Below are 115343 nucleotides of genomic sequence, written 5' to 3' on the forward strand. Positions count from 1 at the left end.
CGTCCCATACGTCAACCCCGTAACGGTGAGGGGACTGCCTGTACCGCTAGACGTCAATCCTCCCGGACTCGAGGTCACGGTGTAGCCGATTATGGGGCTGTTTCCATTACTTACCGGTGACGTAAAGCTCACTGTCGCTTGCGATTGACCATTCGTTACCTCTGCGGTTACAGCAGTCGGTGCACCCGGAGGGGACTCTGACAATATTTGGATGCGATTGTTACTAAAATCGGCCACATATACATTACCTCTGCTGTCTATTGCCACACCGCTTGGATACTCAAACTCTCCCAAACTGCTTCCGTAGCCTCCACCACTCTTCTTCCATTCACTCCATATTCCTGTAGCTACCATCAGCTTCTGGATACGATTATTTTCGGAATCAGCCACGTATAAATCCCCGTTACTGTCTACCGCCACACTGAATGGCTCATTAAACTCTCCGAGGCTGCTTCCTTTCCCGCCGCCGCTCTTTTTCCACTCACTCCATACTCCTGTAGCTACTGTCAGCTTCTGAATGCGATTGTTTGATGTATCCGCCACATATACATTACCGCTGCTGTCTACCTCCAAGCCGCTTGGATAATTAAACTCCCCCAAGCTGCTTCCTTTCCCGCCGCCGCTCTTCTTCCACTCGCTCCATATTCCTGTTGCTACCGTCAGCTTCTGGATGCGATGGTTATTGGTATCCGCCACATACACATTACCGCTGCGATCTACCGCCACCCCGCCTGGATATTCAAACTCTCCGGGGCCGCTTCCTTTCCCGCCGCCACTCTTCTTCCACTCGCTCCACACACCTGTAGCTACCGTCAGCTTCTGGATGCGGTGATTATAACGATCTGCCACGTATACATTACCACTGCTGTCTACAGCGACATCGGTTGGACTCTCAAACTCTCCCAGGCCGCTTCCTAACCCCCCACCGCTCTTCTTCCACTCGCTCCACACGCCTGTGGAACCATTCAGCTTCTGGATTCGATTGTTATCGTAATCGGCCACATACACATTTCTCTCGCTGTCTACCGCCACACCGCTTGGATACCGAAACTCTCCCGGGTCCGTGCCAGCAATTACTCCCTGATATACCCACTCGCTCCATAGTCCTGCTGCTACCGTCAGCTTCTGGATGCGCTCATTACCGGAATCCGCAACATACACATTACCGCTATTGTCTACAGCGATGCCTTTCGGATTATTAAACTCTCCCGGTCCACTTCCGGAACCACCGCCGCTCTTTTTCCACTCACTCCACACCCCTGTGGAACCATTCAGCTTCTGGATGCGATGGTTACTAGTATCCGCCACGTATACATTATCACTGCTGTCTACAGCAAGGTGGAGTGGATTATTAAACTCTCCTAGGCCACTTCCGGAACCACCGCTGCTCTTCTTCCACTCGCTCCATACACTTGTGGAAACATTCAGCTTTTGGATGCGATGGTTATTGGTATCCCCCACGTATATATTACCGCTGCTGTCTATCGCAACGCTGGATGGTCTATTAAACTCTCCCAAGCCGCTTCCTGCACCACCGCCGCTTTTCTTCCACTCGCTCCATACACCTGTGGATATATCCAATTTCTGAATGCGATTGTTCCAACTATCCGCCACATACACGTTCCCACTGCTGTCTACAGCCACACCTTTTGGATTATTAAATTCTCCCAGGCCGCCTCCCGAACCACCACCACTCTTCTTCCACTCACTCCATACCCCTGTGGAACTGTTCAGCTTCTGAATGCGATGATTACTGGTATCCGCAACATATACATTACCACCGCTGTCTACCGCTACGCCGACTGGACTGTAAAACTCCCCCAGGCCATTTCCTGACTCGCCGCTGCTACTCTTCCACTCGCTCCACACCCCTGTAGCTGCCGTCAGCTTCTGGATACGATGGTTATTGTAATCCGCCACGTATACATTACCACTGCTGTCTACCGCTACTCCGCTCGGATTAGAGAACGCTCCGAGCGAATTACCGCTGGTTGGTCCTATCTTGGCGTATTGACTCCATTGATCTGCTGCTTGCACTGGAAATACGAATAATGCTATGGTGGCCATAAAGATCGCAATGATCCATACCTCCAACCTTCCTCTAAACTGATTTGCATGTCCCCGATTCATAACTTTATTTTCCTCCCTATAAAAAGCTTAACTTACATGTGAACGTAACATTCTCTACATTCTACCAAGCACTTCTCTCAAAATTCTCACAAAACAATCCCCACTTTAATCCATTTTCTTGTTTATTAGGACCTCAGGGAAATTGAACATTTTCGCTATTCCCTTGGCACATGTCATAGCATCTTTTAGAGTATCCCAAGCATATACACCAGTTGTTAGAGTGCCATCCCTATCTATTCCGTTGATTAGAACGCAATATTGATTGGCACCATTTTTGTGAATTTCTATAAAATTTAGAGTATCTAAATTTGTTAGCGATCCATTGCGATTATTCAACCCTCTCATCTTGTCCTTTCTTAAAATTAATACGGAGCAGTGAATCGTTTTTCTGCTTCTGCAAAAAGTCCCCGCCATAAAATGGCTGGGACTTTTTACAGATTCAGGAGCAAACATCCTTCTTTTAGCTTTCTTGTTACTCTTTAATTGTGACTGAAACCAGATTCACAGGTTCAACCGGCCTTCTCTAACGTTCCGAACGTGCTGTCGCCGGCTCATGAGTATGATCAACGGACGCCTCTTGAATGTTCTTAAACGCCCAGTGGTTCGCAGGTACATCACTCCACTTAGCATCGGATACAGACAACGAGTCGTGACCTGCCAACTTGTTAAACATCGTCACCGCTTCAGCGCGGGTAAGGGTCTGCTCAGGACGGAACGTACCGTCCTCGTATCCATTAACTACTCCCGCCACTTTCGCTTTTACGATCGCTGCCGCTGCCCAGTGACCTGAAGTGTCGGAGAAGCTGTCTCCGCCTGCACCTTCCGTGGCCGTGCTCAAACGCGCTGCAATGGTTGCCGTTTCCGCGCGTGTAATGGTCTGTTCCGGTTTGAAGCTGCCGTCCGGATAGCCGTCCATCAGTCCGCTGTCCGCTGCCAGGTCAATGGCTAATTTAGCCCAATGCGTCTGCGTAGCATCCGTAAAGACTTTGGCTGCCGGCTTAACGCTTTTATCCTTACCGAACAATCGGACTAACACTGTTGCCATTTCCGCACGTGTAATTGGCTTTTCCGGTCCGAATGTGCCGTCCGGATAGCCCGTCATATACGCTTGATGCACTTTGCTTGTTTGCGATCCTAACTGAACGACCGTAAACGTACTGAACTTGCTCACGGTAAACCGTATGCCCAGCTTACCTGTTGTATCGAATGGGACGATTTCTCCTCGAACCAGCTCCTTAGTGCCATCGCTATGCTCAATGAAGATGCCCAACTCTTTGAGCTGTTTCTCACTCAGGCCCGTTTCGGGCAGGGGGAGTACCAGTGTAACCGGGCGATTCTGCATGTTCGTCTCGATCATCATCGGACGACCCAACACGTTAACTATTGCGCTGCCTGCGGCTTCGCGCACAATCTGCTCCGTTCTTGCGCGTTGTTCGATTTCACTGCGTTCGTTCTCTGTTTTTACCGGCACGATATTGAAGAATAAATCTTCCTTCCAGCCATTCATCGCCTCGTCCGGAATAATAACACGCACGTTATTCGTGCTGATCTCCAAATTTACTTTATTATCCGCCAATTTGGCTGTCGATTCTTTCGGTAATGTCACTTTAATTTCTGAAACCTCATCCTTAGAATCAGGAATGACGAGCTTGGCAGAGCTGGAACCTGCTGCTTTCAGTTGATCAACCAGCTTGTCCGCCTGACCCGGCGTCAGTGAAACTTCATCCTTTTTCCGTCCGTCTGCTCCTGTTGTACGGTGTACTATCGCAGTGGACATAACTCCGCCGTTGCCGCTATTTTCCACGTTAACAGTAATAGTTTCACCCTGTGAAGAACCGGACGAAGAGCTGTTACCACTGCCGGACGAATTGCGCAGGATAATCGCGGCGCTAATCGCGGGTGTTGTTACATTGCCCGCTGCATCCGTCAACTCCATCGAAACTGTCTTTGCACCGCTGCCCGGGAGCAACGTCCACGCTTTCGTACCAGTTGCTGCTTCCCACTCGCTCCAGATCGCTTTATCGTTGGAGAAGCGCATTTGGACGCCTCCCGAACCCGTGCCGTCGCTGCTTGTAATCGTCAAGCTGACAGAGGCCGAGCTTGTCCCCTCCGCACCGTTGTTAATGCTCAGCGTTCCAACTGGTGCGGTTTTATCGAACAACACGCTGCTGCCATCCTTCGTGGCACTTACGCGTGTTCCCGCATTTCCATTCAAATCGGCAAAATCAATGGAGAATGTAATAATGCCTTCGCTTTCACTGCCATTGAACGTAAGTGCAGCCTTGTAGACGCTGCTGCCGACACTCGTTACACTCGCTGTACGTCCTGCGATTGTTACCTCAGGCAGAGCTCTCAACGGCTTGCTCGCTGTAAACGTCAAGGTCGCTGTATCTCCGGTTTTGGCTAGTGCCGCAGCCGGGTTGCTGCTTTTTATGCTGACCGCTGTCAAGGTTGGATAGACAGGCGATACAGCACCGGCCTGCGGAGTTGCCGAAGCTTCATTGGAGTATTCGCTTATCCGTCTGGAATCAACGGCTTTCACCGCGAAGTAATAGGCTGTGCCGTTCACCAAATCGGCTACATGGTAGGTTGAGCCCGTTACCGTAGCGACAGGTGCTCCGTTATAGACACCTCTTGCTGTACCTGAATAGATGTTGTAATACGTGGCTCCCGTTACGCTGCTCCAATTCAGTGCAACCATACCGTCTCCGGCTGATGCACTTAGCCCTGCAGGTGCCGGAAGCGGTTCCTCTGTTACCGCAGCGGTTTTTGCGCTTTCCACGGACGTCCCGGTCGTTACGCCTGTCTGCGCTATCGGCGTCACTTCAAAGCTGATAAATTTACCGAAATCCGACTCTTGCAAGACATATGTTTTTGCCGTTACTCCCGTTATGGCTGATTTATTCGTTCCAGCCGCATCATCTGAGCGGTACCATTTGAAGAGACTTACTCCCTCCAGATCCCCGTCGGCATCACTGTACGTATAGCTGCCTGTCAAGGTTTGCCCGAGCTTGGCCGCTCCGCTGATTGCGGCAGCTGCAGCGGTCGGAGCACTATTGAACTTCTGCCACTCCAAATAGGGATATCCGTCATTTTTGTAAGGGTCTATCCTCCACACGCCAGGATCAGCGAAGCTCCAGTTGACATAGGTTCCCTGCTGCTTCATGGCATCTGTGGCTTTAGGCTCGCCCTTCCCGGTATCGCTTAAGCCGGAAACGTCCTTGTCATAATAAGACTCTGTTATCGTACCGGTTCCATTTGCATAGGAGCCGAATAAGCCTCCTGTTGTAGCCGGAACGTTCGATGTGACCACAGCAGCTGCATACGAGTGGAGCATATCGAGCTTTGTTCCGTCGGCCTTTGCAACTAGTCCGCCTGCATATACAGAATTACTCTCAACCTTGCCTTTGAAGTACGAATCCGTTATCGTTATCGGGCTGCTGTCTACTAAACCTATTAGTCCCCCTGCATAACCCGACCCCGCTTTAACAGAGCCTGTAGCATACACCTGGCTAATTGTTGTCGAACTCATAGCATGACCAACCAGACCGCCGACAAAATTAGAGCTCGATTGGATATCCACGTTCTTCAAGCCGAGACGCTGGATCTCCGCCTCTTGGATAACCCCGAAAAAGCCTGGCCGCTGCGCCGACGAAGCAATTTTCAAATTCGAAATCGTATGCCCGTCTCCGTCAAATTTTCCTGTGAAAGGAATCGCCATGGTGGTTCCTAACGGCACCCAGCCTGTTCCCTCATTGTAAGGAGCTATTCCCAGATCGATGTCAGCCGTCAGTTTATAATATCCTTTCTTATACTGTGGATGTCCGATTGGGTACAGATAGTATCTGATGCTGTTGAGCTGTTCTGCGGTTTCGATCAGCCAAGGGTCCGCTTCCAAACCTGCTCCCCCCGCAAAAGGATGCACAATCGGACCATACCAGGCGCTCTTCACCGCTATTCCTGTTGCTTTGCCTGTTGCTGCTACAGGCGTAACCTCGAAGCGGATATATTTGCCTAAGTATTCCTTCCCCCCAGTGAAATAGGTTCGGCTAGTTGCGCCGTTTATTACACTCTCGGATGAGCCTGAGGCATTATCTGCACTGTACCACTTAAAGGTGGATGTGCCTTCAGCATCATTCTCTGTATCCTGATATGAATAGCTACCGGTCAAGGTCTGACCTACCTTGGCATTCCCGCTTATCGTGACGGATGAAGCAGTAGGGGCACGGTCAAACACCTTTAAATAGGGGTAACCGTCGTTTTTATTTCCTTCCATGCCCCATACGCCTGTAGTAAAGTCCCAACCCGTGCCCGGGAACATGGGATACGTCACGGTCTGCTTCATCTCTGAGGATGTTTTAGCAGTGCCTTGCCCCTTGTTATTAAAGCCGGCAATATCGCTATCATAAAAGGAATAATTGGAATTGCCGCCTGATACAAGCAATCCGCCTGATGTATTATTATTCACCGGGGTGGAGACTCTCGCAGCAGCATAGCTATTATAAATGCTTACATGCGGAGCCACTCCATCCCAAACTCCGGTGCCATCTCCGCTATCCATTCCGACGCCTATCAAACCTCCGGCTTTATCCACACTCTCGACAACGCCGTTAAAATAGGAATTAGATAGCTGTGCGGGTTGAGTGTATGGAAAAATCGGCGGGAACATCTGTAGATTACCCGCCCAAGTTTTGCTCTCAGCCGAACCAATCAATCCACCGGTATTTGCTCCCCCGATAACGGAGCCTGTAGCAAATACATTGAAGATGTCCCCGACTTTCGCTAAACCGACCAGACTGCCGACCTTATTGGCGGCGTTAGAATTTATATTCACATTTAATAACCCGATATTCTTGATCATGGCGCTATCGGTGACACCGAATAATCCGAGATTATCCGCAGTTGATACGATTCTGAGATTTTTAATCGTATGACCGTCCCCATCGAATGTTCCTTTATATGGAGAACTTGCGCTGCCGATAGGCACCCAGCTTTGCCCTTGATTGAAGGGGGACGATGCATCCAAATCGATGTCGTTTATTAACTTATAGTGGGCGGACAGATCATTTCTGACCTCGTTTAGCATGGAAGCCGTATCAATCAGGTACGGATCGCCGGATACTCCTGTCCCCCCTGCAAAACTCCCATTAAAAGCTCTCGAAATACCCGCCAATCCGAATAATCCAAACAACTGCAGCAATACCAATACGGCCGCCAGCCATTTACGGCTCCCGACGGCTTTGCTTCTTTGTTTCTGCAATGCCTTCATCTTTTTCATTCCTTTCAAATCTGCTTATTGTTTGCATGCACTTTTATACTAGCAAACGGTTCTCCCAAGATTCTCACAAAACCCGGTTTGCTTCCGTGGCGCTTTGAGCATATCGGTTACAAGACCACAAAAAAACAGAGAGAACATGCTTTCGCTGTCCTCTCCTGCCTTTGAACCTATTTGCAAATTTACAATTATATGATATAGGCAGTCATTCGGTCCCTCATCTCCTGCGATGGCTCCAATCCGATTTCCCGTCGATATGAGGCAGCAAACCTCTCGTAATGCTTGGCTATCTTCTCCGTGTTTCCACTATGGGTAAAGATGTCCATCAAGAGCTGATTCATCTCCTCATGTAGTGGATATAGCGACAAGTAAGCATCCAGCCTCAACTCCGCTTTCGTCCATTCCTGTGCGAGCATATCGCTCTCGATCAGAGTACGAACCAGAAAGGTATATTGTTTAACGTATCCTTCTTCAAGTGAAGTCTTCCACACATAATCTTTCCTATCGAGCAGAGGACCTTTATAGAGGGAACACAGCCATTCCACATGCGCATGATCCTGCAAGACTCCATTTAGAGCTGATCGTTGCCGCTCGAACGCCAGAACATCGTACGTGAAATCAGACACTTCCATCCTGTACCCTTCATTAGTATTCTGGATATCGATTCCAATCTGGTGCTCTTTGAGTATTTTTTTCAAACGATAAATCGTATTGTGTAAATTATGTGAAGAACGGTCCTCCTGCATCTGAGGCCAAAGCAAATCCACCAGGTGCCACTTACTTAGCTCCTTCCCCGGATGGCAAAGAAAGAAGGCGAACAGCTCCTCCGACTTGCGCGTCGGAAAACGAATCGTTACACCTTCCCGATTACGAACCTCAAATCCTCCAAAGCAGTGGATAGAGGCTGTCTGATCTCCTCGCTCAGCAGGAAGGGCAGGTTTCTGCTTCTTGATCAGGCGGTTGGCGACCCGTTCAATTGCCGCTGGCGTCACCGGCTTTAGAATATAGTCAAAGGCAAATACCTCAAAGGCATCCAGTGCGTACTGCCTGTAGGCTGTCGTGAAAATAATTCGGATCTCGTCCGACAGCTCAACTATTTTTTGTGCAAGTTCCAGACCGTTCATCCTCGGCATCTCCACATCCAGGAAAACGACATCCGGTTTAAGCAGAGGTAGACAAGCGAGCGCCTCCAGCGGATTCGTGAAGGCCCCTATAATGATGTAGTTTGGATTGTGACCGATCACGTATTTCATTAAATCCAGAATCGGCTTTTCGTCTTCGACAATGATGACTTTGAACAAAGGTACCCCTCCCAGGAATGGCATTAAATCATTAAGCTTGGCAAGAATCTGCCTAATCGGCACTACGGAATCAGCCCGTTCAAGCTTGCCGGCAAATACATAGTGACTCTGGTTCCTGTCCCCATTTCAGAGCTAAAGGTCAAGGTAGCACCTGGGATCGTATCCAGACGTTTACGGATATTCGGGATACCAATTCCGACATTTGGAGATTCACCTTTGGACATTTGATACAGAAGATCATTCGGAATCCCGATGCCATCATCTTCAATGATCACCTTTATGTACCCTTCACCTTCGTCAATCTTAAGTGTAACTTTTCCGTATCCCTCCTTCTCGAACAGTCCGTGTCGAATCGCATTTTCCACAAACGGCTGGATGCATAAGGAAGGAATGTGATAGTATCGAACACTTTTATCAACGTCACATACAAATTCAAACCGTTCACCAAAACGAGCCCTTTCGATCTCGACATACGCATGAATCAGCTCCAATTCACGGGACAAAGGAACAATTAAGGTCGAGCGATCCATATCAAGGATGTAACGTAAATATTGACTGAGCATCGTTAATAAATAAGCAGCTTTCTCTCCGTCCGTATAACAAAAAGAAATCACGCTGCTTAGTGCATTGTACAGAAAATGTGGTTTGATCTGAGCTTGATGAAATGCTTGTTCATTACGAATTGCTTCCTGAATCGCGGTTTTCATGGCAATTAGGGTCTGGATTCTGGCGATTAACGTCTCTGCGTCAAAAGGCTTCGTAACATAATCATTAGCCCCTGCCCTGAAGCCGATTGCAATATCCTGGGAGGTGTCCTTGACAGTCGTAAACAAGATGGGCAGATCAAGAATTGAATAGCCTCCTCGAAGTATGCGGCACAATTCAATTCCGGAGGTTTCAGGCATCATGACATCCAGAACAACCAGGTCGACTTGAGGGTGCTGCTTGATCTTGACCATCGCCTCTTTAGCCGATAATGCCGTAAGCACGTTATACTTATGTCGCTTCAGAATGTTAAGCAAAATATGGATGTTCGAAGCCTCATCATCGACAATCATAATCGTGTGACCCTGCTGATCCAGAATATCCAGAGGCAGGTGATCACGCGTAACACGCTGAGGCTCTGATGTCGTATAGGCTGTTTCACGGTAGAATGGAATCGGGGCCACACTTGGCAATGTGAACATCATTCGTGTTCCTTGTCCGACCTCTGACCAATCAACCCGGATGTCCCCTTCCATTTGTTCGACAAGCTTACGGCTAATGTACAACCCAACACCCATACCCGTGTATCCATCCTGGGGAATCGGCTGATTGAACTGCTCAAAATAACCAAATATGGCGGCTTGTTTAGCCTTGGATATCCCAGTTCCCGTATCCTCAACGAAAATCGATACCGTGTCATCGAGCACACTTGACATCACTGTGATCGTTCCTTTAACTGTATGCTTGATGGCATTGTGCACAAGATTGTACATGATTTGACGCAGCCGATTCTCGTCCGCGCGAACCCAGACATCGGAACCTACTTGATTATCAAGCCGCACCTCCTTACCCAACAGTTCAAATTCCAGTACATCAAACACAATTTGCACCACAACCCTCACATCAACAACGGTCAGATGCAATCGCAGCTCTCCGTGCTTTAAACGAGTGACATCAATCAAATCATGAATCAACATCGATAGCTTGACGGATGTATCCTTGATCAGCCATAAATTTTGTTTTTGCTTCAATGTTAAATTTCGTTCCTCATCTACCAACAAATGAGATGTCATATTCATAATGCCGTGCAGCGGCGTCTTGATCTCGTGGGACGTATGGGTCAAAAATTCATCCTTCCGCTGATTGGAAACCATTAGCTGTTGCGTAAGCTTCTCTGTTTTCTCGTAGGCGTTCGCGAACCGTATAGCGAGCAGCATATTTATAAAAGCAATAAAGCAAAGAATGCTTACTTTCCCTGCCAGATCAGTAGGAACGATATTCACGGTATATAAAATTCCGTCTATTAAAAAAGCGGTCAGTGAAACGATACCAAAAATAAATAACATCAGTTCCTTGCGGTTTGACGAATCTCGTTCATTTAAGCTGTACAAATAAATCATTCGTCCCAATAGGTACATCGCTGCGATTCCTATATAAAATAAGAAAACAGGTTTAATTTGACTGTGTACTTGATAAGGCAGAGTTAGTGTCGCTGCCATATACAAAACAATCGGAGCCAGCATTAGATTCATTTTACGGGACGTCAGAAGCCGCATATCAATGGAGCAAAAAAATAATATAATCACAGCCGCGCTGAGAAATTCACTTAAATCGAGCAGCTTGTAGCTGATAGCAAAAGGAAGCTCAGGCAGCAGCCTTTGCAGAAGCTTCTCACCAAAAAGCATTTGGTTAAACAGCAGGGTTACCAAATACAGCCCACTAAATAAATAAGTCTTCTCTCTCCTGCCCAGAAAATAAAAGCTGAGATGATATACCCCAAACATACCCAAAATAAAAACAGCCGCAATATCAGTTCCAATCTGAATACTATTCATCTTCGTAATGTCCTGATGCAACCCGAGTTGGATCGAATTAACGATACCGCCATTGACATACACATAGTTGGCCACTTGGATCACAATTTCAACTTCACTTTCCTTCGGAAGAAAAAACGCGGTGTATGGCGTATTGCCAGGCTTATGTAGAAGTGAATCCGCTGCTGGTTGTCCGCTGCTCCCCTCGACCTTTCCATTAATATATAGACGATGGGACATCCGGATGCTTCTCACTTTTAAACCTAATACTTCGTCCGTAACCGGAACGATCACCTTCAGCCTGTATGTTCCATATCCCGTTTTACTTACCCCGCCAACCGTTTGATCTCCTTTCCATGTGCCGGGTACAGAGATATACGGAACTACTGCCCCTAAACCTTGCTTAAAATCAGCAGGCTCCAGCATTTGACCTTCATAAAACTCCCACTCGCCATCCAGAACAACTAATCCCTGTCGGTTGAAATCCCAATTAGACAAATCTTGTACTCCATGCTTTGCAGGCGGAGTATCCCGATTTGGTATCGTTTGAGCATATATTGCGATAAATAACGTCATGAAAAGTGAAAAGATCAAGCCCATCACGATGAGCTTGCGATAATAAACGCTTATCAACTACTTATCCCTCCCATGGTATTCAACAATAAGTTCATACTACCATGTATTCCTCATGATCGCTGTGATCTTGTTGAGAAAACTTTTGTGTTCATTCTAATCATTCTATCAAACCGTTCTCACAAAATTCTCACAAAATCTTAATACAACAACTCCAATAAGCGGATAACCTTTATTTCGACATTTCCTGGGAAATACGAACAGCTTGGAATGGATGGCGAAAGTGGATATACTACTTGAGAAAGCCAAATCATCTAGTGAACTTGTGAGGTGCTGATATGTGTATTACGATCATTGTAGAAGGCAAGAACGACAAAAGCAGACTGCGGAGGCTGCTGACGGAGGACATTACTATACTTTGTACCCTTGGATCCTTGAACACGGAACGGCTTGAATCCTTAAAGAAGCAGGCCGATAGCAGCGAGATTTTTTTATTTACAGATAACGATTCCTCCGGCAAAAAAATCCGCGCCATTTTACGAGATACATTCCCGGACGCAGAACAAATATATACCCGAAAAGGCTATGCAGGAGTAGAGGGTACACCCGATGAATATCTGATTCTTCAATTAGAAAAAGCCGGTTTGGAGGCGTATATCAACTACCCGCTTCCAGATCCGGCTCTAAGCAATAAATTGGATTAAATAAATGACCAGTGTTACTGTACAAATACTAAAGATGGTCGATGAAAATACAACCTGTGAAGCAAATTCCGGTTCATTATCGTATTCTACTGCGATCAACGCACTGCTTAGTGACGTCGGTACAGATGTCGCAAGCACAAGCGCTTGGGCCATCGTTCCATGAATACCCAGCAACCATACGATACCAAATCCCACAGCAGGTCCAATCAATAAACGAAGCACATTGGAGAGCATGACATCAGAGAACATCAGCTTCCACTTCATGCTTCCCAGCTGCACACCCAAGGTTAAGAGTGCCGTACAGACAAAAGCATTGGAAATATACGTGATCGGCATATAGATCGGATCAGGAATAGGTATATGCAGCCAGCGCATCAGAAAGGCAAGTGGAATCACATAGATCACTGGCAGCGATAATATCGTACGCAGCGTTTGCCGCGGATCATTTTTATGGGCATTCACGCTGTATACCCCGTACGTATTAGGCAGCAGTGACTGCATCATCATAATAATAATCTGAATAGAGAGCGTGAACGCATCCCCGACAAACACAAGCTGATTGAGCGGAAGCGCATAATTGGCACTGTTATAAAAGATGACACTGTTCCGCATCGCCGTGATCATACTATTCTGGTACCCTCTCACACGCATGATGAATTCTACCAGCAAAAACATCGCTACCAGGTGAAGCGCAAAAAACAGCAAGGTTTGCATCATCAATTGCATTGACAATGTAGATTCATACAGCATTTTGAACACAAGTGCGGGTGAAAACAGATAAAAGTTCAGCTTCGAAAGCGTCCGAATATCAAGCTTGAACGCTCTATATAAAATAACACCCAATGCAATCATGATGGAGAGCGGAATCACATTATTAAGTAAAATATAAATGAAGTACGTCATGCTTGCGCTCCCTTAACTAGTATACACCTATCCTTCCTTGCTTAATTCGATCAGGTCCTGAGCGATTTTATCAACATCCAGATCAGCGTCGTTACCCGCATAGTACCTTCTCATATCTCCCTTTTTATCAACAAGCAAAATCAGATTGCTGTGCGTAAATTGACCTTGTTGATCCTTGACCACCATAACCCCGTATTTTTGCGCAAGATCGATTATAGCTGCCTCATCACCACGTAGGAAATACCAGCCCTTAGGGTCAGCGTGAAAGCTTTTGGAAAATTGCTGAAGCTGTGCTGTCGTATCCTTGGTTGGATCAAATGAAATCGATACAATAGCCGTTTTATCACCGAAAACACCTTTTTTCACCAAAGCATCCTGTACCTTGGATAGGTTATACGTAGTTGGCTGACATACATCAGGACAAGTGGAATAAAAAAAGTACACAAGCTTGGAGCGTCCGGCAAGCTCTGCCAGGCTAATGGATTTGCCATCAATATTATCGAGCTTAAAATCAGGGGCTTTTTTCATGACTTCCATTTTGCTGCTTGCGCTGTTGCCTTTGAGAACCATATACCCCAATGTACCGATCATTGCAAGCAGAAGCACAATAACGATCAGCTTAAAGCCGTTTTTTTGTAAAAATGCGTTGTTCATCCGTGTTCCCATCCTTTTCGATAAAAAAAATATCCCATGCTGCCATGGGACTTGAAGCTACATTACAATCGTTATTGCGGGCTATTTTTATTTCGCCACTGTAGTCAGGACCATAATAATGAATAACAGTGTCAAGTAATTAATCGAATAAATAAAAGTTTTCTTGGCCCATAGCACTTCTTCTTCGCCTTCGGTTTTCTTGAAGCCCTTCATACAGAGATAAGCCCAATATAGTCCCATTACGATAGCCGCGTAGAAGTAGATGACATTAACATAACCATACACATACAACAGCATGGAAACAGGTACGAGCAGTACAACATAACGGATCATACTGATTTTCGTGACATAGGTACCTTTAACAACAGGCAATAACGGAAACCCTGCTGCGCGATACTCCTCCATACGACGAATACCGAGCGCCCAAAAGTGTGGAGGCTGCCATAGGAACAAAATCGCGAATAAAATAATCGCTCCCGCATCAATATCATGACGTACGGCGCAGTAGCCGATAACCGGAGGAATCGCACCGGAAAAGCTGCCGACTACTGTACTCCATACCGAAGTACGTTTAAACCATGCCGTATAAATCCATACATAAACAAACAATCCGATCATACCCAATAATGCAGCTAACGGATTAACCAGCAACCACAGACCGGATACACCAATCACGCCCAGGATAATCCCATACCACATGACGACCTGTGGAGATAGCTTTCCGCTTGGCAGCGCACGTTTTTGCGTACGAGCCATCTTCGTATCCATATCACGATCCAAATAATTGTTAAGTACACAACCTGAACCCATCACCAATGCAGTTCCCAGCATAGTAAACAACAATTGCAGCCAGTTAACTTGCCATCCAGAGGCTACCCAAAAACCACCGAACGCTGTGATGGAATTCGAAAAAATAATACCCGGCTTGGCCAACTGTACAAAATCCCTCCAGGTCACAGGGCCTTGGTCCACATGCTCCGCTTCCGATGCGGCAGGTAACGAATCGACCGTAAGGTTAACGCTGAGTTGATCTTTCACTTGATTGTATCCTCCTTCGAGTTTTGCTTTAGCAAAACTGACTTCGTAAGCATCTTCTGAGTTTTGCTTTAGTAAAACTAACTTCATTAAGCAATCTACTGAGTTTTCATTGAAAACTCTATATGAAGCAATTGTGGCGACATTTCCCTTGTACTTTTACAATCCTTATCATATCAACCTCAAATCCATTTGACAATAAAGCACGACACGAATTCAAAATATTGTCGCATCTTCAGACTAAATATGTAGCCGGATTGTCACTATTTCCAGGGCGTACAGATAGAAAAACCGACGGTTGCGTTAACCATCGGCGTGTATTTTCTATTAGAGTAACCAGCAAGGATTAGGAATAACCTGTAGATGTTTTTGCTTAACCAAGTTTGGTAACTGCTTTATCATTACTTTCACATTCTGGGGTACAATAACCGTTATAAAGCTCTTGACATTCATCACAGCAAATATGCTGGTGATGGCACAAATCATCCGTACAGTTAATGTAGGTATCAGCTGGTTTGCTGCAGTGGTGACAAACTCCTACAATCACGTCCTCATCGGTTTGATTAATCGTGACAGAGACGCGATCGTCAAATACATAACATTTGCCATCGAATAATTTCCCTTGAACTTCGGGATCTTTGCCGTAAGTAACAATTCCGCCATCCAATTGATAAACTTCATTAAACCCTTCATTCATTAATAATCCTGTCAGCTTTTCACACCGGATCCCGCCTGTGCAATAAGTCAGAATAGGCTTATCCTTAGCCTCTTGCAGATTATCACGAATCCACTGTGGAAAATCACGGAAGGATTCAACGTCAGGCCGAATCGCATTGCGAAAATGCCCCAGATCGAATTCATAATTATTTCTACCGTCCAGGACGATAACATCTTCTTTTTGAAGCTGTTCATGGAACTCTTTAGGAGAAAGACGTTTACCACTAAGAACATTGGGATCCAGGTGGTCTTCGTATCTTAGTGTGACAAGCTCCTTTTTATGACGGACAAAGATTTTTTTGAAGGCATGCTCACTGGCCTCGTCAATTTTGAAAACCAGATCCGAAAAAAGTGGATGATTGTGCATATCCTTCATATATTGTTCGGTTTGCTCGATCGTACCCGATACAGTCCCGTTAATGCCTTCTTCTGCGACGATAATACGTCCCTTTAGCTCCATACTTTTGCAATATGCAAGATGCTCGGCTGCAAACAACTCCGGCTCCGGGATTTGAACAAATTTGTAATATAATAAAATGCGAAACGAATTAATATCTGTCAACGAAAACCGCTCCTCTTCTTTTTCATTAAATTGTAAAAGCCTGTCGAGGTATCTCAACAGGCGGCTCCATTCGCTCAGTCAGCTACCGGGCTTTGTGAGTACCACATCATCCGATCCGATTCATAGATTCTACTTTATGATTATTCATTATTTATCTCGATTTGTCACTATTAGATTGTGTCAAACTCACAACATATTTCCATATCCTCATGCAATTATTTTATGAGTTCATTTTAGTTTATTCCATATACATAGTCAACTTATATGTATGTTAAGTAAGCCATATGGATACAATTGGCACTATTGACTAGAGAAGCTTTTACAAACACTTTCTTGTTTGAAGAAAAAGACGTTGTTGAGCATCTACCCTTTGAAATTCCAAGGTATAGTACCCAATAACGTCCAGTTGCACAGCATAATCAATTGCTTATTTGCGTACATGTAGCGGCATTTTGCCAAAGAGCTGCTGACGAACGAACTGCCAGGCAGCTTCCTGTAACGATTGAATTTCGTATACTTTGTGCCCCAAGATGGATAGAACCACACCTTTTTTGTACGTACGGCTGATGCCATATTCCAGTTGGGCTGCTACCAGCTGTTGTTCCATAAATAAGTTCAATGCTTCCACAAAAGCTGCGTCGACCTGCTCATTGAATATATAAAGTGTCCCCAGATGAGTAAACTCAGCCCAGCTGCCGATTGTGTTCAGCCGCTGCTGTGCAGGTACGATCCTCTGCTTACTGCAATAAATGAGCTCATTCTCGTAAGTAACGTTAAGACGATTTTCATAATGCTCATATTGAAAAAGTTCGCCTCGTTGTGTTCTCCCCGGACAAATGAGGTCGCTAAGAATCAAGGTCGATCCTGCTTCCATCTGCACATCCATCCGACTGTACAATACAGCATCCTTGTACAGCATCACGGGCTCGGGCATGTACTCCACGTAGCTACCCGGTCCTAGTGTCAGAGATTGAACCTGCTCACTCGCGCGCACCGATTCGGAGTCCCCCTGCTCAGGACGCGCTGGATGCACCTTGGTATAGGATTGGTTCGTCATATATACATTCGAGCGTTCATCGAACCGCCAACTCATTTCATATCGGTCACCTGCCATAATACCGGGAGAAGCATCCATCATATACACTCCAAGCTGACCGTAATCGAAAGCAAACGTCTTGGCAATTTTTAATGGGTAGGTGTTGTATTTATCGCTGATACTCGTCTGCCCCTCCCGCTCCTTAAAAGCAGCAGTGATGCAGCCGGTGATTTCAGGCATGATCGAATTCCTGCTCTACCCACTCTACGATAGCGTCAACGCCATGACCATCAAACATGTTGGAGAAAATAAACGGGCGATCCCCGCGCATTTTGCGAGTATCCTCTTCCATAACCGTCAAGCTTGCACCTACATAAGGAGCCAAGTCGATTTTGTTGATGATGAGCATATCCGAGCGGATAATACCAGGGCCGCCTTTACGGGGAATCTTCTCACCTTGAGCTACGTCGATAATATAAATGAAGCGATCCACCAACTCCGGACTGAATGCAGCAGCCAGATTGTCACCACCACTTTCGATAAAAATAATATCGAGATGGTTAAAGCGTTTCTCCAGCTCATCAATGGCCTCAAAGTTCATCGAAGCATCTTCTCTGATCGCTGTATGCGGACAACCTCCGGTTTCTACCCCGATAATACGATCTGCAGTCAACGCCTCGGAACGAATTAAAATATTGGCGTCTTCCTTCGTATAAATATCATTCGTGATGACAGCAATACTGTATTTATCGTTCAATCTGCGCGCGAGCCTCTCCACAAGTGCGGTTTTACCTGATCCTACAGGACCCCCTATGCCTATCCGCATGGGACGATCCAAATGACCCTTCTCCGGCGCTTCCCACTCATGATGATGATGTGCTCCACCTTGACACATACGACATTCCTCCTGATTTATAATTATTAAAAGTTGTAGTTATGACATAAATAAACGGGAATATAAATTTTCGTGCTGCATCATGGCCATTTCTGCCATTGGCGTATTTCCAAAGCCATCCTCGAACGGATCTCCATGCTCAGCTTGCTTCCAGGCCGCCGCTATAACAGGCAGCATCTCAGCCAACAAACGTTGACCTTCGGTTTGGCCAATGGACATCAGCCGCAGGCCACTATTGATGCAGGTAAAGGTGCAAGCATATAAATAGCCTTCTGCCGCCATCGACAACGGTACCTGTAAATGATAGCTCAGCCAGCCATGAATCAACGGGTGTGTGCCAAAGCACTTCTGCTGGCGGATTGCTTCCTGGAGCTGACTCCACGGAAGCTCCGGGTAAATCGATAGTCCCAGCTGCTGCAGTCTGCGTCCCATTTTCACTACACCTTCGCGAGTTTCCAATGATGTCCGCTGCACATGCTGCATCTGATCAATTTTCCACAGCTTTTCCCACTGCTCCTGAGGCGTATACATGTATACCGCCTTGACCGCGAGCGCATCGATGGGAGCCCAGCTCTGAACAAGCATCGTTTCCACATACTCCCTCAGGTGAGCGGACGTGTGCACCCTGCCATTTTGCACAAGGGATTCCAGCCCGAAGGAATGGGAAAATCCGCCGATTGGCAGGGCAGAATCCAGAAGCTGCACATAGGAGAGCCAATTGGTCATGGGCGGTTGTGCCTGCTGCAAGAGATCACCATCCTAAAAATTTTCGCAGAAAATTCACTTCGTAAGCATGACCTTGAGTTTTGCATAGCAAAACTTACTTCGTAAGCATCTGCCTATTTCGTAGAAAATTCACTTCGTATGCCTACTGATATTACTAGAATAAAAAATAACGCTGTGCCATCGGCAAAACCTTGGCAGGCTCGCATGTGATAGCAGCTCCATCCACCTTGACCTCATAGGTTTCAGGATTTACATCAATCCGAGGTGTCTCTCCATTATGGATCATATCTTTTTTGGTGATAGACCGGCAATTTTTCACAGGCTCTATCCTTTTTTGCAGTCCCAGCTGTGTGTGGACACCAAGGTCGAAGGCCGCCTGAGATACAAAGGTAATACATTGATTCAACGCACGCCCATAAGCACCGAACATCGGACGACTCATGACCGGTTGTGGTGTTGGAATAGAAGCATTCGGGTCTCCCATCTGCGCATAGGCGATCATCCCGCCCTTCAATACAGTTTCCGGCTTCACACCAAAAAACATCGGATTCCAGAGTACAAGATCAGCCAGCTTGCCCACTTCCACTGAACCTATCAAATGAGAAACGCCATGTGTAATTGCCGGGTTGATCGTATATTTGGCAATATAGCGCTTAATACGAAAATTATCCTGATCGTCCGCAGTAACGCCAGCTTGCTGCGGCAGTTCATCCGGAGCAGGTAAATATCCACGCTGTTGCTTCATTTTATCTGCCGTCTGCCACGTTCTTATAATCACTTCCCCAATCCGTCCCATCGCTTGCGAATCGGAGCTCAACATGCTGAACACACCCAAATCATGCAATATATCCTCGGCAGCAATCGTTTCCGGACGAATTCTGGAGTCAGCAAAAGCTATATCCTCAGGGATTCGACTATCCAGATGATGACAAACCATCAGCATATCGAGATGCTCTTCGATTGTGTTGACCGTGTAAGGTCGGGTCGGATTCGTGGAGGATGGAAGCACGTTCAGCTCAGCGGAAGCTTTAATAATATCCGGTGCATGCCCTCCACCCGCACCTTCAGTATGATAAGTGTGAATCGTTCTTCCACCGATAGCAGCCAGTGTGTCTTCCACAAAGCCGGACTCGTTCAGTGTATCCGTGTGGATCGCCACCTGCACATCGTACTGATCCGCCACCTGCAAGCACGTATCAATCGCAGCCGGAGTCGTTCCCCAATCCTCATGAAGCTTCAGTCCAATCGCTCCTGCCTCTACCTGCTCGATAAGCGGTTCTGGAAATGATGCATTTCCTTTACCCGTAAAACCCAGGTTCATCGGAAAAGCCTCCGCCGCCTCCAGCATCCGGTGCATATGCCATACACCTGGTGTACAAGTAGTCGCGCTTGTTCCTGCAGCCGGACCTGTACCACCACCGATCATCGTCGTAACGCCGGAAGAGAGCGCGGTTTCTATCTGCTGTGGACATATATAATGAATATGAGTATCAATACCACCGGCCGTTATGATCTTGCCTTCACCGGCGATGACTTCCGTTCCTGCACCAACGATCATATTAGGTTGTACGCCATCCATCAGATCGGGATTGCCCGCTTTACCTATTCCTACTATAATACCGTCCTTAATCCCGATATCCGCTTTAACAATTCCCCAATGATCTATAATAATCGCATTCGTAATCAATGTATCCAGAACGCCCTGATCCCGCGTATGACGACTGGACTGGCCCATCCCATCACGTATGACCTTGCCGCCGCCAAACTTGCATTCTTCTCCATATACGGTGTAGTCCTGCTCGATCTCTGCCCATAGATGCGTATCCGCCAAACGAATGGCATCGCCTGTAGTCGGGCCGAACATTTGTGCATAAGCCTTACGATCCATCTTTGCCATAAAAGACCGGACCCTCCTTCCATACATCCAATCGCTGCTTAGTCGCCTCCGACATCTGCCCATGCGCAGCTTCGCCCTGAGATAAATGATTGAGGCCAAAGGACAGCTTCGCTCCCCCTAATTCAACAAGCTCCACCGGTTTCTCCTCCCCGGGTTCAAAGCGTACAGCCGTGCCCGCAGCGATACTGAGTCGCATACCGAAGGCAGCCTCTCTGTCAAAATGAAGCCCGCGGTTTACCTCAAAAAAATGAAAATGTGAACCAACCTGAATCGGCCGATCTCCCATATTCGTTACCAATATACGTATCGTACGTTTTCCTTTATTTAATTCAATCTCGCCCGCCTTGATGCGATATTCACCAGGAATCATGGCAGCTCGCTCCTTTATCAGAAAATCAGAATGGTTGAATTGGAGTTAATTGTGCTCCTTCATCATTAAAAGGTACAGCCTTAACCATGACCAATAGGCTGATGCACCGTAACAAGCTTGGTCCCATCAGGAAAGGTTGCTTCTACCTGTACCTCATGGATCATTTCAGGGACACCTTCCATCACTTGGTCCACTTTCAATACCTTCGTACCAAATTGCATCAGCTCCGCAACAGTCATTCCGTCTCGGGCACCTTCCATAATTTCCGATGTAATCAAAGCTATGCTCTCTGGATAATTCAATTTAAGACCCCGATTCAACCGCCTTCGGGCAAGATCTGCCGCTACCGTTATCAGCAGCTTTTCCTTTTCTCTTTCCGTTAAATGCATTCCAGGTGAACCTCCTTCACACAAAACCTCGATGTGGCAAATAACATAACATGATAAAGGCGAATAATTAACATTTAATACGTTTATTATATTCGCAATCTAATCTGCTGTAAATCATCAACATCCATTTTCTTATGTACTCAATGATCAATCTTCCGTATTTTAACGGTTTTCACGAGCCATTTTAGCGAAAAAGTCGAATTATGTAAGATAATTTATCCAATTTATTCAAGTTATTTTATGTTATTTATATTGACATACATATTACATTTAAATTATCATGATAAACGTGAACTAACATCAATTGCATCGATTAGACAGAAAAAATTCTGGTTTCAGATCAGAAATCATGTTACATGTTAGTATTCATCACATTCAGTATATTTAAAAGGAGTGGATGGAATGTTGGCAAAAAGAAAAGGGATCAACGTTTTAATGGCAGTAAGTATGTCGCTCACCGTATTACTGGCAGGATGTGCTACTCAGACACAACCGACAGCAGCTCCAGCGGCAACTACAACAGCCGAAGCCAAACCGGAAGCAGGTAAAGATGAAGCGATCCCTGTAGGCATTCTACATTCACTCACCGGAACGATGTCCATCAGTGAAGTATCCGTTAAAGATGCGGAAATGATGGCGATTGAAGAGATCAACAAAGCTGGGGGCGTACTTGGAAAACAATTAAAACCGATTGTCGAGGATGGGGCATCCGATTGGCCGACATTCGCAGAGAAAACGAAAAAATTACTGCAAAAAGACAAAGCAGCCGTTATTTTCGGAGGCTGGACCTCCTCCAGTCGTAAGGCCGTACTTCCTGTCGTTGAACAAAACAAAGGACTTTTCTTCTATCCGGTTCAATATGAAGGCTTGGAATCATCCCCTTACATCTTTTACACAGGTGCAACAACTAACCAGCAAATCGTACCCGCAGTAACCTGGCTGCTGCAAAACAAGGGCAAGAAGTTTTTCCTCTTAGGCTCTGACTACGTCTTCCCAAGAACTGCCAACAAAATCATCAAGGAACAGCTGAAAGCTGAAGGCGGCGAAACGGTTGCCGAAGAGTACACTCCACTCGGACATACCGACTACAATACAATTATTAGCAAAATCAAAAAAGATAAACCCGACGTCATTTTCAATACCCTGAATGGTGATAGCAACGTAGCTTTCTTCAAGCAATTGAAGGATGCCGGTATCAGCGCCAAGGATTTGACTACGTTATCGGTCAGTATCGCCGAAGAAGAAATTCGCGGCATCGGCGCTTCCGTATTGGAAGGGCACTATGCAGCATGGAACTATTATCAAACAACCGATACACCGGAGAACAAAAAATTCGTTGAAGCCTACAAAGCCAAATACGGCAAAGACCGCGTGACCGACGATCCGATTGAAGCAGGTTACTTTGGTGTTTATTTATGGGCTGAAGCTGTGAAAAAAGCAGGCTCCTTCGATGTGGAAAAAGTAAAGACCGCAGCTAAAGGTCTTGAATTTAATGCTCCAGGCGGTAAAGTCATGATCGATGGCGACAATCAGCACGTATACAAAACCGTTCGAATCGGTCAGGTTCAAGCTGACGGACAATTTAAAGAAGTATGGAACTCCGGCAAACCTGTCAAACCTGATCCATTCCTTAAAACTTACCCATGGGGCGCAGAGGTGACCAAGAAATAATGAAACATGCTCCATCCATGGATTAACCGGGTACGACATTCTAAATTAGGACTGCCCGCTTAGGGCAGTCCTGCATTTTATAAGGGAGGCTGACTCCGATGGGCTTGTTACTGCTCCAACTTTTTAACGGTATTAGCTTAAGCTCCATTCTCTTGCTTATTGCGCTCGGACTCGCGATTACGTTCGGACTTATGAATGTCATTAATATGGCCCATGGGGAGTTTATCATGATTGGCGCCTATATGGCTTATACGATCCAGCAAATCTTTCAGAAATATGTGCCTGCATCAGCGTTTGGCTGGTATTTTATCATTTCGATCTTTGTTGCCTTTGGTGTGGCGTTTGTAATTGGTTGGCTGCTCGAAGTGACGCTCATTCGTTTTCTGTACGGCAGACCGCTCGACAGCCTGCTCGCAACCTGGGGCGTCAGCCTCGTCCTGCAGCAGCTGGCAAGGCAGATTTTCGGTGCTCCCAACGTGGCTGTTAAAGCTCCTGAATGGCTCGAAGGCGGTCTTGCACTCGGTACGGACCTGATGCTTCCATACAAAAGATTGTTCATCATCGGGCTTGTTATCGTCTGCATTACCATTATTTATTTGTATCAGTACCACAGTCGCGGCGGACGCAATATGCAGGCTGTTATGCAAAATCGCAGTATGGCCTCCTGCCTCGGGATCTCAACACGACGCATCGACGGTCAGGCGTTCGCTTTTGGCTCCGGTATGGCGGGGATCGCCGGCTGCGCACTCACCTTGGTCGGACCTATAGGACCTACTATCGGCACCTATTATATTGTCGACGCCTTTATGGTTGTTGTTCTTGGTGGTATCGGCAAAATCATTGGTACCATTGCCGGCGCACTGGGCATCGGTGTGCTAAGCACCGTATTCGAGTATACAACCAGCGCTACCTTAGGCAAGGTTATTGTCTTCACTCTCATTATTGCATTCCTGCAATGGAAGCCTTCAGGTCTGGTTACGATGAAATCGCGGGCTTTGGATTAGAGGATTCGGTGAATAAGTACCGCTGCGTGGTTAATGTATGAACTAGAGAATGTCCAAAAAAGTGGGTCGCTATAGAGAAGGGGTATGCCTCCGGCCGCTGTTGAATTCGTGAAAATTGATTATATTAAGTGGTATATTCATGATTTCAAAGGCGAACGCTGCGCTCCTACTCCACACCCCTATCTCCTCTGCTAATTTTTTTTGAACACACTCTAATACATTGACCATTCCGCTTTTTAATCACCGGGTTTTGGAGGATGAAACGAAGTCAGTTTTGCTACGCAAAACTCGGCTTATGCTTTCGAAGTAAGCTTCCTAAAGGAAGCTCAGCTTATGCTTTCGAAGTCAGTTTTGCTACGCAAAACTCTTAGGAGTTGATAAAATGGCCATCACCAACACGAAGATGAAAATTGTATTTACCGTCATCCTGCTCGCCGTGATGCTGGCGGCGCCGATGTTTTTATCAGAGTTCAGACTCTCACTCTTGGGCAAATTTCTATGCTACGCCATTATCGCCATGGGGCTTGATCTGATTTGGGGCTACACGGGCATTCTTAGTTTAGGGCACGGTGTTTATTTTGGACTTGGAGCTTATTGTATGGCGATGCACTTGAAGCTCGTTGCTTCGCATGGAGAGCTTCCTGACTTCATGTCGTGGAGCGGAGTTGATAAGCTTCCGTGGTTCTGGGCGCCTTTTCAATCGGCTGGAATTACTCTATTACTCGCGATTTTGGTTCCTGTAGCCGTAGCGTTCGTCCTTGGATATTTGACCTTTCGAAATCGAATTAAAGGCTCTTTTTTCGCTATTCTCTCACAAGCTCTTGTTATCATTACCGTTACATTGTTTGTCGGTCAACAAGGCTATACCGGAGGGACGAACGGCTTAACCAACTTTGAAACGTTTCTCGGGATGAATGTTGGTGAACCATCGACAAAATTGATTTTTTACTACATTACCGCCTTCGTCGTCATCGGAACTCTGATCCTGTGTCAATGGATGGTCTCCAGTCGTCTTGGCAAAATTCTCGTCGCCATTCGTGATGCCGAGAACCGTGTACGCTTTATCGGGTACAACCCGGTTACGTACAAAGTGTTCATTTACTGCTTTTCCGCCGCTCTTTCCGGATTGGCAGGCATCCTGTTTGTTTTACAGGAAGGCATCGTCTCCCCGGCCCAGATGGGCATCGTTCCATCGATTGAAATGGTGCTGTGGGTAGCTATTGGAGGACGTGGCACGGTATACGGTGCTGTACTCGGTGCTGTGATTACCAACTCGGCGAAAACCTCTTTCAGCGAAGCTTATCCTGAGTGGTGGCCGATTATTCTCGGCGCGATGTTCATTGTTGCCGTACTCTTTTTCCCAAAAGGACTTGTCGGTACCATTCAAGACTATTGTGAAAAATGGGGCTTATATCCGTTCAAAAAATCGAATCTGCTAAAATCATCATCTTCCTTGGCCAAATATACAGAGCTGCAAAGCGATAAAGAGCCCGCTCACACGACCAAGTAAAAAACTCTAAGGAGGTTGTTCCCAGGATGGAAACATCACCAAGAAAAGAAACAGCTGGCGAATTGGTCCGTATTGAACAGTTAGAGGTAGATTTCGATGGCTTCAAAGCCATTCGTGGACTAGACTTCTCTCTCTCATCCGGTGAGCTGCGTTTCCTGATCGGACCCAACGGCGCCGGCAAAACGACATTGCTTGACGTTTTATGCGGCAAGGTTAAGCCTTCAAAAGGGAAAGTATTGTTTCGCAACCACGTGGATCTGACTAAACATCAGGAGCACCAGATCGCGCAGCTTGGAATTGGGCGTAAATTCCAGGCTCCCTCCATCTTCGTTACGTTAACGGTATTGGAAAACCTGCTTTTGTCCATGCGACAAAAACGCGGTCTGCTCAGTTCACTTATTGCTCAAACGACTGTCGAGCAGCGCGAACGCATGAAATATTACTTGCATATGATCGGACTGGAGAAAAAGTCCAAGGATAAAGCAGGCTCACTCTCCCATGGTGAGAAGCAGTGGCTGGAGATCGGGATGCTGCTCATTCAGCAGCCTGAACTTCTGCTGCTTGATGAGCCAGCCGCAGGAATGACAGACAGTGAGACCGAGAAAACAGGTGAGCTGCTGCACAAGATCAGCGATCAACAAACTATTATCGTTGTCGAGCATGACATGGACTTTGTCCGACAATTTGCCAAAACCGTTACGGTCATGCATGAAGGCTCAGTACTTTGCGAAGGTACGATGCAGGAAGTTCAAAATGATGATAAGGTTGCCGAGGTATATTTGGGAAGGCGGGGTGAGCGATAATGCTGAATATACATGAACTGGAGGCGGGTTACGGGGAAAGCATGATTCTGCGGAACGTTACGATGAAGGTAGAGCCTGGGCAAGTGATCTGCCTGATGGGTCGTAATGGCGTAGGCAAAACAACATTAATGAAAACCATTATGGGCCTTATCAAACCCAAAAAAGGATCGATCCATTATGGGCCGAAGGATATGACTCCATTCCCTCCGGATCGAAGAGCCAAAAGTGGCATCGGCTACGTCCCTCAAGGACGCGATATTTTTCCACAGCTGACCGTTGAGGAGAACCTGATGCTCGGTCTGGAAGCAAGCCGTATACGCAAGAGCAAGGTACCTGACAACGTATATGAGATGTTTCCTGTACTCAAGGAAATGATACGCCGTAAGGGTGGAGACCTGAGTGGAGGGCAGCAGCAGCAGCTATCCATCGCACGAGCCTTAGTGTCTGAACCCGAGCTGCTGCTGCTCGACGAACCCATGGAGGGTATTCAGCCTTCGATCGTTATGGAAATTGAACACGTCATCGAAACGATAAAAGCAAGCAAACAAATGTCGGTGCTTCTCGTCGAACAAAGCCTTTCTTTTGCCACAAGCATTGCTGATTACTATTACGTTCTGGATAAAGGTGTAATCGTCGCCGAAGGAAACTCCTCTACACTCAGCGAGGAGCAGGTAAAGAAACATCTTGCCGTCTAACTCATACAAAAAAATTACAGCCGCGGCACATGCGAGCTGTTTTTCTTTTGCCTTTTATCCATATTTTCAGTGGGTACTTGGGTCACAGTAGAATTTTCCATTCACAGTGCACAGTGTTATAATGGGAACCGGCAGAAGATTCAGAAAATAAGATTCTGCTTAGCGAACAAAACTCTTGGAGGGAATGAATACGATGACTGTATCTATTACGGAGAGCGTAGAGTTACATAATGGAATTAAAATGCCGGTACTAGGCTTGGGCGTTTGGAAAACCAAGGATGGCGACGAGGTCATTAATGCCGTGAAGTCCTCTATTCAAGCAGGTTATCGCAGCATCGATACAGCAGCAGCCTATGGCAACGAGGATGGTGTCGGTATTGGCATCAAGGAAAGTGGAATCGCACGTGAAGAGCTATTCATTACCACTAAAGTCTGGAACGCCTCGCAAGGCTATGATTCTACTTTACAAGCATTTGATGAGAGCCGTAAAAAACTCGGTCTGGATGTAATCGATCTATACCTGATTCACTGGCCGGTAAAAGGCAAATATAAAGACACCTGGCGTGCCATGGAGAAGCTCTATAAAGACGGCGCTGTCAGAGCTATAGGTGTAAGTAACTTCCAGGTGCATCATTTGGAGGACGTCATCAAGGGGAGCGAAATTGTGCCGATGGTCAACCAAATCGAGCTGCATCCCCGTCTAACTCAGCTGGAGCTGCGCAGCTTCTGCCAGTCTCATAAGATTCAGGTTGAAGCCTGGAGCCCATTAATGCAAGGGAATCTGGATATTCCCGTGCTTGTCAAGCTCGCTGACAAGTACAACAAATCTGCGGCGCAAATCATTCTTCGTTGGGGACTTCAGCATGGAATCGTCGTGATTCCCAAATCCGTCAATCCCAAACGAATCCAGGAAAATGCGGCGATCTTTGATTTCACTTTATCAGCCGAGGACTCTGCTCTGCTCGATGCCTTGAACGAGAACCATCGCTTCGGACCTGATCCGGACAATTTCAATTTCTAAACATTTTGATTTTCACATTAAAGTAAAGAGCCAACATTCACCTTTTATAATAGGTGGACGTTGGCTCTTTTCTTGCTGCTGCAGTCTCAAATACAGCCGAACTGTGATACAGGCTGTCTCAAAAAAGCATGTTTTTTTTCATCAACTAGTACTAATCGTCCAAGCCATAATAATACTTATAAATATAGAAGAGGCATGAGCCATATGAAGGAGGAATACGTTAATGATTAACTATCCATATCGAAGCGGCACAACACCGTACACCGGTTATCCTGGATATGTTCAAGTGCCTATGGGGACATCACAAAACCAGATGGGCCAGTTCCCCCCTGCCGGACCCAGCGGTTCCTACATCCCCGGTGCGCCTACCGCTCCGTCACAAGGGGCGCCAACTGTACCCGGCCTGCTGCCTCTGGAACAGTCCTTCATCGAGAATATTTTACGATTAAACCTTGGCAAGACAGCCACAATCTACATGACCTACGAGAACAACAGTGAATGGAATGCCAAAATATTCAAAGGCAGACTGGAAGCAGCCGGACGAGATCATATCATCATCAGTGATCCCAAAACAGGAATGCGTTATTTGCTATTAATGGTCAATCTGGACTACATCACGTTTGACGAGGAATTGAACTATACGTATCCTTATGGAAACCCCTTGCCAGCACGTTGATCATTTCAGGCATGACATAGGTGTGTATTTCCCATTCGAAGGCTTTATCCCGAAATTCTTTTGGGATAAGGCTTTTTTTGTTTTGCGTCGAATGAAAGTCAGAGGCAAGTACTTGTCTAAAGCCATACTTTGGTGCGTTGGCAAGGACATGGGTATGGGTATGGGTATGGGGTTCCAGACGTTGTTGAAGTCGTGTTCAATGGATGAGACGGGGCGCTGGGAACACGTCTTAAAAAAGAACCTTCAGATGAAGGTTCTTTGGCATGTGCTTTCGTATTTGACTGGGCTTATCCAAGCTGGCTTTCGCGCAGCTTTCTGGCAATTTCGATATTATCATAAAAGTCACGGCTTGCGCTGATGATCCAATTGCGATGCAATACTGCGGTCTCATCCTTTTCGATCTCGCCATAAGGCCAAGCGTTCATGACACCTACCGCATAGTCCTTCATAAGCATAAGCAGTGCTATGCTCCATTGACGGGTTCCGCGAATACCGGGAACGAGTGGATAATATTGGTCGTAAGCGGATCGAATCAGGGCATGCACTACCTCTTGAAGAACACTTGGAACGTCCGCTTGCTCCAGCTTGTCAGCGAGCTCGGCTGGAAGATCCACTTCGTCCGTAGAAGCGTGTTGTTCGTACTCCTCTTCCGTTACGACACCCTGCTGCTTCGCAATCCAAAGCTTCATTCGGTCCAGGACAGGTTTGTAAGCAGTTGGAACCGATACCGTTAATTCAGGTACAGGATTGTCCAGATTGATAACGAACGATTCCTCCATCTTATGTATACGGGCATTGCCTCGTACTCCGAGCCACCGAAGTGCGAGCAGCGCATGGGTTCTTGTTTTGCCATCCACTTCTTCATTGCGGCATACTCTGCGCAGCAGCTTTTCACTACGCACATCCGGCATCATACACAGCATTCTAACCGCGGATAACACTGATTCCGGGTCTTCCAGCCATGTTTGAATCACTCCGTATACCGTGTCAATCGGCTCTGACATCAACCAGTCCAGCTCGATCTTGCGATCCGCAAACTCTTCCAGGCTGAACATACCCTGCTCCTTTAATACCTCTTCCCCATGGCGTGATACCAAATCAGTGTAATTAAGCTCCAAATCCTCAGCCATTTGTGTAAAAGCTTCCCGCTCCTGGGCATTGACGCCAAACCTTATCGACATCGCACGTACCCACTCCGACATCGCTAATGGGCTTTGCTGATACATCATCAAGGCAAAGGTCACCATATCCTTGTCATAAGGCAGTGGGTGTCGGGCAAATCGGGCCAAAATCGTCTGCGCATCGTTTTCACGACGCATTAAGCTAAGTGAAAGCACAAGTCCATTCCAAGCGTTGCCATTGTTAGGATCCTCAAGTATTGCACGATAAAAACAGAATGCAGAAGCACCATAGGACTCTGCTTGTAAATAATGACGGCCCAAGCCGTTGACGTCTTGACTCATTGTAAGTTCAACCCCCGTGTCATGTTACCAACAAGTATACAATACTCGCCAGATCAATCAAAATCTTTTATTTGGTGTCCACAAGATATTCGGCATTAATTGACATATTTCCTGCTTATCCTTCTTTTCTTGTATTCTCCATGTTGGCAGATTTCCCGGTTTGTTGGATATACAGCAGCATCAGGACAGCACTCCATATAAATGCGGCGATGATAAGGATAAAAGGAAGCCTCGGATCGATCGAATAGGTCCAACCGCCAATCAAACCTGCGGGTGAAATAAAGATCAGAATCAGTACAGATAAAATAGAAAAAATACTTGCTCGCTTATCATCATCAATAGCATTCTGTACAGCTGCCTCCAAGTTCGGGTACACAATAATACTGCCTGCTGCCGTGAACACCGTGCTGAACAGGATCGGCATGACTGCGCCGGGCGGCGTCACAATCTGTATAATATAAGCTGCCGTGCAAATGAACAGGCCGACCAACATATACGTATTCATGCGATCCCGATTTAATCTTGGTATATAGAAGAACAGCAGCAGTAAAGTCGCTACGGACGTCACAGCAGGCAGCCAGGCAATCCAAACCGCATCGAATTGCAGCGACTGCACCAGATAAATCGATAAATAGGTATTGCGCATCGTCAGCTGAAATTGATACAGTACATAAATACCGAATACGAGCAGAAGCGCCTTGTTCGCGACAATCGCCCTCAATACACTTATGTACTCCTGTAAAAGCGCTTTCCATTGAAAAGAGGCATGCTCCTTCATTTTCCTGATCCCGATTTCGGTCTCGTAGGTCGCAAAGTGGCGGCAAATAAACATCGCCGTCATGCTGACAAAGGCTAATCCATACATCATTCGCTCGGCAGAAATCAATGTGTAACGCTCTACCAGAAGTCCTCCCAGCGGTGCGAGCAATCCACTTGCCACACTAATAAATTGCAGCGTTGAGAAAATATAAGCACGATCCTTAGGATGTGTCCCTTCAACGAGCAAACAGTACCACGCGGTATTGGGTACCTTTTGAAAGCTGTTGAACGCTGCCGCTATCACAAAAAACCAGACGTTCTGGGCTGTCATCCACAGCAGCGTAGCCACACTCCAGCTAACCAAATCATAGATCAACAGTGCTCGCTTGCGTCCCATGCGATCCGTTAAATAGCCGCTGATTAATGAAGTGAATATTTGCAGCACAAGCCCTAGTGAAGTCACCAGCCCAATTTCGGTCTCCGTAATTCCAAGCTCCAGCATGTAGATGGAAGCATAGGTGAGATATAGACTATAAGGGACTATGAACATCGGCTCATAAATCAAACATCCGCGGGCGTTCCCTTGCAGTTTATTGAACAACGCACTCGCCTCTTTTACATTCAGACTAAAAACCAACTGAATCTATGCTTATTCCTATAAGGCTGCATTCATGTCGTAGAGGATGCTTTTCTTGAACTCTGTTCGGCTCCGTTGAAAACTATATAGTCTGATATTAACACAAAAGACCCGCCTTTCGGCAGGTCTGAATAATTCGATATGATTGCTGCCTCTGCTACAGCCGTTTTGCCCCTATGTATCTGGAACCCCAATAACCGCTGTTCAAGCTGGCAACCGTGACACCACCATAGGAAGTGGCCGAGATGAATTGATCATTACCAATATAAATACCTACATGAGAGGTTCTTCGCCCTTCAGCAAAAAACACCAAGTCACCTTCTTGAATATCCATAACCCGAGTGCCTGCCGAACTGTACATCTCTGCCGATGTTCTGGGCAATTGAACTCCGCTTAGCTGAAAAATATAGCCCACATATCCTGAGCAATCAAATCCATTCGGCGAGCTGCCTCCCCACACATAAGGAACACCTAAATAGTTATATGCGGATTGCAGGATCGATGCCTTGGGCTTAGGTGCGTACCAGACCGGAGCATGATACTGACCATCCGCATCTATGATCGCCAGCTTGTTGACCGCATCCCACTGAATTTGATAGCCAAACGTTTCCGATACGAATCGAAAAGGTACATACACCGTTTGCTGAGACAACAACGGAGGTGATTCCAAGGTAACGCTCTTTCCATTCACAAGCACTTGACGATCTCCCGTTTGCAATACGACCTTCTGCTGCTTGCTGCTCAGCGTAACCTGTATCGCCTGTTCATTCTTGCTCCATTCCATCTGGTATCCCAACTGTTCAATCAGCAGTCTTAGAGGCACCTGCAAATTACTGCTGCCATCGATGTAGGGCTTGGCGTCAGGGAAGGTCACTAGGTAATCATTAATTTGTATCCTGACCTCATCTGACGCTGCCTGAGCAGTTCCTGCATGCATAACAGCCAACAGACCAAACGTAAAAAAAGCGAAAAACCAAATAAACTTCTTCCGTAATAATATCAAGTTGTTCCTCCTGCGGCCTTCGAGGTTAGTTGACGGATTCGGGAAGAGGTTTTCCCTAGTTCGAGACAGACGAACATTCACCCCATGTAAAGAATCCCCCGTACCAGCTCTTGTGATGAACTGGATTCGGCCTTTTTTTAACAGAGTAGCACAACCTTTACCCAAATTTCAAATTCTTTAAACGACCATTCGGAATTATTTAACAATTAATTACATATTTATTTTATTTTTCGACATATTTTTACCAATTCAATAGCAATTAATGGTTGGCTGCCGCTCTATTGATATCGTCCAAAACCTGCTGGGTCAAAGGAAAAACAAGCTGTTCTTCCTTAGCCAAATGCTCCTGCAAAATGTGACAAGCTTGAATCAGATAGGCAGCGGCCTGATTGTAGCCCATAGCCTCCGGATTTGCCTTTAGCAAATGAACCGACCTCAGGAAAGCCTGCATATGCTCATCAGCCAGCTCATGATCTTTCTCTAACGACCAGAAGGAAGGCATTATGGAGGGAGACATTTTACGCTCTATATAAGAAGTCAGGAAAGGAAACAGCTCAAGCTCCTCCCAATTGGAATGCCGCTCAAGCTCTTCCCGAAATGCGAGTGCCCATAGTCTTAAATTCAGCAGCGACTGCAGTGCTCCAAATCGCTCAGGTGCGGACTCAACCTGCTTCGCTTGTTTTTCCATTTCCATTAAAACCTGCTTGAGCTCCCCATGCTCTTGCTTCAATCGCTCCAGCCCTTCCGATATGGCTGTCATCGGTGCCTTAGTCATCTCTACTCGCGTCTTTTGATACATGTTCATTGCTGATTCCTCCTCAGGGTTTCACTTTAGTGAAACCGGCATCGTAAGCATAATCTATAGGGTTTCACTTTAGTGAAACCGGCATCGTAAGCATAATCCTAAGGTTTTCGCTTTAGCGAAAACCAGCATCGTAAGCGTAATCTTTTGGGTTCTGTCATGAAGCTTCGCTTTTCACCTTTACTATCATGTATATTTATCCGGACCGCACCTTAGTCTTCTCCAGATGCTGTTGCGCAAGAAAGTAATCATCCCTTGTCTTAATCGTGGTCACAAAGCTGCAATCGATGCCATCTGATTGGAACTCGGACTCAACTGCTTCCTGCCATAATAAGCCCTTCCTCAAAGAGGATAATTCTGTATCCTGGTGTTTCAATAATGTCCAAATGTGCCCCGCACAGTCCCTGTCATAAATAGCATGGAGAGGATGCATGACACCTTGTAACCAGGGGATGATTGCGTCCAATCCTCTCTTTTTTTTGCGCAGCATCAGTTCAGCCGCAGCAGGTGATAGAAATGGCATATCGCATCCTACTACCCAGGCGCTTTGGTTACGGGATAACGTAAGACCGGCGTGCATTCCGCTTAATGGACCTTTTCCCGGTATATAATCTGTAATGATTCTCACCGAGGTATCAACTAGTCGTAGGAAAAGCTTCGGGGTGTTAGTCACAATAATGACTTCACTGCACAACTCCCGCATGATTCGGATCTGGCGCAGAATCAAGGCTTCCTTTTCCAGGATCAGCAAGCTTTTATTTTCACCGCCCATACGCAAGCTGTCTCCACCTGCCAAAATAATTCCTGACAGCATATCCATCCTCTCCTTTCGATGGTGGCCCGCTTATACAAAGAGGCTGGAAGCACAGCTAAGCTCGACTGTACTCCAGCTCTTGTATGTCCATTCAACCATGTGCAGTTAAGCATGCGCTCGTTTGTGGGTACCGCCCGCTGCCGGATGAACCGGTTTGTCTTTTTTGTATTTGTTTATGAGCTTACGTGCCAATGGTGCCAGGTAATGGTCAATACCAAACCGTCCTGCATTCGTGCCAGCCATAAAAATGACCCCACCAAGCAAGATTAACCACGGGTTGGTGCTAACGGTGCCTGCAAACATAAACATAAAGTTCATGAGCAGCCCGAAAAATGCAGCTGCCGTCGTAAGCGCACCAACGATAAGTCCCAATCCGACCAGCAGCTCCCCTATAGGGATCACCACATTAAATACCGCTGCATTCGGCAGTGCAAACTGTTCAAGAAATGCTGTAAAGGTCGGATAAATCAGCTCATTGGTCGCCTTATCGATTACCGGCTTGGTCACAGCCCCTTTGATAAAACCGGTAGCATCAAACCCTCCTGTCAGCTTATGAAAGCCTGCTGTCGCCCATTCCCAGCCCAGATAAATCCGAAGCAAACAAAAAATTCCCGCCGCGTAGACATTTTCCCTCATCCATTTCATCATCTTATCCATCTCCTAATTTGTAGTGAATGACATTCATCTGATTCTTGGTTCACTGCTTAGGTTTATTTGTTCTCCATGACTATAATTTACTACTCCAGGGTAACAAACGCTGTTAAATAGATCACAGCGAAACAAGAAAAATAAATGATTATATTCTGATTCACAAATGAAGTAGAGTATGCGAAAATGATAAATGATTATTGTTGAAAATTGTCGAAATTTCGCAAGCCAGCCCGTCCAATATCAGTCAGTATATGCACAGATTACAAGATGGCGTCTAGTCAAGGAGACGATAAAAGGTCAACGGGTTTACTATTCGTTATATATTCAAGACAAGCCTTATGTGTCCGAAATTCTTAAGCATATCCCTTCACAGAAAGAACAGCTCAAGCCGCTGGTATGTGAAGATAATGAGTGCTGCACTTAAGCTCAGGAGGTTGGTATGGTTTACACAGCTTTTCTTATTTTTGTGGTTACCCTGGTTTTTATCATCTGGCAGCCTAAGGGGCTAAGCATCGGGTGGTCTGCTGTAGGAGGAGCTGTCCTTGCGCTGCTGTGCGGAGTCGTCAGCTTCATGGACGTGAGGGATGTAACGCTAATCGTGTGGAATGCTACGCTCGCTTTTGTCGGAATTATTCTCTTTTCCATTATTCTCGATGAGATTGGTTTCTTCGAATGGGCAGCGCTGCATGTTGTGCGGATGGCCAAGGGCAACGGTATGGTCATGTTCGTGTACGTGGTTCTTCTCGGGGCTGCTGTGTCTGCATTGTTCGCTAATGATGGGGCCGCACTGATCCTGACCCCTATCGTGCTTGCCATGGTCCGGGCGCTGAAATTTGAGGATCGGATGATTCTGCCATTCATTATGGCCAGCGGATTTATCGCAGACACCACCTCATTGCCTCTGGTCGTAAGCAATCTGGTTAACATCGTCTCGGCTGATTATTTTGGCATTGGCTTTGTTGAATATGCAAGCAGGATGATCGTTCCTAATTTCTTTTCACTAGCTGCGAGTACACTTGTGCTATATCTGGTATTTCGCAAAGGTATTCCCAAACATTACGATGCACAACAGTTGAAGCAACCCCGTGAAGCAATCAAAGATATCCGCCTGTTTCGTATATCCTGGATCATTCTGGCGGTGCTTCTGTTCGGTTATCTGCTCAGTGAATTTCTCCATGTGCCCGTCTCGATCATTGCCGGCGTTGCCGCTATTTCATTTGTTATTGCTGCTCATCGAAGTCCGGCGATTGACACCAAGCGGGTCATTCAGCAGGCTCCGTGGTCTGTCGTTGTGTTCTCCATCGGGATGTATGTTGTCGTCTACGGTCTGCGCAATGCAGGTCTCACAGATCAATTGGGAGCACTCATCCAGGCGATTGCGGATCAAGGATTACTTGCGGCTACACTAGGTATGGGATTTATCGCGGCCCTGTTGTCATCTGTGATGAACAACCTGCCGACAGTGATGATCGATGCGCTGGCAATCAAAGGAACGAACACAGGAGGGGTTATTCGCGAAGCTTTAATTTATGCCAACGTGATCGGTTCCGATCTGGGCCCCAAAATTACACCCATCGGTTCATTGGCTACGCTGTTATGGCTGCATGTATTGGCTCGAAAAGGTGTGACCATCACATGGGGCTACTATTTTAAAATCGGTATTATCCTTACGATTCCTACACTATTGATTACGCTAATCGGGCTGTATGGTTGGCTTTGGCTAATCTCATAACCCCCTCACCTAACTGAACCCTCTTCACGGATACGGGACTACCAATAGTACACGAGTCCCCACTCCGGGTTCCGAATGAATCGTTAACTGACCTCCCACAGCACGCGCACGCTCCTCCATACTAAACAATCCGACACCTCGGGAAACCGCTTCGCGTACAAAACCTTTCCCTGCATCGATGATTTCAACTCTTAAGCTGTCTGCAAGCACCTGCACACTGACCATAGCCTGATCGACGTCCGCATATTTCCCTACATTGGTTAAGGCTTCCTGAATGGTTCGATAAATAGTAGTTTCTTCGGGGGCTCCCAGTCTTTTACGCAAATTGGTATCAAAGCTGACCTTGATTCCATAATGCTCGGAAAAATTATCGATATATGTGCGAATCGCCGGCACGACACCAAGATCATCCAGTACCGAGGGTCTTAGCTCCCAGGCCAGCTCGCGTACGTCCTCAATAATATGCGAAACATGAGTTCGAATAGCTCCCAGGTCGGAATGAACATTTTCCCCAATCAATCGATCCATCTGAATAATCAGCGAAAACAAGCTTTGACCGATACCATCATGCAGCTCACGGGAAAATCTCCGCCGTTCCTCCTCCTGTATGTGCATGACCTGCTTCATCATCTGCTGCAATTCTTCCTGCACCCGCTTCAGCTCGGTCACTTCATTACGAATCGCCCAATACTGATAAGGCTTCCCCTGCTCGCCGATAAAAGGAACAATCGTCGTATTTACCCAATAATAGCTGCCATCCTTGGAACGGTTTTTGATATCGCCGCGCCATACCTTACCTACAGTAATCGTCCCCCATAAATCATTCATAAAAGCTTTATCATGATAACCTGAGTTGATGATCCGATGATCCCGTCCGATCAGTTCTTCCCGATCATATTTGGAAATTTCACAAAATTTATCGTTGACATAGCGAATGATACCCTTGTCGTCAGTCATTGCCACTATTGACGATTCATCCAGAGCAAATTTTAGATCAGCGAGCTGTTTCAAAGCGCCAGTATGCAGCTCCATCATGTTGGATGTGTTTCCTTGTTCCGAATATTCAGGATCAGGCATATTATTCAAAATTCAGCAGCCCCTTTTTCATTGCATATTTAACAAGCTCCGGCCTTGTCTTAAGACCGAGCTTTTCCATCACATTGGCTTTATGCGATTCAACGGTTTTTACACTGATCACGAGCTGCTCCGCCACTTCCTTGTTGCTGTAGCCCTTGGCGACCAGTGATACGACTTCCGTTTCACGATCGGAAAGTGTCTCCATGCTGCTGCCTTCTCCATCACGAAGTCGATCTACATATTCAATCATTAATCGCTTGGTTGCTGTCGGATATAAATACGCATTGCCGGCGGCGACCGAACGGATTGCCGTTAATAGCTCGTCATGTGGGGCTGTTTTGAGAATATATCCTGAAGCTCCGGCATGAATCGCCCGGAATAAATATTCGTCATCATCATGCATAGTCAAAATAAGAATAGCGGTTTCAGGTAACACCTGCTTCAGTTCTTTGGCTGCCGTTAATCCGTCCTTGCCGTGAGGCATACTTAAATCCATCAGCACGACATCCGGATGCAATCTCAATGCCAATTCAATAGCCTCATTTCCTTCGGACGCTTCCCCAATGACCTCCATATCTTCCTTGGCATTCAAGAGCATCATGAGTCCGGAACGAACTACCGCATGGTCATCGACAATACATAGCTTGATCATGTTATCCTCCTCCGAGTTTGCGGAGCAAACTTTCTTCGTAAGCTTCATCCCTGAGTTTGCGGAGCAAACTTATGTATTTATCGTAACAAAAAAAACGAACCCCTACAACGATGCAGCCAGTTCCAGCGATTATTTATTATTTATCGAGCTGGCACGATGGGTAAGGAATTGACAATGTTAGTTGTCTTGAATATAATTGTCTAAACAACTATATGGCGAATATTAATGAAAAGGAATGATTATAATGACAACTAACTTTAACGGTTTAGATCGTTCAGTCGGCTTCATCATGGGCATGACCTATCGTAAATTAACAACTCTCCTGCAGCATAGGCTAAAAGAGTATGACATTACGCCTGAGCAATGGTCTGTATTGTATCAAATCGACAAAACTAACGGTATGATCCAAAAGGATATTGCCAAGCTTTCAGGAAAAGATAAACCGACGACGACCCGCATTCTCGATCATTTGGAGGGCAAGGGCTTCATCTATAAGAAAATCGGAGAAAATGATCGACGCTCATTTCTCGTTCATATCACGGATAAAGGCAGATCGGTGATCCTGAAGACGACCCCGATCGAACATCAAGTCTCTGAGGATGTTAAGCAGTGTGTATCGGATGACGAATATGATCTGCTTATTGAGCTTCTTCTTCGAATCAACAATCACGCAAACGAATTAACAGAAAGAAAGTAGGCGCCACCGCTATGCCGAATCCTATACAACCACAAAAATTATGGACGAAACCGTTTATTTCTTTAACTATTTGCTCATTGCTTTTATTTCTAAATTTGCAAATGATGCTGTCTTCATTCCCCGCGTATGTCAAAAATGAATTTCATGTAGGCGACCTATCCGTCAGTCTTGTGACCAGCGTGTTTGCGATAACCGCCATCCTGTCGCGCTTTCTGAGCGCGGTATTAATGCGTAGGGTGCATCGTAATGTGATTTTGTTTGCCGGACTGGTCATTGCTTTTGTGATGACCGGCATTACGATATGGGCTGGCTCTATAGGTTCGATGCTAATCATGCGCGTCGGCTTTGGTGTCGGATTCGGGATGGTGAGTACGATCATACCTACATTAGTATCGCAAATTATACCTGCGAAGAGACTCGGGGAAGGCATCGGCTATTTTGGCCTTTCTACCAGCCTTGCCATGTCTATAGGGCCTATGATCGGATTAAATGTGATGAAGCATTATGGGTTCAGTATGTTGGCAATCATCAGCACTGCAGCCATTATTTTGATTTTCCCGATCATTCTGCTGTCCCGCGCGATTCCACCCGCTCCCAGCACGAATCAAGCCACAGGTGAAGGCTCGCAATCCAAACCAGCTTTTAATACGAAGCTGTTGTTTCCCTCACTGCTGAACGTCATACTGGCAGTGACCTACAGCGGTCTGCTTAGCTTTATTGCCTTGTACGGCGAAATGAGACATCTCGACCAGGTTGGTCTGTTTTTCTTATTTAATGCCTTTACCATTATTTTGATCCGACCTATTTCCGGTAAAATTTTTGACAGAAAGGGACCTGCGGCCGTTCTCATTCCAGCAGCTATCAGTGTCGTTGCTAGCTTGACGGTGCTTTCCTACACGACATCGATGTCCATGCTCATCGTGTCTGCTCTATTATATGGACTCGGCTTTGGTGCTATCCAGCCAACCCTTCAAGCCTGGATGCTCCGGTCCTCAACCAAGGAGCAGTATGGAATGGCGAACAGTATGTTCTATAACACCACAGACTTTGGAATAGCCGCAGGTGCGTTAATTCTCGGGGCGATCTCGTCCATGTCCAATTACGCGATCATGTATCGTTATTCGGCAGGATTCATGATCTTGTTTCTTATTGTGTATGTGGTGGTTCAATGGATATCAGCTACAAAAAGAGCGCAGCCGGTTGTTACCAAATAAACCACTCGTTATCGCAGCCGCCCCTTGATCTTAAAGAGGTCCAGTCTCAAATACGGATGGCTGTGGATTATGGCTCTGTTCCGTATGAAGTCCATGGTTATGAATTTGAATAGCACGACCGACCTCAATGGCGCAGGAATCCAGATATTGCAGCTCGGTTGTCGTGTACAGCCGGGCTTGACGGATTCCTAACATAATAATTCCGCTCGGGGCTGCTAATGGACCTATGGGTACAGCTGCTGCAGCGTGCAGTCCTTCCGCAGTCATTAAAGCACAATCCAGCTTCTCTCCGGCTGTATCTATTGATGAGGAATCGCTAATAACGGCTTCTCCAAGCCTCCAAGCTAACCCTGGAAGCCCTTTTCCCCGCTTAATGACCATCCCCTTATAGCGATGATTCATATTACCGCTGGCGTAATGCCAGGCATAGGTTCGTCCGTCCTCCCGCGGGAGCGCCAAAGCTGCAAAGTCATGGGACGAGCTGATTCGCAGATGATCTATAAGTCTTCTCATAGGATCCCCTTCGTATTCCACCATGCTCGCTCCCCCTAATAAATGATGTCCTTCGTTGTGTTGCTCGAGATCATGCCAGTGTGTTGTTCTATTGTAATCATGCCCTGCGTGTTGTTCTATTGTAACGCTGTGGACCTTCCTTGTATGTCAGGGAATTCCCTGAAAACGTGTAAGGGTATATTATGGGGGCTTATTAGGCTTTAACATAGCTAATTCAAGGATATCCCTGAGCTGACTTGTGATTTTCCTCACAGTAAGAGGTCATTTTACCCTTCCCAAAAATCAGGAGATCCCCCGATGCCTTTTTATGAGCGTTCACGCTATGATAAGGGTATCCAATACGGAGAGGGGATGGCTGGAATGGCCATTGATGAATATATGCACACAGCTTCCATAGAAGGAAATACGAAAGAGGGAATTTCCAATTTCTTTTCACCCGAAAATATGGAGAGACTGCACAGCATTATGTACACCAAGCACGCCAAGGCAGATACCTTGCTGTTCTGGGAGGGTGACCCCGCTGATTACCTGTATTATATTAAAAAAGGTCTCGTCAAGCTGACGAAGACTACGGATGCTGGCACAAAGGTTACGCTTTACCTCCATCATACCGATGATATGTTCGGACAGATTGATCCTTTTCAGGAATCTGCGCATACCTTTAATGCAGAGGTCATGGAGGACGCCGAGTTCGGCATCATCCAGCAAAAGGATTTGGAAACCTTGCTATGGCAGCATGGTGATCTCGCCATTGAGTTTATGAAGTGGATGGGCATGATGCATCGAATGACGCAAACCAAATTCCGTGACCTCATGCTATATGGAAAACCGGGTGCACTCTGCTCGCTGCTCATCCGTTTAAGCAATTCCTATGGTGTTCCCGCAGGCGATTGCATCCAGATCACCAAAAAAATCAACAATTCGGAAATGGCCGAAATGATCGGCGCAACCCGTGAAAGTGTGAACCGGATGCTGAGTGACCTGCGTAAACAAGAAGCGATCTCAATGGAAAACGGGACGCTGACCATTAACGATGTCCACTATCTTCAGGATATTTGCAAATGTGAAAATTGCCCTAAGGAAATTTGCCGCGTTTAAGGGACTTTCATACAAAAAACAAATAAACCTCCTACGAACTTAAGGAGGTTATTTGCTCTAGTGGCTGTTGTTCACTTGTGCTCATTTTATAATTATTCAGCCTCGGACACTACCGTAAATCGCTGATTGACATGCTGTGGCTTTTCAATTTCATCTACAACAGCAATTGCATAATCGGCATAGCTGATATAGCTTTCGCCTTTAGAATTAACGAGTAGATGATCCTGTCCTTTTTGATAGGTTCCTGTTCGCTTGCCCTCTGGTGAGAAGAAAGCAGACGGACTCATAAACGTCCACTGAATTGAATCGGTTTGCTGCAAAATCCTTAAGTTTTCTCCTTGATTCTTGGCAGTAGGTAAATATTGTGCTGGAAACTCCGGTGTATTGTACAATTGCAGCTTTTTATCCGGATCAACGAACAGGCTTCCCGCCCCTCCTACTACGATCAAACGGGTGTTAGGTGCTTGCTTTAAAGCTTCAATTAAGACATTGCCTGCTTCTACATGAAGATGTTCTTTCCCGGCTGGCGCGCCAAATGCATTCACCACGACATCAAATGACAGCAGATCATCAGAAGTAAGCTCGAACACTTCTTTTTCCAAAACCATAACATGGTCGTCTATGGAAATTTTTGATGCATTTCTGACAATAGCTGTTACCTGATGTCCTCTGTCCACAGCTTCTTTAGCAATAAGACTGCCTGCTTTTCCACTGGCTCCAACAATTCCGATTTTCATCATGATCCCATCCTTCTTGTCCTTATTTATTTATAACTAATCTGATTTCAATACCGGTAGGATCCTTCAGCGCCCAGGCTCCATTAGCCTCGGTCACGGCAATACCTGCTTGGCTAACCCGCTCAATGACAGCTTGCAGCTCGGCCTGGTTCGGAACAACGATGGTGAAGTAAGCCAATCCGGTGCCTTCTGCAGGTGCCAGAGGTGCGCCGACTCCCGCCCAAATATTCAGCCCGATATGATGATGGTAGCCACCCGCCGCTATGAATAATGCTCCCATGTTGGCCGCCCCATTCAGTTCGACCGTAAACCCGAGGACGTCGATATAAAAGGCTTTCGACTGCTGTAAATCGCTCACATGCAGATGAATATGCCCGATAATAGTGCCAGGCGGCAATCCAGTCCAAGAATCGTCACCTGCTTCGGCAAGCAAGCCGTCCCAATCGATCGGGTCAGTTGCCATCTTGTAATTCCCCTGCGCATCACGCTTCCAGCTCTCGCGAGGTCGGTCTCTGTAAATTTCAATACCGTTGTTATCCGGGTCAGCAATATATAGAGCCTCACTCACCAGATGATCCGCCTGCCCGATATGAATACCGAATTGAATCAGATTTCTTAATGATAACCCCAGCGCCTTACGATCCGGAACGAGAATTGCAAAATGATACAGACCTGCTGAGGATCTGCGCGGCACTATGGCACCTGTTACTTCTTGAATCGCTAACAAGACCTGATGCCCATCTACAGTAAATCTTGCACTGTCAACCGTTTGATCCAATACCTGTAATCCGACAACTTCCTTATAAAACTGAATAGAGCGTGCCAGATTGCTAACCTTTAAATGAACCTCGCCGAGTACCGTATTGGGATGAATGGAATCTTTCATTGTGCAGCTCCCCTTTAAGATTAGAATCACGCATATAAGTTACTTTTCGTAACTAAATATACAATTATAACTTTTTAATGTCAAGTTTAATATTTACTTTTTGTAACTTAATAATAAATAGTATATAATAAAAGAAAATCTACAACAATGCGAGGTGATCATACCTATGAATACGCCTGTGATTCCATTTTCATTATGTCCGAGAGTCGAAAAAGGAATGCAGCTGTTAAGCAAACGCTGGTCAATCCTCATTATTTATCAGTTGATGAGCGGCATCCAGCGCTTTCACTCACTAGAGGCTGCGCTTCCTGTTAGCGGTAGACTGCTGTCAGAACGTCTTAAAGAATTAGAGCAGGAGGGGATCGTCCTGAGAGAAGTGTTTCCGGAAACCCCTGTACGCATCCAATATTCATTAACCGACAAAGGACATGCTTTAGCCCCGTTGATCAAAGAAATCGAAATATGGTCGGAGAGCTGGATACAAGTTGAAGCTGATGATGAGACAGAGTTTGAATAATGCAAAAAAGAACCTTCAGGCCCACTATTGTGGCAAGCTGAAGGTTCCTTTTTATCTAATTCATGATTATCTATGTTGTTCAGCCTTTGGTAGCTCCAGATGCGATGCCTTTGACAAAGTACTGCTGTAAGAACAGGAACGCTGCCAGCACCGGGATCATGGAAATGATCGTTCCGGCAAATACCATATCCCATCGCGTCGAAAATTCGCCTACATAAGTGAAGATTTCCACTGTAACTGTCTTCGGCTGGTCTGAAGGCAATACGAGCATCGGCATTAGGAAATCATTCCAAATCCCCAACCCATTCAACACGACCATGCTGACCGTACAAGGCCCAAGCAGTGGAAAGACGATTTTCCAAAAGATACCGTACTTGGTGCAGCCGTCGATTTCTGCCGCTTCCTCTATCTCACGCGGAATGCCCTTGAGAAAGCTCGTATAGAGCAGCACCCCAAAGCTTACCGAGCCCGCTACATAAATGACGATCGGCCCAAGCAGCGAGCCATACAGACCTAACAGCTTTAATTCTTTAAACAAGGGAATCATATAAACTTGAAACGGGATCATAATACCAGCTAGAAAAAAGCCATACATCCAGCTTGTCCAAGCCTTATTCGTTCTTTCCAGCGCATAGGCTGCCATCGGTATGACCACGATCATCATCACGGTACCACCAATCGTCAAAATCGCCGAGTTCATCGTAGCCTTTGGAAAGTCCGTTTTGGCCCACAGGAACTTAAAGCTCTCCAAATAAAAGGTTTTCGGAAATGATACCGCATCCCGCAAAATTTGCCCATTGCTTTTGAACGCAGAAATCAGACTAAAATAAAATGGAAACAAAAATATTACAGCCAAAATGATCGTTACAGCCAGAAGCAGCAGCTCAAAGATCAGCTGTTGTTTACGCATTACAACTGCACCTCTCTTTTACGAAGCAGGGCCACCTGAATTAGCGACACGACCAGAATCAATCCGAATAAAGCCAGCGCAAGGGCAGTTCCATAGCCTTGACGCATTTCCCCGAATCCAACCTTATAGACTATATAGGTTAAGGTTTCCGTCGCGAAACCCGGGCCTCCGTCCGTCATAACCGCAATTTGATCGAACACCTTCAATGAATTAATCATCGATAACGTCATACATACGGTTACGGCTCCAGCCAACAGCGGGAAAGTAATATGACAGAACTGCTGCCAACGGTTAGCTCCATCGATCCGGGCAGCTTCTATCAGCTCCTGCGGTACGCTTTGCAATGCGGCCAAATAAATAATCATATAATAGCCGGATGATTTCCATACAATGGAGACAATGATCGCAATCATCGTATAGCGGGTATCCCCGAGCCAATCTATTTTTAATGCTGCCAATCCCCAGCTCTCGAACAGCTGGTTCAGTACACCAAAGTTATAATTGTAGATGACTGTCCATATAAAGCTCATGACCACGCCACTCAACAGCACTGGCAAGTAAAAGGCACTGCGAAAAAAATTGCGAAACCAACGAACCTGATCGACCAGCATGGCGAGCACGATCGCTGCGGCATTTTCCAGAATGACCAGAGCTACCGACAGCACCAAAGTGTTCTTCAACGCATTATGAACCCGCTCACTCTTCCACAGCTCCACGAAGTTATCAAGACCAATGAACCGGATATCGGGGCTGACGCCATCCCAGGAGGTGAGGCTGAGGTAAACACTGCTTAGCGTCGGAACCACAACAAACAGCACATAAAAGATAAATGCAGGCAGTATGAATATGAGCGAATACGAGATTCGGAATTTTCTTGGTTTAGACGTCAGTGCAGCAGACATAATCTCTACTCCTTTATACAACGGAACCCCCTTGCGGGGGTCCAATTATGCTTTATTTTTTCAGTGCTTTAACCTCAGTGTTCCACTCTTCATCAGACTTCTTCATAGCTTCTTCCACCGTTAATTTACCGCTTGCCCAGTCTTGTGACAGCTTGTAGAACCAGTTGCGGAAGGAAGCCGGCATCGTATTGTCTCCCCAGAAGCCGTTAATTTGCATCGAATGTCCGGTATTCGGATCACTCACAACCTTCAAAACGGTTTGCAGCGGCTCTATGGCTTTATAAGTAACGTTTTCCTTGGTAGTCGGGATGCCGCTAACGAGCTCCAAATAATGAGCGTACTGCTCCTTGGCGAAGAAGAACTGAATGAACTGCTTCATAGCAGCTGCTTTTTCCGGGTTTTTGGCCGCTTCAGTGGTCATCGACCAGCCTTGCTGGTTAGGCAATGTAGCCAGATTGATTTTACCATCAGTACCGGGAAGTGCGTAGAAGCCCAGTTCAAAGGAAGGATCGGCATCGAGAATCTGCTTGAACATCCAAGGTCCTGAATACAGCATGGCTGCTTTATTCGTAACGAGCAGAGACGTTGTCTGATTATCCGCAGTGCTCAGGAAGCCTTTTTCCACATAGCCTTTTTCGAACAGCTGCGTGAAGTCCTTCATTGCTTTAGTAGGTCCTGCATCCGTGAAGCTGACCTCTCCTTTATTGCGCTTGGCGTTCCAGTTCGGGTCCTTGATGAACACATCATCAATCAGAAATTTATTGATCAGAAAGCCCATATGCCAGATGTCCTTGCCGCCAACTACCAGCGGTGCAATCCCTTTGGCTTTCAGCTTTTCGCAAATTTCCAGAAATTCGGCATATGTCTTGGGCTCCTGTGTGATACCGGCATCCTTATACATTTTCTTGTTGTAAATAATGCCCTGCGGGGCAGAGCCTGCAATCGGTGCGGTGTAGAATTTGCCATTCACCTGTGCAGTGAGCTTGAACAAATCCTTCAGGTCGGCCGGCAGTTCCGCCAGCTTGCCTGCATCTGCATATAATTGGGTATCACGCATCTCTACAAAATCCGGAAACTCGCCAACAGCATCCTTGGTTTTCAGATACTCCAGATAAGTCGCCGATGAGTTATTGGATACATCGACAATCTTGATATTTGGATTCGCTTTGTTAAAGGCGGCAATGGCGTCCACAACGCCCTGCTTATGGGCAGGATCTCCTGCGGCGTACGCCAGTGTGAAGGAAACCGGCTTCTTGGCTTCCATCTGCGCTGCCGGTGCTGCTCCTGTTCCTGCTGCCTTGTCAGTAGGCTTTTGTTCCTGAGAACAAGCAGCAAGTGCTGGAGTTATTGCCATGCTTAGTGCCAGTAGTCCACCTAATGTTTGCTTTTTCAATAATATGACCCCCTGTTTATCATTCATTTCATCGGATTGAATCTTGCAATGAAAGTGCTTTCTTCCATATATTAAGACTAACATATGGCTTAAAAGCAGAGAATGAGGTTTTTTAAGCGAGGTATGCCCCTTTTTTAAGATGTTTATTTATGGGCCTTGTACTCCTGTGGAAGCTTACCGAATTGCTTCTTGAACATGTCACTGAATTGTCTGGGGTTATTATAGCCAACCCGTTCGGCGATTTCATATACGAGCAGGTCTGTATGGAGCAGCAGCTTGACCGCGTGCTTCATGCGAACGTCCGTTACGTAATGCTTGAAATTGACATGGGTATGCTTTTTGAAAAAGCTGCTGAAATAGTAAGGGTTCATATACAGCATGGAAGCCATGCTTTCCAGAGTAATGTTTTCATTGAAATGCTGCTCAATATAATCCTTAACCAGCTTCAATTGATGACCGTCCTTGCCCATAAACAACAGTCTGTCAGCCAGCTCCCCCACTCTTCCGGCCACATAGTGCTTCAATTCATCGAAATTATGAATTTGCTGCATCTCCAATAGCCACATCTGCTGCTCCTGCTCCAATTCCTGCAGTGCCATGCTGATTCCATTAATTTCCTCTATGAGTTCTCGGATCATGGCAAAGCAGGTTGTAACCGCGATTTCCTTGCTTCCTTGCGAGGTCGCAGCGATCATCAGGAACAGCTCCTCCAGCTCATCATTCAGCCTGCCATCATCCCTAATAAGCATAGCCTGAAATAAAGCGGCCACCCGTTCCTTCAGCTTTCTTTCGGTAACCGGATGATTGTGCAAATTGAACGTCCAGGGAATAACAGACTGCTTGCCGGTAAAATATTGATTTTTGAGCGCATCCATGGCCGACATATAGGAGGTTCTCAGTTGTTCCAGCTTGGTAACCGGACATCCGATACCTATGGAAATATCTATTTTTAAATAATAATAAATTTGCTTCACTATCTCTTCTGCCAACGCTTGCATCCATTGCCCATCGGAATGATTGACTATGACACACAGACTGTCATGCTTGCGCATTACGAAGCCGCCTGCCTGCTGCTGAAGCATTTCTTCTATTACATTCGTGATCGCGAACATGACCAATCGATTCTCATGATCGCCCCAACGACCATCGTCTTCCTGCTTGACAAAGCTTATCGCCATTACGGTTATTAATAGCTCACGAGAAACTTGAAGGCTCAGCTCCTGCAGCTTACGGGTCGCTTCATGACCGCGAATATCGCCTTCCAGCAACCGATCCAGCAGCTCCTCAATTTGCGTTGTACGGTCCTTCTGCTCATAAACCGCCAGCTTATGCTTAGAGGATTGTTCCTCATGATGCTCCCGAAGCAGCAGCAGCGCTTTATTCACGGCATCGATCAGCAGGCCTTTATCAATCGGCTTTACCAAATATTCGACAGCACCATAAGCAAGGGCATCCTTGGCATAGGAAAACTCCTGATAAGCACTAATAAAAATAACCCGCGTCCGCAGCTCGCGTTTTTCTATCTCTTTAATAACATCAATTCCACTACCGTCCGGCATGCTGATATCCGTGATCACGAGGTCAGGCTGATGCTCTTCAATCTGTTGCAATAATCCGCTGCCAGTCCAAGCCTCGCCCACAATTTGAATCCCCATTGCATCCCATGGGATTAGTTTTTTCAAGCCTTTAATAATGATCGGTTCATCATCGGCTATTACGGCTTTCAGCAAGGCTGTTCAACTCCCTTATGAGTGGAATGGTCATTCGTACAGAGGTTCCAATCGACGGTTTACTGTTCATTTCAAGGCCGTACTCGTCGCCACCATATAACGCTACAATACGGTCATGAACATTTTTCATGCCGATGCTGGTAGCTGCTTGCTCTTGATCATCCTGCCCCGCAAGCTTCTGTCTGATCGATAGTAACCTATCTTCGGCTATACCGACTCCGTCATCATCTACGATAATCGCAATCTTGTCCTTGGCGACCAGCTCCACCGAAATTCGAATTTTACCTTTACCCGCTTTGGGCATGATTCCATGATAAACGGCGTTCTCAACTATCGGCTGCAAAGACAGCTTAGGCATGCTGCAGTTCAAATAATCCGGATCGATTCGAAACTCGATTTCGAGCTTGTGCTCGCCATAGCGCATAACCATCAAACGAAAATATTGCTCGATATTCGTTTTTTCGTCGAACACGGTTACACTTTCTTCACCTGAATTCAATACATATTTGAGCTGATTGGACAACGAATGAATCATATCGCCAACCTCGTTATCATCATTAGCAACCGCACTCATTCGAATCACTTCCAATGTGTTGTATAAATAATGAGGGCGAATCTGACTTTTCAATGCATTCAGCTCTGCCTGCTTCTGCTTGATTTGGGCCACATATACTTCATCAATGAAGCTTCGCAGTCGAATGACCATTTTGTTGAAGCCGCGGGCCAGCAGCCCCATCTCATCGTTGCTCAACACCGTCACCTGAATATCCAGATTACCCGACTCCATCTTGGCCATTTGCCGCGTCAGCATCCGAATCGGGATAGAGAATCGGTTAGAGAACCAGATCGCAACTGCAATCAGAGATATCATGCATATACAAATGACAATTGTAATTGATCGAATAATACGTTCCACAGCCAGAAACATTTCCTGTTTATAAAAATCGCCAACGACTTGCCAGCCGGTGTTCGCAATCTCGTGCTGCAAATGGAGATAACCATTGGAATCCTTCGCTATATAGTGACTGCCAATCTTCTCGGGTTGATTGCTGTACAAGCAGATGCCTTCATTATTCACCACATAAATCTCATCCTTGGCACCGAGCACCATTCGATTAAACACCTCGTCAAATGCGCCGCTATTAACATCCATGTACATAGTGCCCAATACATGCGCTTGTGCATTAACAGGTCCGGTCACATCGAGCAAATTTCGTCCGAACGTCATCACATTGCGGCTGGAGCCGATAATGTACCTTTCTGGATGTGTTGGAATAAACAGAAGTCCTTTGGGATTATCGCTTAAGCGTGCTTTCCAAGCCTCAGGCGGGAACATATATTTCGTGTCAAAGGTACGGCTCTCCCGATTCAGCATTTGAACTTGCCCGTTAGGCAGCACAAACAATACATTATTTAAATAGGGATCGGAATACAAAATCGAGAGGACAAAATCACTCAGGGTGTTGCGCAAACGACGATCCTCCATCCTGCTCTGCACCATAATCGCCTCACCAAGTGGACCATATCCATCAACCGCATACGTATACATCCCTTTGGAGATGTTATTGTATCGCGTGTGCATATCCTCGACATTTTTGCTTGCGAACAACAGCATCTGTTCAAAATTACTGACAGCATAACGCTCCATATAACCGGAAAAAGTTGTTAGTGACATATAGCTGATAATGAGCAGCGGAATCAATCCAACCGTGATGAACGAAAACGTGAATTTGGCAAAAATGCTATTTTTCAAGCGAAACAGTTTGGTGCTCGCCATACCGTTCTCCGCCTCCAAGGCTCTGATGATAAGTAATTATAGTTGATACAGGGTAAAGCCTGTCATTATCATACCAGCACCTATTACAAAAACAAATCCCCGCATCCGAATCGGATACAGGGACGATCTCATCATTATATAGGGTTGTACGTGCCGTTGAGAATGAAGCTATTTAAGGGAAAAGTCTGCTTTTTTAAGGTTGGTCATTATACATGAGCCAGAATGTTAATCAGCCTGCCAAATGGATCGCGAACGTAGAAACGCCGAACGCCCCAAGGCTCATCAATCGGCCCATATTGTATTGGAAAACCAGCCTTCTTCATGCGTTCAAGCGCATCATCGACATCATCAACCTCAATCGACAGGTCAGGCGTAGGCGTGCCGCTGCCCCCCTGTGAAGCGAAGCTAATTTGAATGCTCATCTCCTCATCAGAGCCGTAGGTTCCAATCCAGCCATGATCCATCAATAGCTCAAGGCCGAGCACGTCCTGGTAAAAGGATTTAGCCGCGGTAATATCCTGCGTTTTTATATTGGCGACGATTCGCTTGACCTTCATTTTTCAAGCCTCCAATCATTAACTTTTTCATTTGATATAGTTAACATTCGGTATATAACAAATATTTCCTCTTCATATCTACTAATCCATCTCACTTTTTTTGTGCATCCGTCTGTATTGCAGCTTTTCAGACAGAAAAAAACCGCCGTTCGTCACGGCGGCCTGCAATCAAGTAACTCAGGCTTTCAAAGCTGCACTGGATTTGTATTCAATCCGACGACGATGCAAGATCGGCTCTGTATAGCCATTCGGCTGATGATATCCCTCAAATACGAGCTCACATGCGGCCTGAAAGGAAATCGACCGATCGAAATCCGCGGCCATCGGACGATAAACCGGATCGGCAGCATTTTGCCCATCAACAACAGCGGCCATCCGCTTCAGCGTTTCCTGAACCTGCTCCTTCGTACAAATACCATGGTGCAGCCAATTGGCGATGTGCTGGCTGGAAATACGCAGCGTAGCGCGATCTTCCATCAGACCTATATTGTTAATATCCGGTACCTTGGAGCAGCCGATTCCCTGTTCGACCCAGCGAACCACGTAGCCCAATATCCCCTGAGCGTTATTATCCAACTCCTGCTGAATCTGTTCAGCGCTCCATTGCGAGTTATTTTCCAGTGGAATGTGCAAAATATCGTCGCGCAAATCGCTGATCGATAGCTTGAGGTGATCCTGAACCTGCTGCACATCGACCTGATGGTAATGCAATGCATGAAGTGCAGCTGCTGTCGGTGAAGGAACCCATGCCGTATTGGCACCTGCTTGTGGATGCCCGATCTTTTGCTTTAGCATATCGCTCATCAAATCCGGCATCGCCCACATCCCTTTACCAATCTGGGCGCGACCCTGAAGACCGCAATCCAAACCGACATTGACGTTCGATTTCTCGTAGCTTTGCAGCCAACGGGAAGTTTTCATTTCGCTTTTACGGATCATGGGGCCAGCTTCCATGGAAGTATGCATCTCGTCACCTGTACGGTCAAGGAAACCGGTATTGATGAAGACGATTCTTTCCTTGACTTCACGAATGCAGTTTTTCAGATTCAATGAAGTGCGGCGTTCTTCGTCCATCACCCCTATCTTAAGCGTGTTCCGCTTCAAACCGAGCATATCCTCGACACGATCAAACAATTCATTGGCAAAAGCCGCTTCCGCCGAACCATGCATTTTGGGCTTCACGATATAGACGGATCCCTTCGCAGAATTCTGGTAAGGGCCGTTCCCTAGTAACGTATGCTTGGCAATCAAGCTGGTCATCACCGCATCCATAATGCCTTCGGGAATCTCCTGACCGTCTTGATCAAGAATGGCATTGATCGTCATCAAGTGTCCCACGTTCCGTACAAATAACAGGGAACGTCCACGCAGGCTGATCGTTTCTCCAGTTGGTGATATATAGCTCCGGTCCGGGTTCATCGACCGTGTCACCGTGCTGCTGCCTTTGGCAAAAACCGCCTGCAGATCGCCCTTCATCAGTCCCAGCCAGCTGCTGTATACAAGTACCTTATCCTCAGCATCGACCGCAGTTACCGAATCCTCACAGTCCATGATCGTGGTTAGCGCAGCTTCCATTACGATATCCTTCACGCCTGCGCCATCCGTCCGGCCAATGGCATGAGTACGATCAATCTGTATTTCAAAATGCAGTCCATTATTGCGAAGCAGCACTGCAGAAGGACTTGCTGATTGTCCTTGGTAGCCTGTAAATTGGGCAGCCTTGTGCAGTCCCGTTACAGTTCCATCCTTAAGCGATACCGATAATTGGCCATCTGCGACTGTGTAAGCAACCGCATCCTGATGGGAACCTTCGCTGAGCGGTGCTGACTGATCGAGAAAATTTTTGGCAAAGGCAATAACTTTATCTCCACGTACCGGATTATAGGCAGCCTGACGTTCAGCTCCACCCTCATCACTGATCGCATCTGTTCCATAAAGTGCATCATACAAGCTGCCCCAGCGAGCGTTCGCCGCATTCAGCGCATAACGGGCATTATTGACAGGCACAACCAGCTGAGGTCCGGCCTGTACGGCAATTTCATCATCGACATTTTCGGTTGTCACTTTGAAATCTGCTGCTATCGGCTCCAAATACCCGATTTCCTGCAAATAAGCCTTGTAGGCATCAAAATCAAAGTTGTTCTTATTATTGATGTGCCAAACATTCAACAGCTGCTGAATCTCATCCCGTCTGACCAAAAGAGCCTTGTTCTTGGGAGCCAATTCATGGACTAATGTATCCAGCTCAGACCAAAAAAACGCACCATCCACACCCGTCCCGGGAAGCGCTTGCGAATTGATAAAATCATAAAGTACTGTAGCAACCTGAAGCTTTCCAACTTGAGTATAGTCTGCCATTGTTATTCCTCCTAAGGGCTTATTTGTAGATAAGCGAGCATTAATAAGTTCATTATAATGAACTATGTTCACAAATATTATAAACTCATTGTAGCACCAAATCACTTCAATGGTCAATTTAAAAGTATCTGATTTAAAAGTATCTGATTCTCTTCAACCTACGGTACTCAACATTATGTTACAATCAGAGAACATGAATTTTTATGGTTGGGGGATTTGTATGGGTGAGTTACTTGCGATCGGCGCGCTGCTGCTCTTTTCTTTGAATGTGATTATTACTAAGGTCGCCAGCGGCAGACTTGATTTAAATACCGGCTTTTTGATTTCCATTTCGATGAATGTGCTGTTTGCCGGTCTGATTTTTCTTGGGCAGTGGATGTATAACGGCTATTCGATGGAGTTTCACGGATGGGGCTTTTTCATGTTCATGTTATCCGGATTATTTGCCTCCTACCTCGGCCGTTACCTGTACTTCGATTCGATCGCCAAATTGGGACCAGCCAAAGCCAGCACGTTTATGATCAGCAATCCGCTGTTCACCGTCATCATTTCCTGGCTGTTTCTGCATGAACAACTGCATGCTTTGGAGCTGGCCGCGATGTTCGTCGTAATGTTGGGGTTATTTATCGTAAGCTTTAAGCCTGCCCAAGCAGGACGGGCTGTTAAAGCAACAGCAGCAGGATCAGATAGTACTTCAGGAAACTCTAATCAACATGCAGGCCAATCTGCCAAAAAGCGTTGGAGCGGACTTATTCAGCCCGGTGTTTGGTTAGCCTTGATGGGCTCAATTTCGTACGCGCTGGGCAACATTACTAGAGGAACGGCCATTCACGATTGGAATGAGCCTGTATTGGGAGGTTTTGTGGGAGCCTTAACTGGGCTGTTGCTGCAGGTTCTGCTGAACAAAACAACAAGGACTTTTCTATCCGACCTTCGTGCCGCCGACAGAAAAGGTGTATGGTTATACGCTATAAGCGGGATATTGACGATAACGGCTCAGATCGGGCACATGGCGGCTATGCATTACATTCCGATTTCGGTCGCTACTTTGATCACCAACTCCCAGCCACTGCTGGTCATACCACTCAGTTATTTTCTGCTCAAAAACCAAGAGGGCATTAATCTGCGTACGATAGTGGGGAGCTTGCTCGTGCTGCTCGGGATTTCAGCGATTATTTTGAATTAAAGTGTGATACTACTATATTCTCTGGATATGTCAATAGTCGTCACCCAGGAAAATGCACAAAAAACCGCCTTTTAGCGGCTTTTATGTCTGTCATGTGTGAACTTCATCTATGAAATAAATTCCTGAACCCATTCACCATTGTAATAACCAACACCAATTTTGGTATACGTGTTGTTTAAGATATTGGCTCGATGTCCCGGACTGTTCATCCAGTCATTCATAACTTGCTCGGGGCTGGTTTGGCCCTTGGCGATATTTTCACCTGCAGTGTTGTAAGAGATCTGGAATTTATCCATCATCTGAAACGGCGATCCGTATGTTGGAGAATTATGATCGAAGTAATTATTGTTGTACATATCTTGTGCTTTGGCGAGAGCCATTTGAGACAGCTTGTCATCCATCATAAGTGCACCGAGCCCCGCATCTGTTCTTTGTTTGTTAACTAGCTGCAATACTTGCTGCTCATAAGGGCTTGATGTTGAGGTTTTATCTGCTGGATTTGCTCCAGGATTTGTGATTGGGTTCGTTCCCGGGTTTGTCGTTGGACTTGCTCCCGGGTTCGTTACCGGATTTGTTCCTGGGTTTGTCGTTGGGCTTGCTCCTGGGTTCATTATTGGGCTAGTCCCCGGATTTGTCGTTGGGCTAGTACCTGGATTCATCACTGGGTTCGTTCCCGGGTTTGTTGTTGGGCTTGTACCTGGATTCGTTATCGGGTTTGTTCCTGTTCCTGGTACTTGTCCGCCTGCAAGCCATTGGGGAAGTGTAAATGGGTCCTGTTTCACGGTAATCGTGGATTGTTGAGCTCCTGGTGTAGATACGGATGATGCCTGGGTAACAACAGATCCCTCTAATGTTTTCTGAGCAGCATTAGGTGCGGCCTGCTGCATACGTGTCATATTGTCATTCTTCGTGCAGCCTGCTGCCAGTAAAATAGTGGCTATCATGAATAAAGTTTTCATCCTAGTACCCTCCAAATGTTTTTGTTATTGTGGTAACGGTGACAGCATGCAAGTCATTCGTTACCCGCTTAACATACCCATTGGAACGTCGCATTAATGCTGGTAAATCCTAATCAATCACAACCAAGTCAAGCCGCTCTAGATATCATTTAAATTTAACGGTTCGTCTTCTTTTCCTTCATTAAGATCATCCTTCATTAAATTGATGGAAGTTGTGCTCTTTGCATTTTCCAAGGTGTCATTCACAAAAGCCATATCCTGATTTTCCGCTTGGGTATTCGTAGTGCCTACGTAGTTATTTTTATGCTTCTTATTTTCCATTTTCAAATTCTCCTTATAAAGTGATTGTAAGTCTTAATGATAGGATGCCCAATTTATCGACCAGCATTAAAAAAAGCACAACCTTTATGGCTGTGCTGGTATAAACAAGGAAATTATCTTCTTCGTGTGTATCAGAATTGTATCAGAATGCCCAGTTCCCCTTATGAAATACAGGCTCTCTATTGCCTTCAGCAGTTACACCGTAAATGTCCATCTCCGCGGAACCGATCATAAAGTCCACGTGGGTAATACTCGTGTTAAGTCCTTGAGCTTTCAGCTCATCCTGCGACATCTTTTTGCCGTCTTGGAGACAAAAAGCATAAGCGCTGCCAATGGCCAAGTGATTCGAGGCATTTTCGTCAAAAAGTGTATTGTAATAAAGGATATTTGACTCCGAGATGGGAGAAGCATGAGGAACCAGCGCAACCTCGCCCAAATAATGCGATCCTTCATCCATATTAATCAAGTCCTTCAATGTGGCTTCACCCTGAGCAGCGGTACAATCGATAATGCGCCCATTCTCAAAAGTAAGTGTAAACCCGTCAATGAGTTGACCGCCATAGCTCAATGGCTTTGTGCTGGACACCTTGCCATTAACTCCGCCAGCGAAAGGTGCAGTAAACACTTCCTCCGTTGGCATGTTGGCGACAAATGCATTCCCGCGCTCATCGATGCTGTCAGCAGCAACCCAGATATGACCCTCTGGCAGTTCAATGGTCAGATCCGTTCCGGGGGCCAGATAGTGCAGTTTTTTGTATTTCTTGGCATTGAGATAGTCTGATTTCTGGTTCAATCTACTCACATGCTCTTCCCACGCCTTAACGGGGTTCTCCTGATCAACGCGTACGGTTTTGAAAATCGCTTCCCATAGCTTAGCTACCTGCTCTTCCTCTGGCAGCCCAGGAAATACCTTAGCCGCCCAGTTTTTCGATGGAGCCGCAACTACACACCAGCTGAATTTATCTGATTGCAGGTACTGCCGATACTTCGCCATCGCTTTACCGTATGTTTTTTGATGATTGACAATTCGTTCCTGGGACACACCTTTGAGCAGGTCAGGGTCCGACGATACGACACTGATCACCGCGGCACCTTTCTCAACAAGCTCCAGCATTTCTCCGGCGTACCATTTGGGTTCTTCCAAAAACGATTCATCTGCCGCCAATTCGTATCGTAGACGGGATACCGTATCGTCGGTCCAATTGACCTTGACCATAAAGGCCCCTGCTTCATAAGCGTTTTTCGCGATAATTCGAATCAACTCGGCCGCCTCAATCGTACCGTTGATAACGAGCGTTTGTCCCTTTTGAATGTTAACACCAATCTTGACGACAAGCTCGGCATAGCTGCTTAACTGTTGTTGGAATTCCAGCATTGTGTATCCCTCCTATGTATTCATGGTTTCTCTCACCATTTTAATGTAAAAAAACAGAAAAGCAAAAGCTCCGTTCTTTTTAGCAAAAAAGACACCTCCATTGTAATAAATGAATGTGTCTTAAATTTAGTTCATTGGGCTTCCTCGTCCGCCGTGGGACCGTAGATACCCGGCACAGGAATATCGAGAAGCCGCAAGTATACCCCAAGCTGCGCCCGATGGTGGATCATGTGGCTTAACCCGAAGGTGCGGAACGCCATCGCCCGCGGCTCGCGGAGGATGATATGGTCGCCGTGGCGCAGCGTCCATTCCTCACCGAGCGTTTTCTCGTCGCATTCGGCGAGCAGCTTTTCAAACTTGCCAACGTTCGCGTCGAACTCCTCCAGAACCTCAGCGCGTTTTTCCAAAGGCTCCCGCCTTTGCGGCACAGTCGAAAGATCGAACTCCGTGTACTGAAAAATCGCGATTTGCCAGTTCAGCAGGTTGATCAGATGCGTGGCCAGCCCGCCAAGCGTCATCGATTTCTCGTGCGGCTTCCACGACATATGCTCCTCGGGCAAGCGTTCCAGAATGCGGCGCGTAGTAGCCAGTTCATGCGTTGCGTCGCCGACGATCAGTTGTTTGACCATAAATTACCATCCTTTTTTGTAGTTTATCATACTATAAATTCCAGTCGAGAGGAAAGCTCTCAGGTTAACCGACTATGATATTACGCTATCCTGCCCGAGAGCTGAATAACAGCATGCCTTCTCATTCCAGCATAACCCATTTTTTCCTTCTATACAATTCGGTTGGAGATGGACTATGTTCTTGACATTCCAATTCTAGCAAAGCTATTGCTTTTTTATAGTGTTTGATTCTGACATTTCCTTAAAATACACTGAACGACACTATTCATTCGATGGTCGAGCAAAGAACCGTACGGGTATAACGCCGGCTGATTCAACGTCGCTAAAAAGGACGATGGTCGCTCGTAACTAATTATGGCCCCAGCTGGATTACCGTTATCATAAAGACAAACCCGGAACGGCACAAACAAACTGGCTCTTATATCAATCGTGAGGATCGGTTCGGCGACGACTCCATTACCGACGATATACAAAACGCATTTTTTTATGCCGTTATGAAGCGAAACCAGCCGGCCTTGATCGATTTTGGAGAAGATCATTAACCCGTGGGGGCCAGCCATTTGATCGAATGCTTGCTGTACCTTATCCCAGGAAGCATGCTCTTTAACGAGCGCGGTTTCGGCGTCCCTATCCCAATACCCCATTTCCCGCTCGAACGCAGTCACAAGCGCCTCATAGCTCAACCCCGTAGGTATATCTTCGCGGACGGTCGTAAGCCACGAAACCATTTTGTAAGGAATAAAAGGGCCGTTTGCCATTATGTCGGAATCCTCCCCTGTTAATCATTTCTTACCAACATTGTATTCCTTTGCATTATCTGCAAGAACGATGTAGGGGCAAGAGGCAACCGCCTTTATTTTGTGATCGGATTCTTTTCGTTTGCAGCCAATGCGGCTTAATTTTGCGGGAATATGCCAACGAACCGGGTAAGTTAAAGTAGAACTTGAGCTGAAAGTACCTCGTACGAAAACGATTCAACTAACAGAGAAAACGTGTAGCAGAAAGCGGTGGAACAGATGAATAAGCGGCAACGATTAAAATAGATTCCTTCCATCTGGATTATTGCTGAAAAAAAGCACTCCAGCGGTTCGTATTACAGCTTGTACGCGATAAATTGGAAGCGTGGTGGACGATTAAGCTGGGAGGGCTGGGAGCGCCTTGAGGATTTGCTGCAATTTCATATTCCCTTAAAGCGAAAAGCCGGAGCTCGGAAATCCTCATCTCAGCCTTGCGCCAAGGTTGCAAAAAAGGCACGGTTTCTTCATTTGAATGAAACGCAGCATGTTGAGCTGGAGCAGCTGTTTTATCAACCATTTTCCAAAAAACGCTGGAGATCTTTTATGATCACATATGAGCGCAATACGTAGGTAGTGAGCCTAAAGTTGTTGTTACGACGAATACCCTAAGCAACAAAATTCGTGTAAAATAAAATTATCCTTTTGAAAGTGAGCTGAAAACTGATGATGTCGTCACCACTATTTGAAAATGATGTACCTGTAGCTATTCTCCCTTAACGGTAGAAAAACTACATCTCCGTTAAGGACAGGAATTGTCTAGAACAACGGAGGTACAAAATGAAAAACACTTTATTAGGTTCTTTGTATTTATCACTCGCTGCAAGTATTTGGGGCGGGATGTATGTTGTGGTAAAACATGTGGTAGACTTTGTGCCACCACTTGAATTAGTATGGATTCGCTATGTAATTGCGATTTTTGCATTGCTAATTATTGGTGTTGTAACCAAACAATCATGGCGTATTGAAAAACGAGACTTTCTATTAATTTTCATGATTGGACTTATTGGAAATACAATTTCTATCATAACTCAAGAAGTGGGTACGATGCTTTCTACTGCACAAATGGGTGCTATTATTACTTCAACGACACCTGCATTCATAGTACTATTTGCGCGTATTATTTTAAAAGAAAAAATTACGTTTAAAAAAGCAATATCTATTATATTAGCAACAATCGGTGTCGCCACTATTGTCGGAAATGCCGATATTGATCCATCTCTTCAACTGGGTGGTGTATCACTGCTTATAGCAGCACTTACTTGGGCGCTTATGTCTGTTCTTATTAAACGGATACCCAGGCAATATTCACAAATTGTCGTAACGTTCTATACTACGGTTGTAGCAATTGTTTTACTTACACCTATTACAATTAGCCGATTACCTGAGCTTGATGTTCAAGCCATGATGGATCCATCTATTTGGGGCGGTCTTTTGTACTTGGGGATTGTTTCGACAGCATGTGCCTTTTTACTGTGGAATCGTGGACTGAGAATGGTTAACGCTTCAAGTGGCGGATTATTTTTCTTTTTCCAACCTATAGTCGGTACTTTTTTAGGGTGGTTATTATTAGGTGAACAAATTGGCTTGTCCTTTTGGATAGGTACTATTTTAATTTTTATTGGTGTACTATTAGTCATTCGAGAACAATGATCAAAACTTTGCTAATCAGGGTCTATTATAACGGTGAGTTGATGAAACTGTACAAAAGCAGTGTAGACGGTGAGGATTATGCCAAAACCTTTACCGGACATTTTGAGGATATTCCGTCAACGCCGAAGGTAACGAATTAGGTAACAAATCCTTTCCATGAGTGAAAATGACAAAGGAGCTGCCGCGGCAGCTCCTTTGTGCATACTTATTATCTGTTACCTCGCGGTCAGCAGAGGTTTTTGCTCTTTAAATTGCAGATCATACAATCGGTGATAATAGCCGCGCTGCGCCAATAATTGATAATGATTGCCGATTTCCCTTAGCTTGCCCTTATGCATAACGATAATTTGATCTGCATGCTGAATCGTGGACAACCGGTGGGCAACAATGACGGTCGTACGACCAGCGGATATATTATGCAGCGCATTCTGCACGACCAGCTCTGTCTCGGTATCGATATTGGAGGTTGCCTCATCCAGGATCAAAATTTGCGGTTTGAAGGCAATAGCCCGAGCGAATGATAACAGCTGCCGCTGTCCGAGCGATAGATTGATACCTCGTTCACCCAGTATCGTCTCATAGCCATTCGGCAAGGTTTGAATGTAATCATCCATATGAACCATCTTCGCTGCCTGGACAACCTGCTCTTGCGTAATGCTCGTATTGTTCAGACGAATATTCGATGAGATATCGCCAGTGAACAGGAATACATCCTGCTGCACAATACTGATACAGTGACGGAGCTCATCCAACGGAATGTCGCGTATGTCGATGCCGTCCAGACGAATGCTGCCCTTTTGAATATCGTAGAAGCGATTGATAAGCTGGATAATCGAGCTTTTGCCAGCACCTGTTGCACCTACGAAGGCAATTGTTTGTCCAGGATGGATCGTGAAACTGACATCCTTCAATACCCAATCCTCATTATTGTAAGCAAACCACACATGTTCGAACGTAATTTCACCGCGAACCGCTGCAGGCAGACTGGTTGTCTGCACAGCATCGACGATGGATGGTTTCTCATCCAGCATCTCAAATATCCGCTCCGCACCTACCATAGCGGTCTGGATTTGGTTATATTTCTCGGCAAGGCTTAACAAGGGTTGAAAGAACTGTCGAACATAGTGCGTGAACGCATACACGATACCAAACGTTATACTGCCGTCAATCACACTGCCGCCTCCATACCAGAGAAGCAAGGCGATCGATAAATTCCCCATAAACCCAATGGTCGGCTGAAATATCGAGTTAATTACCGTTCCGCGCATTCCTGCACGATAGTAATCGTTATTATGTTTATCGAATTGTTCACCCTGCCGTTCCTCACGGATGAACAGTTGGGTTATACGAATACCGGACAGGTTCTCAGCTAAAAATGAATTCAGTCTGGACAAAATAACCCGGCTTGTTCGCTGCGCTTCCCGCATCATTCGGCGGAACCAGAAGGTCATTACAGCCAGCACCGGAATGACCGCAAAGGAAAGCAGCGCCAGCTTCATACTCATTTGCATCATGATCAGGACAATGCCCAGCAGAGTAATAACATCTTTAATCAGATTGACGATAACCTGAGAGTACAGCTGGTTTAACGCCTCTGTATCCTGAGTGACCCTGACTACAAGCCGACCCACCGGATTTCTGTCAAAATAGGACATCGACATCCGGCTCAGATGCTTGAACAGCATGTCGCGGATATTAAAAATAATTCGCTGGCCCGTATACTGCAGCAGGTTGCTTTGCAAATAGCTGAGCAGGGCAGCAGCGGTTACCGTGAGTAAAAACAAAACTCCAATTTTGGCAAAGCCAATATAATCCTGCTTACGAAACAAGCCCATCGTAGTTTCATCTAGCGGTACAGCTTTGTAGATCTGATTTTCAGCAGAAATTCTTACCTTACCGGTCCCATCATCAGGCAGCAGTTTGACTTCACTCTCCTGAGTGGTTTTCCAGCCCTCTATCATATAATCCTTGTTGTCCACACTTACAATCTGAGCCTTCACTGCGCCCTGAGGAAATTTTCCCGCTTCGACATCCGAAGGTTCAATTCTTACATAATCGCGTCCATTCCATGTCGTGACCGGATCGAATACCTGCAGCTGCTGTCCCTGCGTGCTTTCCATGGATAACATCGGCTTATTTAATCCATTAATATGTCCATCAATCGCTATTTTCATCAAGTAAGGTCTTGCCAAATCGGAAACGACGATCAAAAAGGCCAGCACGATACAGAATACAATCATTTTCCAATAAGGCTTGGCGTAAGACATCAGTCTGGAAAAGAGCTGGCTGTCCTTCATGTGCTTGAGATCTTGTTCTGTGTGGATATTCATAGGCTGGCCCCTTCCTGAAGCACGGCAGCTTGCAGCCGTTCCATATCCTGTCCATCCTGGCGCTCTGCTTCCTGGTCGAGCTGCTGCTTATGATGTAAATCCGCATATAACCCATTGCGACGAAGCAGCTGTTCATGAGTACCGCGTTCTATAATTTTCCCTTCGTCCATGACGACAATCTGATCGGCTCCCTGAACCGATGAAATTCGGTGCCCGATAATGATCGTTGTCCGTTTGTTCATCACCGATTTCAAGCCTTCCAGTATCAAATCCTCCGTGATCGTATCGACGGCCGACAAGCTGTCATCGAAGATGAGAATTGACGGTTTTTTAATAATCGCCCTGGCAATACTCACCCGTTGACGCTGTCCTCCCGATAATGAAACGCCTCGCTCCCCGAGAGTCGTTTCGAACTGATCCGGAAATTCCACAATATTCTCATACACCTGAGCCACCTTGGATGCTTCCACAACCTGCTCGTCCGTATATGGATTCGGGTCAAAACCAATATTATCGCGAATGGTTGAGGAGAACAGAAATTGATCCTGCGGTACGATTCCGATCTGTCCGCGAAGCGTGGTTAACGGGATTTCGTGAATATCATGACCATCTATGAATAAGGTTCCCACTGGTGGATTATGCAATCTGACCAATAAATTGGTTAGTGTGCTTTTACCACTGCCCACCCGACCTACGATAGCGAGGCTGCTGCCCTTTGGCACCTTCAAGGATATATTTTTCAGCATGGGCCGATCCTCTTCCTCGGGATAAGCAAAGGTCAAATCACGAAACTCAATTTCGCCCTCGATATGCTGGATATCCTGATTAGCGACCATATCATCAATAACCTGCGGCTGTGTATTAAAAATCTCCATGATGCGTACTTCCGACGCTTTTCCGCGCTGCATCAGGTTCACGACCTTGCCCAAATTCTCAATCGGACCCATCAACAGAGAAAGATAGGTGTTAAAAGCAACGAATTGACCGAGTGTTATTACATGATTGAGCACCATCACTCCACCCATGACGACCGATACCAAAAAGCTGAATCCGACAATGCCCGTACTTAAGGAGCCAAATAATGAGTTGGTCCTAACAAAAATCCGGTTCATTTTGACAGCGTGTTCATTGTCTTTTTCGAACAGCTTCTGCTCCTCTTTTTCTTGGACATAAGCCTTTACGACCCGAATACCCGCCGTAAACTCCTGGACGCGGCTCGTTAAATCGGAGATCGCACTTTGCATGTCAGCCGATTGCTTTTGAATGCGGCCATTAAAGCGATAAGCCAGAATACTAAGCAGCGGCAAGGGAAGCATGGTTACCAGTGTCAGCCAAGGATTGACTGTCGTTACCATCGCAACAACCGAGACGGCAATCAGCAGAATGGCTTCCATAATATTAAAGTATCCTTGCATCGTTACCTCGCGAATAACGCCGACATCACTGATCGCATGTGACATCAGATCACCGATCCGCTGATTATTGAAATACTGGGCCGACAGCTTTTCCCAATGCTTGAACAAATCGCCGCGAACACGTGTCTCCAGCATTCTCGATAAACGAAATAGATAAATACGGCTGGTGGAGCGAAAGAAGGCAATCCCAAGTCCAATCACGACCATCCAGACAGCAAATTGAATCGTTTCCTGAACATTCAGAAGCGAGCTCTGCAGCTTATCGGTAAATTGCCCCAAAAGCACAGGTATCAATAATTGCAGTAAACTTGAAATGGACAATAATGCAAATCCGATCAGGTAGGACCATCGATAATTCTTAATATGATTCCAAAAAATTGTTGTTCTCTCCATCTGTATCCCCCCGCGTGTTCCCACTATTATCAGCTACTTTAACCGATCCATTAATTAACTATAGTAAGATTACCGCGATTAATATAAAGTTACCATGGATTTATTGATCTCATATTATGGACTATCTAACTTTTACAAAATGCCAAATATTTATTTTGGAAACGCCGCCTTGAATCCAAGTATCCAAGCAGTGCCATTCAATCGTGCGATAACGAACTGTAGCCTCATTCTCCATATCTGCCGATTGATTCGTGCCACTCTTTCTCATCTGCTTCATATGTAAGAACGTTTCACGTGTCCAGCCACTCCAAACCTCAATAAACAAGCCAGGCTGATCTACGCCTTCGAGCAGTTCCAGCTCTGGGCACTTGTCACTGACAATTTGAATCCACTGTGAATAAACTGACCTGTGTTGGGGTAATATTTGATATTCAACAAAAACTTTGGACATTTTTTCACCTACCAAGCTTTATTTTAAATTAAAAAATGATACACTAAAATGAAACCATTGCTTACGAAGTCAGTTTTGCATACGCAAAACTCTTAGGAGGAAACCCCATGGATAGTGGAACACATCTAGTAATTGGATTCGGGTTGGCCGGACTGGCTTATATTGATCCTGTTGTAGCGGCAAATCCTGTGCTTTCCACAGCCATACTCATCGGGACTGTTGTCGGGTCGCAAGCACCCGATATGGACACGCTCTTGCGTTTCAAGAGCAATGCCGCTTATATCAAAAATCACCGCGGACGCTCACACTCCATCCCTGCTGTGCTCATTTGGACGGCTCTGATTACGCTCGTATTAATGCTTTTGTTCGACGGCTTGCCTTTGGCTCATGTTGCCCTGTGGGTATTCATCGCGGTCGCCTTCCATGTGTTTACAGATTTATTCAATACATATGGAACTCAGGCATTCAGGCCATTTACGGAAAAGTGGATTGCCTGGAACATTATCCATATTTTTGATCCGTTTATTTTCGTCTCTCATATCGTAGCGATTTTATTATGGGCTGTCCATCTGGCTGCACCTGAGATTATTTTCCCTATTTTATATGCATGCCTGGCAGTGTATTATATATGGAGATCATGGTGGCATCATCAGTTGGAATCCAATCTGTATCACAAGGACCCCGATTATCATCCTGGTGATCGGTATATCTTGATTCCAACCTTTAACCTGAACTTTTGGCAAATTGTCAAAACAAAGAGTGATGGACGTTTTGCACTTGGTGAATACAAAAACAACCAGATCAAATGGATTGATGAAGTGTCCTGCACCTCCCACCCTGCTGTTGAGGCATCCAGGCAGCACAGTGACATTGCCGCATTCCTGTACTTCACTTCGTTCGCCTGCTCGGATTTACGCAGTCATGACTGGGGCTATGAGGTACGATGGGCCGATGTGCGCTATCGTCACCGCAAACAGTACCCTTTCGTCGCTGTATTGCTGCTGGATAATGAATTGAACCCGATTGATTCTTATGTAGGCTGGGTCAATGACACACGTCTGGAGAAAAAGCTGAGGGTCAACACCTGATAGCTGATTTACAGCAATCATTGTCACCTGGACATGATGACTTCCGGGCTGCTGCGGCAGCCCTTTCGTTATGATGATGGCCGATCTCAATTGGCTTATGAAACGATTAAAAAGCCCAAGGATACAAGATCCCTGAGCTTCTATTGAAATTCGATGCCCTATGAGCGAGATTGTCCGCCTGCCAAAGATTGCTCTGCAATTTGTACCAGACGACGAGTAATATGGCCACCAATTGCGCCTGTATCACGAGTTGCCATGTAACCGTAATAGCCATCCTGAGGAATTTGGATACCCAATTCTTGGGCAACCTCATACTTTAGTTGCTCTAGTGCAGAAGATGCCTGCGGTACCACCAATACATTACTGTTACGGGATTGTCCTTGTGCCATGATAATCAGCACTCCTCTCAAATCTGAATGAATAGCTTTGATGTATTTGCAAGCTTGCAAACTTATTATGTGACATCTGATAAAAAGTATACGCACCTGCTGAAAAATGTTTTTTAGATTTTCAAATATTCGTAAAAGAGGCGGAATTCCAACAATGAACAAAGGTTTGGCACTCGTTTTTGCCGTCATCGGCACCCTGCTACTAACCGCAATCAGCTACGCCATGAGTATAGGTAACGGCTGGCTTGTGGGGCTGTTCTCGATTCTCTCGATCGGCTTTATCGGCTTCGGCTTTGTTGTGAAAGCCAAATTAAGAAAACGCAATGGCGGCTGAGGATTCAGCACCATTGCGTTTTTTTTGAGCTTGCTATGAATAATTCATTTGTACAATTTTTTAAAGTACAAGAAAACCCATTCTCTCTTTGGCGATCCGCAAGTTTTTCTCAGCCTGCTCTGCGGCTCTCTCTGCTCCTTGCCGCAGGATGTCATACAGCTCGCCGGATTCACGAATCTCACGGTAACGCTGCTGCAGAGGCTCCAACAAAGCAACTACACGCTCAGCCAGCTCCTTTTTGAATGGACCATAGCCTTGGCCCTCGTACAATGCTTCAATCTCAGCAATACTCAGATCTGAGCAATTCGCATAGATACTAATTAAATTACTGACCTCTGGCTTCGCCTGTGGATCAAATTTCACTTCACGGCCGGAGTCGGTAACCGCACGGCTTATTTTTTTGCGTATTACATCAGGCGAATCCAACAACGTAATAAAGCTGCCCGCATTTGTACTGCTTTTACTCATCTTTTTGGAAGCATCGTCCAATGACATGATACGTGCCCCAACCTGCGGAATATACGGCTCAGGAATCGTGAAGGTGTCGCCATACCGCTGATTAAAGCGCTGAGCCAGATCACGCGTCAGCTCCAAATGCTGCTTTTGATCATCGCCGACAGGCACCAGATCCGCGTTGTACAGCAAGATATCAGCTGCCATCAACGAAGGATACGTAAACAAACCGGCTCCTACGGAATCCTTGCCTTCCGATTTGTCCTTGAACTGCGTCATCCGTTCCAACTCGCCCATATACGTTAAGGTCGTGAACAACCAGCCCAGCTCAGCGTGCTGTCTGACATGTGACTGCATGAATACCGTCGCCTTAGCCGGATCAATACCCGCCGCGATATAAAGTGCCGTTACCGATTCACTTTGCTCTTTTAAGGCTGCCGGTTCCTGAGGTACCGTAATCGCATGGAGATCCACTACCATAAAGTAACAATCGTGCGTGTGCTGCAAAGTCACATAATTTTTCAAAGCCCCGATATAATTACCCAATGTCAATTGACCGCTGGGCTGCATACCCGATAATACACGTTTCATTTGATTTCCCCCTCATTTGATCTTTCCATGCCACATTTGTTCCAGAAACGCAAAAAAGCCCCATTGTCAGGGACGGATAACCGTGGTGCCACCCTATTTCGCTGATAACCGACCCATAGGTCGCGTACGTCATCAAGCCTTTATCTTCTGTAACGGGAAGTGCCCGGACCAGCATTGGACTCCGAATGGCACACCCGCATCACACAGGTCATCCTCCGAGTCGTTCAGCCGTCAGCTCAAGGATCCATTCAACGCAAGCTGTCTACCGGTTCACAGCATCCACCGGCTTTCTGAAAGACATCACTGTCGTTTACTTGTTCCTGTCAATGCCTGTACCCTCATTTGCTAACCATCAGGTATGCTTTGAAATGAGACAACATACTTTTGTACAGTATAAGATTTCAATATAGGATTGTCAACAAGCCAACTATTTACGTAATATGAAGATTTTTTTGTGCGCGGCATGTCCTATATACTCAATTTGCTTCATAAGTTATAATAATAATTACGATTTAGAAAGGGAGATATGTCCATTGCAAACGCCATTACTTCGATGGAGCACGAATGTGCTCACGCTCATTTGCCTGGTTATGCTGTTTCTCATTTTCACACAAAAACAAACGCCAGATCTCTCCTTCCTGGACAGCACAACCGTGCAAAGCTTTAAAACGATATTTTTAAGTATTATTCTGGAGGCCTTTCCGTTTGTTCTGCTGGGGGTGCTCGTTTCCGGATTGCTCCAAATGTTTGTCACCGAGCAGACGATTCGCCGCTTAATTCCCAAAAATCCGGTGCTTGGAATTTTGTTCGCCTGCCTGGTCGGTATTATTTTTCCATTATGTGAGTGCGGTATGATTCCGGTTATTCGGCGTTTAATGAGAAAAGGTATGCCTGTCTATGTAGCCATCGTCTTTATACTGGTGGGTCCGATTATTAATCCGGTCGTCTATGCTTCAACCTATATGGCCTTTCGCAGCCGCCCGGAAATCGCATATTCCCGGATGGCACTGGCCTTTATTGTAGCGCTCGTTATCGGCTTGATCATTTACAAGTTTTTCAAAAGCAATCCGCTGCGCGACCTGACCTATCTAAGGACTTCAACTGGTGTGCATCAGCATGATCACCATGAGCATCATACTGTACATAAGCACGATCACCAGCACAGCCATCAACACGATGATCATAAGCATGAACATCATAACCATGGACCAGGCAGTCATGAGAATAAGCACGATCACAGTCATAACCATAACCATGACCATGACCACGCTCACCCCGTTCCAACTACGATTGTCGGTCGTATTTTTGGTGTATTGGGTCATGCATCCGATGAGTTTTTCGATATGGGTAAATACTTGTTATTCGGTGCCATCATTACGGCCGTTATTCAGACACTCGTGAACAGGGACAGCCTTGTTTCCATAGGTCAAGGAGAATTTACTTCCCATCTGTTCATGATGGCGCTTGGTTTCGTACTCTCACTATGCTCCACATCCGATGCCTTTGTCGCCTCATCGTTCACAACGACCTTTTCTACAGGCTCCTTATTAACGTTTCTCGTCTTTGGGCCTATGCTGGATATTAAAAGTCTGTTCATGCTGTTAGCTGCGTTCCGTACCCGTTTTGTATTGGCTTTATCTGCGCTGATTATCGTTGTTGTCCTTGTATGCTCGCTTATTTTCGAAAAAATCGTATTTGCTTAGGAGTGTGCTGACGTGAGTACAAAATGGTTAAGCCTGCATCATTTTATTAAAGCGTCGATTTTATTCGGGTTTGCGATGTATATCGCCTATCTGGTCAAAACCGACAATATTTTATATTATATCGCCCCCCGCATGGTCGACTATGTGAAGTGGTCAGCCGTCGGCTTCTATGCGATTGCTGTTTATCAAATTTACCAAGCGATTCGGGCCTTCACCGGCTCTGTCGCTGCATGCGATTGCGATCATGATCATACCCCGTCGCCCTCGGTATTAAAAAACACCTTAATCTACGGTTTGTTTTGCTTCCCGCTGCTGCTTGGCTTCCTGCTTCCTGACGCATCTATGGGCAGCAGTCTTGCAGCTAAAAAGGGGATGAACCTGAGCAGCGCGACAGCGGTCAAGAAAGATACAACGTCCACCCGGACTGTGCCACCTGCAGCTGCTCCGGCACCTGCTCCAAGAAGTACCACAGGAGCTGGTACTGGCAGTGGGACTAACGCTCCCAACACAACTGGTAATACAAGTGCCGCTGGCTCCGCAGCAACAACTCCTAAAGCGGGCACTGCACCGGTCGATAAGCAGGATGAAATGTTTCCATCCGATAAATTCACCAAACATTACGCTGCTTATGCCAAGGAGCTGTATCAGGAAAGTGTGATTCCTGTAAAAGAGGATTTGTATATGGAAACCTTGACTACCGTGGATCTGTATCTTGACAAATTTGTCGGCAAAAAGATGCAGCTCACTGGCTTCGTATATCGTCAGGATGATATGAAGCCCAGCCAATTCGTCGTTGGACGCTTTGCCATTCAGTGCTGCTCCGCTGATGCTGCTCCTTATGGTGTTCTCGTTGATTACGAGCGTGCCCAGCAATTTCCGAGCGATTCATGGGTAACCGTGACAGGTACGATTCAGCAAACCAAGTTCAATGATATGGATATTATGCTTTTGAAGGTCGAGAAAATTACCAAAGCAGAGCCTGCAAAGGCACAGTACGTGTATCCGAATTTTGATTTCGGGGTTTAAATACAAACTGCAAGCTTCCTTGTCCCCACCGTCGCACTTTATGCTACAATATAGCTGCAATAGGTCTCAATAAGGTGACCTCATCATCTAATAGCCATCACATTCATCCCAAATAAGGAGCTGATCCCATGATTAAGCAAATCGACTGGCAGGGTACACCTGCCCATGTACTGGAAAATGAGTTTCTGATCGTCTCCATCTGCCCTGGAATTGGCAACAATGTATACAGTATCTGGGACAAGAAGCTTCAGCGGGAAATGCTGCGCACCCCTGAGGGTCCTGCAGCCTTGTCCGAGCAGTTCGTGCAATTTGGAACACCGATTCTGATGCCACCTAACCGTATCGACAAAGGGCAGTTTACCTTTGAAGGCCGCAGCTACCAATTTGATATCACCCAGCCAGCTACCGGCAATCATATTCACGGACTGGTCCGCCAGCAGCCTTGGGTCGTAACGCAAGCAGGAGAAAAGGAAAACGGGCAATTGTTCATCACCTCTACTTTAAATCTGGCTGAGGATGAGCATGTGCAGCGCCAATACCCGCATGCCTTGGAGCTGGAAATTACTTATGTACTGGATGGCAGCAAGCTTACCCAAACGCTGAAGGCTGCGAATAAAGGAACGGATTCGGCTCCATTTGGCTACGGTTTACATACCTGGTTTCTACTCGATGGTAAACCGGAAAGCTGGAAGCTTCAGCTGCCTGTAGAAGGCATCTGGGAGCTGAATGAAGTGAATATCCCGGTTGGCCATATAGCCCCGCTCGGTCACTACGAAGCACTTATTGAGGGAGATTCACTGAAAGGCCACAATATGGATACCGTTTTTCAGATTGGCAGCAATCCGTGCACGGCTATTTTATCCAATGATCAGGTAGAGATTCGTTACAGCGGCTCTGATTTGTTCAAGCAGTGGGTGATTTTCACCAAAGGTGAAGCTCATGATTTTATATGTCTGGAGCCTTACACATGGGTCACCAATGCGCCCAATATCGATCAGCCTGCCGAAGTGACGGGTCTACAGGGAATCAAGCCCGGAGATACGCTGCAATTGGAAGTTACCCTGGAAATTAATCATCTCTAGAACAGCAACGATTCCAACCTCCTGAAGCTGCGCGGCAGCTCAGGAGGTTTTTTGCCTCAGATTTGCTCGATAAATAGGAAGAAGCTGGATTGACTCCTTCATACCCCGATGCTAAGATAGCCTCATGCTTATGTAGCCTAATGAACTTATTTCCATATACGATATACGCAGGAGTGGAGTAATTATGGACAAAAAATACTGGGTGCCCGCTCTTGAAAAAGCGCATGCCGTCATCCGCCTTGTTGCCGAGGAGCCCTCAAGGCTCAAGCTGACCGAGCTATGCAAACGATTGGAAATCAGCAAAAGCTCGATGTTCTCTTTGCTGCAAACGATGGAAGCCTTGCAATGGATTACTCGTGATCGTTCAGATGCCTACACACTGGGCATGCATTTTGGCCGGATGGGTCATGCATTTTTCAGTCAGTATGATTTAATTGATGCCTTTCGGGCAGAGGCGCCTGCCTTTATGCAAGAAATTAATGAATCGATTCAACTCGCCAACAGGGATGGCAGCGAGATCGTGTATCTCGCCAAGGAAGCAGCCCCTTCACTCGTTCAAATGGTTTCGGGTCCGGGGACCAGATTGCCAGCTCATGCCACCGGACTTGGCAAGATGCTGCTGTCAGGTCTGGAGGATTCACAGCTGCAGCTGCTTTATACGGAAGAGAATTTATCCAGTCTGACCCCATTTACACTACGTACCAAACGTGAGCTGCTCGAACAATTAGACATCATTCGCAAGCAGGGGTATGCAATCGATCTGCAGGAAGGCGTGATGGGCTTCAATTGTCTTGCAGCGCCGATCTATCACAGCGGCGGTCACATGGTTGCCGCAGTCAGCTTCTCGATGCCACTACACCATTGGGAGGAAAAACGTGAGAAAGCGTTAAGCGGAGTGCTTGCATTGGCAAACAAGCTGTCCTTCAGCTCCCCCGTTTAAATTGCCTGACTGAAGCCACACCCTCTATTCCCTATTGGAATGGAGGTTTTTTTGCGTACTTGAAGTCACGTACGCATTTACACATTGACCGATTTTTTATGAGGTGATACAATTAATTTATTATAATTGAACTAAGTTCATTATATTGAACTTGATAATTTTAATCATTTTATAACCGGATAAGGAGTCAATTCCCATGAAATTTGCACGTTTTGCCTTAAAAGCCGACGGTTCGATTAAGCAAGCTGTTCTAAGAGAACAAACCCTTTATGTGATTGAAGGGGATATTTTTGGTCTTTGGAAATACAAGGGCTCCTCTTACGATCTAAACGAAGTTACACTGCTTGCTCCCCTTGAACCGCATTCCATTATCGGAGTAGGCAAAAATTACATCGCCGCTGGGGAAACCAAACCCGAGCAGCTGCCAAAGGTCCCTGTTTTTTTCTATAAGCCTGTTACCTCTGTCATTGGTCCTGAAGCGGATATTGTCATTCCTTCAGGTGTCACCGAAGTCAAATTTGAATCCGAGCTTGCAGTCGTCATCGGTAAACAAGCGCGTAACATTCAGGAGCAGGAAGCATGGGATTATGTGTTTGGCTATACGATTGCCAATGATGTGACTGCACCACAGTTTAACCACCCTGACGGTCATTGGACGGTCAGCAAATCATTCGATACGTTCACACCGCTCGGACCTTATTTGGAAACCGAGCTGGATCTGCAGCAGGTCCGAGTTCAAGCCCAGCATAATGGAACACGTAAACAGGATAGCGAGCTGGAATTGATGATTTTATCCATTCCGTTTTTGATTTCTTATTTATCCCGCATACTAACTTTACAGCCGGGCGACGTCATTTTATCCGGTTCTCCTGCAGGAGCTGAATTCATGGCGGCTGGTGAGCTGATTGAATGCCAGATCGATGGAATCGGTCTTTTAAGAAATTCAACAGTAGCGCCACCACAGTCTTAATGGAAACATACCGTTAGTCACAGAACCAACAAAAAAGCCGCCCGGATCGCCGGACGGCTTTTGTGCTTACAATCATCAGGCAGGCCGTCGGGAACACAAGTTCCACCAAGCTTGTCCTCTTTTAATAATAAGGGGAAATCAGCAAGTACACGATAACGCCTGTCAGACTCACATATAACCAGATCGGCATAGTCCAACGGGCAATTTTGCGGTGACGTTCAATCTGCATATTTAATCCGCGTGTTACTGATAATAGCGCCAGCGGCACATTCACAATCGCCAGAGTTACATGTGTGATCAGAATGAAGAAGTACACATACCGCATGACTTCACTTCCACCAAACCGGGCTGGCTCGGTCAGAAAATGATAAGTAACATACGAGATCAAAAAAAGCGTTGTCGATCCAAAGGCTGCCATAATAAAGCTTTTATGCAGCGGAATGTTTCTTTTTTTGATGGCCACCAAAGCCAACACCAAAACAATAAAAGTAAAGCAATTGAAGATGGCATTCAATAAGGGAAAAATCGTAACATCAAAATCGAGATGCCCGTCATACCCCGGCAAGAAAAACAATAAAGCTATAATCGACACCAGAACAAACGAAAAAATCAGAATAAACGGTGTATAGTTTCGCTCTTTTACGAGCTTGTTGCGATTGTATTGCTCGCTCATTGATGACCCTCCACAGCAGCTATATTTTGGATGAAAAAAATGTATCCAACGCGGTCTAGCTATACCATAAAGGATACAGGAGTCGACAACAAGTAGCTAAGGTTCATTTTTATAACAATATTCCGAACTATTTGATCAAGCCTCGATTTGCTTCAACTGTCGTTCGACCACTTGGGCCGTATCTGCATAATAAGGACGATAATCGAGTCCCTGAATATGGGAAAGAAACTGCCTGGCCATGAACACAACCTCTGTCCGGTATGCTTGTAATGCGATAGTGTATGAACTATGCTCCCTCGGCTCCCCATGCTCCCGCTCCTCGAGCTCCGTTAGCTCCAGGCTCCCCTGATGACTATGACGAACTCGGAAGGAAAAAGCTCTGCACTCCGGGTCTCCGCATCCACAGCAAAAAAAGGGCATCCGCTCCCACTCATCGACCTTTCCCCAACGGTTCGGCTCCGCATCGTGAGTCACACTGTACAGCAAAGCCGGAAGACCAACATCCACACAAAGCGGCTCGTCGATCAGTACATCTCCATCTATCTTCAGCAGTACATCGGCATGAATAATTTGCAAATCGGCATCCCAGGACCAGTTGGTGCAGCTTAAGGTAAACAATATACTCCCCCCTACTTCCCCTGTGGATCTGTTTCATGCTTTAATTATAAAGATTCTGCGATGTGATGTATAGAAGCCTTGATCTGCCTAAATTAAAAGAATGGATTGGTGACACTATTTTGAAACTACAGTTCGGTAAACCCGTTGTAAAACTTCAGTTTGCGATTAAATTAGGCTTGGCTTCCATGCTGCTCATATCAGCTGGCGCAGTAAGCCCTGTGTTCGCCAATGAACATGCTATTGTGCATGAAAAGCGAAATGTAAGCTATGAAGGCAGTACCTATACGCTGGAGCTGATTCGGATCAATCTGAAGGACCCGACCGTTCAGGTGAAGGCGATAGCAGCAAATCATCAGGTAGGCAGTGTACAGCCCTTCATCGATATGATGAGTGATAACGAGGCTGTTGTCGGCATTAATGGCACTTATTTCGATGCATTTACAGAAGATATCGATTACAGAACCCCCTATGGCATGCTAATGAACAATAATGACCTGTTCTACCGTGGAGATAAAGAAACTTCGATTACCGTCTCCAAGGATAAGGAAGCAGCGATACAACGACTCTCCGTCAGCAGCTCCGTAATAAGGGTGGGCAGGCTTAGTCTGCCTTTGAATGGTGTAGATAGCTATCATGGCGACCGCACGAAAAGCGCATGGGTGTTCTCCAAGGATTACGGAGATGTCATCGATTACCCTGGAGTTAAAGTTGCCATCGCAGCCGATATGAAGGTTGCTGCGTTTTCCATTGACCCCATCCAAATTCCAGCTGGCGGGAATGTGGTGCTGCTATCCTCCGATCAGACACTTGATTCTGTGACCAAGTCGGTTAAAGTGGGTGATCTTTTCAGCATGGACCAATCAAATGTGAATCTCGATTCGAACACGAGCATACCCATCAGCCAACTGCAAATGGCCATTGGTGCCGGGCCGAAGCTGCTTACAGGAGGAGTTGTGGATATTGATGTGGAACGCGATCGTTTTAACGATCCGCTTGTCACCTCGCAGGCTAATGTACGCAGCTTTGCCGGTGTCGATGACAACCAGCTGCTGGTTGTAGGTACTGTTTCTTATTCCACGCTTGATCAAATGGCCAATGCTTTATTGCAGGCTGGCATTACAGATGCGATTAATCTGGATGGCGGGGCAAGCTCGGCATTGTACTATCAGGGAAAGCTGCTGCGCAAGCCAGGACGGCTGCTGAGTAATGCGCTTATTGTGCAGCAGACGGACAAGCCACAGGTGCAGCTCAGTGTCAATGGTACGTTAACGGGCAATCGGGACGGTTATATCGAGCACGATGTCACGATGGTCCCCTTTCGTGTTCTGCTTAATCGTATCCAGGCTGAATACAGCTGGAATCCCGCAGATTCCAGTCTTCATCTTAGTAAAGGCAAGTTGAACGCTGTTCTCACACCAGGGAGTACGACAGGTATGCTGAATGGACAACCCGTCGAGCTGGATGCTGCTCCCGAGGTTGTGGATGGTCTGATGTATGTTCCACTGCGCTTTGTCGCGGAATCGCTCGGAGCCCGTCTCGAATGGAATGACAGCTTGTATCGAGTAAATATTGTTGTGTCCCCAGCCAACCCATAAATTCCCAACTATTTACATGTGTAGGATTTTGGAATTGTCACATACTACCTGTATGAACGGAGGTGATATCAATGGCACAAGGACAATCCAGCAACAGCAATACCTTAGTCGTACCTCAAGCCTCTCAAGCTTTAGAACAATTGAAGTATGAGGTGGCTCAAGAATTGGGTATTCAAATTCCTCAGGATGGTTATTACGGTTTCATGGCATCTCGCGACACCGGAGCAATCGGGGGACACATCACGCGCCGTCTGGTTCAAATCGCTGAGCAACAACTGGCAGGCAAATTTTCCAGATAATGAATCGCTCCATATACTTAGATCAAGGTGATTCCGAGAGGAATCGCCTTTTTATTTGGGTTGCAGAAAGACAGGAATATTTGTTGAGACAACGCGGAAATCTATGCTTGGGACAACTGATGGCAGGAGCTGCCAATAAGGAGTACCTGATGATTACAATCAAGGAGGGCTATTGAATGACCAATGATCCGTCTTATCGGGATAATCAAAAGTCGAATACTGAGGACAATAATACTTTGACAAACCGGCAAGGTCACCCTGTAACCAACAATCAGAACATAAGAACAGTAGGTAATCGGGGTCCAGCTACTTTGGAAAATTACGATTTTATCGAAAAAATCAGCCACTTTGATCGGGAACGTATTCCAGAACGTGTTGTTCATGCGCGGGGTGCGGGTGCGCACGGTTATTTCGAAGCTTACGGAACTGTAGGCAACGAACCGGTATCCAAATATACGCGTGCCAAATTGTTTCAGGAAAAAGGAAAACAGACACCTGTTTTTGTCCGCTTTTCATCGGTTATTCATGGTGGTCATTCCCCGGAAACCCTTCGTGATCCCCGTGGTTTTGCTGTGAAATTTTATACAGAGGACGGAAACTGGGATTTGGTTGGAAACAATCTGAAAATTTTCTTTATACGCGATGCCATTAAATTCCCTGACATGATTCACGCTTTTAAACCGGATCCAGTTACGAACATTCAAGATGCAGAACGTTTCTTCGACTTTTGTGCCAGCTCCCCTGAATCCTTTCACATGGTTACCTTTGTTTATTCGCCTTGGGGCATTCCAGCCAACTATCGCATGATGCAGGGCTCTGGCGTTAATACATATAAATGGGTGAACAGCGACGGTCAAGCGGTCCTCGTTAAATATCATTGGGAACCGAAGCAGGGTATCAAAAATTTAACGCAAAAAGAAGCCAGCGAGATCCAGGCAACCAATTTTAATCATGCGACCCAAGACTTATATCAAGCCATTGAACGCAGTGATTACCCGGAATGGGAGCTGCTTGTCCAAATCCTGAGTGATGATGAGCATCCCGAATTGGATTTCGATCCCCTTGACGATACCAAGCTGTGGCCGGAGGATCAGTTCCCATGGCTGCCGGTCGGAAAAATGATTTTAAACCGAAATCCGGTCAATTATTTCACTGAAGTGGAGCAGGTAGCCTTTGGTACAGGCGTGCTCGTCGATGGTCTCGATTTTTCAGATGACAAGATGCTGCAAGGTCGAACGTTTTCTTACTCAGATACACAGCGGCATCGGGTAGGCGCCAATTATTTGCAATTACCGATTAACGCTCCCAAAAAGCGGGTAGCCACGAACCAAAGCGGCGGCCAAATGGAATATTATGTCGATCGGTCACCAAGCCACAATCCTCATATCAACTATGAGCCTTCCCTTCTGGGTGGATTAGTTGAAGCACAGCAAGCCGGGAAGGAATACACACCACTCATTGAAGGAAGGCTTGTGCGTCAATCCATTGATCGATCGAACAATACGCAGCAAGCAGGTGATACCTATCGACGTTTCAAAGATTGGGAACGGGATGAATTGATTTCCAATCTGGTTGGCGATCTCTCGCGGTGTGACGTCCGTATCCGTGATGCCATGATCGCACTTGCTGCAGAAGCCGACGAAGAATACGGACGCCGATTACGAGAAGGTCTTAAAAATTCGCCCAAGGGTGGGTCCAGCCAAAAACCGCTTGGCAACAAAAACGGTGATCAGGCACCAGATAAAGCCGTAAACATCGCTCACGGTGCAGAACCCTATTAACATGTGAATAATCAGGGATTTGATGGGGGAATTTATAGACATTGGGTAAGAAAGAGGAGGGATATGTATGCCTAAGGAAGTACACCATTCATTGGTTGATAAAGTAGCAAACTTCATAGAGAAAACGGTTGAAGATACTGTTGAGGATACAATAAATATGGCTAACCGCGCCGAAAAAGCGATGGGTAGGAGCAATAAAAACAAAAAGGATTAGTCATCCAAAAGACCTGCCGTACAAATCCGACACTATTTAGTTACATGATTAATAAAAAGCCCATTGGGGCTTTTTTTTCGTTTGAAAACATAATCATAGGCGAGCTTGGCAAATCATACTTATAAGAGAAAATCCCCCGGAAGGATGTGTTTTCTCAATATGCAACACTTATTTTCTCAGCGTGTAGAACTGTTGCTGCTGCTTGGAATGGCCTTTTTTTGGACAATCACCTACATACTTGTGATTTATAAAAGCTATCAGGATCGTACTAGCGGTATGCCAACCGCCGCCATTTGTGCCAATATCACTTGGGAGTTTTTATTTTCCTTCATCCTCCCCTTTGACCCGCTGCAACAAATCATAACCGTGATCTGGTTCTTCTTGGACTGTATCATTCTTCTGCAATGTTTGTATTACTCCAAGAAACAAAATCCCAGTTTTCCCACCAAAACAGTTATCTTTTCTTTAATGGCCATTGCCCTTCTGCTGCACTATGGAATCGCGAAAGAATTTCATGATCTTGAGGGTAAATATTCAGCATTTGGTATCAACCTCATGATGTCCATCCTGTTTATCCGCATGCTGATGATAAAAAACTTCCAAGGCCAGTCCACATCCATCGCTTATTTTAAAATGATTGGTACGTTGTGCATCTCCGTTTTGTGTTATTCCCAATACCCGCACTCCCTTTTGCTAACAATGCTGTATATCCTCATTTTTATTGTAGATGTCGTTTATATTGTATTGATTACCCACAAGTCTGAAAATCTCATTTACAAGCCCAACAAAATCATCGCAAAATAACCGCAAACACACACTTCTTAATATCATTTTTGTATTAGGTATTTTCTGGATACTCGATTATTAACGTTTAAGCCTTGAAAGGTTTGAGGTAAAATGGTGGTATCGATATGCATAGGGGGTTTTTCAATGTGCGGAAGATACACGATCACCGTTACCGAGGAAGAATTGATGCTGCGATTTATGCTTGAAAGCTCAACACCCTTTTATGAGCCGCGGTACAATGTTGCGCCTGGACAAATGGTTCCTGCCATTATTAACAATGGAGCACAGAACAAGTTAGGGCAGCTGCGCTGGGGGCTAATCCCCTCTTGGGCCAAAGATGCCAAGATTGGTTATACCATGATCAACGCGCGGGTGGAAACCATTGCTGACAAGCCCGCATTTCGAACATCATTAAGGAGCAAACGCTGCATCATTCCTGCAGACGGTTTTTATGAGTGGAAACTAACTGAGGATGGAAAGCAGCCGATGCGGATAGTGAAAAGAACCGGACAATTATTTGCGATGGCTGGCCTTTATGATACCTGGGTAAGTCCAGAGGGTGACAAGATCAGCAGTTGTACGATTATTACGACAGTACCGAATAAGACGATGGCAGGCATTCACGATCGGATGCCGATCATTCTGAGGAAACAAGATGAGGCTGCATGGCTGGACCGCAGCATTCAGGATGTTAACCTGCTGCAATCTTTGATTGGACAACCATATCCCGATGAGGAGCTGCGGGTGTACCCGGTGACCAAAGCTGTAGGGAATGTTAAGAATGATTCTCCAGATAATATAAAAGAGGTATCCTGATGAGCAAAGAAGGTTCCTCCCCGAATAGTAAGCTTGCTTGCTGGGATACTAAACGGGACAGGAGGTGATTTCTTAACATGGATGTTACCAAACCCGATTCGCCCAAAAGTCGAGACTTTAAAGAAAACAAATTTATAGAAGAAGAGGCTGAGCTTCAAGCTAATACAGCCGCAAAACGACCACCGAGTTTAAATGGAATTCCAAAACAAAATAATCCACAATAAACAGTAAGCAGCCCTCAGTCCTTATAAAAGGAACGAGGGCTTTTGATATCTCCACACATACAATTTTTTTGAAAGTCGAATCTTCCTTTACTTTGTGGGAAACCTAATTACAAACCACAAAAGGAGAATCCAAGATGACCACTAAATTAGATCAGCTTATCGAGCGCATTGAGGAGCTTAGGCAGGAGCTAAATCGACTTTCCAGAAACAAGGACTTGGCAGACCCAGAACTACTCACTGCAAGCAGAATGATGGATGCTGTATTGAATGAATATAACCGTCTGTTGATAGATAAGGCAAAGGAATAATAGTAGCTTCCTATTAAACAAAGTGGGATTACTGTGGGTAAACAATTTAGGCAATATGCTAAAGGAGATTGATCTTTATGACAAAAATCACGACGTTTTTAATGTTCGAAGGTAAAGCTGAAGAAGCGATGAATTTGTATATCTCTTTATTCGAGAATTCCGAAATAACAAGTATTTCTCGTTATGGGGCAAATGAAGCTGGAGCTGAGGGCACAGTGGTACATGCTACCTTCTCTCTTAATGGACAAGAGTTTATGTGTATCGATAGCAACACACAGCATGCCTTTACCTTTACTCCTTCTATGTCCTTGTATGTAACTTGTGAAACCGAAGAAGATGTTAGTAAGGTCTTTGAGAAATTATCTCTGGAAGGATCTGTATTAATGCCTTTAGGAGCGTATCCTTTCAGTGAGAAGTTTGGTTGGGTAGCAGACAAATACGGGGTTTCATGGCAGCTAAGCCTTGCTTCACCACATAGAGAATAGATGCGGGGGAATCGTAATGTCAAATAACCATTCTCAGGAAGAATCCGAAAGTGATCTTCCCATCAAATTATCGAATCCAGCAAGGCGAGCACTCATTGGAGCCGGCTATACGCGTCTTGAACAGTTGACGAGGCTCAATGAAACAGAGGTTCTGAAACTGCACGGTATGGGGCCGAAGGCAATTGATCAGCTCAAGCAAGCTCTTGCCGCGAAAGGAATGTCGTTCGCCAATAAATCTTAAACCAGTTGGAGCGAAACTTATTTGATTGACCCCATCTTGTTGCAATTACATAAGTAACGACCCATATTACTGTGCTTCCACAAACCAAAAGGTTTTACCTGTTTGGTTATTTTCACATTCACTTAAGACGTAACCTTCTTGACCTTGTTCCGATTTCTTTTTCTCTAATGCTTTGCAGTTTGTACTTGGCCTTTTCAAATCTGAACCAAATGCATCCATGGAGTTATCGAATGTGTATTTGATTAGCTTGCCATTATACGTAAGCTCATAGAAGATGGGGTCCCCTTCAATAGTGTATTGCGTAATACGAACTTTTCCTGCTTGATTCGTTGTAACACCCTCCATAAATTGATGCCACTTATCCAAATTCGTAAATTTACCGTGGACGTTGACTACATCACCATTTTGGATTGCTTTTTCAGCACGATAGGGTTTGGTGAGCTTTGGAAAATCAGATTCATGACTGTACCCCACTTGACTGTTAGAATCATTGCAAGCAGTCAATAACAAAATTAACAATGGAAAAAATATGTATATTTTCATTTAATCACCTCGTAATAACAACAACGTTTATAACAATGAAAAGGTTTCAAGCTACAATATGATGAATCAGCTGGCAGCGTCCAATCACATGTCATCGGGCTTTCATAACATACATTATGCCAGGCGGAAGGAGGGATTAACATGGGTGCACTTGGAGTTGGCGGAAGTTGTGGAGGTTTTGGTTTTGGAACTTCTACAGGTGAAATTCTTGTTCTCTTTATTCTGTTGGTTATTATTAGTCGTGCCTTTATCTAAATATGATGCTCCGCCCAAGTTGAAGATACGTATATCCTTTCCTGTATAAGCATGAAGCCCTCTTTCCTTTCGGACTGAGGGCCTTGATATTCCAACGCATTTGTTGACTCAACGAAAATAAGCCACGGGATTATCTCCCCGGCTTTTTATCTTGTCCCAGCTGTAACGATTCGATCTCCAAACATATTTCGTGCTGCCACTCCACATCTGCTGTTAACGACGCCATCAACGACACATTCTCCAAGTACGCCATATCCCAGCAAAGCTTGGCATTGAGCTTGAGGCACTGGTCCATTTCAATCTTTTCGTCGGCTGTGAGTTGTCGTTGCTGCATTACAGTCCACAACTCTGCAAGCCTCTGATACATAGGCAAGAACGCCATAGCAGCCACCACCCTATACCCGCCAGTATAGCCAAGTTATTAACGAACTCATACGTTTGTTGTAAGTACGCCAAAATCAAATTATAATGGCTCTTGTGCAGTCTCAACAGGAGAGGAGAATTATTGTGCTCGTAGCCACACATATGGCAGCAGCATCTGCTATGTATGTCCTATCTTCAGTCAAAAACACATCTGGCATCCAAAAGGCAGTTGCACTGCCAGTTATATTAGCGTTATCCTTGTGCTCGCATTTTGCTTTAGATGCAGTACCCCACTTTGAGCTGCAAATGTTGAGCAATGTGCTCATCGGCTCTCTGATCATCCTGTTTTTGTTATATATAGCCTGGCGTGATAAAGATGTATTTGTCCTGGTATCGGCTTTCCTGGGCGCCCTTCCAGATGTCATGTGGGTGCTTAAAATTAGCCATGAGTTTGATGAAATGCACAGTTTTTTACATTCCACAGTTACACATGCGCCGCCTTATTCAATTATCTTAGAGTTGTTGGCATTAGCTAGTATTGTCTTTATCATTTACAAAGCACCGAGAAAAACTTAGATTCAACTAACCCCGGTTGCTGTTGTCAAAAAAAACCACCAACAGCAGCTGTCAGCGGTTCAACGATTTCTATGAAAGCCCGAATGAGGAATACGAATAAAAAATTAATAAAGTGCTGTATGATATATACGAAATCGTGGCCAAGCTTTCTATCTAAAGAGCTTGCTTAATCCTTTTTCTTGTTCGGATTCAATTCTTCCATCAGGCTGGACATATTGTAATTGGACTCGAATGCAACACTCGTGCACAGCTTGTTCTGGCGCATGGCAAATTCGAACGAAATTTCACCGTGTGTCCAGCGTTTGAGCTTTAACGATTCCATTGCGGTATGCCGGAATGTTTGAAGCTCCTCCTCCGACAATCCCAGCTCCATCTTCTGCAGCTGGTTCCCCTTGCTCTCTAAAGGGAACGCCCTAACTCCAAATTTCCCAATTACATTGTTGCGAATTTGGACAAAGACCGTTCCTGAAGTGAGCAGAGCCAACTCCTCCTTAATTTCCCGAAACACGATATCAATCTGCCTTGCCAAAGTCACATTTTCTAAAATCATTAACATCCTCCTACCTAATCGGTGTTGTCAGCGTGGTGCTGCAGTCCTATTATATGAAGGATTAACGAATTAATCAACAATATTTTACATTTATACATTTATTACCCATATATCGTCAGCATACAACAAAAACCGACAAATATCCCGCTCCTGACTCCTACCCAATCTCCCTTACCCGTCATAAACAGCGGCATTTAGCTCGATAATATTGCAATCCGGGTCCAATATATAGATCTGCGGGAACCCTGCTTTGGCATGAGGGCGAGCATCACAGTGAATCCCCTTCTCCTCCAACCACTTTCTTGTGCCCTCATAGCTGCTGACACGCAAGGCCAAATGCCCATCTCTTGAGTCTATTTTCCCATCCCGCAGCGTTTGTCCTTGATGAACAATCAGGTGCAGCTGCTGCCCGCCTTCTGCAACCGCAAACCATGCCCCCTCAAAATCAAACGGTGGCCGTTCCAGCTCCTTCAGACCGAGAACCTCTGTATAAAAAGCTTTCGAGCGCTCCAAATCACGGATAACAAGGCTAACATGATGTATTCCTTCATAGTCAATCATTTCATCGTCTCCTCTTCATTTAGCATTTACTTGCTTTACGTTACTATATCGATTATTATCACAATTTGGCAACCTTCAAATACGACAAAAGAACTATTTTCGACAGTTATCTCTGTTTTTTACGCTGGAATTGATTTGAAGTATAGACCCTGTTACTTTTGGATGATATAATTTGCTCGTAAGTAAGATATTAACATCTGAAGGAGATATGCTAATGAATTGGTTACAGGGCTTATCGTTTAAAAAGAAACTTCAGTTCGGCTGCTACCTGCTGGTGGCTGTTTACTCCATTGCACTTCTGATCATTAGCTTGGAATCACAAAAAAGCTTAATTATGGGCGTTATCTTCTTAATTGTAATGATCGGGCTAAGCTTTCCTTTTATCAACTGGTTTGAGAGAACGCTTACAGAACCGATTAACAACATCTCACGCGTCGCACTCAGCATCTCCAAAGGCGATTTCTCCCAAAAGGTAGAAGTACAGTCCGATGATGCGCTCGGTGAGCTTGGAACTGCTTTTAATAAAATGATGGAACGACTTCGCGAAATTTTACAGGATACCGGTAGTATGTCGAAGCATGTATTCGATTCCAGCCGAGATATTTTTTTCAAAAATGAAAACTTGAAAAATATCCTTGAGCAAGTTGCTGTTTCTTCCAATGAACTGGCTTCCGGCGCCAACCAAATATCCGAAGAAATATCTGATATTTCCGTGTCCACCAAAGAAATTGAGAATAAGGTAACTACCTTTACCGCTTCCACCCACGAAATGAATTCAAGGTCCGGGCATATGTTAGCCTTGGTCCAGAATGGTCTGCAGGCCGTTGAAACGCAAAGCGCAGGCATGAAACGCAACGTTGAAGCTACCGCGAATGTGTCAAGAACGATCGACCAGCTGGCTGAACAAGCTAATGGAATTTCCCAGATTACACGGACTATTTCCGAAATTGCCGAGCAAACCAACCTGTTGTCCTTGAATGCATCCATCGAAGCAGCTCGTGCGGGTGAGCATGGCAAAGGGTTTGCTGTCGTTGCACAGGAGGTTCGTAAGCTCGCCGAAGAATCCACTACGTCCACCAAAGAAGTATTCCATCTCGTCAAATCGATAGAGGGCGGCATCCACCAAGCACTCACGCACATTGCACAAAATGAGGAAATTGTTAACAAACAAACTCAACTGATCACGGAAACCGAAAAAATATTTGCCGACATCGTCAGCAGTGTCACCTTTATTTCCGAGCAGATTGCCACCTTTGCGGATGACAGCCAGATGATGCTGGACAGTGCACAACGCATATCCGGCACAATGGAAAGCATTTCCGCCATTACCCAGCAATCCGCTGCCGGAACGGAGGAAGTATCTGCCTCGATGAACGAACAAATTGTTGCTGTTCAAGAGATCGTAGACAAGTCGGAGCAAATGACCAAGCTGGTCTCTAAATTACAGCAAACGATGCAGCTCTTCAAGCTGTAGCCTGCCTGATTGTTACTCATTTAAACCCTACATATCTACTGACCGTGGCATCCATACCAAGAAGGTTAAGCCTTTACAGGCTTGACTTGCAATTAGCCTATGGATCGTTCCAATTAAATGCCGGAGTGACGCACAATATGGTGCAGACACCCCGGCTTTTTTTATTTATTCTGTCAGCTTCAGAAATTCACGAACATCCTGAACAGATAAATCCATTGCATTTTGCCAAAAATCTGCTTGTCGCAGATCGACGCCAAGGTGTTTCTCCGCAAGCTTCTCCACGGTCATTCTCCCGGTATCACGCAGCAATGCCACATATTTATCCTCAAAGGCAGCCCCTTGACGAACCGCTTCCGCATAAATGCCTGCACTAAACATATAGCCAAAGGTGTATGGGAAGTTATAAAACGGCACCTCGGTAATATAAAAATGCAGCTTGGACGCCCAAAAATGCGGATGATATTCCGCGAGTGAATCCCTATAGCCCTGCTTTTGCGCTTCCACCATAAGCTCATTAAGCCGCTCGACGCTGACCAAGCCCTTACTGCGTTCCTCATAAAACTTCGTTTCAAATAGAAAACGCGCATGAATATTCATATAAAAGGCTACCGAGCGTTGAATTTTGTCCTCAAGCAGAGTTAGACGCTCTTCAGCGTTAACGGCGCTTTTCATAGCTGCATCAGACACAATCAGCTCGGCAAACGTTGAAGCCGTCTCCGCCACATTCATCGCATAATCCTGCGCCAGCGCCGGCAAATCATTCATCACATGCTGATGATAGCCATGACCCAGCTCATGCGCCAGAGTGGATACATTGGAAGCTGTGCCCGCATACGTCATGAAAATCCGCGTTTGCTCGGCAATCGGGAAGGAGGTGCAGAATCCACCCGGTCTTTTGCCCGGCCGATCCTCAGCTTCGATCCATCCCTTGTCAAAGGCCTGGGCCGAGAAGTCAGCCAGCTTTGGGCTAAAGCGTCGAAATTGATCCACGATCAGTTGCGCGCCTTCGTCATAAGTGAAATGCTTGCTGCCTTGACCCACAGGAGCTTCTACATCGTACCAGCTCAGTCGCTCTACACCCAGCAGCTTCGCCTTGCGCTGTAAATATTCGACAAACACATCCTTGCTCTTATCAATCACGCCCCACATAGCATCCAGTGTCTCCTTGGACATCCGGTTGATGGACAGAGGTTCTTTATGTATACCTTCCCAGCCGCGGCGCTCATACAGCTTCAATCGGAATCCGGCCAAATGATTCAGGGCATCGGCGCAATAGTCGGCATGCTCGCCCCATTGCTTCTCCCAGAGACCGAATAACTGCTGACGTACGGCACGATCTGGATGATGCATTTTATTCGCCGCCTGACCGGCAGAGAGCTCCTGAATATCCCCGTTTTCTTCGAACTTGATGCGAAATTTACTTACCGTTGTGTTATAGGCTTCGCCCCAGCCATGATAACCGTCAATAGCCAGATCATTGATCAGTGCTTCCTGCTCAGGAGGCAGCTTCTCTGCTGCAAGTGCTCGGCGTTCTGTCAAAGGATAGACGATTTCCTTAAGCTCTGGACTCGACAGCAGCCTTTCCCAATCCACCTCGCTGATCTCTGCCAAATACTGATCGAATCGCGTCATGACAGAAGCATAGGTCGCGTACGACGTTTTCACACGATCGGCCAAGCCAATAGCAGCCTTATCCGCCTGATTCTCGGCAGCAAGGCAGGCTACAAAAGAGTCGGACTCCCGCAATTTCTTGGCAATGGATTGCAGAAGGTCCAGAATCGGCAGCAATGCTGTTGTATCCACAGGTGTCGGTAAGGACTTTAATCCATCCAGTTGAGCCTCTAATTGGGTAATCTCGGTACGCATTCCCTCCAAGAAAGCCAAGAAAGCCGTTGAACTGCTGCCTCCACTGAAAAATGTTTCCAAATCCCATGTTTGCTGTAACGGTTTCAACATATGAGCATCGCACCTTTCCTAATAAATGAAGTATCTTTACCATTAAACCATATTTATGGCTGTAGCCAAAATAGTCCGTCCCCAGATTTTGGTTGAATTGTTACGTACGTTATGTTTAAATGATGACTATAGATCTATTGACAGGAGTTGACCGCAGCATGAAACCTTTACAGATCTCTGCCGAAACGGCGCAAAAACTTGCCAAACAGTTAAATATCCCGTTGGAGCACCTGATGCATATGCCACAGCATATTTTATTGCAAAAGATGGCCGAGCTTGCCAAGCAAATACCAGATCCAGCATCTGATTCAGAAGCAGCAGACAGCAAGAAGCAGGAACCTCATTCATGATTCCTTTTCTCAATACTTGGCCCTATGAGTTGATCCAGCAGGATGTATACTTTCAAGACTGTCCGCTTTGTGGTAAATCCAATGTATTACTGCCATTCAAAAGAAAAGACCTTCCCGAACTCATCAGCGGCGTCAAAAAACTTCTGGTGCTCCCCTGCTGCCTGAACAAGCTCATGATTGTGGGAGCCGATCGTGACTATTTACTTGCTAACCAACCTTTAAGAAATCAACGCTGACAAGCCCCTCAAAGCGATTGCCGGCTCTGTTCAGGAGTGTAAATAAGCATGAACCCTATCGCCTTTACCGATGCTTGCGTACTGATTGCTTTAAGCTATGCCGCTTTAAAATTAAAGCATCGTCTATTTATGGAGCGCTATGAGCTGTGGAGCGCTCCATTGTTAACAGGGTTGGCCTGCATTATTATTATGCTTCAACCCCATTTTGGCGATCCTTTTGCGGCTGTTCTGTATTGTATCCCGATTATTATGGCAGGTCTTCGCTTTGGTTGGATGATCGCATTGCTTTCTACCCTGCCACCAGCTATTTTCCTGCTCATGAGTGAGCCTTTCGAAGAAAGCAGCTTTCTTCGAATCCTGCAGGAATTGTTGGCTCCAGCCTTTGTGAGCTCATGGTTTCACAAAAAAGAGAGCGCTTCCGCTTATGCTGAAATTCCTTTTATGGACGGTCTCAAGATTTGCGGAATTCTCGGTCTGACCCGGTTTCTGTTTGGCGGCTACCTATATACGAATACGCATATCGTTGACTATTTCAGTCAGCTGCTGCCGCTTCTGCTGTTCGCACTCGTGATTATTGTGTTGATCGCTATGTACAACGATGATAATCGGACTTGGGTGCTTCAGCACCGATTGGAGATTCAAGCCAATCAGGATAGATTAACAGGGCTCCCCAATCTGCGCAGCTTTATGAATATCGCTCAAAATACAGCCAGACGTCGACCACTTTCCATCATGATGATCGATATTGATAATTTCAAACGTTTTAATGATACATACGGGCATTTGCAGGGCGATCTCCTGTTGTGCGAGGTTGGACAGCTATTAAGCTCCATTATTCATGAGCATGACTACGCCGCCCGTTATGGGGGGGAGGAGTTTATCGTCTTAAGCCATATCACCGATAACGCTCAGCTGTCCGCTTATGCCCATAAGCTGTGTCATGCTGTCTCTACACATCAATCTCACAGCCAGGAAGGAATAGGCGTTACGATTTCCATCGGGGTTTCGGTTTCTTTCAATCCGCAGGCAGATCTGCTGCGAATTATTTCCGAAGCCGATGAAGCACTATATGCTTCCAAGCATGACGGCAAAAACCGCTTTACACTGCATCCCTCGATCATGGGCATCACAACAAAAAACGCTTAGTGTCAGGGTTTCCATAATAGACCCGAGCACAAAGCGTTTTTTGATAAAATAATAGTTTACAGCGGTTACGATTAATCCAAACTTCCAAGCTCGGCAAGCTCGACCTTATCAGCCAGCATGTCCTCTCTTGTAACAATCCACTGCTCACGGGATGCCCGGATCATTCCTGCATCGGCAATCCGTTTATCGTTGATAACTCTCCCAAACCATTTAACAGCTTCACCGTAATGCTTCAATCTACGACTTAATTCCCCAATCAAATACATAAGTCGGGCATTATTCAACTCGTCACTTTCAGTTTCCAGTACACTCTTATAAGCATCCAGTGCGAATTGCAAAAACCGTTTCTCCTGCTGCTCATCGTTCTTATAACGGTACAGCCAGGCAATATGATGCAGCAAGCCTGCAATCACACGTCCCTTTTCATTCCGCAGCTGCGCGCATACCAAGGCAAGCTTGTACGTATACATCGCATCTTCCCAGCTGCGCTCCGTACCATAATCCTTGTATGACCAATTATGGACAATTCTCTCCATCAACGCCCGACGCTGCTCATCCGTAAACTTCGTGGTGGAATTCTCCGTACTGGCGTAGCCACAAAACGGACAAACTCTGACGACGTAGTAGTCGGGATTAGTTTCTTTGTAATGAATACAAAAATCGGTATCTGTTTTGGTCGCCTTTTTAAAACTCGGCCTTACTCTCGATGTTTGGAATGGGTTCTCACAATTAGCACAATCCACCTTGACCTGAAATAACGGTTCAACCATAAATACACTTCCTTTTATGCATTCGTATTTATAAAATGGTGGGCAGGCCCGTTCAGCCTCTCCAGCATAAATTTCTGTAACTCCGGTTTTATTCCCGTTTGTTCCATCGCCTGCTTCATACAGCCAAGCCAGGCCTCAGCCCGCTGCGGCGTGATTTCAAAAGGCAGGTGCCGGGCACGCATCATAGGATGACCGTATTGATCCGAATACAGCGGCGGCCCCCCGAAAAACTGTGTCAAAAACAAAATCTGTTTTTCCATAACCGGTTCAATATGGTCAGGAAACAAAGGCCCAATTAAAGGGTTCGCCTGTACCAACGGATAAAAGGCTTCCACAAGACGGCGAATGGCCGCCTCTCCTCCGATGGCTTGATATGGGGTCATGGATTGTTGTGAATCCTGTTGTTCAGACATAGCGCTTCTCACCTATCTATTTGGTGTCATTATATACAAACAAAAAAAGATGCTAATGCCCAGGCAATTAGCATCCGTTACCTAAGAAGGAACCGCTGCATAAGTAGGCTAGCTTTCCAAATCCTCTTCGTTGGAAGCCATTAAGGTTTCCTTGATTACAAAAGTAAACGCACATACGAGAATTCCAGCGATAATGCTCATCATGAGAATCAGCTCCCAATCTCATAGTAGTACAATTGTACCATATTTTTTTTGAAAATTCAGCAATTTAGCTGACTATTGTATTTTTTTTATGATAGTTTGTCCCCATATTACAGGCATGTCTACCTATTGGGCTACATATGGATAAGAGATGCAGCCTCATAAGCGGGAGGGTTATTAAATGAAGGTTAACAATTTCGCGTTCACTTACGGGATTGGCTTAATGGCAGTTGGCTTATTGGTCTCCATGCTCTTCTTTCCTGCACAAGCTCTTCACGCCTCTCTGAAAGGTTTATCGATATGGTGGGATATTTTATTTCCAGCATTATTTCCTTTTCTTGTAGTTTCCGAAATGATGCTTGGCCTGGGCATCGTCCATTTCTTTGGGATGCTGCTGGACCCGATCATGCGTCCCGTGTTTCGCATTCCTGGGACAGGCGGTTTTGTGATGGCTATGGGCTTCGCCGCCGGTTATCCGGTCGCTGCCAAGCTCACCTCACAGCTATGGGAACAACGGTTGGTTAACCGTGAAGAGGGGGAACGGCTTGTGGCATTCACAACCACCTCTGATCCCATCTTCCTGATCGGAGCCGTTTCCGTCGGATTTTTCCATGATGTGAGCCTTGCCGTTATTTTGGCAACCGCTCATTACGGTACTGCTATCCTCGTTGGCTTCATGATGAGGTTTCACGGAGGTTCAGCTTCCAAGAAGGTAACGGAGCCAGCACCTCAAACTGCCAGCCATACATCGACTCGCCTCTTAACCCGCGCCTTTAAAGCGATGCATCGGGCGAGATTGCTTGATGGAAGGAGTCTTGGCGAGATGCTGAGGCAGGCTGTTCAATCATCTCTGCAGTTGGTGATGGTGATTGGTGGTCTCGTGGTGTTTTTTGCTGTCGTCATAGAAATTATGACCTCCATACAGGTGATGCCGATTGTATATAAAGGGATTGATGCGGTGCTTCAATTATTTGGTGTGCCAACCGCGCTTTCCGAAGCGGTAGCTGGGGGTATATTCGAGGTCACGCTTGGAGCCAAAGCAGCAGGTAGTGCTCCCGCACCGATCAGTTTAATGCACAAAGCGGCTATCGCCGCTTTTATCCTTTCTTGGGCAGGACTATCTGTGCATGCGCAAATCATCTCGATTCTGCATCACACGAATCTGCGCTATTTTCCATTCGTTATGGCAAGGCTTATACATGGGCTATTGGCCGCCACTGCCGTAATTCTGTTATGGGAGCCCATGCAGTCGTACCGTGGAGCCACGGCCCTCTCGCTGCCTGTGATGAGTTTATCGACCACATTACCAACCAAGCCCATTTCTGTGCTAACATGGATGGCAGCGGCGTGTATAGGTGTGCTTTTGGGCCTGCTCCTGTTTTATGCTTTGCATCTTGCGGTTAAACAATGTATGAAGTGGTTAAAATGACCAATAAAATTAAAATTTCGGGAAGGTAGGCTAAACGATGAATACCAAGAATCCTTATTCAACTATCGGGTTGCCGCTGGAAATCGAGCGTTTAAACGAGCTTGCTTATAATTTGTGGTTTAGCTGGAACGATGAGGCCAAGGCCCTATTTTCCCTTATTGATCCCAAGCGATGGGAACAGACTCTGCATAATCCCGTACGCCTGTTGTTGGAAACCGATTCCGAGGTTTGGAGCGCTTTAAGTAAGGATGGTCCTTTTCTTGAGCAATATGAGCGCGTGTGTCAGCAGTGGGATGCTTACCTCAGTGATACCACCTGGTTTCAAAAAAGCTACCCCGAACATCTCCAGCACCGCATCGCTTACTTTTCCGCCGAGTTCGGTTTTCATGAATCCTTGCAGATTTACTCCGGTGGTCTTGGCATATTGGCTGGGGACCATTGTAAATCGGCAAGTGATCTGGGCATTCCGTTAGTCGGCGTTGGACTTCTATATAAACGCGGTTACTTTATGCAAAAAATCAATCAGGATGGCCAGCAGCAAGCTGAACAGATCGTCTATGATTTTAACCATCTGCCCATCCTTCCTGTATCCAATAACAATGGAGAACAGCTCGTTATCACCATTTCTATTGCTGATCGTACGGTCCATCTTCGAATCTGGCAAGCCCGGATTGGACGCAATTCCGTGTATTTACTCGATTCTGATGTGGAAGGCAACAGTCCCTGGGATCGTGAATTAACTGCTCAGCTGTATGGCGGCGACCAGGATATTCGCATTGCGCAGGAGCTGCTGCTCGGTATGGGTGGTGTTAAGGCACTTCGGGCGCTTGAGCTGCCAACAGCGGTTTATCATATTAATGAGGGCCACGCGGCCTTTCAGGCTTTTGAAAGAATCCGCGAGCAGCTCGAAAATGGCGTTCCCTTCCATATTGCTCTGGAGGTTATTCGCTCCAGCTCCATTTTCACAACGCATACACCTGTTCCTGCTGGCCACGATGCGTTCACCCAAAGTATGGTTGAATATTATTGCAGCAGCTTGTTGAATCGTTGGAACGACCACAGGCATGAATTCCTGCAGCTCGGCATGGACGAAGCCAAGCAGCTGTTCAACATGACACACCTGGCTCTGAATACAGCCGCATTGCGCAATGGTGTTAGTAAGCTGCACGGTGAAGTATCACGGGATATGTTCCGATCGTTTCACAACAACATTGGCGTTCAGGAGGTACCGATCCATCATATTACCAATGGTGTCCACATGCCGACCTGGCTCGCACCAGAGCTAAAGGAGCTGTACAGCCGGTTTCTGCCTGGAAGATGGCTGGAGGATCAAACGAGCGGCAATCTCTGGAAGTCATTGGAGCTAATTCCTGCCGAGTCCTTGTGGGAGACTCATGTTGTGCTCAAGGAGCGTATGATCCGGTTTGCCCGCAGCAATCTCCTTGAACAGTTTACTAGAAACGGCCAACCTGCTGAGATCATTGAAGGTGTACATAGCTATCTATCTGCACGAGCGCTAACTATCGGCTTCGCACGCCGGTTTGCCACATACAAGCGGGCCAATCTTATATTTAGCGATTTGGATCGTTTGGACAGGCTGGTCAATGATCCCGAACGTCCGGTGCAATTTCTGTTTGCAGGTAAAGCCCACCCTGCTGATCAGCCTGGCCAGGACATGATTCGCGACATTTATCGTGTGTCCCAAATGAATCGTTTTCGCGGCAAAATTATTTTGCTTGAAAATTACGATATGAATATGGCCCGTCATCTGGTTCAAGGTGTAGATGTTTGGCTCAACAATCCGCGCCGTCCTTACGAAGCAAGCGGCACCAGCGGTCAGAAAGCAGCCATGAACGGTGTCATCAACTTCAGTATTCTGGATGGTTGGTGGGAAGAAGGCTATAACGGCACCAATGGCTGGAGCATCGAAGGTAATAATGAGGCGGATTGGCATACTCAGGAGCTTGAAAACACCGAATCCATCTACCGTCAGCTTGAGCAGGAAATTGTTCCTCTCTACTACAATGAAGGCAAGCTGCCTACGCAATGGGTAGACCGGATGAAGCAATCCATTCAGTCCCTTGCTCCTGTATACAATACCGACCGCATGGTGATGGATTATACCAACAAAGCTTACATGCCTTCTCTAAAAAGAACACTGCAATTTTTGGATAATGACTATGATCTGGTCACCAAAGTCGCGGATTATAAAAGGTTTATCATTTCCAATTGGCACCATGTCCGATTTATTGAAATTCGTGATGATGTCAATGGACAATCTGCCGAATTCGCTGCCAAAGCCTCCAATGACAAGACACAGGGATTGAAGGAAGTGACTGCAACCCTCTCGTTCGGACCCATTTGGTATAAGGATACGGTCGTTGAAATTGTTTACTATGAGCAGCGCGGCGAGGATTGGTATCCCGTTGTGATACAAATGGAGCCGAGTCGGGAGCTCGATAACCGTGTTGTCCAGTTTAAGGCTGTCATTGCTTCCCATCTGCAGCATCTGACCCACTACACCATAAGGATCAGGCCGATCAGCCCAAGCTTTGTCAGCTCCTTTGAACTGCCATTGGTCACAACGACTTAATTAACCTGACACAACTCCTTCATCTTCACCCGCTTCGCCCTTCAATCGGCATTTAGCTGCTGATCTGAGGGGCGTTTGTACTTTCGTCGCTTGCCGCCATTGTGTTATCCGTCAATATTGATTATGATGGAATTATCGTTTCACAAATAACTGATTAATGGTGATTGAATGAATTGGGATCAAGCTTTAGCGCTGGAAATCGTTGTCCCCAAGATGAGCGTAAGCCTTATTATCGTAGGTAAGACCAAGGAAGGCCTGCCCTTCTGCTATGAGGACAATTTCACTTTGCAACAAGTCAATGCTGAGCAGATGGTCACCACTATAGAGTTTCATACCTGGAACCCGCTAGAACAGCTGCAGGATATTGGTTTTATCGAAATCTCGTTCCGTGAACGAGGTATTTTGTATTACGCTTTTGTTGAACTGCTCCACCAATCCGTCAGCCAAGCTGTATGCTCACTAACCTTATCCGTCCCTCATGAATTCCGTACCTTTCAGAATCGCAGAGCTAACCGAATTCAGCTTGATGCCCGCACTCCTCTGACCTGTAGAGTGATCGGAGTACGCAAAACCGCTTCCTATCAAGGCGAAGCCTTTTCCGGATTTATTCACGATATCTCCGCAGTTGGACTTTCTTTTGTAACCAATACGCGAATATTTTATCCTTTGTTTCTTGAGCTAAGCTTTGAACTACCTGATGATCCACATACCTATGTACTGCACGGTGAAATCGTCAGGGTATCCAATTATGCCCATGACTCCTATCGGTTTGCTGTTGAATTCCGCGATATCCCTGAGGCCACAGCACAGCTCATTAATGAATATTGCTCACGAGCCCAGCTGTAAAAGGCTTGTCCCTTGGACAAGCCCATAGAATATGTAGGACATGCTTACGATGTTGGCTTTCCATTCGGAAAGCCCTTAGGAAATGCTTACGATGATGGCTTTCCATTCGGAAAGCCCTTAGGAGGAAATGATTTGAAATATAATGTTATACATCGCGGTGATGATATATCGTTCCGCCTCATGCAGACGTTCCATCAGTTGGTCGAGAAATACGACCTTGTTCATGAAGAGGAGAATCCTGATCTGGTGCTCTCTATCGGAGGCGACGGTACTCTTCTCCACGCTTTTCATCAATATAAGGATCAATTGGAAACGACGGCATTTGTAGGTATTCATACCGGCAGGCTTGGTTTTTTTGCGGATTGGAAGCCGGATGAAGTCGAATTATTAGCCGAGCTGATTGGCGAAAGTGCGGAGCAAAACGATCTTCGTATCGTCAAATATCCATTGGTAGAAATTCAGATTACCACTCCTCTCGGAATCGAAACGCAGCTGGCGCTGAACGAATTCACGTTGAAGGGTATTGATGCTACGCTGACCGCTCAGCTGCATATCAATGACGAACCATTGGAAACCTTCCGTGGCGACGGTATCTGTATTTCGACCCCAGCAGGCAGCACGGCGTATAATAAAAGCTTGGGCGGGGCCATTGTCCACCCTTCTCTGGATGCTATTCAGATTGCCGAGATCGCGTCGATCAACAACCGTGTGTATCGTACTCTGGGGTCTGCCATTATTTTGCCAAAGCATCATCACTGCGATATTTACCCTCGGGCGAGCCAAAATATACTGCTTTCACTCGATCATGTATATACCCAGCGTAATGATATTTTATCGATCAGAAGTATGGTAGCAGCAGGCAAAAAGGTCAAGTTCGCGCGCTTTCGTCCGTTCCCCTTTTGGAGTCGTGTCCGTGAAGCGTTCATTGGCTACGAATCGGTTCAATAAAATGTTTACAACAACAACTCATAACTCCGCTATTTTTTGTGAAGTGTCCGATAATGGTGCGGGGTTATGCCCTCATGCTTTTTGAACAGGCGAATAAAGGTCGTTCTGCTGTAAATGCCAACCTTTTGCGAGATGTCGCTGATCGTCCAATTCGTTGACAGCAGCAGCTCCTTGGCTTTGGTCATGCGGAATTGACTAATGTACGTCGAGAGATGAACGCCTGTTTTCTCATGGAAAGCCCGCGAAATATATTTCGTGGAAACCCCCATTTCATTAGCTATTTTCTCCAAATACAAATCATGATGATAATTGTCCTCAATATAGTGCTTGATCATCGCAGCGAGCGAACTGGATTTTCCTTGCTCCTGATCCTCGGTATACTCAATTACGCTTTCAAAAAAATGAAGCAGCAGCCGTTTCTTTTCTTCAACTCCCAAATAAAGGTCAGACTTTTTATCCAGTGCCGCATGCTCCTGCTCCGTAATCAAATCGTGTGCATTCAAACCGCTTTCCCCAAGAAAGCGGCACCCCGTATAGTAAATAGCCGATAAAAGTGAAGATACAGCGGCATGTGAAGCGTTCAATCTGTTCTTGTGAAGAAGGTCATCGATTTTGTTCGTCAGACTTTCAAGATTCCGCGTCTTCAGGCAGTTGATGATCATGTTCTCATCAATGAAGGAGTACGCATACTGTGTTACCGCAGGTGGCAGCTGCTGCGCATCGATCATCTGGAAATCCTTCTGCGGGTCCGCTGCTTCCAAGGCATGCACCGCATCCGTATAAGATTTGACCAGCCCCTGTATCCCGGTATGGACGGTTCCTATGCCAATATGAATATAGCAATACTGCGAGTCATAACGAAACGTATCCAGCAGCTGCTTCAGCCCATCCTTGACCTGCTGCAGACTGTCCTCCATGTCCCGCACATTGATGGCGCAAGTATACAGACACTCCCTCTCTTCCAAAATATAGGCGTTCACATGCGGCTGGATCAGCCCCCATACGATCTTCTTGAGCTTATCCAAAATAATCAGCCGTTCCGTATCCTGAATATCATCATAAAAAGCCGGCTTCAGTCCGAATTGGATGTAACAGCACATGTATGCCGGATGAATGAATTGAACCTGCTCGGCCAGCATTTTATGAAGCTCCTTCTCATTGATTGCTGTACTACCCTGTACATAATTCAGCAGCGATTGATCCAGGTATTCCGTGGACTTGAGCTCAAGCTCATTTTTGAATTTGTGGTTATATTCGATCAATTGATGAATGCCTCTGCCGATCTGCTCGAACTCGTTGGCCGTCCCCGCTCTGCCTGTCGGTTCTTCCGCGAGCTCACTCTTGCTCATTAAAATATCACGGATGCGTTGAATCGGGTTGTACAGGTTAAAGGTGAAAATGAAGGAAAATAGGATGCCCACCACCACCAGAACGAGACAAATCGTCACAATTAAAGTTACAAAATAGTTGATCTGCTCCTTAAAATCGGATACCGGGGTCAACGCATAATAGTTCCAGCCGTAGCTTTCAGACTTGATATAATTGACAATATAATGCGCGCTGCCCAGTTTGAATTCACCATACTTGGCGTTGCCGGAGCCGAAATAACCGTTGAGCTCACTAAGCATACCGGAGTCCTGCATGCTTTTGTCACTGCTTAGAATGACATTGCCGTTATGATCGCTCAGAATGAACGAGGTTGAAGGTGTCACAGCATGGTTCAGAATCGTCCTCTGCAGCATATCGACCGAAAGCGTCGTGACCAGAATCGCTTTATGACCGTTGACCGTATTCATAAAAACAAGCGGAATTACGCTTGTATGCACACCATTATTGAGCTTCACCTCGGAAACCTGAAGAATCTCAATCGATTTCTCCGTGAGCAGCTTTTGCTTCCAGAATTGCTTATTGTACTGCTGAAAGGAATACCCCTTATCAAAATAATAATCGAAATCATCCAGACCTGCTGCGGTGTACACCTTTTGATTGTCCGCGAACAAAAACAGATTAACACTCAGGGCACTGAGGTTACCGGAGATTTTGGAAAGTGTGTCCGGGATTTCGGCAATACGCACACGCTCCTGCAAATTGTATTCATCGTAAGGCAGCAGCAGCGGCCTTTTTTCATAAAAGAAGTTAATGCTGGTTTCCTGAATGGTACGCATATAAATTTCGATCGTATTGGCCGAGGACTGTAAATTCATTTGCACCTTTTGAGTAAATTCGTCCTGTAAGCGGTTACTGACATTGATATAAAAAACCGCTCCAATAATAATAATCGGGAGCAGCAAGGAGAGAAAATACAACAGAATGCGAAAAAATAATCGGTTTAATCTGGGCATACGTCTAGTCATCCATCGCATTCGTATCTTCCTCTCCCGCTGCCAAGCAGCCATTCATGATGATTCATATCCGTCAAACTTATACTAATGCTTCCCAAGTACGAATGTAAATGCTTATAGCTGAACCGGCTGACGAATGATCCAGATTTCGGCTACGTTCAAACGCTTGAACCCTCTCATGCGCTGGAACGTCAATTTAATTTGTCCGTCGGCTAACGCCTCCTGCGGGATGGATGACTCATGAATCGTCACCATGCCTTCCCGGACATGAATATCGTCCTGAATAACATAACAGTCGTTGACCGTCAAGCGTACCCAGCAATCCCGGGACAGCTCGGCGTCTACCGTATCACCCACATAGGCGACTTTGACGGTATAGGCGGAATCCGGGTCCAGATGCTGATAGGTGGCATGAATAGGGGTATCCGCCAGCGCATTCACATGCTGTGCCCAGGCAAGCGGTACGCCGCCCAACGCGCGCTTTTTCTCTTCGTTCATCCTCAGCAAATAAATCGATGGCGCAACCCGTGGTGAGTGCAAATATCCGGGATCCTCATAACCGCCCATCCCCGGATCTACCCGGCCTGCACTGCGGTAAGAGCCCAAATTGTCGTAGCTGCCGCCAGGACCCGGATTCGTTCGACTCAAGGCCTGACGGATATGAAGCAGCCTTACCTGCTCATCAGCCAGCCCATGTACCAGCCTGAACTGTGTACGCAGCCAATTGGCATCATTCAGCGGGGCATCGATCGTATCCATGAATGCTCCCCGATCAACCGCAATCGCAAAATGACGTTCAACAGTAAGCTGGGAGCCGATATTGGCGAACAGCTCATCAGCGAGCTCGCAGCAGCGCTGCTTGTAGCCTTGAGCAACCGGAGCCGCATTGGCCTGCTCAAGAACCCGCTCGGCTTGCTCCACGGCATTCAAACTGCCCAGTCTGCCTGCGTCGCGCAGCAGATCCTTGGCCTTATGCTCCAGCTCCGTTTCATAAATGAGCCGCCGCTTAACGTAGGCATCATAATAGGCGCGGATCAAGCCCATTTGAAAGCGGTACTGGTTCAGTACCTGCGGCCCTCCCTCCTGCTCCATCTGCATCCACTGCTGTAAGGTCACTTCCACCTGGTCATTGATAATAAGCGGTCCGACCCAATTCTGCTCCAAAGCGAGCAGTCCCTGAGCCACTCCCTCGGCAACCTCGCTGCCAATGAACAGACGGGCAAAGTCGCGAAGTGTTTCAATCACAGGAGTGTCCGGATTCCAGTCCTGGTCGCTCCACACAAATTTGTTCACATCATCGTTAATCCCTTCCGAGTACGATATGTTGCCATCAGCGTATGCAGCAAACTGGTTATGAATATGCTTCTCTGCCAAGGGGCGCGGATTATACGATTCGCGGGCCGCTGTCATCGCCAGTGCCAAATCCCAATCCGCGACCGGGTACTGGCAGTGGTAATTATGCGTAATATCCTCATAACGGCGAATCCGATATTTCTGTGGGATCCGTTCCCGGTAAACGGGCAGCAGCTCATCGATATGCGGTCCATACACAACGCCGCCAAGCCATTCAGGCTCTTGATTTACCTGCTCATAAAAGGCCTCAAGCCAAGGTCTTGGCTCATATTTCATTACCTGTGGAGACAGCCATATGCGCGCCTGCGGATGGTAGCGCTGCAGCAGCTCCGATAGTTCCCCGGACCATTCGAACAGCGGAACAGGATGCATTCCGCCCGGATCACTGCCGGGAATCATCACAGCATCGATCCGCGAAAGCTTGCTGAAGATCTCCTCCCGCTCCGCCAACTCCTCTGTGCGAACCTCGGGATCTGAATAATCCTCAGCCATATTGGGATACCAGATCCACACATTCAGGCCATAGGAATCAATAATCGCCGACAGCTGAATCATCATCTGGAGCGGATCTACCTTCATCAATGGACCTGTCGCATCATCATCGGTGCGTGGCGGTAAAATTTCGATGCTATTCGCTCCGAACAACGCCAGCTCACGGATATACTGCTCATACTGCTCGACGCTCCAAGCGTCATAAGCGTTCGTCTTCGGACGATAACCAAGCTGGTGGCCGCGGATCGGAAAGCTTGGAGAGCTCACGATGTGCGTCTGGACGCTCATGCCAATCGATTGCTCGCTCATCACGGCTTTTCGCAGAAACCTCCCTACGCCGTACAGAACCCCGCGGACGTCCTTGCCGATGATATACACGATCGGCGTTCCAGCTTGTGCTGCGACATGTACAATGAAGCCTTCAGGCTGAATCCTGCCGATATCCGCCTCCAGTTCACTCCTATGCTGGATAAGGCTATCCAGAGCTGCTGCTGTGCCCGCTATAATCAGCGGCTGCTGCTGAGGCTCAGACGGCAAGCTGTCCAGCTGTGTCCACGTCACTCCTGTTCGCTTCGCTACCTCCTCAATCAGTACCTGTATCGCTTTGGCTTCAGCTCCGCGGGCTGCCGAGGAAGCAACAACGCGGGCTGCGGATAATTCAATAACCGCTTTCATTTATATCCCCTGCTTTTCCTATTGGATTTATATAATTGGGTGCCTTTTATTGCTATGGATTGCTCTTTTTATAACGATCATTGGCCTCATTGTAGATTTTTTCGATCTCGCTCGCACCGCTCTCCTTCAGCTTCTGTGCAAAGCTGTCGAATTCGCTCATTGGGCGTGCGCCCATCACGAACTTGTCAATCTCCTGATTAACGATTGTATCCACCTTGGAAAGAATCGTTTTCAGCTTGTCAATTTCGGAATCGGTAAACGGTGGAGGGGCAACCTCGGATACATAGCCATTTTTCGTCGTAATCATCTCGCTCCATCTAACAAGATCAGGTGATGACATGGTCGCCATCGGATGCTCATCAACATTTAAGGTAAACGTTTGGAAGCCGATTCCGAGCGCATTCTGCATGTTGCGGAAAGGGTCCTTCGCATTGGCAAATTGCTTCATAATACTATCCATAATGACCGGCTTGCCGCCCTCCAGTTTGAAGTGCTCGCCTTCGATACCGTAATTGGTAATCAAAGTACCTTCATCGCTATACATCCAATCGAGGAATTTCACCGCTGCCTGCGGATTTTTAATTTTGGCATTGATTGTAAAATGGTGCAGCCAATCCTTTTTGTACATAATATTTCGGGTTTGACCTAAATCATTTTTGAGCGGCAGAAGCAGCTCGAATTGCGCCTTCGGACTAACCGGCTTCAATGATGCATTGAACTGATCGCCAAAGCTGTTATTGTCATAATAGAACAAGGCTCTTCCCGAACTGAGCTTTTCCTTCATATTGTCAACGGTATTGACGGCGTAATCGGGATCCAGCAGCTTTTCCTTGTACAGCTTATTGAGATATTCGAGCGGTGCCTTGAACTCTGGGCGGGACGGTCCATATACATATTTTCCGCCTTCGACATTCGGATCATAATAAATTTTGAAGCCCGAGCCCATGCCAAACCCCATTGAGGTCAGCAGATTCGCCGCACCCTCACGATTCGTAAATGGAATTTTATCCGGGTACGCCTCTTTTAATTTTTTAAGAACCTTGTAAAGATCGTCGAAGGTTTTGGGAACCTCCAGATTTTGCTCCTTCAAGAGATCCATCCGAATCATCGGAGCCTGCGCCAGCTGCAGCTTCCATTGGCCAAGCAGTGGGAACCCATAGAGCTTGCCATTGACCTCGCCTTTGCCAATCTCCTTATTTTCCTTCATCAGCCGTTTGATGTTGGGAGCATAGTCCAGGTAATCCGAAATCGGCAGAAACATCCCGTTTTTGGCGGCTTCGTTGAAGTAAGGCTTCCCGTTAGGAATACGGGTGATGTCAGGCAGGTTATTGGTGGCGATCAGCGTCTGGGCTTTCTGATCATAATTGGCACTTGGCACTGGCTCCAGCTCGATTTTGACATTCGTTTTATCGAATATATGCTTGAACACTGGCGCATCCTTGACGATTTGCGGTGAGGAATCCACGGTCATTACCTTAAACGTGATCGGCTCGGCCAGCAGCTTGCCGCCAGCCTTTTCCCCGCCTGCTGCGGCCGGCGTATTGCCGTTTGCCTGTTTGCCGCTCTGATTGGATGAGCAAGCCGCCGCCCCCAATAGCGTAATACAAAGGCAGGACATCAACACGATTTTCTTTTTGGATTGAAGCTTATTGGATTGCATAAGAACCCCTCCTGATTAATGGTCAAAACCTTCTGTGAAACAGCCAGCAGCTGTCTGCTGTTATCCTTTGAGCGACCCGACCATCGCCCCTTGCACAAAATATTTTTGTATAAACGGATATACCATAATAATTGGAAGAATGGTAACGATGATGACCGCATATTTCATATTCGTCTGGATGGTCGTCAAATCACGGGCCGGATCATTGTTGCCCACACTGCCATCAATCAGCATGCTGCGCATAATAATCTGTACCGGATACAGCTCACTGTCAAACAAATAGATCATCGCCGGGAAAAAGCTGTTCCAATGCCACACCGCATAAAACATCGTCATGGTCGCAATCACCGGCATGGATAATGGTAGCACAATCCGCACAAACACCAGTAAATCATTTGCCCCGTCTATAAAAGCGGATTCATGAATTTCATTGGGGATATTTTGAAAAAAGGTTCTCATGATGATCATATACCACACGTTAATCGCCGGGGGAATCACAATCGCCCAAATACTGTTGGTCATATTCAAGGAGTTCACGACCAGATAGGACGGAATCATCCCACCGTGAAATAGCATCGTGATGATGATCAGTAGTGTGAACAGGCCTCTTCCATACAGCTTGCTGCGCGATAGCGGGTAGGCGCATAAAGCCGTCGCTGCGACATTGATCAGCGTTCCAACCGACGTATACAGCAGGGTATTGCCGTAGGAACGAATAATCGATTTGTCGGAAAGAATCATTTTGTAGGCTTCCAGATTGAAGCCGATCGGAAACCACTTTACCTCTCCCCTGATCACATTCATCCCGTTGCTGACCGATACGACTGCCATGTAATAGATCGGGTAGAGAAAAACCAGAATCATGGCCAGTAGCAGCGCGTAGATGACGCAATCGAACAGCAGTGAGCCTGCCGTAGGCTGCTTGAGACCACTCTTCCTGAAGGGTAACAATCCCGCTTTCCCTCCATGCTCCGAATTTGTATTTACCATAGGCTTGTTTCACTCACCTTTCGGGCAAACCGGTTGGCCAGCACGACGAAGCACAGCGCAATCACCGACTGGAACAACTCAACCGCCGTTGCATAGCTAAAATCATTGCCCAGCAGCCCTCTTCTGTACACATAAGTCGAGATCACATCCGCGGTTTCATAGGTCGGACCTGTGTACAGCAGCAAAATTTTCTCGTATCCAATCGACATTACGTTGCCGAGATTAAGCAGGAACATGACAGTAATGACGGAAGCAATTCCAGGCAGCGTAATATGGCGGATTTGCTGTATACGGCTGGCTCCGTCCATAGTGGCCGCTTCATAAAGCTGAGGGTCCACGGCAGTTAACGCAGCCAGATATATAATCGAGCCCCAGCCGATACCCTGCCATATTTCAGAGCCAATATAGATGCTGCGGAACCAGTTGGCATCCATCAGGAATGAATACGGCTCCAGACCAACAAGCCCGATAAGACGATTGATCATCCCTTCGTTGGATAGAAAGTTGATCACCATCCCGCATACGACCACCGTGGACAGAAAATGCGGCAGGTAGCTGACGGTCTGGGCAAACTTCTTGAACAGTCCGATTCTTGCCTCATTCAACAGCAGTGCCAGTAGAATCGGAGTCGGGAAATAAAAGACCATCATCCATACATTCAGCAGCACCGTATTGCGTACCAGCTTCCAAAAGTAAGGATCCGACATAAAATCACGAAAATGCAGCAGTCCGACCCACTCGCTTCCAAACACCCCCTTGACGAAATTATAGTTTTCAAAAGCAATCAATAAACCAAACATCGAGCCGTACTTGAATACGATAAAATATACGGCCGGCAGCAGCAGCATTGCATATAAGTACTTGCCCTGCCCGATCAGCTTCAGCCGATCCATAATCAGAGCCGAAACTGTTTTTCTGCCTGACTTGTTAACTTTAACCGTCTCTGATAATGCTTTTCCCGCCACTTGTCTTTCCTCCTTTGTCCTTATTGTGGTGCGGCTGTGCTTTTATACTAACAGCCGTCTGCACCGCTCTGATACATCCAATCCATACCCAAAAGTTTCATTTTTCTACCCTGTTCCGACTGTTTCAAAAATCCACCTTGTTTCGATTATCGCCCTTGCAGCAGAGGGCGAAATCTGAAACAGTCTGGAAAACTGGACGATTGACGCCACAAGGACACGAACCTACAATCAAGCTATCTTCCGAAGGAGGTTTACTTTTATGAACGCTGTGGAACTGCAAGAGGCTCTGTCCCGTGGAACACGGGTATATGGTACCCTGATTACCTCGAACTCCCCGAAGTTGCCTGGGCACATTGGCAGTTTGGGTATGGATTTTGTATTTATCGATACCGAGCATATCAGTATCGACCGGCATGAGCTGTCATGGATGTGCCAGGCTTATAAAGCGCTCGGTCTTGCACCGATCGTACGCATTCCCTCTCCTGATCCCTACGCTGCGACGATGGTGCTGGATGGAGGAGCCAACGGCGTTATCGTCCCTTATGTGGAAACGGTAGAACAGGTCCAAGCCTTGCGCGGCGCTGTCAAATACCGTCCGCTGCGTGGGCAAAAGCTGGAAAACATCCTCAATGGAACCGAAGCTTGCGATGGGGAACTGGAACGTTATATTCAGGATTACAACAAGCATAACCTGTTGATCATTAATATTGAGAGCAAGCCCGCCATGGAGGCACTGGACGACATTCTTCAGGTACCGGATATCGATGCGGTTCTGATTGGTCCTCATGACCTGTCCTGCAATCTGAATGTGCCGGAGCAATATGACAATCCTGTTTTCCTGAAGGCGGTCGAAGAGATTATCGACAAGGCGCGAAGCCGTGGAATTGGAGCAGGTATTCATTACTGGATCGGAACGGAGCGCCAAATCGAATGGGCCAAACGTGGGTTGAATCTGATCATTCAAAGCTCGGATATCACCACATTTATCGAGTATTTGGGCAAGGATCTGAGCACGATCAAAGCGGCGCTTGGCGATCAGGCGAGACCGAGAGTATTTCTATTTAAAGAGGTTGTTCAAAAAGTCACCTTTTGATCACGCGGTTACACAGGAAGCGTATTCGGCATCGAATCTTGCAAGCAGGCTCGAAGCCCGGTGCTCATTTAGGTTTGCCTAAACTCCGCTCCTCCTTCTTCACCTGCTTGCAACCTACCCGGTGCTGAAATGTCGACTTTTTGAACACGCACTTAAAGCACCAGTCTAGTCCATTGAACAGAGGGGAACGATATGATGATATTCGATAAAATGAGCCGCGCAGCAAGCTACTACGATTTGAATCCAGGAATAACCAAGGCACTGGAGTTTCTTCAAAGTGAGGAAGCTACGGCTTTAAAGCCGGGCAAGTATGCGCTTAAGGGTGAGCAGATGTTTGTGCTTGTACAGGAATATGATAGCAGGCCGCTCGATGCGGGAGTATGGGAAGCACATCTCCGTTACATCGATGTACAGTATGTAACCAGCGGAACTGAGCTTATGGGTGTATCACCGATCGATCGTATGGAAGTATCCCAAGCCTATGACGAGAAGCTGGACTATGCCTTATACAGCGGTGACGGCAGCTTTTTCGAGCTGTCCGAGGGCTTCTTTACCATTCTGGCGCCGCAGGACGTCCATATGGCCTGCATATCAGTGCAGGATTCTCTCCCGGTGAGGAAGCTCGTCGTGAAGGTCGCGCTCGATTGGCAATGACAAATTCGTGAAATGAATCACAATTCACACAAAGCAAAAGGCCAACCCTTTATAACGGGTTCCCCTTTGGTGCATGCCCTTGATTGACGATAAAAGAGACATTCAAACTGACCATAGTTTGAATGTCTCTTTTATCCTTATTTATAAAGATTTTCATTAGATTTCCTCGCATTTTGGATTCTATTTTGGCATGATGTTAAGACAATCAATAAAGTTTTTGACACTGAAAAACTCATGTCAATTTCAGTGTCAGTTTTATTGCCAAAATTGTTATAATATTAATATAAGCCAATTGGAGGTAACGGCTATGGAATTTATCAAACCTATTCAAAAGCTTGGGAGCAATTATCAAGCCCCAGGAATGTGGTGAGTAGAATTAACTGTAATCTAGACCCGCATCATCCCGACCAAGGGTATATGACTTGGTATTGTTTAATAAACACAATGTCCAACTGGTCTGCTTGTGAGGAGATAGCGAGATTAGAAACGATTGGAAGAATTCAAGATATTGAGCCAGAATATGAGTTTCATCGGGATAATTGCACCAACATAGATTCAAAAGATTACGAATGTACTTCCAAAACGAAAACAATCTTTTGGTTATCATCAACAACGTAATGACGTATTACATTCTTTGGCGTTAGCTCTTCTTAACCGAACACCCGTAAGCGAACATGTCAAATTTTGCAAATCGGTTCTAAAACTTACTATACAAAATTGAAATGGCTATATAGGCGTTGTTTAGAATTTTTAGAACGTCATGAAACAAGGACTCTGGCTTCAAAGTCATTTGATTCCATTTGGATAAATACAGACGAGTTGCAATAAATTTGGAAAAATTATCATTTTGCTCTATATTAGATTTAGATATCTATTGAAAGGAGTGTTTAAACCATGTTCAAACTTTATAAAAATAACGTGAGTTATTTCATTGGTGTAAGCTTATTTATAATCCTATTTGACCTAGTTATTGTTAATTCTGTACTGTTTAAAGAGAATGATCAACTCCTGACCATTGGTATTTCGTTAGATTTTGTTGTTGTAATACCTTTATTACTTTACTTTCTTATTTATCGAAACTTAAACAAAAAAATCATAGCGATTCTTCCCTTCGCTCTTTTAGGCTATATCGCTTTAGTATTGATTATACCCATTACAGGTCAAGGAACACTTGAAGTTGTAAAATATACTCTCATACCAATGGAACTTATGTTCCTTTGTTATGAGATTTATAAAATCTATCAAATCATAATTAATTTTAGACGCAATATTACAGTTGGTTCCCACCCGATAGAAACGCTTCGGAAAAGTCTTGAAGCAACATTCAGCAATTCCAAAATAACATCTTTACTTGTTCATGATGCATCTGTCTTTTACTACGCTTTATTCTCTTGGAGAAAAAAGCCGTATTTACGAACTGCTTCTACTTCATTTAGTTATCATACAAATTCAAGCTGGCTTATAACAATATTGATATTATCTAAGATACTGTTAATTGAAGGTGCGTGTGTTCATATTCTTCTTATGCAATGGTCACATACCGTTGCATGGATTCTTTCATTAGGAAATATATATGTCATTATCTTATTAATTTCTGATTACAGAGCTATGTGTTTAAATCCAATCTTAGTTTCAAAACAAGAAATAAGAATTCAGTATGGCATTCAAATCTTATCGTATATTGATATAGATAATATTGAGTCTGTCTCTATGATTAAGTTTGAGAAATTAGCTAAAAAAGATTTGAAAACATCAATTACGCCCCTTGTTATAGAACCCAATGTACTTATTCGTTTGAAAAGTAAGATTACTGTTATCCGTCTGTTTGGAAAGCGACAAATGGTTGATCATGTTTATCTATTCTTAGATAAACCTCATGAATTCCAAGTTGAATGCCATGAATTAATTGGATAAACAAAATAATATTTGATTGTAAAACCAAAAGGACAGCCAATAAAACGCTGTCCTTTTGGTTATTTGTTATTCATTTTCTTACCAAAACAAGTGTCAAAATTTTATTTGCACCTCAAAAGGGAACCCGTTTCTTTATAAAGGCTGGCCTTTTTTCATGATGGTTTTGGATGATTCGATTGGTGGTTCTGATGCTTATTGGAATAAGATTTTCGCTGATGATGCTGGCGCTGCTGGCGAGGAGTAGGTGCCTGAGGGGGTAAGGAATCCTCCTGCTGGTCCTGCGCCAGAACCTCTGGTTGTTCAAGACCAGCAGCCACACCGATTTCCCGTTCTTCCGATTCAACATCATCTGTTGGCTGCTGGTTAGGCTGATGCTTGGAAGGTACCTTTTCAATAATGAAATACGCGCAGCCGAAATTACAATATTCATTCAAATAATCCTGAAACGTAGCAATCATCGATTCCTTGGTAGCTTTCGGATGGCTGTCCTTAAAAAAACCGCGCATACGCAGTTGATTGTAGCCCCAATCCCCAACAATATAGTCATAGCGCTCCAGGACTTCACTGAATCGCTCTTTAAAGGCATCTGGCTTCCAGCCATTTTTGTGGTCAACGACCACCTCGTAGGTTTTGTTGGCGATAAAAATCATTTGGTTTTCCCCTCCTTAAAGTTTTGCCGTAGGCAAAACTGACTTCGTAAGCATTTTCTCTTAAAGTTTTGCCGTAGGCAAAACTGACTTCGTAAGCATTTCTCTTAAAGTTTTGCCGTAGGCAAACCTAGTTTTGCTGCGCCGATTTAACTTGTTCATGCGCATGATACGAGCTGCGCACCAAGGGTCCGGATTCGACATGGCTGAAGCCGCGCTTCATGCCTTCGATTTTCAGCTCTGCAAATTGCTCCGGTGTATAATATTTTTTTACCTTTAAATGTTTGACGGATGGTTGTAAATATTGACCGATTGTCATGATATTGCAGCCTACTGCGCGCAAGTCGTCCATAGTTTGAAGAATCTCGGACCATTCTTCTCCAAGTCCAAGCATGATACTGGCCTTCGTCGGGATTTCCGGCGCAATTTTTTTCGACCTTGCAAGCAGCTCCAAGGTACGGCTGTATTTGGCCTTGGATCGTACTTTATCGGATAGACGCTCCACAGTTTCGATATTATGGTTCAAAATATCCGGTTTGGCGGCCAGCACGGTCCGAAGCGATTCTTCATTACCCAAAAAATCGGGAATCAGCACTTCGACACCACACATCGGCAGCCGTTTGCGAATCGCTCTAATGGTAGCAGCAAATATCGAAGAACCTCCGTCAGCCAGATCATCTCTCGCTACGGAAGTAACTACAACGTGTTTAAGCCCCATTTGCTCTGATGCCTCGGCCACACGCTCCGGCTCTTGAAGATCAAGCTCAGTCGGCAAACCTGAATTAACAGCACAAAAACGGCATGCGCGTGTGCAAATATCACCAAGTATCATAAAAGTGGCCGTGCGATTCGCCCAGCACTCATGAATATTCGGACATTTGGCTTCTTCACAAACCGTATGTAGTGTTTTGTCGCGCATCATATTTTTTAATTCTTTAAAATTCTCACCTGTAGTCAGTTTAATTTTTAACCAATCGGGCTTACGTTCAACTGGTGTAGACATTGTGTCGTCCCTGCTTTCCGTGGCATATTCCAAGCTTATGAAGCTATTATATCACGAAAGAGCTAACAATCCACATTCGCTTTTATTTGTGTTAAACTGGATAAGGACAACAATTAACGGGCAGAGCTCAACTGTCACTTTGGAGGCATAGGCTTTATATGATAAATCTGGAATCCATACTTAAACACGTTCGTTCCGGAGATTTGGACGTTGCAGAAGCGCAAAAGCATCTCGAGGAATTCATGAGTAAACAAAGTCAGGCAAGCGATCGTATCGAGGATCTTGGCTATGCACAGCTGGATATCGATAGGGAACGCAGGACCGGCTTTCCTGAGGTTATTTACGGGGAAAATAAATCGGCTGAGCAAGTCACGGCGATCTTTCTTAAAATGATGGACCATTTGGACCGCGTGTTGGCAACACGTGTAAGCAAGGAAAAGGCGGATTTTGTGCAGCAGGCGATTCCCGGGATTACCTATCACGAGGATGCTCGTGTACTGACATGGTATAAGGATCAGGCTGCGCGTATGCCCAAGACCGACGGTTATATTGCAGTCGTATGCGCTGGAACCTCCGATCTCTTCGTTGCCGAGGAAGCTGCTTTGACAGCTGAAAATATGGGCTGCCGCGTGGAGCGGGTGTATGATGTAGGTGTTGCCGGTATACATAGACTATTCCGTAAGCTTGACGTTATTCGCGGAGCCAATGCCATCGTCGTTGCAGCAGGTATGGAAGGCGCTCTGGTCAGTGTTCTTGGCGGTCTCGTTTCCAAGCCCGTTATTGCCGTTCCTACGAGTGTAGGCTACGGTGCCAGCTTTCATGGCGTGGCTGCACTTCTGGCTATGCTTAATTCCTGCGCACCAGGCGTATCCGTAGTCAATATTGATAACGGCTTTGGTGCCGGTTATAATGCCGCATTAATACATAAAAATACGACAAAGAGGGATTAACGATGAAAATAGCATTTTTTGACTGCTTTTCAGGGATCAGTGGAGATATGAGCCTGGCAGCCCTCGTCGATGCGGGTGCTGATCGTCATTATATCGAGGAGGAATTGAGCAAGATTCAGATCGAGCCTTTTTCTCTGGAGTGGAAGCGTGTTAATAAAAAAGGGATATCTGCGTTGAAAATGGACGTTATACTCGATCCCCATTCACCGCCGACCTACCATCGGCATTATTCGGAAATTGTAAAAATCATTAACAGCTGCGGCTTTAACGATCGTGTTGTCGCATTAAGCTCAGCTATATTTGAGAAAATTGCTATTGCCGAAGCCAAAATCCATAATATCCCGATTGAAACCGTTCATTTTCACGAGGTCGGCGCCATCGATTCTATCGTGGATGTGATCGGTGTTGCACTTGCCTTGGATTCGTTAGAGGTCGAGAAAATATGGTCCTCTCCAGTGCCTCTGGGCTCAGGAACGGTTAATTGCGACCACGGGATCTATCCGGTTCCGGCACCTGCAACCTTGGAAATGATGCGTGGGCTTCCTATCGCTCCAACCGCTTACAGCATGGAAATGACAACACCAACAGGTGCCGGCATCATTGCTGGCATAGTGGATGAATTCTCCAAAGGTTTTCCTTCGATGATTGTTGAAACCATCGGATATGGTGCTGGTACCCGAGACTTGCCGAACCAACCGAACGTGCTTCGTGTCGTAATTGGAAAAACGGACCCTTTTATACCTAAATACCAAGTCCCGCATCAAGAAATCCAAAAACATGGACACTTGCATGAACACGAGCAGCATCATAAGGACCATGGTCATGAGCATAGTCACGACCACGGGCACAGTCATGGACACGATCATTCCCATGATCACGAGCATAGTCATGGACATGAGCATTCCCATGATCACAGTCATGAGCAGGAGCACAGTCACTTGCGTAACCAGGTTCAAGGACGCTTTCGTATGATTGAGCAGCCTCATAGCCATTCCCATGATCACTCACATACTCATTCCCATAATGATCTTGATTCCGATCACGATCATCAGAATCATAAACATGATCCTTCCATTCATGGTGAGTGTACGGATATTCCTCCAGACCTCAAGCAATAAACCAGACAGCTTAGACAAAAAGGACACCAACAGGAAGAAACTTTTCCTCAGGTGTCCTTTTTCCTTTTAGTTCTTTTCCATACCTATCCTACTCCTCACTACTTGCAGCTGACCCCTCGTTTTCTCGCCTGCCTCTATGTAGAAACTGCCGTTTTACCTCTTCATAAACCTGTTTCAAAGGGATGCCATGTGCGAGCGCAGCCTGCTCGCATTCTTTGAATTCCGGGGCAAATTGAACCATTTCGCCGCGGTGATATCCGATTTTAACATTGATCATGCCCCACGGTGTGGAAACCTGCTCAAATGCCCGTCCCAGCCTATGGCAGGATGCCCGCAAATAACGAAGACCAATCGTTGTTGTTTCACTAAAAATCACTTCTTCTATCGATTGCAGCTTCCGTTCATCTATAAGCACATTCAACATCATACCGGGTCGGCCTTTTTTCATAATAATCGGTATCCAGTACACATCATTTGCTCCTGCAGCAAATAAACGATCGGTAACATAAGGACAAATCTCCGGATTCATATCGTCAATATTGGCCTGAATGAGCAGCATATCTTCATCTATGTGCTCTTCACGGTGTTCAAATCCCATCCTGCATCCCTCTTTCTTCAGTACCAGGTCCCCTACCCAACGTTCAAGGTAAGTTCTGCTCTTAACCTTGATTCTACCAAAAATAAGCTGTGCTGAGAATCTGTACCTCAAGTTTGTATGCGCGGATAAAAGCAGCACTTCCAACATAACCTACTAACACCAATTTGAGCGGACGTACACAGCCATCATGTCCGGATATGGAGGAAAACATCATGAAAGCAATCGGGATACGTGGGTTCCTTAAAGTATTCATATGCGGAAGCATTCTGCTAGGGACGTCTTTTCCGATATATGCAGCAGCAAATCCACCCTCTCAGCCTGCCGCAGAGCCCAAGAGCCTTAGCGCTGTATTCGCCGAAAGAAAAGATTTATTCGATAAAATCAGTACAGTAACCGGAATACCCTGGTACATATTCGCAGGTATAGACCAATATGAGCGTACCATTCAACTCACACGTAAACGCCCGAATAGCGACGGACTGATCGCTCTCACCTTTACAGAGCTGCAGTGGTGCGGCATGATGAATCCTGATCACTCGGATACCAATGAATCCAGTATTGCTTTGTTTGACGGAATCGGCAAGGATGGCTCTGGTGATGGAAAAGCAGACCGCTTGAACGAGCTGGACAGGCTGTATGCCATAGCCAACTATTTGTTAAAGCAAGGCTCTGGCGACGAGGACCTGCGAATTGGATTGTGGGAGTATTATCAAAATACACGTAGTGTGGAGCGCATCGAGCAGTTTGCAAGGCTGTATGCAGAATTCGAAACGCTTGATTTGCACGAACACACCTTTGTCATGCCGCTGAACGCCGACTATTCATACCGCAGTACTTGGGGAGCCAGCCGTGGCTGGGGCGGTTATCGTATCCATGAAGGTACCGACCTATTTGCGGGCTATGGAGTTCCTGTGCGCAGTGCTGCTTATGGCATTATCGAGGTTATGGGCTGGAATGTATACGGGGGCTGGAGAGTTGGCATCCGCGATTTAAATAATGTGTATCATTACTATGCGCATTTATCAGGCTTCAACAAAGAGGTCAAGGAAGGAGATATCGTCAAGGCTGGTCAGATTATAGGTTGGGTAGGCAGCTCAGGGTATGGCAAGCAGGGTACATCCGGTAAATTTCCTTCACATTTACATTATGGACTTTACCGCGATAACGGCTTGACGGATTGGTCATTCGATCCCTACCCCCATCTGCGTAAATGGGAGCGCGAGGAACGAATTCGTAAAAAGAAATGAGCACATGTAATTCATCATGGCTTGACTACGCTGCCAGCTTCCCCTGCCTCATGAGGAGCGGTTTCCTTGGAAGGGACCAATGGCAGCTTGGGAAGCGATAAGCCCGAGGGCAGTGCCGGAGCCTGAGAGCTGTTCACCTGGTTCCCTTTGCCGTCAAAATAATAAGTCGGTACATCACCCACTACAAGTGCATACGAAATCGGTACCTCAGTTTCCACCACTTCCGGTACGGTGTCCATCGGGATAATAATGGTCACCTCGGCGATAATGCGAAGGTACACCTCTACGAGCAGCATGTTAATGCCTGCATTCTGATAGCGTGTGCTTAAATCGACCTTAACAGCACCCGCAGGCACAAACTTTAT

The 115343-nt window shown here is 46.1% G+C and carries 109 protein-coding genes, 1 riboswitch and 1 other annotated feature (1 of these 111 running past the window's edge); of the genes, 49 read left to right on the forward strand and 60 right to left on the reverse strand.

Annotated features, from left to right (window positions below; genetic code table 11):
- The 4 genes from OB236_RS00005 to OB236_RS00020 form a co-directional block, all read right to left on the reverse strand.
- The coding region (locus OB236_RS00005; RefSeq protein WP_262681986.1) for an NHL repeat-containing protein at positions 1-2130 on the reverse strand (2130 nt) is incomplete at its 3' end.
- Between the two features lie 523 nt (positions 2131-2653).
- Complete coding sequence (locus OB236_RS00010; RefSeq protein WP_262681987.1) at positions 2654-7399, reverse strand: S-layer homology domain-containing protein; 4746 nt, start codon at positions 7397-7399, stop codon at positions 2654-2656.
- A gap of 194 nt (positions 7400-7593) precedes the next feature.
- A complete protein-coding gene (locus OB236_RS00015) occupies positions 7594-8706 on the reverse strand; it encodes a response regulator (protein ID WP_262681988.1) in 1113 nt (370 codons plus the stop codon).
- A gap of 62 nt (positions 8707-8768) precedes the next feature.
- A complete protein-coding gene (locus tag OB236_RS00020) occupies positions 8769-11858 on the reverse strand; it encodes a hybrid sensor histidine kinase/response regulator (RefSeq protein ID WP_317259302.1) in 3090 nt (1029 codons plus the stop codon).
- Positions 11859-12136: 278 nt separating this feature from the next.
- Here OB236_RS00020 and OB236_RS00025 point away from each other — a divergent pair, with 278 nt between their 5' ends.
- Complete coding sequence (locus OB236_RS00025) at positions 12137-12502, forward strand: toprim domain-containing protein (protein ID WP_262681989.1); 366 nt, start codon at positions 12137-12139, stop codon at positions 12500-12502.
- Here the strand turns inward: OB236_RS00025 and OB236_RS00030 are convergent.
- The 10 genes from OB236_RS00030 to OB236_RS00075 form a co-directional block, all read right to left on the reverse strand.
- A complete protein-coding gene (locus OB236_RS00030; RefSeq protein WP_262681990.1) occupies positions 12482-13405 on the reverse strand; it encodes an AEC family transporter in 924 nt (307 codons plus the stop codon). The genes OB236_RS00025 and OB236_RS00030 overlap by 21 nt on opposite strands.
- 27 nt (positions 13406-13432) lie before the next feature.
- A complete protein-coding gene (locus OB236_RS00035; protein WP_262681991.1) occupies positions 13433-14059 on the reverse strand; it encodes an SCO family protein in 627 nt (208 codons plus the stop codon).
- An 87-nt stretch (positions 14060-14146) separates the two neighbouring features.
- Entirely contained in the window at positions 14147-15097 is a 951-nt protein-coding gene (gene cyoE / locus OB236_RS00040) for a heme o synthase (RefSeq protein WP_262681992.1), read from the reverse strand.
- Between the two features lie 370 nt (positions 15098-15467).
- Positions 15468-16373: an oxygen-dependent tRNA uridine(34) hydroxylase TrhO gene (gene trhO, locus OB236_RS00045; RefSeq protein WP_262681993.1), complete on the reverse strand. Its 906-nt coding sequence runs from the start codon at positions 16371-16373 to the stop codon at positions 15468-15470.
- 427 nt (positions 16374-16800) lie between these two features.
- Positions 16801-17649, reverse strand: coding sequence for an urease accessory protein UreD (locus OB236_RS00050; RefSeq protein ID WP_262681994.1), 849 nt, complete (start codon positions 17647-17649; stop codon positions 16801-16803).
- A complete protein-coding gene (ureG, locus tag OB236_RS00055; RefSeq protein ID WP_076236493.1) occupies positions 17642-18304 on the reverse strand; it encodes an urease accessory protein UreG in 663 nt (220 codons plus the stop codon). The genes OB236_RS00050 and ureG overlap by 8 nt, the downstream gene beginning before the upstream one ends.
- A gap of 39 nt (positions 18305-18343) precedes the next feature.
- Positions 18344-19051: an urease accessory protein UreF gene (locus OB236_RS00060; protein ID WP_262681995.1), complete on the reverse strand. Its 708-nt coding sequence runs from the start codon at positions 19049-19051 to the stop codon at positions 18344-18346.
- A 133-nt stretch (positions 19052-19184) separates the two neighbouring features.
- On the reverse strand, positions 19185-20927 hold the full coding sequence (gene ureC / locus OB236_RS00065) for an urease subunit alpha (RefSeq protein WP_262681996.1): 1743 nt from the start codon (positions 20925-20927) through the stop codon (positions 19185-19187).
- A complete protein-coding gene (locus OB236_RS00070) occupies positions 20908-21297 on the reverse strand; it encodes an urease subunit beta (protein WP_262681997.1) in 390 nt (129 codons plus the stop codon). The genes ureC and OB236_RS00070 overlap by 20 nt, the downstream gene beginning before the upstream one ends.
- Before the next feature lie 80 nt (positions 21298-21377).
- The gene (locus OB236_RS00075; RefSeq protein ID WP_076236498.1) at positions 21378-21686 is read right to left on the reverse strand and encodes an urease subunit gamma; all 309 of its coding nucleotides are present in this window, start codon (positions 21684-21686) and stop codon (positions 21378-21380) included.
- A 402-nt stretch (positions 21687-22088) separates the two neighbouring features.
- Here OB236_RS00075 and urtA point away from each other — a divergent pair, with 402 nt between their 5' ends.
- The 7 genes from urtA (at position 22089) to gerQ (ending at position 29066) form a co-directional block, all read left to right on the forward strand.
- Positions 22089-23357, forward strand: coding sequence for an urea ABC transporter substrate-binding protein (gene urtA / locus OB236_RS00080; protein WP_262681998.1), 1269 nt, complete (start codon positions 22089-22091; stop codon positions 23355-23357).
- Positions 23358-23455: 98 nt separating this feature from the next.
- The gene (urtB, locus tag OB236_RS00085) at positions 23456-24361 is read left to right on the forward strand and encodes an urea ABC transporter permease subunit UrtB (protein WP_262681999.1); all 906 of its coding nucleotides are present in this window, start codon (positions 23456-23458) and stop codon (positions 24359-24361) included.
- A gap of 382 nt (positions 24362-24743) precedes the next feature.
- Entirely contained in the window at positions 24744-25871 is a 1128-nt protein-coding gene (gene urtC, locus OB236_RS00090) for an urea ABC transporter permease subunit UrtC (protein ID WP_262682000.1), read from the forward strand.
- A 26-nt stretch (positions 25872-25897) separates the two neighbouring features.
- Positions 25898-26674 (forward strand): urea ABC transporter ATP-binding protein UrtD, encoded by a 777-nt coding sequence (gene urtD, locus OB236_RS00095; RefSeq protein ID WP_076236506.1) that lies wholly within the window; start codon positions 25898-25900, stop codon positions 26672-26674.
- On the forward strand, positions 26674-27369 hold the full coding sequence (urtE, locus tag OB236_RS00100; protein WP_262682001.1) for an urea ABC transporter ATP-binding subunit UrtE: 696 nt from the start codon (positions 26674-26676) through the stop codon (positions 27367-27369). Before urtD ends, urtE begins: the two co-directional genes overlap by 1 nt.
- A gap of 193 nt (positions 27370-27562) precedes the next feature.
- Entirely contained in the window at positions 27563-28390 is an 828-nt protein-coding gene (locus tag OB236_RS00105) for an aldo/keto reductase (protein ID WP_262682002.1), read from the forward strand.
- A 223-nt stretch (positions 28391-28613) separates the two neighbouring features.
- Entirely contained in the window at positions 28614-29066 is a 453-nt protein-coding gene (gerQ, locus tag OB236_RS00110; protein WP_076236512.1) for a spore coat protein GerQ, read from the forward strand.
- Positions 29067-29353: 287 nt separating this feature from the next.
- On the opposite strand, the gene OB236_RS00115 is transcribed toward gerQ, so the two are convergent.
- From OB236_RS00115 to OB236_RS00140, 6 genes are all read right to left on the reverse strand, one after another.
- Positions 29354-30529 (reverse strand): hypothetical protein, encoded by a 1176-nt coding sequence (locus tag OB236_RS00115; protein ID WP_076236514.1) that lies wholly within the window; start codon positions 30527-30529, stop codon positions 29354-29356.
- Between the two features lie 115 nt (positions 30530-30644).
- Positions 30645-31889, reverse strand: coding sequence for an MFS transporter (locus OB236_RS00120; protein WP_262682003.1), 1245 nt, complete (start codon positions 31887-31889; stop codon positions 30645-30647).
- 193 nt (positions 31890-32082) lie between these two features.
- Complete coding sequence (locus OB236_RS00125; RefSeq protein WP_262682004.1) at positions 32083-32928, reverse strand: C40 family peptidase; 846 nt, start codon at positions 32926-32928, stop codon at positions 32083-32085.
- Positions 32928-33070: riboswitch (cyclic di-AMP (ydaO/yuaA leader) on the reverse strand. Its footprint overlaps the gene before it by 1 nt.
- Positions 33071-33187: 117 nt before the next feature.
- A complete protein-coding gene (locus OB236_RS00130) occupies positions 33188-33733 on the reverse strand; it encodes a hemerythrin domain-containing protein (RefSeq protein ID WP_262682005.1) in 546 nt (181 codons plus the stop codon).
- Between the two features lie 193 nt (positions 33734-33926).
- Positions 33927-34544, reverse strand: a complete 618-nt coding sequence (gene mobA / locus OB236_RS00135; RefSeq protein ID WP_262682006.1) for a molybdenum cofactor guanylyltransferase — start codon at positions 34542-34544, stop codon at positions 33927-33929.
- 105 nt (positions 34545-34649) lie between these two features.
- A complete protein-coding gene (locus OB236_RS00140) occupies positions 34650-35192 on the reverse strand; it encodes a DoxX family protein (RefSeq protein ID WP_262682007.1) in 543 nt (180 codons plus the stop codon).
- A gap of 442 nt (positions 35193-35634) precedes the next feature.
- On the opposite strand from OB236_RS00140, the gene OB236_RS00145 reads away from it, so the two are divergent.
- Complete coding sequence (locus OB236_RS00145) at positions 35635-36927, forward strand: arsenic transporter (protein ID WP_262682008.1); 1293 nt, start codon at positions 35635-35637, stop codon at positions 36925-36927.
- A gap of 24 nt (positions 36928-36951) precedes the next feature.
- Here the strand turns inward: OB236_RS00145 and OB236_RS00150 are convergent, their stop codons facing one another.
- Together OB236_RS00150 and OB236_RS00155 are read right to left on the reverse strand one after the other, a co-directional pair.
- Positions 36952-37962, reverse strand: coding sequence for a PAS domain-containing sensor histidine kinase (locus OB236_RS00150; RefSeq protein WP_262682136.1), 1011 nt, complete (start codon positions 37960-37962; stop codon positions 36952-36954).
- Positions 37963-38005: 43 nt separating this feature from the next.
- On the reverse strand, positions 38006-38656 hold the full coding sequence (locus OB236_RS00155) for a response regulator transcription factor (RefSeq protein WP_317259303.1): 651 nt from the start codon (positions 38654-38656) through the stop codon (positions 38006-38008).
- Positions 38657-38900: 244 nt separating this feature from the next.
- Between OB236_RS00155 and OB236_RS00160 the strand changes: the two genes are divergently transcribed.
- Positions 38901-39353 (forward strand): MarR family winged helix-turn-helix transcriptional regulator, encoded by a 453-nt coding sequence (locus OB236_RS00160; RefSeq protein ID WP_076236531.1) that lies wholly within the window; start codon positions 38901-38903, stop codon positions 39351-39353.
- Between the two features lie 11 nt (positions 39354-39364).
- Positions 39365-40567: an MFS transporter gene (locus OB236_RS00165; RefSeq protein ID WP_262682009.1), complete on the forward strand. Its 1203-nt coding sequence runs from the start codon at positions 39365-39367 to the stop codon at positions 40565-40567.
- 30 nt (positions 40568-40597) lie between these two features.
- On the opposite strand, the gene OB236_RS00170 is transcribed toward OB236_RS00165, so the two are convergent.
- The gene (locus OB236_RS00170) at positions 40598-41104 is read right to left on the reverse strand and encodes a hypothetical protein (protein ID WP_262682010.1); all 507 of its coding nucleotides are present in this window, start codon (positions 41102-41104) and stop codon (positions 40598-40600) included.
- Positions 41105-41440: 336 nt separating this feature from the next.
- On the opposite strand from OB236_RS00170, the gene OB236_RS00175 reads away from it, so the two are divergent.
- Positions 41441-42178 carry a Crp/Fnr family transcriptional regulator gene (locus OB236_RS00175; protein ID WP_408638392.1) on the forward strand — a complete coding sequence of 246 codons (738 nt, stop codon included), beginning with the start codon at positions 41441-41443 and terminating at the stop codon, positions 42176-42178.
- 92 nt (positions 42179-42270) lie between these two features.
- On the opposite strand, the gene OB236_RS00180 is transcribed toward OB236_RS00175, so the two are convergent.
- Together OB236_RS00180 and OB236_RS00185 are read right to left on the reverse strand one after the other, a co-directional pair.
- Positions 42271-42915 carry an NAD(P)-dependent oxidoreductase gene (locus tag OB236_RS00180; protein WP_076236625.1) on the reverse strand — a complete coding sequence of 215 codons (645 nt, stop codon included), beginning with the start codon at positions 42913-42915 and terminating at the stop codon, positions 42271-42273.
- A gap of 22 nt (positions 42916-42937) precedes the next feature.
- A complete protein-coding gene (locus tag OB236_RS00185) occupies positions 42938-43801 on the reverse strand; it encodes a VOC family protein (RefSeq protein WP_262682012.1) in 864 nt (287 codons plus the stop codon).
- A gap of 166 nt (positions 43802-43967) precedes the next feature.
- On the opposite strand from OB236_RS00185, the gene OB236_RS00190 reads away from it, so the two are divergent.
- Positions 43968-44318, forward strand: a complete 351-nt coding sequence (locus OB236_RS00190) for a winged helix-turn-helix transcriptional regulator (RefSeq protein WP_262682014.1) — start codon at positions 43968-43970, stop codon at positions 44316-44318.
- A gap of 79 nt (positions 44319-44397) precedes the next feature.
- Here OB236_RS00190 and OB236_RS00195 read toward each other — a convergent pair whose 3' ends face one another.
- From OB236_RS00195 to OB236_RS00225, 7 genes are all read right to left on the reverse strand, one after another.
- Positions 44398-45228 (reverse strand): carbohydrate ABC transporter permease, encoded by an 831-nt coding sequence (locus OB236_RS00195; protein ID WP_262682016.1) that lies wholly within the window; start codon positions 45226-45228, stop codon positions 44398-44400.
- The gene (locus OB236_RS00200; RefSeq protein ID WP_262682017.1) at positions 45228-46130 is read right to left on the reverse strand and encodes a carbohydrate ABC transporter permease; all 903 of its coding nucleotides are present in this window, start codon (positions 46128-46130) and stop codon (positions 45228-45230) included. Before OB236_RS00200 ends, OB236_RS00195 begins: the two co-directional genes overlap by 1 nt.
- Before the next feature lie 52 nt (positions 46131-46182).
- Positions 46183-47523 (reverse strand): ABC transporter substrate-binding protein, encoded by a 1341-nt coding sequence (locus OB236_RS00205; RefSeq protein WP_262682018.1) that lies wholly within the window; start codon positions 47521-47523, stop codon positions 46183-46185.
- A gap of 143 nt (positions 47524-47666) precedes the next feature.
- The gene (locus OB236_RS00210; RefSeq protein WP_262682019.1) at positions 47667-49253 is read right to left on the reverse strand and encodes a response regulator; all 1587 of its coding nucleotides are present in this window, start codon (positions 49251-49253) and stop codon (positions 47667-47669) included.
- Positions 49228-51030 (reverse strand): cache domain-containing sensor histidine kinase, encoded by a 1803-nt coding sequence (locus tag OB236_RS00215; RefSeq protein WP_262682020.1) that lies wholly within the window; start codon positions 51028-51030, stop codon positions 49228-49230. Before OB236_RS00215 ends, OB236_RS00210 begins: the two co-directional genes overlap by 26 nt.
- Positions 51031-51236: 206 nt before the next feature.
- Positions 51237-51587 (reverse strand): VOC family protein, encoded by a 351-nt coding sequence (locus OB236_RS00220; RefSeq protein WP_262682021.1) that lies wholly within the window; start codon positions 51585-51587, stop codon positions 51237-51239.
- 177 nt (positions 51588-51764) lie between these two features.
- Positions 51765-53945: a malate synthase G gene (locus OB236_RS00225; RefSeq protein ID WP_262682022.1), complete on the reverse strand. Its 2181-nt coding sequence runs from the start codon at positions 53943-53945 to the stop codon at positions 51765-51767.
- A 220-nt stretch (positions 53946-54165) separates the two neighbouring features.
- Between OB236_RS00225 and OB236_RS00230 the strand changes: the two genes are divergently transcribed.
- Positions 54166-55131, forward strand: coding sequence for a DMT family transporter (locus OB236_RS00230; RefSeq protein WP_262682024.1), 966 nt, complete (start codon positions 54166-54168; stop codon positions 55129-55131).
- A 107-nt stretch (positions 55132-55238) separates the two neighbouring features.
- Here the strand turns inward: OB236_RS00230 and OB236_RS00235 are convergent, their stop codons facing one another.
- From OB236_RS00235 to OB236_RS00255, 5 genes are all read right to left on the reverse strand, one after another.
- On the reverse strand, positions 55239-56090 hold the full coding sequence (locus OB236_RS00235; protein WP_262682025.1) for a CAP domain-containing protein: 852 nt from the start codon (positions 56088-56090) through the stop codon (positions 55239-55241).
- Positions 56091-56228: 138 nt separating this feature from the next.
- Positions 56229-56411, reverse strand: a complete 183-nt coding sequence (locus OB236_RS00240) for a hypothetical protein (RefSeq protein ID WP_076236551.1) — start codon at positions 56409-56411, stop codon at positions 56229-56231.
- 142 nt (positions 56412-56553) lie between these two features.
- On the reverse strand, positions 56554-57786 hold the full coding sequence (locus tag OB236_RS00245; protein WP_262682026.1) for an aminopeptidase: 1233 nt from the start codon (positions 57784-57786) through the stop codon (positions 56554-56556).
- Between the two features lie 131 nt (positions 57787-57917).
- Entirely contained in the window at positions 57918-58415 is a 498-nt protein-coding gene (locus tag OB236_RS00250) for a DinB family protein (protein WP_262682027.1), read from the reverse strand.
- Between the two features lie 215 nt (positions 58416-58630).
- Entirely contained in the window at positions 58631-59173 is a 543-nt protein-coding gene (locus OB236_RS00255; protein WP_262682028.1) for a DUF302 domain-containing protein, read from the reverse strand.
- Positions 59174-59515: 342 nt separating this feature from the next.
- On the opposite strand from OB236_RS00255, the gene OB236_RS00260 reads away from it, so the two are divergent.
- Positions 59516-59782, forward strand: a complete 267-nt coding sequence (locus OB236_RS00260; protein ID WP_262682030.1) for a hypothetical protein — start codon at positions 59516-59518, stop codon at positions 59780-59782.
- Positions 59783-59989: 207 nt separating this feature from the next.
- Entirely contained in the window at positions 59990-60862 is an 873-nt protein-coding gene (locus OB236_RS00265; RefSeq protein WP_262682031.1) for a DMT family transporter, read from the forward strand.
- A gap of 215 nt (positions 60863-61077) precedes the next feature.
- Here the strand turns inward: OB236_RS00265 and OB236_RS00270 are convergent, their stop codons facing one another.
- The 3 genes from OB236_RS00270 to OB236_RS00280 form a co-directional block, all read right to left on the reverse strand.
- Entirely contained in the window at positions 61078-63192 is a 2115-nt protein-coding gene (locus OB236_RS00270; protein WP_262682032.1) for an ABC transporter ATP-binding protein, read from the reverse strand.
- Positions 63189-65000 (reverse strand): ABC transporter ATP-binding protein, encoded by a 1812-nt coding sequence (locus tag OB236_RS00275; RefSeq protein WP_076236564.1) that lies wholly within the window; start codon positions 64998-65000, stop codon positions 63189-63191. Before OB236_RS00275 ends, OB236_RS00270 begins: the two co-directional genes overlap by 4 nt.
- A gap of 121 nt (positions 65001-65121) precedes the next feature.
- Positions 65122-65451 carry a hypothetical protein gene (locus tag OB236_RS00280; RefSeq protein WP_262682034.1) on the reverse strand — a complete coding sequence of 110 codons (330 nt, stop codon included), beginning with the start codon at positions 65449-65451 and terminating at the stop codon, positions 65122-65124.
- 107 nt (positions 65452-65558) lie between these two features.
- On the opposite strand from OB236_RS00280, the gene OB236_RS00285 reads away from it, so the two are divergent.
- A complete protein-coding gene (locus OB236_RS00285) occupies positions 65559-66539 on the forward strand; it encodes a metal-dependent hydrolase (RefSeq protein WP_262682035.1) in 981 nt (326 codons plus the stop codon).
- A 158-nt stretch (positions 66540-66697) separates the two neighbouring features.
- Here OB236_RS00285 and OB236_RS00290 read toward each other — a convergent pair whose 3' ends face one another.
- Positions 66698-66928: an alpha/beta-type small acid-soluble spore protein gene (locus OB236_RS00290; protein WP_076236572.1), complete on the reverse strand. Its 231-nt coding sequence runs from the start codon at positions 66926-66928 to the stop codon at positions 66698-66700.
- 154 nt (positions 66929-67082) lie between these two features.
- On the opposite strand from OB236_RS00290, the gene OB236_RS00295 reads away from it, so the two are divergent.
- Entirely contained in the window at positions 67083-67262 is a 180-nt protein-coding gene (locus OB236_RS00295; RefSeq protein ID WP_076236574.1) for a DUF5325 family protein, read from the forward strand.
- A gap of 60 nt (positions 67263-67322) precedes the next feature.
- Here the strand turns inward: OB236_RS00295 and trpS are convergent, their stop codons facing one another.
- Entirely contained in the window at positions 67323-68306 is a 984-nt protein-coding gene (gene trpS, locus OB236_RS00300; protein WP_262682038.1) for a tryptophan--tRNA ligase, read from the reverse strand.
- A 65-nt stretch (positions 68307-68371) separates the two neighbouring features.
- Positions 68372-68642: a binding site (T-box leader), on the reverse strand.
- Between the two features lie 197 nt (positions 68643-68839).
- Between trpS and OB236_RS00305 the strand changes: the two genes are divergently transcribed.
- The 5 genes from OB236_RS00305 to OB236_RS00325 all read left to right on the forward strand — a co-directional run bounded on the left by OB236_RS00305 (position 68840) and on the right by OB236_RS00325 (position 74027).
- Positions 68840-70009 carry a permease gene (locus OB236_RS00305; RefSeq protein WP_262682039.1) on the forward strand — a complete coding sequence of 390 codons (1170 nt, stop codon included), beginning with the start codon at positions 68840-68842 and terminating at the stop codon, positions 70007-70009.
- A 12-nt stretch (positions 70010-70021) separates the two neighbouring features.
- A complete protein-coding gene (locus OB236_RS00310) occupies positions 70022-71035 on the forward strand; it encodes a TIGR03943 family putative permease subunit (RefSeq protein ID WP_262682041.1) in 1014 nt (337 codons plus the stop codon).
- Positions 71036-71163: 128 nt separating this feature from the next.
- On the forward strand, positions 71164-72117 hold the full coding sequence (locus OB236_RS00315) for an aldose 1-epimerase (RefSeq protein ID WP_262682042.1): 954 nt from the start codon (positions 71164-71166) through the stop codon (positions 72115-72117).
- 184 nt (positions 72118-72301) lie between these two features.
- The gene (locus OB236_RS00320) at positions 72302-73057 is read left to right on the forward strand and encodes an IclR family transcriptional regulator (protein ID WP_262682044.1); all 756 of its coding nucleotides are present in this window, start codon (positions 72302-72304) and stop codon (positions 73055-73057) included.
- Between the two features lie 196 nt (positions 73058-73253).
- Entirely contained in the window at positions 73254-74027 is a 774-nt protein-coding gene (locus OB236_RS00325; RefSeq protein WP_262682046.1) for a fumarylacetoacetate hydrolase family protein, read from the forward strand.
- A gap of 121 nt (positions 74028-74148) precedes the next feature.
- Here the strand turns inward: OB236_RS00325 and OB236_RS00330 are convergent, their stop codons facing one another.
- Positions 74149-74700 carry a DUF420 domain-containing protein gene (locus tag OB236_RS00330; protein ID WP_262682047.1) on the reverse strand — a complete coding sequence of 184 codons (552 nt, stop codon included), beginning with the start codon at positions 74698-74700 and terminating at the stop codon, positions 74149-74151.
- Positions 74701-74835: 135 nt separating this feature from the next.
- Positions 74836-75318: a hypothetical protein gene (locus OB236_RS00335; RefSeq protein ID WP_262682050.1), complete on the reverse strand. Its 483-nt coding sequence runs from the start codon at positions 75316-75318 to the stop codon at positions 74836-74838.
- Positions 75319-75437: 119 nt separating this feature from the next.
- Between OB236_RS00335 and OB236_RS00340 the strand changes: the two genes are divergently transcribed.
- The 10 genes from OB236_RS00340 (at position 75438) to OB236_RS00385 (ending at position 82067) form a co-directional block, all read left to right on the forward strand.
- Positions 75438-76913, forward strand: coding sequence for a stalk domain-containing protein (locus OB236_RS00340; RefSeq protein ID WP_262682051.1), 1476 nt, complete (start codon positions 75438-75440; stop codon positions 76911-76913).
- 71 nt (positions 76914-76984) lie between these two features.
- Positions 76985-77212, forward strand: coding sequence for an alpha/beta-type small acid-soluble spore protein (locus OB236_RS00345; RefSeq protein WP_076236594.1), 228 nt, complete (start codon positions 76985-76987; stop codon positions 77210-77212).
- Positions 77213-77388: 176 nt separating this feature from the next.
- Positions 77389-78993, forward strand: coding sequence for a catalase (locus tag OB236_RS00350; protein WP_262682052.1), 1605 nt, complete (start codon positions 77389-77391; stop codon positions 78991-78993).
- 67 nt (positions 78994-79060) lie between these two features.
- Complete coding sequence (locus OB236_RS00355) at positions 79061-79207, forward strand: hypothetical protein (protein WP_179097703.1); 147 nt, start codon at positions 79061-79063, stop codon at positions 79205-79207.
- A gap of 105 nt (positions 79208-79312) precedes the next feature.
- On the forward strand, positions 79313-80011 hold the full coding sequence (locus OB236_RS00360; protein WP_262682053.1) for a transmembrane-type terpene cyclase: 699 nt from the start codon (positions 79313-79315) through the stop codon (positions 80009-80011).
- A gap of 126 nt (positions 80012-80137) precedes the next feature.
- A complete protein-coding gene (locus OB236_RS00365) occupies positions 80138-80809 on the forward strand; it encodes an SOS response-associated peptidase (RefSeq protein WP_076236602.1) in 672 nt (223 codons plus the stop codon).
- A 77-nt stretch (positions 80810-80886) separates the two neighbouring features.
- Positions 80887-81033, forward strand: coding sequence for a hypothetical protein (locus tag OB236_RS00370; protein ID WP_179097704.1), 147 nt, complete (start codon positions 80887-80889; stop codon positions 81031-81033).
- 134 nt (positions 81034-81167) lie between these two features.
- On the forward strand, positions 81168-81341 hold the full coding sequence (locus tag OB236_RS00375; RefSeq protein WP_076236604.1) for an aspartyl-phosphate phosphatase Spo0E family protein: 174 nt from the start codon (positions 81168-81170) through the stop codon (positions 81339-81341).
- A 77-nt stretch (positions 81342-81418) separates the two neighbouring features.
- Entirely contained in the window at positions 81419-81826 is a 408-nt protein-coding gene (locus OB236_RS00380; RefSeq protein WP_262682056.1) for a VOC family protein, read from the forward strand.
- 16 nt (positions 81827-81842) lie between these two features.
- Positions 81843-82067, forward strand: a complete 225-nt coding sequence (locus OB236_RS00385; protein ID WP_262682057.1) for a helix-hairpin-helix domain-containing protein — start codon at positions 81843-81845, stop codon at positions 82065-82067.
- A 66-nt stretch (positions 82068-82133) separates the two neighbouring features.
- On the opposite strand, the gene OB236_RS00390 is transcribed toward OB236_RS00385, so the two are convergent.
- Entirely contained in the window at positions 82134-82610 is a 477-nt protein-coding gene (locus OB236_RS00390) for a DUF4362 domain-containing protein (RefSeq protein ID WP_262682058.1), read from the reverse strand.
- Between the two features lie 141 nt (positions 82611-82751).
- On the opposite strand from OB236_RS00390, the gene OB236_RS00395 reads away from it, so the two are divergent.
- Positions 82752-82865 carry a sporulation protein YjcZ gene (locus tag OB236_RS00395; protein WP_262682059.1) on the forward strand — a complete coding sequence of 38 codons (114 nt, stop codon included), beginning with the start codon at positions 82752-82754 and terminating at the stop codon, positions 82863-82865.
- Between the two features lie 130 nt (positions 82866-82995).
- Here the strand turns inward: OB236_RS00395 and OB236_RS00400 are convergent, their stop codons facing one another.
- Positions 82996-83247 carry a DUF7667 family protein gene (locus OB236_RS00400; protein WP_076236614.1) on the reverse strand — a complete coding sequence of 84 codons (252 nt, stop codon included), beginning with the start codon at positions 83245-83247 and terminating at the stop codon, positions 82996-82998.
- A gap of 125 nt (positions 83248-83372) precedes the next feature.
- On the opposite strand from OB236_RS00400, the gene OB236_RS00405 reads away from it, so the two are divergent.
- A complete protein-coding gene (locus OB236_RS00405; RefSeq protein ID WP_262682061.1) occupies positions 83373-83804 on the forward strand; it encodes a hypothetical protein in 432 nt (143 codons plus the stop codon).
- A 166-nt stretch (positions 83805-83970) separates the two neighbouring features.
- Here the strand turns inward: OB236_RS00405 and OB236_RS00410 are convergent, their stop codons facing one another.
- Positions 83971-84354, reverse strand: a complete 384-nt coding sequence (locus OB236_RS00410) for an NUDIX hydrolase (RefSeq protein WP_262682063.1) — start codon at positions 84352-84354, stop codon at positions 83971-83973.
- A gap of 171 nt (positions 84355-84525) precedes the next feature.
- Positions 84526-84915, reverse strand: coding sequence for a VOC family protein (locus OB236_RS00415; protein WP_262682064.1), 390 nt, complete (start codon positions 84913-84915; stop codon positions 84526-84528).
- A 214-nt stretch (positions 84916-85129) separates the two neighbouring features.
- Here OB236_RS00415 and OB236_RS00420 point away from each other — a divergent pair, with 214 nt between their 5' ends.
- On the forward strand, positions 85130-86389 hold the full coding sequence (locus OB236_RS00420) for a methyl-accepting chemotaxis protein (protein ID WP_083689675.1): 1260 nt from the start codon (positions 85130-85132) through the stop codon (positions 86387-86389).
- A gap of 165 nt (positions 86390-86554) precedes the next feature.
- Here the strand turns inward: OB236_RS00420 and OB236_RS00425 are convergent, their stop codons facing one another.
- Positions 86555-88345 carry a M3 family oligoendopeptidase gene (locus OB236_RS00425; protein ID WP_262682066.1) on the reverse strand — a complete coding sequence of 597 codons (1791 nt, stop codon included), beginning with the start codon at positions 88343-88345 and terminating at the stop codon, positions 86555-86557.
- Positions 88346-88503: 158 nt separating this feature from the next.
- Between OB236_RS00425 and OB236_RS00430 the strand changes: the two genes are divergently transcribed.
- Genes OB236_RS00430 through OB236_RS00440 form a run of 3 tightly spaced genes read left to right on the forward strand, consistent with a single transcriptional unit; the run spans position 88504 to position 90077 of the window.
- Positions 88504-88695, forward strand: a complete 192-nt coding sequence (locus OB236_RS00430) for a YycC family protein (protein ID WP_076235551.1) — start codon at positions 88504-88506, stop codon at positions 88693-88695.
- Positions 88692-88931: a hypothetical protein gene (locus tag OB236_RS00435; protein WP_076235552.1), complete on the forward strand. Its 240-nt coding sequence runs from the start codon at positions 88692-88694 to the stop codon at positions 88929-88931. Before OB236_RS00430 ends, OB236_RS00435 begins: the two co-directional genes overlap by 4 nt.
- Before the next feature lie 48 nt (positions 88932-88979).
- Positions 88980-90077 (forward strand): GGDEF domain-containing protein, encoded by a 1098-nt coding sequence (locus tag OB236_RS00440; RefSeq protein ID WP_262682067.1) that lies wholly within the window; start codon positions 88980-88982, stop codon positions 90075-90077.
- A gap of 71 nt (positions 90078-90148) precedes the next feature.
- On the opposite strand, the gene OB236_RS00445 is transcribed toward OB236_RS00440, so the two are convergent.
- Both OB236_RS00445 and OB236_RS00450 read right to left on the reverse strand, forming a co-directional pair.
- Positions 90149-90847 carry a DUF2225 domain-containing protein gene (locus OB236_RS00445; protein ID WP_262682069.1) on the reverse strand — a complete coding sequence of 233 codons (699 nt, stop codon included), beginning with the start codon at positions 90845-90847 and terminating at the stop codon, positions 90149-90151.
- A 14-nt stretch (positions 90848-90861) separates the two neighbouring features.
- On the reverse strand, positions 90862-91260 hold the full coding sequence (locus OB236_RS00450; RefSeq protein WP_262682070.1) for a globin domain-containing protein: 399 nt from the start codon (positions 91258-91260) through the stop codon (positions 90862-90864).
- Between the two features lie 382 nt (positions 91261-91642).
- On the opposite strand from OB236_RS00450, the gene ylbJ reads away from it, so the two are divergent.
- From ylbJ to OB236_RS00470, 4 genes are all read left to right on the forward strand, one after another.
- Positions 91643-92890, forward strand: a complete 1248-nt coding sequence (gene ylbJ, locus OB236_RS00455; RefSeq protein ID WP_262682072.1) for a sporulation integral membrane protein YlbJ — start codon at positions 91643-91645, stop codon at positions 92888-92890.
- Between the two features lie 37 nt (positions 92891-92927).
- Positions 92928-95483 (forward strand): alpha-glucan family phosphorylase, encoded by a 2556-nt coding sequence (gene glgP / locus OB236_RS00460; protein WP_262682073.1) that lies wholly within the window; start codon positions 92928-92930, stop codon positions 95481-95483.
- Positions 95484-95651: 168 nt separating this feature from the next.
- Entirely contained in the window at positions 95652-96329 is a 678-nt protein-coding gene (locus tag OB236_RS00465; protein ID WP_262682074.1) for a PilZ domain-containing protein, read from the forward strand.
- 132 nt (positions 96330-96461) lie between these two features.
- Positions 96462-97277 (forward strand): NAD kinase, encoded by an 816-nt coding sequence (locus OB236_RS00470; protein ID WP_076235605.1) that lies wholly within the window; start codon positions 96462-96464, stop codon positions 97275-97277.
- Positions 97278-97306: 29 nt separating this feature from the next.
- Here OB236_RS00470 and OB236_RS00475 read toward each other — a convergent pair whose 3' ends face one another.
- The 5 genes from OB236_RS00475 to OB236_RS00495 all read right to left on the reverse strand — a co-directional run bounded on the left by OB236_RS00475 (position 97307) and on the right by OB236_RS00495 (position 105754).
- Positions 97307-99640 (reverse strand): helix-turn-helix domain-containing protein, encoded by a 2334-nt coding sequence (locus OB236_RS00475; protein WP_262682076.1) that lies wholly within the window; start codon positions 99638-99640, stop codon positions 97307-97309.
- Between the two features lie 93 nt (positions 99641-99733).
- Positions 99734-102139 carry an alpha-glucuronidase family glycosyl hydrolase gene (locus OB236_RS00480; RefSeq protein WP_262682077.1) on the reverse strand — a complete coding sequence of 802 codons (2406 nt, stop codon included), beginning with the start codon at positions 102137-102139 and terminating at the stop codon, positions 99734-99736.
- 52 nt (positions 102140-102191) lie between these two features.
- Complete coding sequence (locus OB236_RS00485; protein WP_262682078.1) at positions 102192-103799, reverse strand: extracellular solute-binding protein; 1608 nt, start codon at positions 103797-103799, stop codon at positions 102192-102194.
- Between the two features lie 60 nt (positions 103800-103859).
- Positions 103860-104789, reverse strand: a complete 930-nt coding sequence (locus tag OB236_RS00490) for a carbohydrate ABC transporter permease (protein ID WP_262682079.1) — start codon at positions 104787-104789, stop codon at positions 103860-103862.
- Positions 104783-105754, reverse strand: coding sequence for an ABC transporter permease (locus OB236_RS00495; RefSeq protein WP_256711493.1), 972 nt, complete (start codon positions 105752-105754; stop codon positions 104783-104785). Before OB236_RS00495 ends, OB236_RS00490 begins: the two co-directional genes overlap by 7 nt.
- Positions 105755-106013: 259 nt before the next feature.
- Here OB236_RS00495 and OB236_RS00500 point away from each other — a divergent pair, with 259 nt between their 5' ends.
- The 3 genes from OB236_RS00500 to OB236_RS00510 all read left to right on the forward strand — a co-directional run bounded on the left by OB236_RS00500 (position 106014) and on the right by OB236_RS00510 (position 109415).
- Entirely contained in the window at positions 106014-106847 is an 834-nt protein-coding gene (locus OB236_RS00500) for an HpcH/HpaI aldolase family protein (protein ID WP_262682080.1), read from the forward strand.
- A 192-nt stretch (positions 106848-107039) separates the two neighbouring features.
- Positions 107040-107501 (forward strand): YhcH/YjgK/YiaL family protein, encoded by a 462-nt coding sequence (locus OB236_RS00505; RefSeq protein ID WP_262682081.1) that lies wholly within the window; start codon positions 107040-107042, stop codon positions 107499-107501.
- Positions 107502-108395: 894 nt separating this feature from the next.
- Positions 108396-109415, forward strand: a complete 1020-nt coding sequence (locus OB236_RS00510; protein ID WP_262682082.1) for a hypothetical protein — start codon at positions 108396-108398, stop codon at positions 109413-109415.
- Between the two features lie 152 nt (positions 109416-109567).
- On the opposite strand, the gene OB236_RS00515 is transcribed toward OB236_RS00510, so the two are convergent.
- Together OB236_RS00515 and lipA are read right to left on the reverse strand one after the other, a co-directional pair.
- Positions 109568-110065, reverse strand: a complete 498-nt coding sequence (locus OB236_RS00515; RefSeq protein WP_262682083.1) for a YutD family protein — start codon at positions 110063-110065, stop codon at positions 109568-109570.
- A gap of 127 nt (positions 110066-110192) precedes the next feature.
- On the reverse strand, positions 110193-111098 hold the full coding sequence (gene lipA, locus OB236_RS00520) for a lipoyl synthase (RefSeq protein ID WP_262682084.1): 906 nt from the start codon (positions 111096-111098) through the stop codon (positions 110193-110195).
- A gap of 125 nt (positions 111099-111223) precedes the next feature.
- Here lipA and larB point away from each other — a divergent pair, with 125 nt between their 5' ends.
- Together larB and larC are read left to right on the forward strand one after the other, a co-directional pair.
- The gene (gene larB / locus OB236_RS00525) at positions 111224-112015 is read left to right on the forward strand and encodes a nickel pincer cofactor biosynthesis protein LarB (RefSeq protein ID WP_262682085.1); all 792 of its coding nucleotides are present in this window, start codon (positions 111224-111226) and stop codon (positions 112013-112015) included.
- A 2-nt stretch (positions 112016-112017) separates the two neighbouring features.
- Complete coding sequence (gene larC, locus OB236_RS00530; protein ID WP_262682086.1) at positions 112018-113133, forward strand: nickel pincer cofactor biosynthesis protein LarC; 1116 nt, start codon at positions 112018-112020, stop codon at positions 113131-113133.
- A gap of 88 nt (positions 113134-113221) precedes the next feature.
- On the opposite strand, the gene larC2 is transcribed toward larC, so the two are convergent.
- On the reverse strand, positions 113222-113731 hold the full coding sequence (gene larC2, locus OB236_RS00535) for a nickel pincer cofactor biosynthesis protein LarC2 (protein WP_262682087.1): 510 nt from the start codon (positions 113729-113731) through the stop codon (positions 113222-113224).
- Between the two features lie 212 nt (positions 113732-113943).
- On the opposite strand from larC2, the gene OB236_RS00540 reads away from it, so the two are divergent.
- Positions 113944-114978: a M23 family metallopeptidase gene (locus OB236_RS00540; RefSeq protein WP_262682088.1), complete on the forward strand. Its 1035-nt coding sequence runs from the start codon at positions 113944-113946 to the stop codon at positions 114976-114978.
- A gap of 14 nt (positions 114979-114992) precedes the next feature.
- On the opposite strand, the gene yunB is transcribed toward OB236_RS00540, so the two are convergent.
- Positions 114993-115343, reverse strand: the 3' portion of a protein-coding gene (gene yunB / locus OB236_RS00545; RefSeq protein WP_262682089.1) for a sporulation protein YunB. The gene runs 438 nt beyond the window's last position; only the last 351 of its 789 coding nucleotides appear in the window; the start codon falls outside the window, past its right edge; the stop codon is at positions 114993-114995.

This window comes from Paenibacillus baimaensis (assembly GCF_025567575.1).

Excerpts from the sequence above, each read along its gene's own strand:
- OB236_RS00010 (WP_262681987.1), bottom strand. The coding sequence starts at position 7,399 with ATGAAGGCATTGCAGAAACAAAGAAGCAAAGCCGTCGGGAGCCGTAAA.
- OB236_RS00025 (WP_262681989.1), top strand. The coding sequence starts at position 12,137 with ATGTGTATTACGATCATTGTAGAAGGCAAGAACGACAAAAGCAGACTG.
- OB236_RS00030 (WP_262681990.1), bottom strand. The coding sequence starts at position 13,405 with ATGACGTACTTCATTTATATTTTACTTAATAATGTGATTCCGCTCTCC.
- OB236_RS00035 (WP_262681991.1), bottom strand. The coding sequence starts at position 14,059 with ATGAACAACGCATTTTTACAAAAAAACGGCTTTAAGCTGATCGTTATT.
- OB236_RS00050 (WP_262681994.1), bottom strand. The coding sequence starts at position 17,649 with ATGCCTGAAATCACCGGCTGCATCACTGCTGCTTTTAAGGAGCGGGAG.
- ureG (WP_076236493.1), bottom strand. The coding sequence starts at position 18,304 with ATGTGTCAAGGTGGAGCACATCATCATCATGAGTGGGAAGCGCCGGAG.
- ureC (WP_262681996.1), bottom strand. The coding sequence starts at position 20,927 with ATGGCAAAGATGGATCGTAAGGCTTATGCACAAATGTTCGGCCCGACT.
- OB236_RS00070 (WP_262681997.1), bottom strand. The coding sequence starts at position 21,297 with ATGATTCCTGGTGAATATCGCATCAAGGCGGGCGAGATTGAATTAAAT.
- OB236_RS00075 (WP_076236498.1), bottom strand. The coding sequence starts at position 21,686 with ATGCATTTAACGGAAAGAGAAAAGGAAAAGCTGCTGATAACGGTAGCG.
- urtA (WP_262681998.1), top strand. The coding sequence starts at position 22,089 with ATGTTGGCAAAAAGAAAAGGGATCAACGTTTTAATGGCAGTAAGTATG.
- urtB (WP_262681999.1), top strand. The coding sequence starts at position 23,456 with ATGGGCTTGTTACTGCTCCAACTTTTTAACGGTATTAGCTTAAGCTCC.
- urtC (WP_262682000.1), top strand. The coding sequence starts at position 24,744 with ATGGCCATCACCAACACGAAGATGAAAATTGTATTTACCGTCATCCTG.
- urtD (WP_076236506.1), top strand. The coding sequence starts at position 25,898 with ATGGAAACATCACCAAGAAAAGAAACAGCTGGCGAATTGGTCCGTATT.
- urtE (WP_262682001.1), top strand. The coding sequence starts at position 26,674 with ATGCTGAATATACATGAACTGGAGGCGGGTTACGGGGAAAGCATGATT.
- OB236_RS00105 (WP_262682002.1), top strand. The coding sequence starts at position 27,563 with ATGACTGTATCTATTACGGAGAGCGTAGAGTTACATAATGGAATTAAA.
- gerQ (WP_076236512.1), top strand. The coding sequence starts at position 28,614 with ATGATTAACTATCCATATCGAAGCGGCACAACACCGTACACCGGTTAT.
- OB236_RS00115 (WP_076236514.1), bottom strand. The coding sequence starts at position 30,529 with ATGAGTCAAGACGTCAACGGCTTGGGCCGTCATTATTTACAAGCAGAG.
- OB236_RS00130 (WP_262682005.1), bottom strand. The coding sequence starts at position 33,733 with ATGAACATGTATCAAAAGACGCGAGTAGAGATGACTAAGGCACCGATG.
- mobA (WP_262682006.1), bottom strand. The coding sequence starts at position 34,544 with ATGCTGTCAGGAATTATTTTGGCAGGTGGAGACAGCTTGCGTATGGGC.
- OB236_RS00140 (WP_262682007.1), bottom strand. The coding sequence starts at position 35,192 with ATGATGAAATGGATGAGGGAAAATGTCTACGCGGCGGGAATTTTTTGT.
- OB236_RS00145 (WP_262682008.1), top strand. The coding sequence starts at position 35,635 with ATGGTTTACACAGCTTTTCTTATTTTTGTGGTTACCCTGGTTTTTATC.
- OB236_RS00150 (WP_262682136.1), bottom strand. The coding sequence starts at position 37,962 with ATGATGGAGCTGCATACTGGCGCTTTGAAACAGCTCGCTGATCTAAAA.
- OB236_RS00155 (WP_317259303.1), bottom strand. The coding sequence starts at position 38,656 with ATGATCAAGCTATGTATTGTCGATGACCATGCGGTAGTTCGTTCCGGA.
- OB236_RS00160 (WP_076236531.1), top strand. The coding sequence starts at position 38,901 with ATGACAACTAACTTTAACGGTTTAGATCGTTCAGTCGGCTTCATCATG.
- OB236_RS00165 (WP_262682009.1), top strand. The coding sequence starts at position 39,365 with ATGCCGAATCCTATACAACCACAAAAATTATGGACGAAACCGTTTATT.
- OB236_RS00170 (WP_262682010.1), bottom strand. The coding sequence starts at position 41,104 with ATGGTGGAATACGAAGGGGATCCTATGAGAAGACTTATAGATCATCTG.
- OB236_RS00175 (WP_408638392.1), top strand. The coding sequence starts at position 41,441 with ATGGCCATTGATGAATATATGCACACAGCTTCCATAGAAGGAAATACG.
- OB236_RS00180 (WP_076236625.1), bottom strand. The coding sequence starts at position 42,915 with ATGAAAATCGGAATTGTTGGAGCCAGTGGAAAAGCAGGCAGTCTTATT.
- OB236_RS00185 (WP_262682012.1), bottom strand. The coding sequence starts at position 43,801 with ATGAAAGATTCCATTCATCCCAATACGGTACTCGGCGAGGTTCATTTA.
- OB236_RS00190 (WP_262682014.1), top strand. The coding sequence starts at position 43,968 with ATGAATACGCCTGTGATTCCATTTTCATTATGTCCGAGAGTCGAAAAA.
- OB236_RS00195 (WP_262682016.1), bottom strand. The coding sequence starts at position 45,228 with ATGCGTAAACAACAGCTGATCTTTGAGCTGCTGCTTCTGGCTGTAACG.
- OB236_RS00200 (WP_262682017.1), bottom strand. The coding sequence starts at position 46,130 with ATGTCTGCTGCACTGACGTCTAAACCAAGAAAATTCCGAATCTCGTAT.
- OB236_RS00215 (WP_262682020.1), bottom strand. The coding sequence starts at position 51,030 with ATGGCGAGCACCAAACTGTTTCGCTTGAAAAATAGCATTTTTGCCAAA.
- OB236_RS00220 (WP_262682021.1), bottom strand. The coding sequence starts at position 51,587 with ATGAAGGTCAAGCGAATCGTCGCCAATATAAAAACGCAGGATATTACC.
- OB236_RS00225 (WP_262682022.1), bottom strand. The coding sequence starts at position 53,945 with ATGGCAGACTATACTCAAGTTGGAAAGCTTCAGGTTGCTACAGTACTT.
- OB236_RS00230 (WP_262682024.1), top strand. The coding sequence starts at position 54,166 with ATGGGTGAGTTACTTGCGATCGGCGCGCTGCTGCTCTTTTCTTTGAAT.
- OB236_RS00235 (WP_262682025.1), bottom strand. The coding sequence starts at position 56,090 with ATGAAAACTTTATTCATGATAGCCACTATTTTACTGGCAGCAGGCTGC.
- OB236_RS00240 (WP_076236551.1), bottom strand. The coding sequence starts at position 56,411 with ATGGAAAATAAGAAGCATAAAAATAACTACGTAGGCACTACGAATACC.
- OB236_RS00245 (WP_262682026.1), bottom strand. The coding sequence starts at position 57,786 with ATGCTGGAATTCCAACAACAGTTAAGCAGCTATGCCGAGCTTGTCGTC.
- OB236_RS00250 (WP_262682027.1), bottom strand. The coding sequence starts at position 58,415 with ATGGTCAAACAACTGATCGTCGGCGACGCAACGCATGAACTGGCTACT.
- OB236_RS00255 (WP_262682028.1), bottom strand. The coding sequence starts at position 59,173 with ATGGCAAACGGCCCTTTTATTCCTTACAAAATGGTTTCGTGGCTTACG.
- OB236_RS00265 (WP_262682031.1), top strand. The coding sequence starts at position 59,990 with ATGAAAAACACTTTATTAGGTTCTTTGTATTTATCACTCGCTGCAAGT.
- OB236_RS00270 (WP_262682032.1), bottom strand. The coding sequence starts at position 63,192 with ATGAATATCCACACAGAACAAGATCTCAAGCACATGAAGGACAGCCAG.
- OB236_RS00275 (WP_076236564.1), bottom strand. The coding sequence starts at position 65,000 with ATGGAGAGAACAACAATTTTTTGGAATCATATTAAGAATTATCGATGG.
- OB236_RS00280 (WP_262682034.1), bottom strand. The coding sequence starts at position 65,451 with ATGTCCAAAGTTTTTGTTGAATATCAAATATTACCCCAACACAGGTCA.
- OB236_RS00285 (WP_262682035.1), top strand. The coding sequence starts at position 65,559 with ATGGATAGTGGAACACATCTAGTAATTGGATTCGGGTTGGCCGGACTG.
- OB236_RS00290 (WP_076236572.1), bottom strand. The coding sequence starts at position 66,928 with ATGGCACAAGGACAATCCCGTAACAGTAATGTATTGGTGGTACCGCAG.
- OB236_RS00295 (WP_076236574.1), top strand. The coding sequence starts at position 67,083 with ATGAACAAAGGTTTGGCACTCGTTTTTGCCGTCATCGGCACCCTGCTA.
- trpS (WP_262682038.1), bottom strand. The coding sequence starts at position 68,306 with ATGAAACGTGTATTATCGGGTATGCAGCCCAGCGGTCAATTGACATTG.
- OB236_RS00315 (WP_262682042.1), top strand. The coding sequence starts at position 71,164 with ATGATTAAGCAAATCGACTGGCAGGGTACACCTGCCCATGTACTGGAA.
- OB236_RS00320 (WP_262682044.1), top strand. The coding sequence starts at position 72,302 with ATGGACAAAAAATACTGGGTGCCCGCTCTTGAAAAAGCGCATGCCGTC.
- OB236_RS00325 (WP_262682046.1), top strand. The coding sequence starts at position 73,254 with ATGAAATTTGCACGTTTTGCCTTAAAAGCCGACGGTTCGATTAAGCAA.
- OB236_RS00330 (WP_262682047.1), bottom strand. The coding sequence starts at position 74,700 with ATGAGCGAGCAATACAATCGCAACAAGCTCGTAAAAGAGCGAAACTAT.
- OB236_RS00345 (WP_076236594.1), top strand. The coding sequence starts at position 76,985 with ATGGCACAAGGACAATCCAGCAACAGCAATACCTTAGTCGTACCTCAA.
- OB236_RS00350 (WP_262682052.1), top strand. The coding sequence starts at position 77,389 with ATGACCAATGATCCGTCTTATCGGGATAATCAAAAGTCGAATACTGAG.
- OB236_RS00355 (WP_179097703.1), top strand. The coding sequence starts at position 79,061 with ATGCCTAAGGAAGTACACCATTCATTGGTTGATAAAGTAGCAAACTTC.
- OB236_RS00365 (WP_076236602.1), top strand. The coding sequence starts at position 80,138 with ATGTGCGGAAGATACACGATCACCGTTACCGAGGAAGAATTGATGCTG.
- OB236_RS00370 (WP_179097704.1), top strand. The coding sequence starts at position 80,887 with ATGGATGTTACCAAACCCGATTCGCCCAAAAGTCGAGACTTTAAAGAA.
- OB236_RS00375 (WP_076236604.1), top strand. The coding sequence starts at position 81,168 with ATGACCACTAAATTAGATCAGCTTATCGAGCGCATTGAGGAGCTTAGG.
- OB236_RS00380 (WP_262682056.1), top strand. The coding sequence starts at position 81,419 with ATGACAAAAATCACGACGTTTTTAATGTTCGAAGGTAAAGCTGAAGAA.
- OB236_RS00385 (WP_262682057.1), top strand. The coding sequence starts at position 81,843 with ATGTCAAATAACCATTCTCAGGAAGAATCCGAAAGTGATCTTCCCATC.
- OB236_RS00390 (WP_262682058.1), bottom strand. The coding sequence starts at position 82,610 with ATGAAAATATACATATTTTTTCCATTGTTAATTTTGTTATTGACTGCT.
- OB236_RS00395 (WP_262682059.1), top strand. The coding sequence starts at position 82,752 with ATGGGTGCACTTGGAGTTGGCGGAAGTTGTGGAGGTTTTGGTTTTGGA.
- OB236_RS00400 (WP_076236614.1), bottom strand. The coding sequence starts at position 83,247 with ATGGCGTTCTTGCCTATGTATCAGAGGCTTGCAGAGTTGTGGACTGTA.
- OB236_RS00410 (WP_262682063.1), bottom strand. The coding sequence starts at position 84,354 with ATGATTTTAGAAAATGTGACTTTGGCAAGGCAGATTGATATCGTGTTT.
- OB236_RS00415 (WP_262682064.1), bottom strand. The coding sequence starts at position 84,915 with ATGATTGACTATGAAGGAATACATCATGTTAGCCTTGTTATCCGTGAT.
- OB236_RS00420 (WP_083689675.1), top strand. The coding sequence starts at position 85,130 with ATGAATTGGTTACAGGGCTTATCGTTTAAAAAGAAACTTCAGTTCGGC.
- OB236_RS00425 (WP_262682066.1), bottom strand. The coding sequence starts at position 88,345 with ATGTTGAAACCGTTACAGCAAACATGGGATTTGGAAACATTTTTCAGT.
- OB236_RS00430 (WP_076235551.1), top strand. The coding sequence starts at position 88,504 with ATGAAACCTTTACAGATCTCTGCCGAAACGGCGCAAAAACTTGCCAAA.
- OB236_RS00435 (WP_076235552.1), top strand. The coding sequence starts at position 88,692 with ATGATTCCTTTTCTCAATACTTGGCCCTATGAGTTGATCCAGCAGGAT.
- OB236_RS00440 (WP_262682067.1), top strand. The coding sequence starts at position 88,980 with ATGAACCCTATCGCCTTTACCGATGCTTGCGTACTGATTGCTTTAAGC.
- OB236_RS00445 (WP_262682069.1), bottom strand. The coding sequence starts at position 90,847 with ATGGTTGAACCGTTATTTCAGGTCAAGGTGGATTGTGCTAATTGTGAG.
- OB236_RS00450 (WP_262682070.1), bottom strand. The coding sequence starts at position 91,260 with ATGTCTGAACAACAGGATTCACAACAATCCATGACCCCATATCAAGCC.
- ylbJ (WP_262682072.1), top strand. The coding sequence starts at position 91,643 with ATGAAGGTTAACAATTTCGCGTTCACTTACGGGATTGGCTTAATGGCA.
- glgP (WP_262682073.1), top strand. The coding sequence starts at position 92,928 with ATGAATACCAAGAATCCTTATTCAACTATCGGGTTGCCGCTGGAAATC.
- OB236_RS00465 (WP_262682074.1), top strand. The coding sequence starts at position 95,652 with ATGAATTGGGATCAAGCTTTAGCGCTGGAAATCGTTGTCCCCAAGATG.
- OB236_RS00475 (WP_262682076.1), bottom strand. The coding sequence starts at position 99,640 with ATGCGATGGATGACTAGACGTATGCCCAGATTAAACCGATTATTTTTT.
- OB236_RS00480 (WP_262682077.1), bottom strand. The coding sequence starts at position 102,139 with ATGAAAGCGGTTATTGAATTATCCGCAGCCCGCGTTGTTGCTTCCTCG.
- OB236_RS00485 (WP_262682078.1), bottom strand. The coding sequence starts at position 103,799 with ATGCAATCCAATAAGCTTCAATCCAAAAAGAAAATCGTGTTGATGTCC.
- OB236_RS00490 (WP_262682079.1), bottom strand. The coding sequence starts at position 104,789 with ATGGTAAATACAAATTCGGAGCATGGAGGGAAAGCGGGATTGTTACCC.
- OB236_RS00500 (WP_262682080.1), top strand. The coding sequence starts at position 106,014 with ATGAACGCTGTGGAACTGCAAGAGGCTCTGTCCCGTGGAACACGGGTA.
- OB236_RS00505 (WP_262682081.1), top strand. The coding sequence starts at position 107,040 with ATGATGATATTCGATAAAATGAGCCGCGCAGCAAGCTACTACGATTTG.
- OB236_RS00510 (WP_262682082.1), top strand. The coding sequence starts at position 108,396 with ATGTTCAAACTTTATAAAAATAACGTGAGTTATTTCATTGGTGTAAGC.
- OB236_RS00515 (WP_262682083.1), bottom strand. The coding sequence starts at position 110,065 with ATGATTTTTATCGCCAACAAAACCTACGAGGTGGTCGTTGACCACAAA.
- larB (WP_262682085.1), top strand. The coding sequence starts at position 111,224 with ATGATAAATCTGGAATCCATACTTAAACACGTTCGTTCCGGAGATTTG.
- larC (WP_262682086.1), top strand. The coding sequence starts at position 112,018 with ATGAAAATAGCATTTTTTGACTGCTTTTCAGGGATCAGTGGAGATATG.
- larC2 (WP_262682087.1), bottom strand. The coding sequence starts at position 113,731 with ATGGGATTTGAACACCGTGAAGAGCACATAGATGAAGATATGCTGCTC.
- OB236_RS00540 (WP_262682088.1), top strand. The coding sequence starts at position 113,944 with ATGAAAGCAATCGGGATACGTGGGTTCCTTAAAGTATTCATATGCGGA.